Raw genomic sequence first — 95,948 nt, 5'->3', positions numbered from 1 at the left:
CCGATGCGGTACATAGGGGGTTCTGAGTAGAGAAATGCTAGTTGAAAATGTGTAAACCTATTTCAGGACTAGACAATGCCTGACAATAGCAATGCCTTAGCAGACCATGGCTGTTGACTGATCACAGTTTGTTGTCACTGGGGGTAAACGACGATGAATCGCAATCATCTCCTGGGTCAGATCCATCAGCAGGACTGCGTTCATCACATGGTCCTGGGCATGAACCATCACGATCTGGACGGGCAGTTTTCCCTCCCCAGCATCGGCTTCAATCAGCTTCGTTTGCACTGCATGAGCGGCGTGGAGCGCCCCCCGCGCCTGCTCGACCAACTGCTCTGCTTGTTCAAATTCCCCGTTACGTGAATGCCTCATGGCCTCCATCAACATGCTGCGGCAGCTACCTGCACTCACAATCAGGGTCATGACCTGTTCTTCGAGCTCCATGATCGCTCCTTAGATCAGCGTCAGAGCATGGTCGAGGATCTTTTCCCCATCCAGCATACCGTAGTGCATCATATTGATAGATTCGACTTTTTTGCCATATTGAGCGGCTTGTTCCTTGCAGGCTGCCAACTTGTAGCTGATTTGCGGGCCCAGCAGTGCACAGTCAAACGACTGTATGGCCTCTTTGAACTCCTGCATGCCTTTGGCCTGAATGTCGACCTCAAGTTGACGGCGGGCCGCCACATCCTGCATTTTTTTCACTACCAGACTGGTAGACATGCCCATATCACATACCAATAGGATCTTTTTCATTTTTAACTCCTTCTGCTCACCCATTCAGGGCGGGCGCGATTTGCTGGATTAGAAATTCCGTCAACAAAGGGATAGGGCGGCCACTGGCCTGGGTATAGTCACCACGGCGCAAGGCGGTACCACTCACATCCAGATGAGCCCATGGACGGTTGCCACAGAATTTACTCAGAAAATAGCCCGCAGAGACAGCAATAGCTGCGTTATTCGGGGGAGTATTGGTGAAATCTGCTATATAGCTCTTGATTTGCGGTTCAAAACTGTCGTCAAACGGCAATGCCCATAGGCGATCCCGACTCGACTCAGCCGCCCGGGTCAGGGCTGAGCCCAACGCAGGGTCATTACTCATCAAGCCGCTGATGTCATAACCCAGCGCCTTGACGACGGCGCCTGTCAGCGTGGCCACATCGATAATGCAGCGAGGAGAGAGCTGACGATCCGCAAATGCAATCCCGTCCGCCAATACCAGCCGCCCCTCGGCATCGGTGTTGATGATCTCGACGGTGTGACCAGCATAGGTCGTGACGACATCGCCAGGCCGCATGGCGCGATCCGTCGGCATATTTTCAGCCAATACCAGCACGGCATCCAGATTGAGAGGCAGCGTCAGACGTCGCACGGTATCAATCAGTCCGAACACCACGGCAGCACCGCACATATCGTACTTCATGGTGCGCATGCCCTCGCCCTCTTTGAGCCAGAGGCCGCCGCTGTCAAAGGTGACCCCCTTGCCCACTATCGCGTAAGGCTGGGCATCACCGCCCCCCCGATAACGGAGCAAGATCAGGCGGGGAGGGTTCAAGCTCCCCTTGCCAACCGCATGCAATGCCCCCAATCCCAAGGTACGGATCGCCTCCTCATCGAGAATTTCACAGCTGACCTCGTCATGCTGCGCGGCATAGCTCGCCAACTCATCGGCCACACTCACAGGCGTACAATCCTGGCTTGGTCGATCAGCCATGCGCCGGGCAAGTCGCATACCGTAGCTGATGGCACAACACTCCTTCAGCAGCGCCTCGGCCAATGGATGCTGCTCTGGCGCTGCCAGCAGCCGCAGTGCCGGCTCTGCATGGCTGGGGGCGGAGCGATAACCGAGCAGAGGCAGTTGGTAGAACTGGTTTTGCAGCGTGACGATGCAGTGGCGCAACGCAGTCCGTTGCGCCGGTTTTTCCAGCGAAAAGGGGGTGATGTCGAGGGCAACACACCCGGTTCCGTCACCGGGTACTACACGGATCAATGCATCGGTCATCTCGCGCAATCCCGCCGGCTCCAGCAGCGTCTGATGGTCGGCCGCCAGCCAGGTCAGACGCTGGCACAGCCCCGCCAACCCGACATCGAGCGTGGTGCTCTGACGACCGTTCAACTCAACCAATAGTGCCGCGATGGGCTGCAAGACAGATTGCTCCCGATAGCCATGGGCCCCACCCTGCCACAGCAGCAAATGCGCCGTCGCCGGCAAGGGGGTAGACCAGAGCGTTACTGACGCATCAAGCATGATGGGATTCCTCCACGGGGGCACTGATACGGGCGACATAGGCATTCAACCAAGTCTCATCAGCCTCGTTGTAGAGGGTATGATCGCCTTCACGCCGAGCCAGAAAAACCGTCGGTGCAAGGGCATGGTTGGCCACGACAAAAGAGAAGCTGTCGATATTGGTTGCCGCACCAAACTCGCCTTCGCGATTCATGCAGACGACCGACAGATCCCCGGCACGCCCATAGCGGGCCAGCAGACGGGCTTCCAGCTCATAGACGGCAGACTCGGCTGCCATCTGCGGCGTCATCCCCCGCCCCATACGTTGAACAATCTCGTAACTGATGCACCCCTTCATCAAGTCTTCACCCAGGCCAGTGGCCGTCGCGGCCCCCATGGTGCTGTCGGCATAAAAACCACTACCAGAGACCGGGGAGTCTCCCACCCGTCCTGGCCGCTTCATAAAGAGGCCGCTGGTTGAGGTTGCGACACAGATTTTGCGGCTATGATCCAGGGTGATAACGCCTACTGTGTCGTGGCCGGTATAAGGATTGAGGCCACGGGCCAGGGTTTCGCGGCAGCGCTTGCGATAGTGCTGCAAGGCCCGCTCGGTCAACATTTTCTTTTGCTCGAATCCCTTGTTGATAGCCCACTGTTCAGCGCCGCCCCCCACCATGAAACTGTTGAATCGCTCTTCGCTCAACGCCGCCGCGATCATGACCGGGTTGGCCAGATTACGCACGCCAGCCACGGCCCCCATGGCCAATGAGTCGCCATCCATAAAGGCAGCATCCAGTTCCACTTCGCCATCCTGATTTGGCAGGCCACCGTATCCAACTGACTTGTAGAGGGGATAATCCTCTACCTGTTTGACTGCTTGCAACACAGCAGAGCGAGCATCCCCTTTGTCAGCCAGCTGCCTGGCACTGGCACTCAGACCTTCGTAAGCCATCCGCCAGGTGGCGATAATGCCCCATTGATGATTAACCATTGCTTACCTTCTTGTTTGATTGCGGTGAATGTGACGACTCCCCATGACTTTCGGCCGGGCTCTCTGTCCCCTGATACTGGCGATCCAGAACCTTGAGGAAGGGCAGATAAATCATGGCGCCAATCACCAGATTGAATAACTGGATGAGGGCACCGCTAAGATGGCCTGTAACGATAAAACCACTGATGACAGGGGGCAGCGTCCAGGGGATATAGACCCCGGTTGTCGTAGAGACCAGACCCGATGCCATCGCGATGTACTGGATGGTCACCAGCACCACAGGAACCAGATTGAACGGGATCAGCATGATGGGGTTCATGATGACCGGAAGGCCAAACAGTATGGGTTCGTTGATATTGAAAATGGAGGAGCCAGCGGCCAATCGGGTCATTTTCTTGATGTGCTGGCTACGGGCAAAAATCAGCATCGCCAAGACCAGCGACAAGGTCGCGCCGGAACCCCCCATCCAGATCATGTCGTAAAACTGCTCTGTGACAACGTGCGGGGGCAGCAAGCCGGCATGAGTAGCAGCCAGGTTTTCGGCCTGATTGTCCATCCAGAATGGACGCAGGATCCCGTTAATCATGGAACCGGAGTTAATCCCGACCGACCAGAGTGAGCTGATGCTGAGCACCGTCAAAATGGCGCCAAAATAGGAGGTGCCAAAATGGCGTACCGGCATGGCAATCACTGTGTAGATAAATTCATGAATGGTGTGATAAGCGGTGGATGCAAAGAAGACCCGGATAGCCAGCGCCATGGAGAGAATACATAGGGCCGGGATAAGCGCAGCAAATGATTTTTGTACTGCTGGCGGTACCCCCTCCGGCATTTTTATCACGATATTGCGACGCAGGAAGAGGGTGAATATCTCGGTCCAGACAATCGCGCCCAGCATGGCCACAAACAAACCCTTGGAACCGATCCACTCCATGGGGATCACCGCAGCACCCTGCGCATCCACGCTAAATGGCGTCAGGATCAGGAAACAGGAGAGCGACAAGATACCGGCTGAGCTTTTATCGATATCATTGCGTTCCGCCAGACGATAGGCCACCAGATAAGAGACAAACAGCGCCATGGTTGAGAAGATCGCATTAAAGGGCACTTCAATCGTCGCCCCCCACTGCTCACCAAAGATGGATGCCATAAAAGCTTTGTAACTGTCGCTGGGAAACGATGAGATGACCAGCAGGATCGAACCCACGATGATGAACGGCATAAACGAGATATAACCATCCCGAATTGCCCCCAGATGACGCTGTTGAGCGAGGCGCCCTGCCAGCGGCATCAATTTGCTTTCTATCAATCCGACCACGCTCTTCATTTGCGTTCCCCAAGCCACTAAAGAAATGATGCAATCAGTCGATACAAGACGTCATGTTTGACTATGCTATTCCATTTAATTGCATTTTTTAGTGACAGGTATCACGCACCCAACAACCAAGTATCACTTGATTGCGTATTTTTTTGTGCCGTACCCTCACTCTTCCGGGTTCTCTCCAGCTCCTGTTTTTACCTCTATCTGGCTTGCAGCGGACAATTAACCGCAAGCCCATGCAGCAACGCCACGACGCAACAAGCTTCACCGAGAGTCGGGTTTCGGCAGGCAGCTGAGCCTTTGATATCGATGATGCGTGAGGTGGGGGTAATTTACTCTTTTCAGAATTCGTCAGCGGATAAAGGACGCAAGGCTGGTCTCTAGGTACTCTTTAGCTCATTGCTATCAGATAGCCCGGTCTGAACGGCCGGATAGTCAAAATCTGCTGGTTGGTGAGTTTGATGTCCCTGTAGTGGTCTAATCATCCCGGACACCATTTTAGGTGGTACAGTCGCCACCATGACCTGAGGTGTTCAATGACAAGATTACGTCGCTCATTTACTGCCGCATTCAAACTCGAAGCCGCATCCCTGGTGCTCGACCAGGGATATTCTGTCCCTGAAGCCAGCCGTTCACTGGATGTCGGTGAAACCGTGCTCCGTCGCAGGGTTCAGCAGCTTCAATCCGAACGAACTGGCACAACCCCAATCGGCAAAGCACTGACTCCGGAGCAGCAGAAAATCCAGGAGCTGGAAGCCCGCATCAACCGGCTCGAACGTGAAAAGGACATTCTAAAAAAGGCTACGGCTCTCTTGATGACGGACGAGTTCACACGTACGCGCTGATAGACCGATTAAGAGAGCAAGCCCCCATCACCCTGGTCTGCTGCGCTTTCGATGTTCCAACATCCTGTTTTTACGACTATCTGGCTCGCAAGCAGACGATTAACCGTGAGCGTATGCAGCAGCGCTCTGAGTTGCGCCGTTTGTTCAAAGCGAGCCGAAACTCAGCGGGCAGCCGTGCCTTGATGTCGATGATGCGGGAGTTGGGGTATCAGATTGGTCGATTCAAAGTACGTAACCTGATGAAGGAAGCCGGTCTGGTATCCAAGCAACCGGGCACTCATCGCTATCAGGTCGCTCGGTCTGAACGACCGGACATTCCCAATCTGCTGGCCCGCGAATTTGATGTCCAGCAACCCAATCAGGTGTGGGGTGGCGATATCACCTACGTCTGGGCAGGTGGTCGTTGGCATTACCTGGCAGCGGTGCTTGACCTGCATACCCGGCGGGTTGTGGGGTGGGCGATATCTGAGAAGCCTGATGCAGAATTGGCAATCAAAGCACTGGAGATGGCCTATCAGCAGCGGGGTTGCCCATCCGGTGTGCTATTTCACTCCGACCAGGGCAGCCAATATGGCAGCCGGGCATTTCGGCAACGACTGTGGCGCTATCGCATGACCCAAAGCATGAGTCGTCGTGGTAACTGCTGGGATAACGCCCCGATGGAGCGATTGTTCAGAAGCCTGAAGTCAGAGTGGCTCCCGGCTATGGGATATATGAGCGTGCGGGAGGCAAAGCGGGATATCAGTTATTACCTGATGGATTACTACAACTGGCGGCGTCCACATCACCACAATAATGGGATACCGCCAGCAAAAGCCGAAGAACGGCCTAACCAAGTGTCCGGATTTAGTTGACCACTACAGTAACACTACAGAGATCTGTCAGGAGGTATTACACTGAGCGGCCACTTTTACTCTTTTTGCTGTAGTTGACGGATGTAGGTGCCAGGTGTCAGGCTTTTCAAGCGATTGCGCAATATCCTGTGGTTAAGCAGATCTTCAAACTCAAGTAATACGGCTCCCAGACTGAGACGTTTGTCAAAACGCTCACCAGCCAGAATGGCAGTCAGTGGTTGAGAGAATGCGGTTGAGTCGAGCAACCCACTGGATATCGGTAAAGAGGCAGAGGTCACCGACGTGCATAGCCTGTTGGCCAACGCCTCTACTTCGGGGAGTGGACTGGTGACCTCAATGCTCTCGATCGGGTAGGGCAACTCATTTTGCAAATAGTTGGTGAAGCCATTAAGGATCTGCTCTTTCTCTTCCGGGGCACAGAGGGCAAATGAGATATGGCCGGTCAATTGCTCCGTGAGCACCAGCAGCAAAGGCTGACTGGCTGCGATGACAGTTGGGAGATATAGCGCATCCAGCCACACGTGACCCAATCCAGATGCAGGGTCAGGCTTTTTCAACCGATCTTGTTGGTATTTTTGCAGACAGCGGCTCAAACCTGCCCGCGAGACATCGGCACGGATCAGTAAACGGGTGACCTCCAGCAGTTCATCAAGAGAGAGATGCAGCCGATGGCGAAGAAACAATACCAACCACTCCTGCTCAGGCTGCAGTTTGCGATGGATTGTGCGGGGTCTGTGGGATTTGTCATAGCAATCATCACGATTGCGCCAGCGTCTCACCGTATCTATCGAGATGTTCAGCTCCTCGGCAAGAGCTGCATCTGATTTGCTGGAGGTCTGGATATATTTGCGAGTCCGGGGCGTTGTGGTTGCGTTCTGGTGCAGCTTTATTTCCATCTTGCGTACTCTTGGACTAACCGTGCTGGCCGGGCGAAAAGAGCGATGATTATATCGTAATAAAGCGAGTCTGGTACATCGACCACGGATTGGGCGGTGAAGCAGATCCTGGCCTGGAGATAAATAGTCAAGAATTGGTTCCTGCTCACATTTCACTACGAACACAAGCTGATGGAGATTGGGCGTGACGGGAATGCGTTGCTGCTTTTTCAGTAGGAAGGCCCTTATTGATGATTGCCGGTGTGTGAACGCAGTGGGGGGACCCAGGAGTCAGAGCCTCCCCCGTCGACCCCGGAGTGGCTCCGGGGTCGACGGGGGAGGGTATTAGATTCGCCCCTGGTAGCGCAGGGGGAAGCGGCCCTGACTGTCGGGCTGACCGAGGAAGGGGAGTCCTTGTTGCATCTGCGGTGGCAGTTCCGGGCCCGGTTTCAGGGTGCCCTGGAACAGGTATTGGCCATTGGGTTGCAGCTCGAGGCGACCCATGGTCTGTACCGCATCCGAGCCCTGCTTGAGTTCGGCCACCAGTTTGGAGTCGAGGCAGGTGAGTTTCAGCTCGGGGTCGGCCAGATCCAGCTTGCCCGCCGGGGTATCGGCGCTGGCATTGTACCAGTCGAGGTTGCCGTAGAGGTTGTCACACCAGGGGTTGCCCTGGACAAATTGCTCCACTTTGAGCTGCAGCTGGCCGCTGACGGTGATCGGGATCGGCAAGCGCATCGGCACCCGGCTCAGCAACCAGGGGGCGGGGGCGTTGAGGGTCAGATCCCGGCCGAAGGCGGCACCATTCCAGCCGACAATGCCCTGACCGTTCAGCCCGTTGCGATCGCCAAAGCGTATGGCCACTTCGGGTGCGAAGCGCAGCAGCGACCAGCCGTTGAGATCCCAGCGCAGCTGGTTCACCGATTCGCTGGCATATTGCAGTCGGGCGATCTGGCCATTCCAGAGGGTGCCGCTCACCCCTTCCAGTTTCAGCAGGTTGGCAACGTTGGCAGGCAGCGGCAGATAGCGAGCCACCAGCGCCGCGGGCAGGGTGGCCAGCAGGAAGAGCAGATAGGCTGTCAGAAACAGGCTGGCAATCAGGATGCGTTTTTTCATTGTGGACGACTCAACTGCAAACGTCTGACCTTGACCAGACCCGGGGCCAGATCCTCGCGGGCGATCTCGATGATTTGAACCTGAATGCCGTGCTGCTCCACCAGCGTGGAGAGCCAGAGCAGCAAGTCATCGAACTGGACAGTGTCGATCCACACTTGCAGCTCCTGCGCCTGGGGTTGCAGCCGGGCAATCTTGATCTTGTGGTTGAAGGCGGTGCGGTTGACCACCCCTTCCAGGGTGCCGCTGGTATCGATCTGGCGACCCGCTCCACCCTGCATGGCCAGCACCTCTTCACCCTTCTCCTTGAGCCAGGCGAGGGTCTGCTGCTGGTTTTGTACTTGGCGTTCGCGCTCGGCGATGCGGTTGTTGAGAGGATGCCAGACACTCCAGTAGAAGAGGCCGACCAGCAGCAGTATGCTGCCAGCAACCACCAGTCGCTGTTCCCGTGCTGTGATGCCGTGCCACCAGCTCTGCAATTTTTCCATCATGATGATTTACCCTTGAGCACCAGCGCCCCTTCAACCTTGCCCTCGGTGCTGCGCACCTCGCCTTGCTGTACTTCGAATTGCTTGCCCGCCAGCTCGCGGAACCGCTCGATCTCGGCAAAGCCGGGGGCGGTCACCTGCAGCCGCAGCTCGCGGCGACTGGCATCAAAGCGCATCACCTGCGGCTTGAGGCCGGGGACTTCGGCAAAGGTGGGGGCCAGCTCGGTGAGCATCAGCAGCACACCGTTTTGCGGGGCCTGTCCCATCTGTTGCAGATGCTGGTTCATCTGGCTGCGCACGTTCACGATGCGGCTCTCCCCCGGGAAAATGCGGGTATAGACGGCACGGATCTCCGCTTTCAGCGCCTTGTCCTGCTCGGTGAGCTGATAGAGCTGTACCCCGCGCTGGCCGAGGGCCACCAGCAGCAACAAGCCTGCGGTGATGGCCACCTTGCGCCACTGCAACCAGTAGCGGGCATATTCGGTCTGGGGTCGATAGGGGCCGGTCAGCAGGTTGGCGCGGCAGGTGAGGGCCCCCTTGGCCAGCAGCAGCATAGGGAGTTCAGGCTCCGCCGCCTGCCAGTTGGCGGCGGCAATGGCGGGCTCCGGGGTGTGGCTGTGGATGGTGACCGGCTCGACTTCGGTTGCCAGCAAGATGGCCAGCAGCGGTTCGTCGGCGACGATCCCCTGACAGGGGCCCTGGCGTACCAGCCACTCATTGCCGAGTTGCAGCGCAGACCAGCCATCAGCGGCCTGTGGCAGCGCCAGCACATCGGGCAGCAGTTGCAGGCTCTTGAGGCCAGCGGCATCGAGCCAGCCGAGCCACTGGGCCATCTTCTGCCGATCCACCGCCATCAGATCCACCTGCTGGCCCTCATGGGCCAGCACCACCAGATGGAGCTCGTCCACATCGGAGGCGATCTGCTCCTCCAGCAGGTAGGGGAGGGCCGCTGCCGACTGGCGGTTGTAGCGACCCGGCAGGGTGACGCGCCGGAAGATCAGATCGCTGCCCGGCACTAGCGTGACCACTGGGCGGCCACCGGCCCGATCCTGCAGCTCGCTCAGGGCATCGGCCGAGGGCAGGGTGCCGGAGGCGATGATCTCCTGCTCCTGACCGGACCAGACCAGCCAGGCCACGGGTTGTTGTTTATTGGTCCCCAGTCGGATGACCAGACTTTCGCTCACGCATCTCTCTCCTGCGATACCGGTTTGCAAAGGGCGTTGTGCGCCCTGGCAACCGGTGCGCAGCCCGCAGGCTGCATCCAACATCTCTCGTACCCGCAGGCGATGGCCTGCAGGTGCGCTGTTTATTCGGCGCCGCTACTGAGGCGGCGCAGTATCACCAGTTTATTGTCCTTGCCCCGCTGGAACAGGGTTTCGAGCCAGGCCCGGTTGTCGCCGACCTCGGCCACGACCCGGGCTTCGAAGAAGTCGCTCTTGACCACCAGCGCCTCTTTCAGCCCTTTCACCGAATCGACCGGAGCGAGCATGTCTGTCATCAGCTTGCTCTCTTTCCACCCCTTCTGTGGCCGCTCATTCAGTACCCGCTTGGCATCATCCAGCCCGATAGTGCCCAGATAGAGGGCAACCAGCAGCTCGGGGCGCTGGGGGGCAAGGGTATTGATATTGATCTTCAACTTGTCGTTGGGCAGGGTGCAGACGTAGGGGGCCAGTCTGGCATAGACCCTGGCCGTCACCCCGCGCACCGCCCGCAGCTCATCCTTGCCCAACATCCACTGGTTGGCGGTCAGGTAGGGTGGCTTGAGCCCCTCGTAATAGGCGTCCTCTGCGCCAAGGCTGGAGACCAGCACCGTATCCTTGTCGGTCCAGTCACGAATGGCATCGGTGAGCTGGGCCGCCTCGTAATCATCCATTGCCAGCTCCTTGAGCAGTTCGCGAAACACCTGCACCGGATAGGGCTGCTGCGCCAGCTCCTCGCCGCTTCCCGCCTTGGAGGCCACGCTCAGGCTGTTGAGGTTGAAGCAGGATTGCAGGTCGGTCACCTCGCCCTTGAGCTGGCCATCATCCACTGGAAACACAGTGTTCTTGCGGGCCCAGTTCTGGCTGAGGTTAACCACCTCGGGGTTGTCCTTGAAATCCTGCGTCAGCACCTTGCTTACCAGCGCTTCCGCCGAGAGGGCATACCACCATGCCTGTTTGCCTGTGGTGATGTTGGCGGTGCGGCGCAGCTCAAGCTGCAGGCGGCCGCTCATATTGCTGGCGATGATCACCATCACCGAGAGGATCAGCAGCACCACCAGCAGCGCCATGCCGCGCTGGCGACCGGGGGCGGCGAGATTAGCCCGCATTGGCGCCCCCTCCGTTCTGGCTGTCACCATTACCGCCATTGGTATTGCCGTTGTTGTTGTTGCCACCTTGGTCGGGGTTGCTGCTCTGGCTGTTCTCTTCGGCGCGCTGGCCACCGGCGCCAATCAGGAACTGACGGCGAATGGTGCCGTAATCTTCCAGATCCAGCTCCACTGCCAGCCCGTGGGGCAGCACGCTGCGCTGGGTCCACTCCTCTTTCCAGTTGCCCTTGTCGAAGAAGTAGAGGCGAAACGCGGTGACGCCGGTCAGAAGCGGCTGGGTGCGTGGCTCGGTGCCGATCACCGGATCCGGATAGAGGTAGCTGAGGCGCTCCAGCTTCTGATCCTTGAGACGCCAGCCGACCCGTTGCAGATGGGAGCGGGGCAGCATGCCGTCCGGGTTGAGCCAGCCGCTGCGCATAAAGGCCATGCCCCAGTCATCGCTCTGCTGGCCGAACCGGGAGGCCGCCAGCAGCACCTTGTTGTTCTCCCCCTCGATGCGACCGCTGCGCGGCACCATCTGGGTGACATCCCGCTCCAGCAGGGTGAAGGCGAGCTGCAGTTCGTTGAGACGGGCCTCCTTGCGCTTGGCTACCTCGTCGCTGGTGAGCACCCCCTGCAGCACCTGATAGGCGCCCATGCTGAGAGTGGCGAAGATGGCGATGGCCACCAGCATTTCGAGCAGGGTAAAACCGGCGTGACGGACGGGGCGAGGCGTGCGGGCGGATAGCTGGGTCATCGGCTGATATAGGTCCGCATCATGGCGACCGGGTTCTCGGCTTTGGCCTCGGTACGCACTTCCATATCGAGCGCCCGGAAGTTGTTGTCGGCGGTGGCGACGCCGCGATAGCGCCAGTACCAGGTGCTGCCCGCCATCTGCTCATCCCCTTCCACCCAGCTGTCACCAGGCCACTTGTTCTCGAGCTTCTGTTGCACCAGCTGGTTCTCTACCACCCAGGTGGCGAATGTCTTCTGTTCCAGATAGTTGAGGGCCGAGAGGTGTTCGCTGGCGGTTTTCATTACCGCGAGACCCGCTATGGCAAAGACCGCCAGCGCCACCATCACTTCGAGTAAGGTCATGCCACGCGCGTTCATCGTGCCACCTGTTGAGGGTGTGGTTGGCACAGAAGTAGCGCCACCATCACACCTTTCTCAAACAACGTCATGCCGCGGGCGTTCATTCGCTCACCTCTTCATCTTCATCGCCGGTGAGCAGGGTGAGGCGGCCGAACTCGTCCCCCTTGACGATGCGGGTGTAGCGGGCATCGTCATCTTGCTGGGTGAAGGTGAGCACGAACGGGCTCAGCTCGCCGCCCGGGAAGATGAGCAACTGAGGAGTACGCTCCTTCTCGTCGCGCTTCTGTTCGGTTTTCTCATCGGGATCCGGCTGCCAGCCAAAGCCTTCCAGCTCCAGCGCCAGCGTCATGTTCTCGGCCAGTTGCACCGGCCCCAGCTGCTTGTCGCCAGTCAGGGCCAGCCACTTGCGATCCTTGGCCTGACGCTGCATAAACTGCCAGCCGTTATCCTCGATGCGAATGCCTACCAGCCGACCATCCATCACCGCATACTCCTGCGCCAGCTGCAGCGTCGCCATCAGGCGACGCGCCTGCTTGTCCAGCTCCCGATCTCCTCTGGCGCCACCCATGCTGAGGGTGACGGCGGTGGCCACCAGCCCCATCAGCATGGCGACCAGCAACACTTCCAGCAGAGTAAAGCCGGATTGACGATGAAAGGAGAGAGATCGCTTCATGCAGTCAGCTCACAAGGAGTGCGGTGGCGGCATATCACTTATTGAAAATCCTTCAGGTTCCAGTTGCCGATGTCATCATCGGTACCGGCTTCGCCATCCAGACCCATGGAGAAGATGTCGATCTTGCCGAACTGGCCCGGGCTCAGCAGCTGGTACGGGTTGCCCCAGGGATCTTGCGGCAGGCGCTTGATGTAGCCGCCATCGCGGTAGCTGCGCGGCGCCGGATCGATGGAAGGCTTGGTCACCAGCGCATCCAGACCCTGTTCTGTGGTCGGGTAGCGGTTGTTGTCCAGCTTGTACATGTCGAGGGCGTTTTCCAGCGCCACGATATCGGAGACCGCTTTCTGCTGGTCAGCCTTCTCCTTGTTGCCCATCAGGTTGGGCACCACCAGACTGGCCAGAATGCCGAGGATCACGATGACCACCATGACTTCCAGCAGGGTAAAACCGGATTGACGACGTTTGTTCATGAGTTGCTCCGTAACGAATGAGATGGGATGGCCCATCAGAGAGTGATCACTGGGTGGGTTCGACGGGCCGCCAGCGGCGCCACCGAACACCGGAAACTTACATATTCACCATATTGTTGAGCTCGAGGATCGGCTGCAGGATCGACATCACGATAAACAGCACCACCCCGGCCATGGAGACCACCAGCATGGGTTCGAACACCCCGAGGGCGATATTGACCTGGGATTCAAACTCCCGATCCTGGTTGTCTGCAGCCCGCTCCAGCATGCTGTCGAGCTCGCCGCTCTGCTCGCCGGAGGCGATCATGTGCAGCATCATGGGCGGGAAAATCTTGGTCTCGGTCAGCGACTTGCGCAGACTGGTCCCCTCGCGCACCCGTTCGGCGGCCTCGAGAATGCGCATTCTGGCAAAGTCGTTGGAGAGCACTTCGCCGGAGATCTTCATCCCCTCCAGCAGCGGTACCGCACTGGCGTTGAGGATGCTTAACGTACGGGCGAAGCGGGCGGTGTTGAGACCGCGGCTGACCCGGCCAATCACCGGCAGGCCGAGCAGCACCTGATGCCAGCGTCGGCGACGCTTTTCATCGGTGAGCCACCAGCGCCAGACAAAGCTGCCAAGGAAGATCAGCAGCAGGAACCAGAGGCCGTAGGCCTGCATCAGTTCGCTGGTGCCGATGAGAAAACGGGTGGTGCCCGGCAGCTGCTGGCCCATGTGTTCAAACTGGGCCACTACCTTGGGTACCACGGCGGTGAGCAGGATCGATATAACCCCGATGGCGACACAGGTGAGCACGATGGGGTAGATCATCGCCTGCAGCAGCTTGGTGCGCATATGCTGGCGCTGCTCTGTGTAGTCAGCGAGACGGTTGAGCACCTTCTCCAGATGGCCCGATTTTTCACCGGCCGCCACCATGGAGCGAAACAGCTGGTCGAATACATGGGGAAAGGCCCCCAGCGAGTCGGCCAGCGAATAGCCTTCCACCACTTTGCTGCGCACGGTCGCCACCAGAGAGCGCAAGTGAGCTTTTTCGCACTGCTCGGCCACCGCCTTGAGGGCCTCTTCGATGGTGAGGCCGGCACCGACCAGAGTGGCCAGCTGGCGAGTGATCAGGGCCAGCTCGGCTGTGCTGGCGCCACGCCGAAACAGGGCGAAGCGGGTCGCCTCCCGTTTCGCCTTCTCGGTGGTCTCGTTTACCTCGAGGGGAGTGAGCCCCTGCTCGCGCAGCAGCTGGCGCACCTGACGGGCCGAGTCACCCTCCATCACGCCGCTCTTGCTACGCCCCTTGTTGTCGAGGGCCTTGTATTCGAATGCCGCCATCTCAATCTTCCCGGGTCACGCGCAGTACCTCTTCGAGGCTGGTCTGCCCTTTGAGCACCTTGTCGATACCGTCGCGGCGGATGCTGGGGGTATGGCCGCGGATCAGCCGTTCAATGGCCATCTCGCCGCTGGCGCCGTGAATGGCTTCACGCACCGCCTCGTCCACCACCACCAGTTCGTGGATGCCGGTCCGGCCACGATAGCCGGTGTGGTTGCACTGTTCGCAGCCCACCGGATGCCAGATAGGCTGATCAGGTTCCAGTGTGATACCCATTGCAAGTCGCTCCTGCTCGGTGGCCGGACGCGAGGCGCGGCAATCGGGGCAGAGGGTACGCACCAGCCGCTGGGCCAGCACCGCCAAGAGCGACGAGGAGAGCAGGAAGGGCTCGATCCCCATGTCCCGCATCCGGGTGATGGCGCCGATGGCGGTGTTGGTGTGCAGGGTCGACATTACCAGGTGACCGGTGAGGGAGGCCTGTACCGCGATCTGGGCGGTCTCGAGGTCACGAATTTCCCCCACCATCACTACGTCCGGATCCTGGCGCAGAATGGCGCGCAGACCGCGGGCGAAGGTCATGTCCACCTTGCTGTTGACCTGGGTCTGGCCCACCCCTTCGAGGTCATATTCGATGGGGTCTTCCACCGTTAGGATGTTGCGATCCCGCGAGTTGATTTCTGACAGCGCCGCATAGAGGGTGGTGGATTTACCGGAACCGGTCGGGCCGGTGACCAGAATGATGCCGTGGGGCTTGCGGATAAGCTCGCTGATGATGCTGCGGTTGGCCGCGGTCATCCCCAGCTGCTTGAGCTCGAGGCGCACGTTGTTCTTGTCGAGCAGACGCAATACCACCCGCTCGCCGTAGCTGGACGGCATGGTGGAGACCCGCACGTCGACGGCGCGGCCGCCGATACGCAACGAGATACGGCCATCCTGCGGTACCCGCTTCTCGGCAATATCCATCCGCGACATCACCTTGATCCGCGAGACCAGCAGTGATGCCAGCTTGCGATGGGGGCGCAGGATCTCCCGCAGTACCCCATCGATACGAAAACGGATCACTAGTGCCCGCTCGAAGGTCTCGATATGGATATCGGAGGCCTCCTCCTTGATCGCCTCGCTCAACATGGCGTTGATGAGGCGAATGATGGGGGCGTCGTCATCGGCATCCAGCAGATCTTCGCTTTGCGGCAGCTCTTCGGCCAGGGCGAAGAAGTCCATCTCGTTGCCGAGATCTTCCATCAGCTGGCGCGCTTCGGAGGAGTTGCGCTGATAGTGGGCCATCAGCAGCTCTTCGAAGGCCTCGTTGTCGAGCTGCTCCACCGCGAAGCTGCAACCCGCTACCCGCCGAACTTCCAGCAGGGCCTGCGGGGTGACGCCGGGGCGGCACTGCAGCACGGGAGCGCCGTCCCGCTCAATCAGGATCACCCCGAAGTTGCGGGCAAAGGCGAAGGGCAGCTCCGGCAGCGGGGGCGGCAACTCGCCGCCATCAAGATGGTAGGCACTCATCAGGGACGGCTCTGCACAAAGGGGGTGGTGCTGTCAGCAGTGTTCTGCTGGCGGCGTTTTATCTGCTCCATCTGATTTTCCACTTCCTGCCGGATTTCGGGTGACATCATCACATCCTGGCCATAGACGGGCAAAACCTGACGGGCGGGCGAGGTGAGATACCCCTCCTGGGCGGCAGCATTGAGCTGTTCGGCGCGGAACAGGCTGTACTTGTTACTGGAGACGCCGGTATAAACCTCCGCATCACGCAAGATGGTGGGCCGGATAAAGACCATCAGGTTGCGCTTGTTGGTGTTGGTGCTGGTGGAGCGGAACAGGTAACCCAGTACCGGGATATCGCCGAGTAACGGCACCTTGGAAACTTCCTCCTTGGTCTGCTCATCCATCAGGCCACCCAGTACCACTGTCTCGCCACTCTTCACCAGTACGGCGTTTTTCACCGTGCGGGTATCGAAGGTGGGGCCTAGTCCCTTGGTACTGTCTGATACGACCTTGGCGACGCTGGAGACCTCCTGCTCGATGTTGAGCAGTACCGAGTCCCCTTCGTTAATCTGCGGCGTAACCGTCAGCTTGGTGCCCACCGTCTTGCGCTCTATGGTGTTGAACACCTGATCGCTGGTGGTGGAGCTTTGTGAACCGCTCTGCACCGGCACCTCCTGTCCGACATTGAAGGAGGCCTCCTTGTTGTCCATGGTGACGATACTCGGGGTTGAGAGAATATCGCTCTTGGTATTGGAGGCGAGCGCCGTCGCCAACATGGCCCAATCGCCGTGATAGAAACCGGCGGCCATCCCGTTAAAGCTCCCAAGCAAGTTGGTAGCTGTCTCGGTATTGCCATCCTGGTAATCCTTACCGGCTGCGATGGCTCCGCCAATGGGCAGTGTTGTGTTGGTAAATTGGGTGCCGCCAGCGTTGGTGTTGGCCCACTGCACGCCCAGATTGAGGCCGTCACTGTCGGCAATTTCGACGATGATCGCTTCTACCAGCACCTGGGCGCGACGGATATCGAGCTTGGCCACCACCTGCTCCAGTTCCGCCATCACATCCGGCTGGGCGGTGATGACCAGGGCATTGGTTGCCTCGTCGGCAGAGATGGCCAGCTTGCCACCGCCGATGCTGGCGCCCCCTGTGGTTGCTCCGCCCCCCTTCTTGTCAGCCTCGATGCTGGAGCTGACCCCCTTGAGCACATCGACCATATCCTTGGCCTTGCCATATTTGAGATAGAAGACCCGGGTGTTGCCCTGACTCTGCAGGTCGCGGTCGAGCTGGCGAACCATCTGGATGATGCGGGCGCGCGCTTTCGGCTCACCGCTCACCACCACCGAGTTGGTACGCTCGTCGGCCACCACCTTGGGCGACAGCAACAGGGAGGCGGTGCCCCCTTGTGGATTGCCATCCTTGTTGAGGTTGGTCACCAGCCGCACCATCTCGCCGGCCGAGGCATATCTCAGTTTGATGATGTCCACATCCTGATCGCCTGCGCGGTCGACCCGGTTCACCACTTCCACCAGACGGTTGACCACGGCGGCGCGGCCGGTGATCAGCAGTACGTTTGATGGCTCGTAGTGCACCACGTTGCCCCCACCGGCGTTGTCGTTGAGCTGGCGCAGCAGGGGAGCCAGTTCACGCACCGAGACGTTGCGTACCGGCACGACTCTGGTCACCATCTCGTCGCCCACTCCCGGGTTATTGCCATCCACCACCGGAATGGCGGAGGTTTTGGCATCCCGCGAGCGCAGCACCTTGAGCACGCCGTTATTCATCGGCACCACGGCAAAGCCGTAGACATCGAGCACACTCAGGAAGAACTGGTAGTACTGCTCCTCGTTGAGCAGGTCGTAGCTGCGCACGTTGATCTTGCCGCGCACCGAGGGCTCTATGATGATGGTCTTGTTGAGGTTTTTGCCCACCGTATTGATAAATTCTTCGATGTCGGCGTTCTTGAAGCTGGCAGAATACTCGGTGGCCCAGGCTGAGCCCGCCATCATCAGTGCCGCTGCGATAGTGGCCAGACGCCAGCCTTTCCCTTTAGTGGTCATTATTGGTACGACTCCAAATCATTATTCTGACAAGCGCACATAGACATCGAACTGTTCGCCCTGCCGCTCGACGGTCACTGTCATTTCCGTTGCGCTAGCCAGCTGCTGCATCGCCTGCATGGCTTGCATGTTGTCACGCAGATCCAGTCCGTTGATGCTGATGGCCAGATCATTGGCCTGCAGCCCGCTCTGGTTGAAAAATTCCGGATTGTTGCCCGGGTTGAGGCGATAACCGGCCATGCGGCCATCCATCTGAACCGGTGAAATATTGAGGTAATCAGTGATCTTGCCCGGATCAGCCATCAGCTCGCTGCGCAGAGAGCCAAGGAGAGTGGTATTTGTTGTTTGCGGTAGCGGCTTGCCATACTCCTCGCCATCCAGCATCAGGGTCTCGTCGCGGCCATCCCGCTCTATGATGACTCGATCCGGATAGACCTGCCGGATCCGCGCTTGGGTGCCGTCAATCATGTCGCCAACCCCGTAGGAGTTCTGGATGCCGGACATGGCGATGATGGCGATGGATTTGGCCGGATCCGAGCTTGCCAACACCCCGTTGAGCTGGGCATTAAGCTGGGTGCGCGGCGCATTGGCGGCCACGGCGGTTTTTGCCTGCGCCTTGGGGATCGCCTTGCCAAACAGCGCCAGTCGGCTCACCTCGCCCAGTTCAAGGCGCGGGCTGCTTTGGCCGCTGACCGCCACGGTGGAGGGTTGCCACGGCTGGTTGGATTGCGGGTTTGCCAGAGTGAGCAAGCGCCAGGTGAGGGCTGCGCTCTGCTGGGCCAGCATCAGCAGCAGCACCAGAAAGAACACTCCGGTGACGCGAGTCAAAGGAAGCTGTCGGCACCGGGCCAGCAGCAGGGTCAAGATGTCATCCCTGAATCGTAGCGTCATATTAATCAACAAATTCCAGGCTCTGGGGCGGCTGCGTATTGTGTACGGCTGCGTGCTGTGACACAACGGGTCGGGGCGCACCAAACCGTAAAAATGGATATTTCATCACACCGTAAACCTTTGAATGCTCATAAAAGTGGCACTCAGGCGAGGTGCATCCTGCTTGCCAGCGATTATCAGGGGAAGGTGTGTACTCACCCTTGCCAATCCTGCAACGCCTTGAGGGTTACGCTCTGGCCTCCGATATCCAGCACAATGTACTGCTGGTCGATGGTGGCGAGCACGACCCCGGGGGCTATCTCGCTCCCTTCCCGGTATTCGCGGCCATTGAGCACCACGGCCCGCTTGGCCGGATTGGATGAGAACACATGGGAGCCATAGCTGAATGCGGGCACTTGCTGGCGAACCGAAAGCGGAGCGGCATTCAGCGACATCAACTGGGTCGGCTGCACGCTTTGGGAAACTGTACCCGATTCCTGTTGCAGCGGTGTTTCGTTGAGGGCGCGCATCAATTGTTCGGCCAAGGTTGGTCGACTGGCTGCCGGATTGCTGGCAGCCGCTGCGACCCTGGGCTGCTGCACTACAGGTTCCGGCAGGGGCGGGGGCAGCGGACGGGTCACCATCGCCTTGGGCTCAACCCGCACGAAGGGGGAGGCAATCACCTCTTTTACCTCCACCTTCTCCTCGATGGGACGCAGGTGGATTAGATGCCAGCCATAGTTGGCACCCGCCCCCAGCAGCAGGGCAAGGGGGGCCAGCAGCCAGCCGATACGGCGCGCGGGTTGCGTCTCTTCGCGGGCTACTGCCAGCCCCATGGCGGGAATATGGCTCTGTTGCGAAGGCTGCTGGGCACGGCGCAGAGCATTGAGCAGGGTAGACATCAGGAGGCCTCCTCCAGTCTTGGCATGGGTTCGCCGGAGAGAGCGTTGAGCCGCAGCAGGGTGTTGCTGCCGGCGATGCCATCAGGGGTGAGCCCCTGATCCCGCTGGAACTGCTGCAGTTTGGTCTTGAGCTCGCCATCGAAACGGCGCACCTTGCGTTCGGGTTGTTGCAATGCTCGACTCAGGGCGTTGTCGAGCCACTGGATCTGGGTCTGTCCGGCATTGCTGGCGATCAGGCTGACGCCCCCTTTCGGCATGCGCCAGAGCAGGGTATAGCTGCCACCCCAGTTGTCGGTGAGCCACTGGCGATCCACTTGCCAGCTCTGGTTGCCGATCATCAGGCTGGCCTTGCTTGGCCCCAGATTGACCAGGGTGGCGTAATAGAGACCGCCATTCTGGTCAGTGAGCGTGATCATGGCGGGATGCTGCAGGGCGCGCAGCTCCTCGAGGCTTGCCTCTCCCTCCTGGCAGCGCAGACCGGCGCGAGGGGCGTTGTCACAGGTGGCATCGAACGGTTCCGGTTCATAGCCCCAGACCCGATAGAGATTCTGCATGGCGCTCTCGGGGTCGAGGGCCTGATTGATGGCCTCGGTCAACTGATCTTGTTGTTCGGCGGTCTCGTCAACGGTGACAGGCACCTCGACCTTGACCACAGGCCGTTCGGGGAATACGCCGAAAAATTGCCAGCCCCACCAGCCTGCTGCTACCAGCAAGGCGCCAGCCAGTGTCACCATCAGACCGGAAAGCCAGCTTCCCTCATCACGGACGCCGCTCACCTCGAACGCCGCCTGGCTGATGTCGCCATGGACAATCTTGTAGCTGCCACGGGCGAAGGCTGCGAGCAGGGCGCGATCGCAGATGAGGTTGATCAGGCGCGGAATGCCGCCGGAGAGCCGATGCAGCGTCTGGATCGCTCTGGGGGTAAAAATGGGCTGCACACAACCGGCTACTTGCAGCCGGAAGCGGACGTAGGCATCCACATCGGTGGCGGAGAGGGGCAGCAGGTGGTAGCGGGCGGTGATGCGCTGGGCCAGTTGGCGCAACAGGGGCAGGCGCAGCATCTGTTGCAGTTCGGGTTGGCCGATCAGCACGATTTGCAGCAGTTTTTTCTCGTCGGTTTCCAGGTTGGTCAGCAGACGCAACTGCTCCAATACCTCGGGCAACAGATGTTGGGCCTCATCCACCAGTACCACGCTGCGCTTGCCTGCGGTCAGGTTGGCCAGCAGGTGGTCGCGGATAAGGTCGAACAGTTGCTTGATCCCGGCCTCGGCGGGGTAGGTGAGTTGAAACTCGTCACAGATGGCGGCCAGCAGATCCCGTTCGGTCAGGGAGGGGTTGAGGATGTAGGCGATCTCGGTCTCTGCTGGCAACTGCTGCAACAGGCAGCGGGAGACGGTGGTTTTGCCGGTGCCCACTTCGCCGGTCAGCAGCACAAAGCCGCCACCATCCTGCAATCCGTAGTTGAGGTGAGCAAGGGCTTCGCCGTGGCGCTCACTCATATAGAGGTATTTGGGATTGGGCGAGATGGAGAAAGGCGGTTCCGATAGGCCGAAGAACTGTGTGTACATGAGGGGATTCTTTTGTAGCCGGCGACAGATAAGAAATGTCTCCGGATGATAGCAAACCTCGAATTCATTGGAAGCCATCATTGGCAAAGGATGACAAATTGCAGCCTTTTCCTGTCATCTTGTGATCCAGATATCGCCCCGTTGCACCATGGTACTCAAAAATTGCAACCAATCTGAAAAATAAGTTTTTCATCAATGGCTTGTCGGTATGCGTTGTCACAGTAGTACGGTGTTTTCGGATCAATAGTCATGGTCTGGCCACTATTTATGCCCGTTTTCTCCTCTCGTAAGGGTGAACCGAGAGCGGGGCTAGCGGCGAAACAGCGCCAAACCCCAATCAGAGTACAGGGCGCGGGCCACTCTCCCCGCGCACTCTGTTACTGTCGTTGTAGCAGCAGGCTACCGATGGAGTAGCCAGCGCCAAAGGAGCAAAGTACGCCGCGGGCCCCCGCAGGAAGGTCGCGATTGTACAGATGAAACGCGATGATGGAACCCGCCGAGCTGGTATTACCATAGCTATCAAGAATGACCGGCGCCTCCTGCTGGCTGGCATCGTGACCCAGCAGCTTGCGACCGATGAACTGGTTCATGGTGAGGTTGGCCTGATGGAGCCAGAGCCGGTTCAGGCTCTCGGCAGGCCAGCCCTGCTCATCGAGCTGGTTGGCTATCTGGTCGCACACCAGCGGCAACACCTCCTTGAACACCTTGCGCCCCTGCTGGCGAAACAGCTTGTCGTCGCCGTAGCGGGTGCGCGGGCTCAGCCGGTTCAGAAAGCCGAAGTTGTTGCGGATGTTGTTGGAGTACTGGGTCACCAGCTTGCTGGCCACCAGTTGCCACGGATTGGCCACCTTGCAATCGGCCTCCCGCTCCAGCAGCACCGCGGTGCAGGCATCGCCGAAGATAAAGTGACTGTCTCTGTCCCGGAAATTGAGGTGTCCCGAGCAGATCTCCGGATTGACTACCAGCGCCAGTTTGGCGGTGCCTGCCGCCAGCATATCGGCGGCTGTCTTGATGCCGAAGGTGGCAGACGAGCAGGCCACGTTCATGTCAAAGGCCATGCCGCTCGCCCCCAGATAATGCTGCAGCTCGATGGCCAGCGCTGGGTAGGGGCGCGGCATGTTGGAGGCGGCGACGATGACCAAGTCGATCTCTCCCGGCTCGCGACCGGCGGCGATCAGTGCCTGCTCGGCGGCGGCCACCGCCATCTCCACCATGATGGAGGGCATCTCATCGGGCCGCTCCGCCAGCAGCGGTTGCATGATATCGGGATTGAGTACTCCCTCGCGGCTCACCAGATAACGGCTCTTGATGCCGGATGCCTTCTCGATGAACTCGCAGCTGGAGTGCTGCTTGGCGGGAAGCTGGCCGGCATCGATGGCGGAGGCGTTCTCCTCGTTGTAGAGATCCACATACTGGTTGAAGGCGGCCACCAGCTCTTCATTGCTGACGGCAAAGGGTGGGGTATAGAGGCCTGAGCCACTGATCACGATAGAGGTCATCTTTGCTCCTCGCCGGGTGCGTTCCCGGCTTGTCGGTTTATAGGGTAGAGAGGGTTAGAGCTGGTTGATCGCCGCAGCGAGACCCGCCAGGGTCAGCGGATGCATCCGTCCGCCAACCACGTCATTCATCAGTTTGATGGAGGGATGCCAGAGCCACTCCCGCCGCGGGGTGGGATTGATCCACACCAGTTTGGGAAAGTGCTGCTGCAAGCGGGTGAGCCACACCTGACCCGACTCCTCGTTCCACTGCTCGACACTGCCGCCCGGCCAGGTGATCTCGTAGGGGCCCATGGTGGCATCCCCCACCAGGATCACCCGGTAGTCGCTGCCATAGGTGCGCAGCAGCCGCAGGGTATCGAACCGCTCCTCAAAGCGGCGGGCGTTATCCTTCCAGACGAAGTCGTAGAGGCAGTTGTGAAAATAGAAGTACTCCAGATGCTTGAACTCGTGGCGCAGGGCGGAGAAGAGGCGCTGCACCTCGGCCACGTGGGCATCCATGGAGCCTCCGACATCGAAAAAGACCAACAGTTTGACCCCGTTGTGGCGCTCGGGCCGCAGCTTCACATCGAGCCAGCCCTGGCGGGCAGAACTTTTTATGGTGTCGTCGAGATCCAGCTCGTCGGGATTGCCTTTGCGCACCCAGCGTCTTAGCTTGCGCAGCGCCAGCTGGATGGCGCGCTGGCCTAGCGGCGAGTCGTCGCTGAAGTTGCGATAGTGGCGGGCCTCCCACACCTTGGTCGCCTTGCCGTGCTGCCCTTCTCCACCCATGCGGATGCCCTCGGGGTGAAAACCGCCGTGGCCAAACGGGCTGCTGCCACCGGTTCCCACCCACTTGTTGCCACCGGCGTGGCGCTCTTTCTGCTCGCGTAATCGCTGGTTAAGGGTTTCCAGCAGCTTGTCGAGTCCGCCGAGGGATGTGAGCAGCGCCTTCTCCTCTGGGCTCAACAGCCGTTCGAACTCCTTGCGCAGCCACTCCTCGGGCAGGCTCTCCGGCAGCAGGGGGATGGCTTCCAGCCCTTCGTAGTATTCGGCGAAGGCGCGATCGAAGCGATCGTAGTGGGCCTCGTCTTTTACCAGCAGGCAGCGGGAGAGTTGGTAGAACTCGTCCATATCGGCAGCGACCAGCCGGGCTGCCAGCGCGGCGTGCAAGTCCAGCAGCTCACGCAGGCTGCAGGGGAGCTTGTGGCGGCGCAGGTGGGTAAAAAAGTCGATCAGCATGGGTCAGCTGCCGCGCCGGGCCAGAAAGGCGAGCTTCTCGAAGAGATGCAAATCCTGCTCGGTCTTGAGCAGGGCGCCATATAGCGCGGGCACCAGCTTGCCGGGCTCGCGGGCGCGCATCGCCTCGGGGGCGATATCGTCGGCCAAGAGCAGGCGGATCCAGTCCAGTAGTTCCGAGGTGGAGGGCTTCTTGCGCAGCCCCTCTACTTCGCGCAGTTCGAAGAAGAGCTCCATTGCCTCGCCAAGCAGGCTCTCCTTGAGGTCGGGGTAGTGGAGTTTGACGATGGCCTGCATCTCGGCCTTGTCGGGGAAGCGGATGTAGTGGAAGAAACAGCGGCGCAGGAAGGCGTCCGGCAGCTCTTTCTCATTGTTGGAGGTGATGATGACCACAGGCCGCTGGCGTGCCTTGACTCGCTCGCCGGTTTCGTAGACGTCGAACTCCATCCGATCCAGCTCCAGCAGCAGATCGTTGGGGAATTCGATGTCGGCCTTGTCGATCTCGTCGATCAGCAGCACAGGTCGCTGCTCGGAGCTGAAGGCCTGCCACAGTTTGCCTTTACGAATGTAGTGGCTGATATCGGCCACTCTGGGGTCGCCGAGCTGGGAGTCCCGCAGCCGGGCCACCGCATCATATTCGTAGAGTCCCTGTTGGGCCTTGGTGGTGGACTTGATATGCCAGGCAATGAGGTCGGTGCCGAGATGGTCGGCGACCGCTTCCGCCAGCACCGTCTTGCCGGTGCCCGGCTCCCCTTTGATCAGCAGCGGTTTTTCGAGGGTGATGGCGGCATTGACCGCCATCTTCAATGCATCGGAGGCGAGATACTGGCTGCTTCCTGAAAATCCCATAACGTCGGTTCCTTTGACGATTGGCGCCCGGAGTCAGGGGCCAGAGAGAATAAGCTCTATATGTTGTAATACCATATGGTTATAACGAATAGTCACTTCTCATTCAGAAACCACAGGGTAATCTTGTTTCATCGTCGTAACAAACACAGGGATAGCGCCATGAGCAAAATTTTTGAGGACAACAGCCAGACTATCGGTCACACCCCGCTGGTTCGTCTCAACCGTGTTACCAAAGGTCGCGTGCTGGCCAAGATCGAGAGCCGCAACCCCAGCTTCAGCGTCAAGTGCCGTATCGGTGCCAACCTGATCTGGGATGCCGAGAAGCGCGGCATCCTGACCAAGGGTAAGGAGATCATCGAGCCCACCAGCGGCAACACGGGCATTGCTCTGGCCTTTGTCGCGGCGGCTCGCGGCTATCCCATCACCCTGACCATGCCGGCCACCATGAGCCTGGAGCGCCGCAAGCTGCTCAAGGCGCTCGGTGCCAATCTGGTGCTGACCGAAGGGCCGCTCGGCATGAAGGGGGCCATTGCCAAGGCCAACGAGATCCTCGAATCCGAGCCGGGCAAGTATGTGTTGCTGCAACAGTTTGAAAACCCGGCCAACCCGGAGATCCACGAAAAGACCACTGGCCCCGAGATTTGGGATGCCACTGACGGTGAGGTGGATGTGTTCGTGGCCGGGGTCGGTACCGGTGGCACCATTACCGGTGTCTCCCGCTATCTGAAGAAGACCCAGGGCAAGGCGGTGGTCTCTGTCGCGGTCGAACCGGCCGAGTCGCCGGTCATCAGTCAGAAGTTGGCCGGGGAAGAGATCAAACCGGGCCCCCACAAGATCCAGGGGATCGGCGCAGGCTTTATCCCGGGCAACCTGGACCTCTCCCTCATCGACCGGGTGGAGAAGGTGACCAGCGATGAAGCCATCGAGATGGCCCGCCGCCTGATGGAGGAGGAGGGGATCCTGGCCGGTATCAGCTCCGGTGCTGCGGTGGTGGCTGCCAGCCGTCTGGCCGAGCTGCCGGAATTTGCGGGCAAAACCATAGTGGTCATTCTGCCGAGTGCGGCGGAGCGTTACCTCTCCAGCGCCCTGTTTGCCGGGGTGTTCAGCGAGCAGGAACTGCAGCAGTAACTGATCGGAATCTTTCAAAACAGCGGCGCTCCCAGGAGCGCCGCTTCTTTATGGGCTAGACTCAACCCCTGTTAGTGTCACTTGATCCTTATTTTTTGGGGTAAAATAACAAGTTCCGGAGTGAGAAAAAAAGCAGACATTCCGCTCTAAATCTCATATCCTGTGCGGCGTCACGCGGTGTTTGCTGGCTGGGTATCACAAAGTAACAAAGTGTTATTTTTCGTTATAAAATAATTTCAGGCCAGTCCTGATGCGGCTTGTAGCCCAATAACTGAAAATTGCCAACCAGCGCGCCGATTACTGCACAGAAACTTGACCTGGATTAAACCATTGCGGGTCTGCTTTCGTTACTTTACAACATATCCATACTGACACGGTGGGTCAGGTTGCTTCAAAAACGACCAATCCACCAAAAAATATCAATAATATGGGGTGAAACCATGTACGAGAAGTCTGTTGTTATTACTGCTGAAAACGGCCTGCACACCCGTCCGGCAGCTCAGTTCGTGAAAGAAGCCAAAGAATTCCAAAGCGAGATCACTGTGGTCTCCGGTGGCAAGTCCGCCAGCGCCAAGAGCCTGTTCAAGCTGCAGACCCTGGGCCTGACCAAGGGCACCAACGTAACCATCCAGGCTGACGGCCCGGATGCCCAGCAAGCTGTTGAGAAGCTGGTTGCCCTGATGGACGAGCTGGAGTAATCCAGCTTTAGATTCCTCCCCCACAGTCGTTTTAATAGGAAGGATTATGATATCTGGCATTCTTGCGTCCCCCGGTATCGCATTCGGTAAGGCGCTTCTTCTTAAAGAAGATGAAATCGTTATCAATCAGGGCAAAATCTCTGCTGATCAGATTGATGGCGAGATCAACCGTTTCCTCGAAGCTCGTACCAAGTCAGCTGCCCAGCTGGAAGCCATCAAAGAGATGGCCGGTCGCACCTTCGGTGAGGAAAAAGAGGCCATCTTCGAAGGCCACATCATGTTGCTCGAAGATGAGGAGCTGGAAGGGGATATCAAATCCTTCATCAAAGAGAACAAGGCATCCGCCGACAAAGCCATCTATGAGGTGATCGAGCAGTACGCCAAGATGATGGCCGAGCTGGATGACCCCTATCTGCGCGAGCGCGCTACCGACTTCCGTGACATCGGTACCCGTCTGGTGAAGAACGTGCTGGGCATCGCCGTTGTCAACCTGAGCACCATCGACGAAGAGGTGATCCTGGTCGCCAAAGACCTGACCCCGTCTGAAACCGCTCAGATCAACCTGAAATATGTGCTGGGTTTCGTCACCGATATCGGTGGCCGTACCTCTCACACCTCCATCATGGCCCGCTCCCTGGAGCTGCCGGCCGTGGTAGGCACCAACGACATCACCGAGCGCGTCAAGAACGGTGACATGCTGGTGCTGGATGCGATCAATAACCAGATCATCATCAATCCGACCGCTGAACAGCTGAACGAAGCCAAGAAGTTCCAGGCTCAGTTCCAGGCCGAGAAAGATGAGCTGGCCAAGCTGAAAGATCTGCCTGCCATCACGCTGGATGGTCACCAGGTCGAAGTGTGCGCCAACATCGGTACCGTCAAGGATACCGAAGGTGCCATCCGCAATGGCGCCGAAGGCGTGGGTCTGTACCGTACCGAGTTCCTGTTCATGGACCGTGACGCGCTGCCGACCGAAGACGAGCAGTTCAAAGCCTACAAAGAAGTGGCCGAAGCGATGCCGGATCAGCCGATCATCGTGCGTACCATGGACATTGGCGGCGACAAAGAGCTGCCGTACATGAATTTCCCGAAAGAGATGAACCCCTTCCTGGGCTGGCGTGCCGTGCGTATTTTCTTCGACCGCGAAGACATCATGCACGCTCAGCTGCGGGCCATTCTGCGTGCGTCTGCCTTCGGCAAACTGCGCATCATGTTCCCGATGATCATCTCTGTCGAAGAGTTCCGTAGCCTGAAAGCTACCGTGGAGACGCTGAAAGCCGAACTGCGTGCTGAAGGCAAAGCCTTTGATGAATCCATCGAAGTGGGTATCATGATCGAGACCCCGGCCGCTGCCGTGATGGCTCATCATCTGGCCAAGGAAGTGGATTTCTTCAGTATCGGTACCAACGACCTGACCCAGTACACCCTGGCTGTCGATCGCGGTAACGAGATGATCTCCGCTATGTACAACCCGCTGTCACCCTCCGTCCTGACCCTGATCAAGATGGTTATCGATGCGTCCCACGCCGAAGGCAAGTGGACCGGTATGTGTGGTGAACTGGCTGGTGACGAGCGCGCCACCCTGCTGCTGCTGGGTATGGGTCTGGATGAGTTCTCCATGAGCGCCATCTCTGTACCGCGTATCAAGAAGCTTATCCGCAACACCAGCTTCGAAGATGTGAAGGCAATGGCTGACCAGGCATTGAGCTTTGCCACCGCTGCTGAAATCGAAGCGTGCGTAGATAACTTTATCAAGCAGAAGGCAGTCTGCTAAGATCGGCTGCAAACAGCGACAAATCATCTCTAGGAGCTTTTACTATGGGTCTGTTCGACAAACTGAAGAAACTGGTGTCCGACGATAGCGCTGATACCGGCGGCATCGAAATCTTCGCTCCGCTGTCTGGCGAAATCGTGCCGATCGAAGATGTGCCTGACGTTGTCTTCGCCGAGAAGATCGTGGGTGACGGTATCGCCATCAAGCCGGCTGGCAACAAGATGGTTGCTCCGTGCGATGGCACCATCGGAAAAATCTTCGAGACCAACCATGCGTTCTCTCTGGAGTCCGACTCTGGTATCGAGCTGTTCGTTCACTTCGGTATCGACACCGTTGAACTGAAAGGCGAAGGCTTCAAGCGTATCGCTCAGGAAGGCCAGCAGGTCAAGCGCGGTGATACCATCATCGAATTCGATCTGGCCGTTCTGGAAGCAAAAGCCAAATCTACCCTGACTCCGGTGGTCATCTCCAACATGGACGAGATCAAAGAGCTGGTGAAGATGACTGGTGCCGTGACTGTGGGCGAGACTCCGGTTATCCGCATCAAGAAGTAATGGTCGGCTGGCCTATGCCAGTTGCCGCAGTAAAAAACCGAAGCCTGGTGCTTCGGTTTTTTTATGGTTGCGTGCGAGCTTCCCTTTCTGGCTATCAGGCTATTGTGCCGAGATGACCACCCGGTTACGTCCCTGCTCCTTCGCCTGATAAAGGGCCCGGTCTGCCATCATCAGCAGATAGTCGATGCTCTCCTGACCCTTCATGCTGGCACACCCCAGACTGATGGTTAGCGCGATCTGTTTTCCTTGCCATGGCAAGCGGGTGGTACTGACATGCTGGCGCAGTTGTTCGGCGCGCCGTGCTGCCTGTTCAATGCTGCAGTCTGGCAGGATCAGCAGGAACTCCTCCCCGCCCCAACGGGCCAAACTCTCCCCCGGCAACAGCTGGCCCGCCATGGCGTGGGCGACGGCGCAGAGCGCGGCATCGCCCGCAGGGTGGCCGTAGCGGTCATTGACCTGCTTGAAATGATCGATATCTCCCAGTACTACCGAGAGGGGCTGGCCCTGCAACCAGAGAGCCTGCAGCTGTTGCTGTGCGCCACGCCGGTTGGTCAGTTCGGTGAGGGGATCGGTGCAGGAGAGGCGGCTCACCTCTTCTACCATGCATTGCAGGTCGTGGATATCGCGAAAGGTGACGATATGGCTATCCGGGATGGCATCTGCCCCCAGCTGGGCAGTGACGATAAACCAGCGCGACTGACCGCTCTTGCAGCGGATCAGCGCAGGCATTTCGGCGACCTCCAGCCCATGGTGCAGGCTCTGCTCTATCTGGTTATGCCAGGCCTGAATTACCGAGTTGCGATAGCTCTCATCGGGATAGGCGAGGTGAAACCAACTCTCCATGTCCGGCAGATCCTGCAGCTCATAGCCCAGCTGTTCGCGAAAGGCCCTGTTGAGGAAGAGATGGCGACGCAGGGGGATCCGGTCGAGTGACATATGACCCTGGCTGGCTGTCGACTCGGACACCAGGATTGGGAGCGGGATCACATCAAAGGAGCGAAACAGAATGTGCTCTAGTTGTTGGTCATCCATGGGCGAAAACGCGGCTCCCTGCTCTCCCGTTCGTCAGCCTACATTAGGTGAGAGACCGCAGCGGGTAAACTCATTTATCACTCTCCGGTGGTTGCCTGAGGGGACGATCGTAGCAACGGGAACATAAAAAAGCCGCTCACCTGGGTGAGCGGCTGTTGTCATCAGATCAGTGCAGTTCGCTATCAGGCTGGCTGCTTGCCATCTTCCGCGGGAGGTGGCAGAGCGGCGGAGTTGGACTCCACCTTCTGCTCTTCGCCCTGCATGTTCTTGATGTAGACATCCATCTGGTTGAAGGCGATCTCGATGCCGTTCTCGCGGAACAGCTGGTCGATCTTGCGGTTCAACTCGTCTACCGCCGGGTTGCGATCACCCAGTTCGCTCACGAAGAAGCGCAGCTCGTGATCCAGAGTGCTGGCGCCAAAGGTGAGGAAGTAGACGATGGGGGCTGGGTCTTTCAGCACCCGGCTGTTTTCGTCGGCCGCCTGTTTGAGCAGGGTGCGGGTCAGCTCCAGATCCGAGCCGTACGCCACGCCCACCCGCACGATCACCCGGGTGACGGTGTCACTCAGCGACCAGTTGATGAGCCGTTCTGTCATCAGCTGCTGGTTGGGGATGATCACCTCTTTGCGGTCGAAGTCGGTCAGGGTGGTGGCGCGAATGCGGATCCGCGAGACGGTACCGGAGAAGGAGCCGATGGTGACGGTGTCACCGATCCGCACCGGACGCTCGAACAGGATGATGATGCCGGAGACGAAGTTGGAGAGGATCTCCTTCATGCCGAAACCGATACCGACTGACAGACCACCCGCTACCCACTGCAGCTTGTCCCACTGCACGCCCATCATGGAGAGAGCGGTGAGGGAGCCAAAGCCGATCAGTACGTAGTTGAGCATGGTGGTGATGGCGTAGGCGGTCCCCTGAGCCAGGTTGAGCTTGGAGAGCACCAGCACCTCCAGCAAGCCCGGCAGGTTGCGCGCCAGTGACCAGGCACCGCCGAGCAGCAGGAAGCCGATCAGCACGTCACTCAGGCTGATGGGGAACAGCACGGCGTTGGCGCCAGTGCCTTCGCTGCGGTGCCACAGCACCATGCTGTCGAGGTAGGAGAAGACCGCGACCAGATCGGACCAGAGCCAGTAGAAGGCGACGCCGAAGATCAGCATCAGCACGGTACGGGTCAGACGCAGGGACTGCTGGCTGACATCCTCCAGATCCATGGGCTGCTCTTCGATGGATTCGCCCCCTTCCGCATCTTCCGAAGATTTGTGCTCACGCTTGGCCACCGCACGGCGGTAGGCCAGACGACGTGCTGCCAGCTCCAGACCACGCAGGGCGGTGCGGTAGACCAGGCTCCAGATGATGATGAGGTAGAAGGATTCGATCAGGCGACCGGTGAGCTTCAGCGCGGTGTAGTAGTAACCGAGCACCGCCAGCACGATCAGCGCCACCGGCGCCAGCGCCAGGGCGATGGCGATCAGCGACTTCTGCATGCTCGCCTCGCCCTTGATGCGGGCGCGGGAGATGGGGAACACCAGATAGGCGGCCAGCCCCAGCAGGGTCAGGGTCATAGCCTGACCGATCACGTCGTTGCCCAGGGTGGAGGGTTCAACCACCGCCTTGGTTGCGAGCATGATGAGCGGCAGCAGTGGCAACCAGATGTAGCGCATGCTGTTGCGCTTGGCCTGCAGCTCCGCTTTCGGGATCCGGAAGTGGGTTTCGGCGATGCCACCCGGGCGCATCACCGCCAGATAGACGCTGAACACCAGATAGCCGAGGGCGAGGTTCAGGGTGATTTGGAACATCAGCTTGGGACTGAGCAGACCGCAGTAGGTGAGCAGCAGACCGCCAGCGAGAATGAACATGCTGCCCGGCAGGCGTTGCAGCACGGTATAGAGCAGGGCGCGCGGGGTGTGCCACTGGCTGTCCTGACGGAAACGGCCAAGGTCCTTGGTGATCTTCTTCTCGCGCTCAACCAGCGCCGGACGTTTCCAGACCAGCAGGCCGCCGATCAGCAGCAGCGGGAAGGCGAGCAGGGCGATCCCCAGCAGCTCTTCGCGCCAGCGTTTCCAGTCCGGTTTCAATACCCAGTCGGAGGCCTGTTTGTAGGCCTGGGCGGGCCAGCTGATAAACCACTTGCTGTCGATGGGCTTGTTGCTGCTTACCCAGAAGATGTGTTGCTGCAGGGTAAATTCGATAGAGGCATAGACCCGCGCCAGCTGCTGCTGGGTCAGCTGCAGGCTGATGGCGTTGGTGAGCTGGCTGTCGAGCTGGCGGTTGAGCTGATCGAGCAGATTGATGCGGGTGTCGAGCAGCTTGGCAAGGCTCTCTTTGTCCTCCTCGCTCACCGGATCCTTGCTGCCGGCGATCAGATTGTCCAGATAGAGGTTCTTCTGGAACAGCTGGTCACGCTGCTGGCTCAGTTCAAACTGGGCCAGATGGAGATCGGCGATCTGCTCTTCCAGGTTTTTGACGGCGATGGTGGGGGCCGCCTCCAGCTGCTGATAGAGCTGATAGAGGATGCGCGACAGCAGCAGATTGCCCTTGAGCATCTGCACCTGTTCATTGAGGTTGCGCTCGGTCTGGATGCCGCGCTCCAGCCAGCTCTTGGCTTGCAGGTTTTTCTGGACCAGCGAGTTGAGGCTGGTAGTGGCACCGATCAGCTGCTGGCTGAGCTGGTGGTTGAGCTCCTGCTCTTTTTGCACCAGCGGGCTGTCTTCGGTCGCCACCAGTTCACCGGTCTGCTCGGCGGTTTTTTCGGTGTCGCCGAGGCGCTTGGCGCTGCTCTGATCCTGCAACAGCTGCAGTTTCTGCTCTTCGCTGGCGAGACGGGCGCTCTGGTAGTCGCGCTGCTTGATCGCCAGATCCTGCATGCTGGTACGGTTATCCAGCTCCTTTTGCAGGTGGGCCAGTTGCAGGTCGAGCAGGGCCAGCTCGGCACCGAGCTTCATCTTCTCGGCGCTGGAGACGCTTTCACCTGCGTTGAGGCGGCTGCGGATCTCCTGACTGCGCTGGTAGGCACGGCTCATGCTGGCCTGGGCTCGCTCCGGCAGTGTCTGCAAGCTGGTGAGCTGGCTGCCGATGGCGCCGAGGGCCTCCTGGGCCGCCTGCATGTTGGCCAGCACTTCCGGCTGACGGCTGTCGAGTTCTGCCAGACTCATGCTGGCGTATTCGCTCTTGATCTGCTCTGCACTTTTGCCCTTGGTCAGGGCATCGAGCTTGGCGCTGATCTCTCTGAGTTCGGTGGGCAGGTTGCGGATCCGCTGGGCCTGGGTCTTGGCCTTCGCCTCCTCCTTGTCGATGTTGTCGAGCAGGCCGAGGGTTTCGGTCAGCAACTTCTGATCTGCTTGCTGACTGACGGTCAGGGTCTCTGATTTACCCAGACCATCCAGCGCTCGCTGAACTGCGTTGCGAGAGGGGACATCTTGCGCCATGGCTTGCGGGACGCAGAGGCTGGCGAGGAGACAGAGCAGCGGCAACAGGGTGGCCGAGACTCTTTTAAAACGTATTGAGGGCATATAACTTCCGGGTTATTACGCGATATTCGGGAGATTTCCCGCATAGATTAAATTCGCGTGGATTCTAACACCGGGCTTGTCAGGTAAGCAGGGGGGAGGGACAAAAAAAACGGCGCCCGCAGGCGCCGTTTTCAACTCGTTCAGCTCTGATTAAAGAACGTGAACAGAAGCGGTGTTGGTGGTGCCGCTCGGTACCAGAGCACCGGAGACCATCACAACCACGTCACCTTTCAGACCCATGCCGATTTCCAGCGCGGCTTCTTTACCGATGCGATAGAAATCGTCGGTAGAGGCGATGCTGTCAACCACGTGAGCAACCACACCCTTGGTCAGAACCAGCTGGGCAGCAGTTTTCTTGTTGGTGGTGATAGCCAGGATCCAGGCTTTCGGGAAGTACTTGCGAATGGCCTTGGCAGATTTGCCGCCTTCGGTAGCAACCACGATCAGCGGGGCGTCCAGCTTCTCGGAGGTCTCTACGGCGCCTTTACATACGGCTTCGGTGATGCGCAGCTTGTTGCTGTCGTTTGCAGCAGACAGGTTGGACGGCATCACGGCATCGGTACGCTCGCAGATGGTGGCCATGATGGTCACGGCTTCCAGCGGGTACTTACCCTTGGCGGATTCACCGGACAGCATGACTGCGTCGGTACCGTCCAGGATGGCGTTGGCCACGTCACCAGCTTCGGCGCGGGTCGGACGCGGGTTCTTGATCATGGAGTCCAGCATCTGGGTGGCAGTGATAACCACTTTGCGGGCTTTGTTGCACTTGGCGATGATCATCTTCTGGGCGAAGATAACTTCTTCAACCGGGATCTCTACACCCATGTCGCCACGAGCAACCATGATGCCGTCGGAAACAGCCAGGATCTCGTCGAAGTTGTCCAGACCTTCCTGGTTTTCGATCTTGGAGATGATCTGGATGTTCTCGCCACCGTGGGCTTTCAGGTGCTCACGGATTTCCAGAACGTCTTCTTTCTTGCGGATGAAAGAAGCAGCAACGAAATCAACGCCTTGCTCGCAACCGAAGATCAGGTCGCGCTTGTCTTTCTCGGCCAGGGCCGGCAGCTTGATGGAGACGCCCGGCAGGTTAACGCCTTTGTTCTCGCCCAGGTCACCGTTGTTCAGCACTTTACAGATAACTTCGCGCTCGGTGATTTCGATAACGTCCAGACCGATCAGGCCGTCATCAACCAGAATGCGGTTGCCGACGCGCAGATCGTTGGCGAAACCTGCATAGGTCACAGCCACTTTGTCTTTGTTGCCAACCACGGTCTGGTCGGTGGTGAAGGTGAAAGTCTGGCCAGCGACCAGCGCGACGTCGTTGCCGCCTTCCAGCTTCATGGTACGGATTTCCGGACCCTTGGTGTCCAGCAGGATAGCTGCGTGCTTGCCGGTCTCGGCCATTACAGCGCGCAGGTTGCTGATGCGGCTGCCGTGCTCGGCGTAGTCACCGTGGGAGAAGTTCAGGCGCATGACGTTCATGCCGGCGTCCAGCATTTTGGCCAGCATTTCTTTGGATTCGGTCTTCGGACCGATGGTGCAGACAATTTTGGTCTTTTTCATGTCAATCTTCATGGTTAAGGAATTTCCGCCGAGCAATATACACCAGTTTTTGGAATCTTTTTATGATCCAGAAACAACGTTTTGACCAGATAACGTTTTCTTTTCAGGGATAACGTTTTCCTGTGAGTCACATTTTAGAGCATACGGCCACAGGTTCGGGCTGAAGGGATACAAATGTTGCCATCTGTGGTTGTTTGGCCGGGTTGAGGTTCAGATGTTGTAAAATGACCACCCGTCCGCTGTCACCGTCTTGTCACCGGCTTGCGCAAAAATGTTAGTTCATTGGCGCACGGGTGAAGGAGGCCGAGATGAAAAACAGCCATGAAACCGGATGGGCTCTGCTCTTGCTGGGCGCCGCCCTGCTGCTGGTTCAGACACTGCCAGCCCGCTACTGGCCTGATAATGCGCGACTGCTGGCGATTTTCTCCCATCCGGTGAAAGGGGAGGTGGCCGCCGAGGGATTGGCGTGGCGAGAGTGGCAGGATCACAGTGCAGCGACCCGGATGGCGCTTCGCGCAGTCCGACTGCAGCCGGAAGCGTCGCAGCCTTGATATCTATTGCTGCTTACCGGTCGTGAAAGCGTGAAATTATCAACCATTGGTTGATAGTTCTTATCTATCTTGCTGGATTGTCCACCTTTCATGGCGGGAGGATAATCGATTCCAACAGCGATATCCCCTCCGGTATCGCCCCCTGATACTTTGTTGGAGTCTGCTTTATGTCCCTCGCCCCTGTCTGGTTTATCTCCCACGGCGCACCGGATCTGGTGCTGCGTGAGCAACCCGCCACCCGCTTTCTGCGAACCCTGCGTCTGGGTGAGCTCAAGGGGCTGGTGGTCATCTCCGCCCACTGGTTCAGCCGCGAGCTACAGATCAACGTCGAGCCCAAACCGGCCTTGATGTACGACTTCTATGGCTTCCCCGAGCCCCTCTACCGGATGCGCTGGCCTGCCAGCAGCCCCGAGTGGCTGCAACAAGGGGTGAGCGACCAGCTGGCACTGGCCGGACTGACCGCCACCCCGGTGCGGCGCGAGCTGGATCACGGGGTCTGGTCGCCGCTCTCCCTGATCGACCCAAACAGCGAGATCCCGCTGGTGCAGATCTCCATTCCCGCCAGCTTCACCCCGGCCCAGTTGTGGCAGTTGGGAGAGGTATTGGGGGCGCTGCGCAGTCAGGGAATTGGCATCCTCGCCTCTGGCGCCATCACCCACAACCTGCGGGCGCTGGCACCGGAAGGCTCGCCAGTGCCGGAGTGGGCCAGCCAGTTTGTCGACTGGCTGGAGCAGAAGATGGTCGAAGAGGATCGGCTGGCGCTGCTCAACTATCGCCAGCAGGCTCCCGGTGCGGTGGAGTCCCATCCCCACGACGACCACCTGCGCCCACTCTTTGTGGCGTTGGGGGCCGCTGATGGTGTGGCGCCCACCCGGCTGCACGAGAGCTGGGATGGCGGCAGCCTCTATATGGGCGCCTACCGCTTCGGTTGATTGCCTCTCAACAAGACCCCGCCAATTGGCGGGGTCTTGTTATTTACGGTGTGGGGGGTGAGCCGAAGGCTCTCAGGGAACCACTACCCGGCTCTCGCCGCCGCCGAGAGCTTCGACCCTGATCTGCACGCCAATCCGCTCCACCAGCGTCTGGACGTGGGAGATGACCCCGATCTGGCGACCGGCGGCTTGGAGGGAGTCGAGGCTGGCGAGCGCCAGATCCAGACTGTCCGGATCCAGGGTGCCAAACCCTTCGTCAATAAACAGCGACTCGACCTGGGTCTGCCGTGACGAGAGGCTGGAGAGGGCCAGCGCCAGCGCCAGCGATACCAGGAAACTCTCGCCACCGGAGAGGGAGTCCACCGAACGCACCTCGTCCCCCATGTCGAGATCCACCACTTGTAGCGCCAGATCGGTGCCGGGTACCCGCTCCAGCCGGTAGCGGGGCGATAGCTCGGCGAGCTGGGCGTTGGCCTCCAGCAGCAGACGCTCGAGGGTGAGGCTCTGGGCGAACGTGCGGAACTTGGCGCCGTTGGCCTGCCCAATCAGATCGCACAGCTGCTGCCAGTGGTCGGCCACCGCCTGCTGGGCGGCCAGCTCCTGTTGCAGGCTGCCCGCCTTGAGGGCTGCGGCTTCGGCCTGTGCCAGTTTGCTCTTGCACTCGAACAGCTGCTCTTCAAGGGCGCGACAGCGGGCATCGAGTGCCGCCAGTTGATCGCTCAGCTCTGCATCCGGCAGGGCAGCCAGCTCGGGGTGATGCTCGCGATAGCGATCCCGCTTGCTCTCCTCCAGTGCCAGCGCCCGTTGCCGCTCGGCAAGGCGGGTGCGCGCCTCGCCAAGGGCATCTTCCAACCCTTGCAGGGCAGAGCGGCGAGCCTTGAGTTCATCGGGGCTGATGGCGAGCAGGCGGCGAAGGTCGTACTCGGCAATGCCAAGGGTGCTGGCGTGGGCGGCCCAGCGGCCTAGCACCTCCCGCTTGCGGCGGCTGCTGGTCTGCTTTTCCTGCTCCACATGGGTGAGACGGGTCTTGAGCTCGGTCTGCCGCTCGCGCAGGGCGCGGGCGCTCTGTTGCATCGCCTCCAGTTCGCTGGCGAGCTGCTGCAGTCGTTGCTGCCAGCGGCTCTCGACCTGCGGGATCTCCTCGCCATTCAGACAGGCGGCGCGGCTGGTGAGCAGCCCCTGCCGTTGCTGTTCGTGCTCCTTGTAGTCCCGCTCGAGTTTGTGCAGCAGCTCGCGCTGGGTCTGCAGGCGTGCCTCCTGCGCACTCAGGGCGGGGGTGAGGCTGGCGATCTCGCTGGCCAGACGCTCCCACTCGCTCTGGCCGTGCAGCCAGGCTTCGCAGGCTCGCTGCCACTCGTGCCACTGCTGGCTGCCGAGCCATTGGCGCCAGGGTTGGCCAGCCATCTGCTCATCGAGACGGTTGCCCCCCTGTTCGAGGCGCTGGCGCAGGGTCGCCTCCTGCTCGCCCATTGCCTTCACTTCTCCTTCCAGCGCGATGCGCTGGCGGTCGGCCTCTTGCCACTGCTGGTCAAACTGCTGGTGCTGGGCAGCCAGTTGGCTCAGTTGTTGACGCACCCCTTGCAGCTGTTGTTGGCCAAGCTGGGCCTGACGCAGCTGCTGCTGGCTCTGGGCCAACCCTTGCTCCAGCGCCTGACCACGGCCAAGCAGGGTGCTCATCAGCTCGTTCCACTCAATGGGGCTCTGGCGCAGCGGCAGCGGATGGCCCAGCAGGGTATCGCCCCCCAGCTGTTGCCAGCGCTGGGTCAGCTGCTCGGCGCGGGTTTCCAGCTCCGGCAGATGTTGCTGACGCACCGCCAGCTGGCGGGCCAGCTCCTGACGCTCGCTCTCGCACTGAATGTACTGATGGTTGAGCCGCTCCCACTCCAGCTCCAGACTGCGGGTCCGTTCCGCCAGTTGACCAAGAATGCCAGCCACCTGTGGCTGGCTCTGGCTGTAGGGGTGCTCCCCGGAACCGCACAGCGGGCAAGGTTCGCCATCGCTCAGGATATGGCGATACTGCTCGAAGCTGGCGATGGCGCGGGACTGCTCCAGCGCGTGGCGCGCTTCATCCCGCTGCAGGGCGAGCCGCTCGCGGGCGGGGGCCAGCTCTTCGCCAAGGGTGGCGAGCTTGCCCAGCGCTTGCTCCAGCTGGGCAATCTCCTGCTGCAAGCGGCCATGCTGTTCGCCGTGGTTGCGGCCATAATCGGCCAGCTCCAGCAGCTGGCGCAGCTGACCCAGCTGTTCGGTTTGCTGCTGCCACTGCTCCTGCGCCTTGGCGAGGCGGCTCTCCCACTGCTGCTCCTGCAGCTCGTTCTGTTGCTGTTGCAGCCGAGCTTGTTCATGTTGCCAGTAGTCGCGCTCTTGCTGGCCTTGCTCCAGCTGGCGCTGCAACTGTTGCAGGGCGCGCAGCTTGTGATCCCGCAGGGTGAGCAGCTGTTGTAACTTGTCGGCATCCTCGGCCCAATCTTGCATGGCGGTGAGCAGGGGTTGCCACTGACGGGCCACCGGTGCCAGCTCCTTATGCTCTTCGAGCCAAAGGCCCCACTGCTGGTGCTGCTGCTTGAGCAGTTCTACCTGTCGGCTCTGCTCGCGCCAGCCCTGCTCCAGCGTGAGTTGCACTTCTCGCTCCTGTGCCCCCTCCTGCTGGATCTTCTGCAACTGCTGCACTTTTTCCCGGATGCGGGTATCGAGCTCCTGCGCCCGCTTGAGTTCGGGTTGCAGGGCACCCCATTCCCGCTCGGCGGCGATCTTCTCCGCCAGCAACTGCTGTTCGGTCAGCGCGCTCTGCTGGGTCTGCTCCTCGAGTTTGGCCAGCTCAGGCCCCAGCTCGGCGATCACCTTCTCCTGCTGCTGTACCTCAAGGGTGAGGCGGGCCAGCTCGTCGTGATCGGCGCGGGCCACCTGGGCCTGTTCGGCACGGGCAAACTCCTCGCGCTCGGGGGCCGCGGCGCCGTGGGCCTGCAGGGCGGCATCGAGCGCCGCCTGTCCCTCGGCGCAGCCCTGCAGCTGGGCTGCAATGCGACTGTTGAGGTCGCGCAAGTCCTGCATCAGCTGCTGCTGTTGCTGCTCGTGCTTGAGGGTGGTGGAGAGGCTCACCTGCTGGCTTACCCACTGTTCGCGGGTCGTTTCATCCATCAGCGCCACGTCGCCGAGGCGCTGGGCGATGGTGGCCAGCTTCTGCTGCTCTTCCCGCGCCCGTTCATAGGTCTGGATGGAGATGGCAGAGTAGAGTTCGGTGCCGGTCATCCGTTCGAGCAGGGCGGAGCGCTCGTTGGCATCCGATTTGAGAAAGGCGGCAAATTCCCCCTGCGGCAGGATCACCGCGCGGCGGAACTGCTCCCAGGAGAGACCCACCAGCTCGTCGATGCGATCCTGCAGCTCCCGCTTGCTGCCGGAGAAAACCTGCCCCGACGCCACATCGGTCAGGGTGCGCTCCTGCGCCTGAAAGCGCCCTTCCGAGCGGTTGCGTGCCCGGCGCACCGCCCAACGGGCCAGCCAGATGCGGCCATCGCAGCCACGAAACTGCACCTCGGCAAAGCCGCTGGCGTGACCGCGGCTGAGGATATTTTTAACGTCATTCGCTGTTAATTTTTCTTTTTCGTCTTCATCGGCACGACCAATTTTTTCGACATTCTGACGCATTCCCATCAAACGCGGCATCCTGTCGTAGAGGGCCAGACAAATGGCGTCGAGCAGGGTGCTCTTGCCGGCGCCGGTGTTGCCGGTGATGGCAAACAGACCGGCGGCGCCGAGCGCCCCCTTGGTAAAGTCGATGGTGAAGGGGCCGGTCAGACTGGCCAGATTCTCACCTGACAGAGACAAGATTTTCATTGGTTTGACTCCTTCACCTGCTCCAGGATCTCTTCAAACGAGGCGACCAGCTCGGCTTCGGGCTCCCCCTCGAACTGGCGCTGATAGCAGAGGCGAAACACCTCGGTGGGAGAGAGCTCATCGAGCCTGCGCCGCTCGCGACCATCGGCCAGCCCTTCGCCCGAGCCCTGATACTGGGTGCTGATGCGGGCCAGACGCACCGGCTTGTCTGCGATGGCCGCCAGAATACGCTCGCGGATGCGGGCTTCTGGCTTGGGCAGCAGCAGCCGTACTTCGAGGAAGGGCTGTGCTTCTTGTGGACAATCAGGCAGCTCGAGCGATGCGATGGCTTTGAGTGCGTCGTCGAGGCTGCTCTGGGGCAGGCGGATCATCTCCACCGCGCGGGGTACCGGGATCCGCTCCAGCCCGGCCAGTTTCCCCTCTGAAAAGGTCACTTCCAGCACCTGATGGTTGTAGTTGGCTTCGGCCAGCGAAAGCGGCAGCGGCGAGCCGCTGTAGTGCACCCCCTCGGCCGGGCTCTGGGCCAGATGGAGGTGACCGAGCGCCGTGTAGTCGGCACCGGCAAAGAGTTCGGCAGGCAGTGCGTGTTGGTTGCCGCCGAGCACCCGCCGCTCCGACAGCTCCGAGAGCTGGCCCGCCGCCAGATAGGCATGGCCCATGGCGATGAGCGGCAGACCCTCCCCGCAGCGGGCGCGCCCTTCGGCCAGCACCTCGGCATAGACCTGCCGTACCCCTTCGATCAGCCGGTCCTGCCCTTCTTCCAACGGCTCCACCCGCAGATCGCTGCTGCGCAGGAACGGCACGGCGGCGCACCAGGCGGCAATGTTGCCCTCCTTGTCTTGCAGCGGTACCAGCAGGCGGTCGGCCTCGAGCTTGCCCTCACTGTCGCGACTGATGCTGCCCACCAGATGCAGATCAAAGGCCCGCAGCAGCTCGTGGGGGGCATCGAGCTTGGAGGGAGAGTCGTGGTTGCCGCCGATCAGCACCATGTTGAGGTGGGGCATCTCGGCGCGCAGCCGCGCCAGAAAACGGTAGAGTTGTTGCCAGGCGCTGGCGGGGGGATTGGCGGTATCAAACAGATCGCCCGCCACCAGCAGGGCGTCGATCTCGCGCGCCTTGAGGGTGCCGCTCAGCCAGTCGAGAAAGGCATCGTGTTCAAAACGGCGGTCATGGCCATGAAGTTGATGGCCAAGGTGCCAGTCGGCGGTATGGAGGATTTTCATTGGAAAGCAGCCCGGTTGCAGGGATGGTGCCCGCGGCACCCGATGGAGACAAGATGAGGATGCCCCTTGCTTTTTTCAAGTAAAACAGGGGGCTGGCATCGATTCAGGCCGGTTCGCAGCACATCCTGTATTGGGGGTGGCCGGTAAGGGGATCGGACTCTTCACCCTTGATGACGAAACCGTGGCGACGATAGAAACGCACCGCCTGATCGTTCTCGACGAAGACCCTAGCGTGGAGCGACGCCCCCTGACGCTTGGCCTCCTGCAAGAGGGCATGGCCAACGCCGCGGCCCTGACGGTCGGGGCGCACGAACAGGGCGGCGAGATAGTTGTCCACCAGTGCCATGAAACCGAGCAGATCGCCACGCTCCTCGAACACCCAGATGGCGGCGCGATCGAGATAGCGGGTACGCAGATCCTCTTGGGCCTGCCACCAGCAGGAGGCATCGACGAAATCGTGGGCCTGCAGGGAGGCCAGCAGCCAGATTTCGACGATCTCTTCCATGTCTTCCGGGCGACTGGGCCGCAACATAAATCCATCCTTGGTAACAACTTGTACACTCGCAGTCTAGGGGAACTTGACGGCCGTTCAGGTGATATAAATGAGACCCTGTGAGGTCGATCGCCCTTTATTTAGCGAGAATGATTGGCTGATCACAAAGCGCCTCTCTAGTACAATGCCCGCCGGACAATCTAGAGACCGAGGACGCCATGTGGTTTAAAAACCTGCAGATTTATCGCTTTACCCGCCCCTTTGACCTGACCGTGGATCAGCTGGAAACCCAGCTGGAAGCCTGTGCCTTCACCCCTTGCGGCAGTCAGGACATCTCCCGTTTCGGGTGGGTCAAGCCCCTTGGCAAATTCGGCTCAACCCTGACCCACTCTGCCTCCGGCCACATCCTCATCTGCGCCCGCAAAGAGGAGAAGATGCTCCCCGGCACCGTGGTCAAGGAGATGCTGGCCGAGAAGGTAGAAGCGATCGAGTTCGAACAGGGACGCGCCCTCAAGAAGAAAGAGAAGGAAGCGCTGAAAGAGGAGATCCTCCACACCCTGCTGCCCCGTGCCTTCAGTCGTACCAGCCAGACCTTCGCCTGGATCAATCCGGCCGACAATTTAATGGTGGTGGATGCAGGTTCTGCCAAGAAGGCGGACGATCTGCTGGCGCTGCTGCGCAAATCCATCGGCTCCCTGCCGGTGGTGCCGGTGGCCCTCAAGAACCCGCCCGAGATCACCATGACCGAGTGGCTGAACGAGGGCAATCTGCCAGCCTCCTTCACTCTGGAAGACGAAGCCGAGCTGCGCAGTGCCATGGAGCACGGCGGCATCATCCGCTGCAAGCAGCAGGATCTGATGACGGATGAAATCAAGAACCACCTGGCCAACGACAAGCTGGTGACCAAGCTGGCCCTCAACTGGGGCGAGACCGTCAGCTTCGTGCTGGGGGATGATCTCTCCATCAAACGCCTGAAGTTCAGCGAAGAGCTGCGCGAGCAGAACGACGATGTCACCAGCGAAGATCCGGCCGCCCGTCTGGATGCGGACTTCGCGCTGGTCACCGCCGAGCTGTCCCAGTTTATCCCGGCGCTGTTTGCCGCCCTGGGTGGCGAAGAGCAGTCCATCTAACCGGACTTGCGCCTGTTTGGCCTCTGCCATCCCATCGTAAAAGCCGCCTTCGGGCGGTTTTTTTATATCTGTTACGGATAGCCATTATTGATAGATGAGTAAGATATTGATCTTGTTCAATAACTTGAGCTATCAGCGCCAATCGTGACATAGTCCCTCTTCATGGTCATAAAACAGACAAGGAGAGTGTCATGTTGCGCAAACCTCTGGGGCTGGCTGTCGCCCTTGCCCTGCTGGCCGGTTGTGCCAGTGACAACGGCTTTCACTACACCCCGCCAGCCCAGACCCTGATCGCACCCGAAGCCGCCAGTGGCTGGACCGACAAACAGGGCTGGCAGGGCCATGACTTCATGGTGGCGGCCGCCAACCCGCTGGCGGTGGATGCGGGCTACCAGATCATCAAGGCCGGTGGCAGTGCCGTCGATGCCGCCATTGCGGTGCAGCTGGTGCTGACGCTGGTAGAGCCGCAATCCTCCGGGATCGGTGGCGGGACGCTGCTGCTGGTGTGGGATGGCCACAAGGTGAGTGCGGTGGATGGCCGCGAGACGGCGCCGGCTGCCGCCACCGACCAGCTGTTTATGCAAGATGGCAAGCCGCTGGCGTTTTATGACGGGGTGGTCGGGGGTCGCTCGGTCGGCGTTCCCGGCACCCTGCGCGCTCTGGCACTGGCCCATCAGCGTTATGGCAAGCTGCCCTGGGCTGCGCTGTTCGAGCCCGCCATCACACTGGCAGAACAAGGATTTGTGATAAGTCCACGGCTGGCCACATTGTTGGCCAAGGATCCCTATCTGGCACGGGATCCGCAGGCGCGAGCCTACTTCTATCAGGCGGATGGCAGCCCCAAAACGGCGGGCACCTGGCTGACCAACCCGGCGCTGGCCAGGGTGCTGCGCACTCTGGCCACAGAGGGGGCGGATGCCTTCTATCAGGGGGCGCTGGCGGATGCCATGGTGGCCAAGGTACGCCAACATCCCACCAATCCCGGGGTACTGGCGGCCACCGATCTGGCCAGCTATCAGGCCAAAGTGCGGGATGGCCTCTGCTTTGACTATCGCCAGAGCAAGATCTGCGGTTTTCCTACTCCCTCGTCCGGCACTCTGGCGCTCGGCCAGATCTTCGGCATGCTGGAGAGCCGCGATATGGCGGCCCTCAAGCCGATCACCACGAAGGAGGGGGGACTGGCAGCCTCCAGCGAGGCTATCCACCTCTACAGCGAAGCGGCGCGTCTGGCCTTCGCCGATCGCAACCAGTACGTCGCCGACAGCGATTTTGTCAGCGTGCCGGTGCAGGGGTTGCTGGACAAGGGCTATCTGGCCGAGCGCGGCAAGCTTGTCGGTCAGCACTCCATGGGGATTGCCAAGCCCGGTACGCCGCCACTGGCGCTGGCGCGCGGCAAGGATGCGACCCCGGAACTCCCCTCTACCAGCCATGTCTCGATCGTCGACAAGGCGGGGATGGCCATCTCCATGACCAGCTCCATCGAGGATGGTTTCGGATCGCGTCAGATGGTCAACGGCTACCTGCTCAACAACCAGCTCACCGATTTCTCCTTCACCTCGGTGGATGCCGCCGGTCTGCCGGTGGCAAACCGGGTGGAGCCGGGCAAGCGGCCCCGCTCCTCCATGTCACCGCTGCTGGTGTTTGACAAGCCAAGCGGCGAGCTGACCATGACGCTGGGCTCGCCGGGGGGCTCCGCCATCATCAACTATGTGGGCAAGACCCTGCTCGGTACTCAGGATTGGGGCCTGAACCTGCAACAGGCCATCAACCTGCCCAACTTTGGCAGCCGCAACGGCCCCACCGAGCTGGAAGCGGGACGCACCCCCATGTCGGTGGTCGAGGGATTGAAGGAGAGGGGACACGAGGTGGTGCTAAATGAACAAACTTCCGGCCTGCAGGGGGTTGAGCGAAACGCTGGCGGCTGGTTTGGCGCAGCGGATCCGCGCCGGGAAGGGATCGCCAAGGGGGAGTGAGGTTCCCATAGCAACAAGGCCAGCATAATGCTGGCCTTGTTGCTGATGGTGCGCTTACTGGATACCCAACAGCTTCACATCAAAGATCAGTACGGGCGCTCAGTGGGATATTGCCACTGGAGCATCCTGCGCGGTTACTGGATACCCAGCAGCTCCACGTCAAAGATCAGGACTGATCCCGGCGGGATTTTGCCAGCGGTGCGGTCGCCGTAGGCGAGGTTGGCAGGGATGTAGAAACGGGTCTTCTCACCTTCCACCATCAGCTGCACCCCTTCGGTCCAGCCAGCGATCACCTGATTGAGGCCAAACTCGATGGGCTCGCCACGGGCGACCGAGCTGTCAAAGACGGTGCCGTCCAGCAGCTTGCCCTCGTAATGCACCTTCACCTTGCTGGTGGCGGTGGGGTGAACGGTGCCGGTGCCCGGGGTCAGCACTTCGTACTGCAGGCCGGAGGCGGTGGTGGTTACCAGCGGCTTCTCCTTGTTGCTGGCGAGGAACTCGGCGCCAATCCGCACGTTGTCAGCCGCCAGCTTCTTGTTGTTGCTGCTGGAGTAGAAGTAGTAGGCCACACCGGCGATGAGCAGCGCGATCAGTATGAATTTCATCGGTTTTTCCTGTTCCATGAAATGTAAAAAGTGCAATGAGGACGCCATCTTATCGCGCACCGCCCCTGATGGCGAGCCACAGGGCGGGAGGATGTGAGCGGGCAGGCAAAGCCCGGCGAGCTGGACGCAAAAAGGGGCGAGTCGCTGACTCGCCCCTTTTCATGGCAGCTGCGCTTACTTGGCGGCCACCATCATCAGGGCGGGCAGGGCGAAGAAGAGACCCGTTACATAACCCAGAGCCAGCAGCTTGTTCTCGCTGCCTACCCGGGCCAGCCCCTCGGCGGCGCGCACCGGCAGGTCGCGCAGGAAGGGGATGCCATAGATGATGACCACGGCAAAGAGGTTGAACAGCACGTGGACCAGCGCGATGGTCAGGGCCAGCTGGGCACCGGCTCCGCTGATGGCGGTGGCAGCCAGCAGGGCGGTGATGGTGGTGCCGATATTGGCCCCCAGGGTGAAGGGGTAGAGCTGACGGGTGCTGAACACGCCGCCGCCGGCCAGCGGGATCATCAGGCTGGTGGTGGTGGAGGAGGACTGCACCATGATGGTCACCAGCGCACCGGAGGTGATGCCGGTCAGCGGGCCACGGCCCAGCGCCTTGTGCAGCACCTCTTTGGCACGGCCAACCAGTACCTGTTGCAGCACTTTGCCCAGATAAGTGACGCAGGCGAGGATCAGCAGGATACCGATGACGATAGTGGCGATGGCGGCACCCTTGCCCGGCAGGAAGGCAACGGCGCTGTCAATCAGCTGCTGGGCCGGTGCGGTCAGCGGCTTCATGAAATCCATGCCCTTCATCGACATGTTGGCGGAACCTACCAGCAGGTTGGCCAGCCACTCGGCGCTGTGTTGCAGCAGACCGAACATCAGCTCCAGTGGCAGGAAGATGAACACCGCCAGCAGGTTGAAGAAGTCGTGCACGGTGGCGGCGGCGAAGGCGCGGCGGAACTCGGCGCGATCCCGCACATGGCCCATGGAGACGATGGTGTTGGTGATGGTGGTGCCGAGGTTGGCACCCATCACCATGGGGATGGCCATGCTGATGGGCAGGCCGCCAGCCACCAGACCGACGATCACCGAGGTGACGGTGCTGGAGGATTGCACCAGCGCGGTAGCGAGAATACCCAGCAGCAGGGCGACAAAGGGGTTGTTGGCAAAGGCGAAGATCTGGGCTGCGCCCTCGGCGCCGCCGGAGAAATCTTTGAAGCCGTGGGAGATGGCGCCCACGGCAACCAGGATCAGGTAGACCAGTACGATGACACTCATCCAGTTGAACAGGGCGCGGGTCGCGGGCGGCTGTGACAAGGAGTGATGGTGTTGCATAAAGCCTCTTGAGACGGTCGTTCCGTCTTGGGTTGTTGATGACCCGCGCATTTAATCAATGGTTAATGACAGAAATATGACAACGTGACATTTCGATGATGTTTTTATGACGACGAACTGCGGCGACAGGCGCTGACCGAGCCGGTTGGCTCTGGGGTGATAAAAGGGGGGCGAAGGCACTGCCGCCTTGCCAGTCGGGACGTGATCGCTACACTGCGCCCCTTTATTGGCAAGCAGGAGTAAACAAGATGATGCGTGCATGGATCCTCTCTCTGTCGCTGGGGCTGCTCTCGTCAGGGGCACAGGCCAGCCTGTTGAAAACCGACTGCAACCTCGACAAGGCCCTCAAAAACGAAGCGGTGAATGCCACTCTGGGGGTCAAGGGCAACTGTGATACCAGCAAGCTGGTGAAGCAGGAGAAAGAGAAGGTGAAAGCCGAGGTGCAAAAAGGCCGCACCGACCTGCTGGGCGAGAAGCGCGCCGACCTCAAGGAGAGCGACAACGGTATGCAGCAGAAGATGGACAAGGCAAACCAGCAGCTGCACAAGGCAAACCAGCAGCTGCACAAGGCGGAGCAGGATGCCAAGACCATCGCTCGCGATCCGCTCAAGGCTGCGGCGACCGCTGTGCTGGACAAGCAGTAAGCCGAGCGGGCCCAAGCCCGTGTGACCGGCAAGAGACCGGCAGCAAGAAGGGGAGCCATGGCTCCCCTTCTGTCTATCCGTTATCCGCAAAGGATCAGGCGTCAGCCGCTTCCTCGTACTGACGGAACGGGATGCGGAACACCGCCAGACGCAGGAACAGATAGGTCACGCCGAGGCCAGCCCAGATCAGGCCCAGCTCCAGCGAGCTCTGCTCCAGGTTGATCCACAGAGCACCGATGGTGGCGGCGCCGAGCAGCGGCATCAACAGGTAGACGATGTGGTCCTTGAGGGTCTTGTTGCGCTTCTCGCGTACCCAGAACTGACCGATCACCGACAGGTTGACGAAGCTGAACGCCACCAGTGCGCCAAAGTTGACCAGCGCCAGTGCGGTATCCAGATCAAACGACACGGCGGAGAGGGCCAGACCGCCCACCATCAGCACGTTGATGGCCGGAGTACGGTATTTCGGGTGGATGTAGCCAAACACCCGCTCCGGGATCATGCGATCACGACCCATCACGTAGAGGATGCGCGACACACCGGCGTGAGCCGCCATGCCGGAGGCCAGTACCGCCACCGTGGTGCAGACCAGCACTACGGACTGGAAGAAGGTGCCGCCAACGTAGAGGGCGATCTCCGGCAGTACTGCATCCGGATGCTGGAAGCGGGCGAGGCTCGGGAAGTAGAGCTGCAGGCAGTAGGAGACCACCACGAAGATGATGCCGCCGATAAGGGCAGTCAGCACGATCGCTTTGGGGATCACCTTGCCAGCGTTCGGGGTCTCTTCGGAGAGGGAGCTCAGACCGTCAAAGCCCAGGAACGAGAAGCAGAGGATGGTGGCACCGGTAAAGAGCGGTACCAGCTGTGCTGACTCGAAGTGGAACGGACGGCTGCTCATCAGGGTGCCAGCCCCTTCACCGTGGTAGATGCCCCATGCCATCAGGCCGATAAAGAGGGTGATGATGGCCAGCTGGATCACCACGATCAGACCGTTGAAGTTGGCGACCAGATTGATGCCGCGCAGGTTCAGGAAGGTCATCACGGTCACCAGACCGAAGATGAACACCCAGGGCTCGACGCCCGGGAACATGGCGGTCAGGTAGATCTTGGCCAGCAGAATGTTGATCATCGGCATGAACATGTAGTCGAGCAGGGATGACCAGCCGACCATGAAACCGACGTAGGGGTTGAACACCTTCTGGGCATAGGTATAGGCAGAGCCCGCAGAGGGGAACTTGCGTACCAGATGACCGTAGCTGAAAGCGGTGAGCAGGATGCCACCCAGAGCCAGCAGATAGGCGGTGGCGACCCGGCCATCGGTGATGTCACCGACGATGGCGAAGGTGTCGAAGACAGCCATGGGGGTCAGATAGGCCAGACCCATCACAATCACTTGTGTCAGGGTAAGGGTCTTGAGCAGCTTGGCGTTTTGCGATGCCATTACGCTTTCTCCTCAATCAGTGCCGCAGCACGTGCTTGCAACGAGCGCAGGGATACGATGGATTCGCAAGCCTGTACATCAAGGGCGCCGGGGAGGCGCATACCGGGCTGTACCGGCAGGAAAGCATTAAAACGCCCCATTGTTATCCTCTCAACGTCGGGAGATTGTTTGGCAATCTCGGATATCACTTCCGGAAATGTTCCGGCCTCTTGTGGTGGGTTTGTACTGCACTTCAAAATAGAAAAACCGATGTCGCAGTGAACATCGGTCCTTTATTGGCGGCGTATTGTGCATTCGGTCAGCCCCCTTGACAAGCAAAAAAGGGCGGATTAACGCATTTTTTTGCATACGCAGGGGGCGGGTAAGTGGTCACTCGCCCCCGGCAGCCGTCCCCGAGCCGCTCCCCCCTTTTCGGGGGGTAAGAGAACCCTGTCGTAACGTATGAAAAGTCGGCAAATCGGGGCTGCAGGGTGCATAGCGCCTCAACATTGATCCTGATCATATTTGCCGGCGTTCCCCCGGGCTCGAGTCCAGCGATCTTATCGGCTGGCGGGGGATGGGAGGGGGTGAAATGGAAAAAGAGTGATTGCATATCCATTCACATTAGTGACTAATGATAGGAGGCGACGCGGCTCGGGCCATGGCACGGCGAGCGGTCCGGCTGGGTAGTTATTTGAAATCAGTCACACTTCCTGCAGAAACCGCGTTTCTGGCAACCAGCTCGCCGCAAAAACAACAAGGAGCTCGCAGGCTCCTTGTTTTGTATGGCGGTATGGTTGAGCCGCGATTACTGGGCGATCTCCACCTTGTCAGCAGGTTGTAGCGGGATGCGGAACACGGTGAGGCGCAGGAACAGGTAGATGGCACCCAGCGCCGCCCAGATCAGCCCCAGCTCGAAGGAGGCGGGTTCCAGATTGAGCCACAACACCCCGATGCAGGCGGCGCCACAGAGCGGCAGCAGCAGGTACATCAGGTGATCCTTGAGACACTTGTTGCGGCCCAGCTTCACATAGAAGTGGGCAATCACCGCCAGATTGACGAAGGTGAAGGCCACCAGGGCGCCAAAGTTGATCAGTGCCAGTGCCATCTCGAGATCGAACGATACCGCGGAGAGGGCCAGCAGACCGACCAGCAGCACATTGCATGCCGGGGTCTGCCACTTCGGATGCACATAGGAGAAGAAGCGACTCGGCAGAGCGCGATCACGACCCATTACATAAAGCAGGCGCGACACCCCGGCGTGAGAGGCGAGTCCCGAGGCCAGCACCGCCACCGTAGTGCAGACCAGTACCACCGCCTGGAACAGTTTGCCACCGACATAGAGAGCGATCTCCGGCAGGACTGCATCCGGTTGCTTGAAGCGGGAGATGTCCGGGAAGTAGAGCTGCAGGAAGTAGGACGTGCTGACAAACAGCACACCGCCGATCAGCGCCGTCAGCACGATGGCGCGGGGGATCACCCGATCCGCGTCCGGTGTCTCTTCCGACAGGGTGCTGATGGCATCAAAGCCGAGGAACGACAGACAGAGGATGGAGGCACCCATCAACAACGGCGAGATGTTGATCTGCTCGGAGAAGAAGGGACGGCTGCTGGCCACGGTCCCCAACCCTTCACCGTTGTGGACGCCCCAGGCGATCAGGCCGATGAAGACGGCGATAATACTGAACTGCATGATGACGATCAGGCTGTTGAAGTTGGCCACCAGCTTGATGCCGCGCAGGTTGAGTATGGTCATCACCGCGGCCAGTCCGAAGATATAGGTCCAGGGCTCCACCTCGGGGAAGAGAGCCTGCAGATAGATCTTGGCCAGCAGCATGTTGATCATCGGCATGAACATATAGTCGAGCAGGGAGGTCCAGCCCACCATAAAGCCGACATAGGGGTGAAACACCTTCTGGGCATAGGTATAGGCGGAGCCTGCCGACGGGAACTTGCGTACCAGATGGCCGTAGCTCAGGGCTGTGAACAACATGCCGATGAGGGCAAAGAGGTAGGCGGTCGGCACATGGCCTTCGGTAATTTCGGTGACGATGCCGAAGGTATCGAATACCGCCATGGGAGTGAGGTAGGCAAGACCCATGACCACGACCTGCCACAGTTTCAGGGTCTTTTTCAGACCAACCGGTTGGGCGTTCATCATGCCTGTTCCTCACGCGGTGCCAGGGCGGCACACTCCATCAACGAAACCGGGAGAGAGGCCCGGGAATCAAGGGCGCCGGGGTGGCGCGCGCCGGTCAGAGCCGGCAGGAAAGCATAGAGATGCCCCATGTTGTTCCTCACAGAATGTGGTGTCGGGAGATTGCTGCCAATCTCGCTATCTTTTCCGGGGGTTATCCGGCCTCGTTTATGGGTTTGTTCGCTGCACAAAAAAGGACCGGTGAGATGTGGTGATACCGGTCCTTGCAGTGGCGGCGCATTGTGCATTTGCAGGGCCCCCTTGACAAGTAAAAAAGGGGGGCGAAACTGCATTTTTTTGCACAGGTTAGCGATTGCTTTCCTGCTGGTCAGTCCAGCACGGCCTCCAGCGATTTTTCAAGGAGTCGCAACCCTTCGTCAATCACTGCCGCAGGGGCGGTCAGGGGGGCGAGAAAACGGATGACATTTGCGCGCACCCCGCATGAGAGCAGGATCAGACCGCGCTTGCCCGCCTCGGTCACCAGACGTTTGGTTAGGTCGGGATCGGGCCGGCTGGCATCACGTTGTTTCACCAGTTCCATGGCCACCATGGCTCCGGGTCCACGAATTTGACCTATGCAGTCAAAACGCTCGGCTATGCGTTCCAGTCCCGCCTTGATCTGCTCACCTTGCGCCTGGGCCTTCTGGTTGAGCTGCTCCTCTTCGATCACCTGCAACACCGCCAGCGCGGCGGCGCAGGCAATGGGGGAACCGGCATAGGTGCCACCCAGGCCCCCCGGCTTGGCGGCATTCATGATCTCTGCCTTGCCGACTACTGCAGAGAGCGGGAAGCCCCCCGCCAGACTCTTGGCCAGGGTCATGATGTCCGGCTCGATGCCGGCATACTCGGTGGCGAAGGTCTTGCCGGTGCGGCAGAAGCCGCTCTGGATCTCGTCACAGATGAGCAGAATGCCGTGCTGATCGCAGATGCTGCGCAGCTTTTGCATAAAGCTCGCGGAGGCAGGATAGAAGCCCCCTTCTCCCTGTACCGGCTCGATGATGATGGCGGCAACGCGGGAGGGTTCGATGTCGGCGCTGAAGCAGAGATCGAGGGCGTGCAGGGCATCCTCTTCACTTACCCCCAGATAGTCGGCGGGGAAGGGGATGTGGTAGACCTCACCCGGGAAGGGGCCAAAGCCGGTCTTGTAGGGGACCACCTTGCCGGTGAGCGCCATCCCCATCATGGTGCGGCCGTGAAAGCCCCCCTTGAAAGCGATGGTGCCGCTGCGACCGGTATGGGCGCGGGCGATCTTGATGGCGTTCTCGACTGCCTCGGCACCGGTGGAGAGAAACAGGGTGCGTTTCGGGGTCGGGCCGGGCACCAGGGCGTTGAGCTTTTCGGCAAGCTCGATATAGCCCGGGTAAGGGGTGACCTGAAAGCAGGTGTGGCTGAATTTTTCCAGCTGCTCGCGCACCGCCGCCACCACCTTCGGGTGGTTGTGGCCGGTGTTGAGCACGGCGATGCCGGAGGCAAAGTCGATGTAGCGGTTGCCCTCCACATCCCACAGCTCGGCATTTTGCGCACGGTCGATAAAGACCGGCAGCAGGGTGCCGACGCCGTTGACCACGGCCGCTTCACGGCGTGCTTGCCACGCCTTGTTTGATTCTGACTGACTCATCTTTCCTCCCTGAGGGGCCGCAGCCCCGGATATTCCCTGAAAATGTGGTGGGCGATCTGGCGCCCATTACCGCCGAACAGCCCATCGGGCCAGATCGGCGGCCTGTCGTCTCTGTTTTACTGCCCTAGCGAATGGCGCCAAAGCAGAGATATTTGGTCTCCAGATACTCCTCCAGCCCCTCGGCGGCCCCTTCCCGGCCCAGACCTGACTCCTTGATGCCGCCGAAGGGAGCCAGCTCAGTTGAAATGATCCCCTCGTTGATGCCGACCATGCCGTATTCAAGCTGCTCGGCGACGCGCCAGACACGGGCGATATCGCGGCCATAGAAGTAGGCGGCGAGCCCATAAGGGGTATCGTTAGCCAGCGCGATGGCTTCAGCTTCCGTCTCGAAGCGCACCAGCGGGGCGACCGGGCCGAAGATCTCCTCCTGCAGGATGGGGTTGGTTTTATCCACCTTGCCCAAAATGGTGGGTTGGTAGAAGAGGGGGCCGGCGGGGTGGGCTTCGCCCCCCTGCAGCACTTCGGCACCGGCGGCGACTGATTGCTGCACCAACTCGGCCACCTTGCTGGCGGCAGCCGGGTTGATAAGCGGGCCGATCTGGGTGCCCTCCGCCATACCATCTCCCACCTTGAAGGCTCTGACGGCAGCGGTCAGCTTCTCGGCGAAGGCGTCATAGACACTGGCCTGCACCAGAATGCGGTTGGCACAGACGCAGGTTTGCCCGGCGTTGCGGTATTTGGAGGCGAGTGCCCCGGCCACGGCGGCGTCGAGGTCGGCGTCGTCAAAGACGATAAAGGGGGCGTTACCGCCCAGCTCCAGCGACAGCTTTTTCATGGTGTCGGCGCATTGGCGCATCAGCAGCTTGCCGATGCGGGTGGAGCCGGTGAAGGAGAGCTTGCGCACCACCGGATTGCTGCACAGCTCGTTGCCCACCGCGCTCGCCTGATGGCTGGTGACGATATTGATGACACCGGCGGGGATGCCCGCCTGCTCGGCCAACACCGCCAGCGCCAGCGCGCAGAGCGGCGTTTCTGCGGCGGGTTTGATGACGATGGTGCAACCCGCTGCCAGCGCAGGGCCCGCCTTGCGGGTGATCATGGCAATGGGGAAGTTCCACGGAGTGATGGCGGCGACTACCCCGACCGGCTGCTTGATGGTGGCCAGCCGGCGATCGCCGCTAAAACCCGGGATGGTGCGGCCGTAGGCGCGCTTGCCCTCCTCGGCGAACCACTGGATAAAGCTGGCGCCATAGGCCACCTCGCCCTTGGCTTCCGCCAGCGGCTTGCCCTGCTCGCAGGTCATGATGCGCGCCAGCTCGTCGCTATGGGCTGTGATGGCGGCAAACCAGGCGTAGAGCTTGTTGCTGCGCTCCTTGGCGGTCAGCGCAGCCCAGGCGGGTTGCGCCGCGTGGGCGGCCGCGATGGCGCGGCGGGTATCCTCGGCATCCATGTCGGGCACCTGGGTAATGACGGCCCCGCTGGCAGGATTGGTCACCTCGAAGGTGCGGCCGCTGGCGGCCTCGCACCAGTGACCAGCTATATAGGCACGGGATTTGATCAAGCTTTGATTGGAACTGGTAGCGGACATGGCAAGCCTCGATGATGAAACCTGGCAGCAAGGTGGCGATGATGCGGCTCATCCTGTATTGCTGCCGTATAAAATAATAAGCACAGAGAGACCATAAATTGAGCGCAAATGTTTTTCAAGTGTTAAATATATTTGAATTGTTGGTGTGTCGCATGCTAGAAATTGGGCTGTGTAGCGCAGTTTAACTAGATGAACAGGGTATCGCATGATAAGTGGTGTGCAAAATAATGAACGCCAGGCTGTGTAAGATAGCAAACAGTGATGCCATGGCTGGTCCGCTATTTTAACCAGTGGCAACAGGGAGGTGGCCAATGTACCAACGTGACAAGGGAATCGATGGCGGAGGCCTGCCATGAGCGGGGCGCCAACCCAGAGCAGCAGTACCCGCTCCGGTCAGGGGGCTGCACGGCAGGCGAGCATGGGGGAGCGGCTGGCGGCGGTGCGTCATCAACTGGGGCTCTCCCAGCGGAGGGCGGCCGAGCTGAGCGGCCTGACCCACGGTGCTATCTGCATGATCGAGCAGGATAAGGTGAGCCCCTCGGTCGCCTCGCTGCAAAAGCTGCTCACCGTATATGGCTTGCCACTGTCACGCTTTTTTGCCGAAGAGGAGCTGAGTCGCCCGCCGCAGGTGGTGATCAAGGGTGATCAGTTGATCGAGCTGGGCAGTCAGGGGGTCTCGATGAAGCTGGTGCACAACGGCAACAACCGCCGCCAGCTCGGCTTTATGCTGGAGACCTACCCCCCGGGCACCGACACCGGTGGTCAGGTGACCCACCAGGGAGAAGAGGTGGGCACTGTGCTGGAGGGTTCGGTGATCCTGACCGTGGCAGGAGAGAGTTATCAGCTGGAGGCGGGTGACAGCTATGTGATCGACACTGGCGAACCCCACAGCTTCAGCAATCCGTCGGGGGAGACCTGTCGCATCGTCAGTGCCCATACCCCGGCCAGTTTTTAATCTTGGAATAGGGTTTGCCAACCAAACCGGTAAGGAAACAGGATCATGACCGAACATGTAAACAGTTACTACGCAGCCAGCGCCAATAAACACGCGCCCTACCCGACACTGACCGAGCAGCTGGAGTGCGATGTCTGCGTCATCGGGGCGGGGTATACCGGCCTCTCCAGTGCCCTGCATCTGGTGGAGAAGGGCTACAAGGTGGTGGTACTGGAGGCAGCCCGGGTCGGTTTTGGCGCCAGCGGCCGCAACGGCGGCCAAATAGTCAACTCCTACAGCCGCGACATTGATACCATAGAAGCGAACTGCCCGCCTGATCAGGCCAGGCTGCTCGGTTCCATGCTGTTTGAGGGGGGGCAGATCATCCGCGAGCGGATCAAACGCTACAACATCCAGTGCGATCTGCAGGAGGGGGGCGTCTTTGCCGCCGAGACCGAAAAACAGTTCCACGAGCTCAAGGCGCAGCAGGCGCGCTGGCAGAAGTGGGGCAACGACAAGCTGGAGCTGCTCGATGCCAGAGGCGTGCGCGAAGTGGTGGCGAGCGATCGCTACGTCGGCGCCCTGCTCGACAAGAGCGGCGGCCATATTCACCCCCTCAATCTGGCTCTCGGCGAGGCTGAAGCGATCCGCATGCAGGGTGGGCAGATCTTCGAGCAGTCAGCCGTTACCAGCATCACCCCGGGCCAGCCTGCTCTGGTCAAGACCGCCAAAGGAGCGGTGAAGGCGCGCTACATAGTGGTGGCCGGTAACGCCTACCTCGGCAATCTGGTGCCCGAGCTCGCTGGCAAGAGCATGCCCTGTGGCACCCAGGTGATCGCCACCGAGGTGCTGGGGGAGGAGCGGGCCCGCGAGCTGCTGCCGCAGAATTACTGCCTGGAGGATTGCAACTACCTGCTCGACTACTACCGCACCAGCGCCGATCACCGGCTGATCTATGGCGGCGGCGTGGTCTATGGCGCACGGGATCCGGCAGATATCGAGCGGCTGATCATCCCCAAGATGCTCAAGACCTTCCCCCAGCTTAAAGACGTCAAGGTGGAGTACACCTGGACCGGCAATTTCCTGCTCACCCTGTCGAGGCTGCCACAGTTTGGTCGCATCGGCCCCAACATCTACTACATGCAGGGCTACAGCGGCCACGGTGTTACCTGTACCCATCTGGCGGGCAAGCTGCTCTCCGAGGTGCTGAGCGGTCAGGCGGAGCGTTTCGATGCCTTTGCCAAGCTGCCGCACTATCCCTTCCCGGGCGGTCGCCTGTTCCGCATTCCCTTCACCGCCGCGGGCGCCGCTTGGTACACCTTGCGCGATCGGTTGGGGGTATAAGGGCTGCCCGGCGAGAAATATGGTCTGGTGCTGGCGACGATGCGAGCGCAGATGCCAGCACAAATGCCGAAAAACAGAAGGCCACCGCGAGGGTGGCCTTCTGTTTTACCCGAAGCGGGTGGCTGCGATTAGCTGTAATAGGCTTCGACGGTGCCCTTGAGTTTGATCAGGATGGGTTGACCACGGCGATCCAGCGCCTTGGGGGAGGGGATCTTCACCCAGCCTTCACTGATGCAGTACTCCTCGACATCGGTGCGCTCTTTGCCGTTCAGGCGAATACCGATCGGGTGCTCGAAGCAGGCTGCCACATAGTGAGGGCTGCGGGGATTGCAGGAGAGGTGATCCGGCAGAGCCGGTTTGGTGCTGGTATCGCTCATCGATATAACCCGAAATGAATAAAAAGTGGGTCATTGTAGAGAATGCCGCCATGGCATTCAAGGCGACCACAATACCGGCAAAGGCGGGCGGCCATCTATGTTGGTGACTTGCTTATCCCCGTTGCCAATCCATCCCCTGCTCGGGGCGACCGCTATGCCCGGTCCATGTCGTGTTATCGGGCATAGCGTCTATCGCAGGCTGACTTCTATTTGCGGGTCAGCTTGTCGAGGTAGCCCATGGCGAAGGCCGAGAGGACAAAGGTGATGTGGATCAGCAGGTACCACTTGATCTTGTCATTGGGGAGGTTCTCGGCATTCATAAACACCTTGAGCAGGTGAATGGAGGAGATGGCGACAATGGAGGCGGCGACCTTGTTTTTCAGGGAGCCGGCATCGAGCTTGCCGAGCCACACCAGTTTGTCGTTCTCATCCCCTACATCGAGACGCGAGACGAAGTTCTCATAGCCGGAAAACATCACCATCACGATAAGTCCCCCTACCAGGGTGATATCGATCAGCGACAGTGTGACCAGCACCAGATCCACCTCTTTCATCTCCAGTATGTTGGGCAGGATATGGAGGATCTCCTGAAAGAATTTCACCCCCAGTGCCAGCAGTATGAGGCTGAGCCCAAGATAGATGGGGGCCATGATCCAGCGGGATGCGTACATCAATCTTTCAAACATGTTTTCCATAGTGCGATTAAAGATCCATCAAATGGTTAACAAACGAGTCGGCCATAGCTTAACCGAGATGCATCACATCTCAAGTATCTCGATAGCATATTGCTGAATTGGGTGGTGCCAGGCGGGATTTTTTAACCCCGGGGAGGGCGATGGAGCGGTTGGCAGGGCTAGTGGCCTTGCCCATCCGGTGTCAGGGAAGATCCAGGGTAAAGCGGGCACCGCCGAGGGGAGATTCATCGACCCGGATCTGGCCGCCGTAGCTGTGAACGATCTCGGTCACGACAGCCAGACCGATGCCCTGGCCGGGCGAGCTGTCAGCGCGCACGCCACGCTGAAAGATCTGCTCCGATTTGGCCGGATCGATGCCCGGGCCATCATCTTCTACCTCGATGCGTAACCGATCGAGATGGCGGCGTACCGTCACCTTCACTTCGCTGATGGCAAATTTGCAGGCGTTGTCGAGCAGGTTGCCCATCAGTTCCATCAGATCGCCCTGTTCGCCGTGGAAGAGGGCATCATCATCGAACTGGAAGTGGGTCTGCAGCTTCTTGTGGCGATAGACCTTGGCCAGACTGGCCAGCAGCTTCTCGATGAGCGGTACCGGCTCGGTGCCCTTGCTGGCGAGGCGCTGGCGACCGGTGACGGCTCGTCTGAGTTGGTACTGGATCATCTGATCCATGGTGAGGATCTGTTCATTGATGTTGTCGTGGATCTCCCTCCCCAGCTTCATTTCGCGGGTGGTGATCTGGATCAGCGCCAGCCGTGTTTTCAGGCTGTGAGCGAGATCGTTGAGGGCATGCTGGTAGCGCTGGGTCTGCTGGCGTTCGTTCTCCAGCAACTGGTTGATGGAGTCGGTCAGCGGGGCCAACTCCCGTTCAAAATCATGGGCGATAGCATCCCGCTTGCCTGCCCGGATATCGTCGAGCTGATTGGCGATAGTGCGCAGGGAGCGGAGGCTCCAGAAGGTGGTGAGCAGCAGCAGCCCGGCAAGCAGCAGATAGGCGAGCAACGCCTGTTTGGCCGTCTGGTAGAGGTAGGCGCGGGACTCTTCGTGATAGCGTTTGGCCGAGTCAATCATCACCACGTAGTAGGCTGTGGTGCCGCTGCCGGGATTGCGGGTAAAACGCAGGCTGTAGACAAAGTAGCTCTCGCCGTTCTTGATGGTGTGCTTCTTGAAGAAGTAGTCGAGATCCATTCCCCCCAGATACTTCATCAGGTCCCGACAGATGGTCTGTTTGGCCTTGATCACCTCCGGCATATGGAGGCTCGACCAAATCAGCTCGCCATCGGCACGACAGATCAGCGTATCGAGATTGCTGTTACTGACCTGGCGGGAAATGCGCCCGATCTCGGTGGCTTCGCTGTTGACTGGCTTGGTAGAGGAGAACATCTTGGCCAGGTTCTCCTGCATGCCGGCGCTCGCCTTCTGGCTCTGCTCCTCCATGTGGCCGAGGTAGAGAGCATAGACGGCGAACCCCATGCTCAGTGCGATGACCAGCAGCGAACTGAGCAGCAGTTTGATGTGCAGAGAGCTGCGGAGCATCCTGATGGGACGTGGCAGATGAAACTGCATCAGCTACAGGAGAGGTTGAAGATGTAGCCCTGACGACGGATGGTCGAGATGGGTTGAATCGTCCCTTCCGGATCCAGCTTTTTGCGCAGGCGGCTCACCATCACCTCTATGGTGTTGGGATCCCCCTCTCCATCGCCGTAGAGCTGGTCGAGTAACTGCTGCTTGGAGACCACCTGACGGGCGTTGCGCATCAGGTACTCCAGAATCAGGTATTCAAAGCTGGTGAGCACTGCCACTTCACCATCGATGGTCAGCTCCTTGCGGGAAAGATCCAGCTCGTAATCACCGGCCTTCACTCTGGGGGAGATAAAGCCGGCGCTGCGGCGCATCAAGGCATTGAGGCGGGCCAGCAACTCATCTTTCTGGAACGGTTTGACCAGATAGTCATCAGCCCCCGCCTCCAGTCCTTCGACCTTGTCCTGCCAGTTGCCACGGGCGGTCAGCACAATGATGGGGAAGGGGATCTGCCGTTCGCGCAGTTGGCGGATCAACTGCAAGCCATCCATATCGGGCAGACCGAGATCGATGATCGCCACATCAATGGGGTAGTCGGCGGCATAGTGCAACGCAATTCCGGCCTGATCGGTGCTGTATACCTGATTGTTGGCTTCGGTCAGCAGAGAGGAGAGGTGGTGATTGAGCAGCTTGTCGTCTTCGACCAACAGAATTTTCATGATGTGAACGGTCATAGGGGTCCAGACTGTCAATTAGAAAGTGTATGTCGCTTTGAGTCAATTCGAATCCTATCGTGCAGCTCCTGTATCGGGACTGAATCATAAGGCGTTCTGCTTGTAGAGACCTGTCAGAGGCCTGAGCAGTGGGCCGCTTCAGAGACACCGGTCTTGTCGCGTTCAAAAAACAGAAGGGGCAATGTGTGCCCCTTCTGTTTTTGTTCTGCTGCTTGTTAGCTGCGGCGCAGCGGCAGCATATTGGTGAGGGTGTTGTCTTTGAGAATATGGTGGTGATAGAGGGCCGCCACCGTGTGCAGGCCGATCAGGGCGTAACCGATATTACCCAGGGTCTCGTGTACCTCCTTGATCAGTCCCTTGAGATCCGGACTTGGGGAAAGCAGGGCAGGCAGCTCAAGCCCGAAGAAGGGGATGGGCTTGCCCGCGGCGCTCAGCAGCAGCCAGCCAAACAGCGGGGTAAGAATAAGAAAACCGTAGAGGGCGAGGTGGGCCAGTTTTGCCAGCTTGTGCATGAGCGGGGATAGCTCGGGCACGATACGGGGTGTCGGGCTCATCCAGCGCAGGGCCAGTCTGACAAAGACCAGGGCGAAGATAAGCAGCCCCAGCATAAAGTGCCACTCCTTCATCAGATCCCGGCCAGGGTCCCCCTTGGGAAAGATATCGCGAAATTCGATCAGGGCGTAGACGGCGATCATGGCCCACAGGGTCAGCCAGTGCAGCCCGATATTCAGGGTGCCATAACGTTGTTCACTGTTCATCAGCATAGGTTTGTTCCTTCGAAGTGTTGTCACATCCGTGTGGCATCCCCGCACTCAAGCGTGTCGGGGCGAGGCCTGATACCTTGGCGGCAATAGCCGGGCTGCCATGCTTGCCATCAACCGGCAGTCTGCCGCTGGCATCAGTCAGAGAGGAGATACCCTCTACTGTCTGCATGGTATCACTGGTAACCGAGCGGATAGTCTGATCAATGCCACACAATTTACAGGCTCATTAAGCCCCTTGTGATGTGAAGAAGGCGTGAAATAGCATCAGTGATGTCGGCCCGCCCAGGTTCAGGCGGGCTCGATGGCCAGCACCACGCAATCCGGCTCGCTGATGCGAAAACGGACGTTGCAGTCAAACAGCCGCACCCCGTACTCCTTCTCATCGGGCTTGCCCTTCTTGTAGGCGGGGCGCGGATCTTGTGCCAGCACTTCGCTCACCAGCTGGCGCAGCTCGGGATGGGCATTGAGCCAGGGTTGCAACTGCTGCTCGGCCTCGGCACTGAAGTTCACCGCCAGCGGCGGGGTGGGTGCGTCGGGGGCAAAGCCACCACGGGCATCCGGCAGGCTGTCGGCATAGGGAATATAGGGTTTGATATCGACGATGGGGGTGCCATCGAGCAGATCCACCGCCCCCAACTCCAGCCACAGCTTGCCCCGCTCGCGACCGACCCCGTGCAGCTCGACCACCGAGAGCCCTAGCGGATTGGGGCGGAAGGTGGAGCGAGTGGCAAAGACGCCGACCCGTTCGTTGCCGCCAAGGCGCGGCGGGCGCACCGTCGGGTGCCAGCCCTGCGCCATGGTCTGATGAAAGACGAAGCTGAGCCACAGATGGGAGAACTGCTCGATGCCGCGTAGCACATCCGGCTGATCGTAAGGGGGGAGCAGCTCGAGGCGGGCGCGGGCCGATTTGACCAGTCCGGGCTGGCGGGGGATGGCGAACTTCTCCTTGTAGGGAGAGCGGATGATCCCGAGGGTGTCGATTTCGAACTTCATGGCGGATCCTGACTGAAAACCCCGGCAATTTAGCACAGGCGGCCCCAAAACGCAGGCTTGGCCTCGCTACGCCCTTTTCTGCGACGCTGCCGTGATCCCTGTCCCATCCCGGCCAGTCGGGGGCTGTGCCCGCGCGCCAAGTTGCGTAGGGTGGAGGCAACTGGCGTGTCAGGATGAAATGTGCGCACATGCGCCGAAGGGGGAGGGAGAGGGATGAAACTGCTGATTATCGGTGGCACCGGCTTTTTGGGGCGCCACCTCACCGCGCTGGCACTGGATTGGGGCCATGAAGTGACTCTGTTCAACCGCGGTCTGCACCAGCATCCGGACTGGCGCGATCTGGTGCAGCTCACCGGCGACAGGGACAAGAGCCTGAGCGCCCTGCAAGGGGCAGGGTTGCAGTGGGATCTCGTCATCGACACCTGCTGCTATCGCCCCGAACAGGCGGCGAGCCTCTCGGCAGCTTTGCTCGGGCGCTGCGCGCGGTTGATCTTTATCTCCACCATCAGCGTCTATCGCGATTTCTCAATGCCCGGGATGAATGAGTCGGCGCCGCTGCATGCTATCCCCGAAGGGGAAATGCCCACTGACTATGGCCCCCTCAAGGTGTTGTGCGAGCAGGAGTATCGCGCCCGCTGGGGTGAGCGGCTTTGCATCCTGCGCCCAGGCGTGTTGTGCGGCCCCCATGATCCTACCGGGCGCATGGCCTGGTGGATTAAGCGGGTGCAGCAGGGCGGGCCCTGGTTGCTGCCGGGCAGTGGCGAGGATCGCTTGCAGTATCTCGATGTGCGCGATTGCGCCGAGTTTGTGTTGCGCGCGGCCGAGCAGCAGTTGGGGGGCACATTCAACTTGCTCAAATCCGGTATTACCCTGAGTGACTGGCTGGAGCGGTTGAGCGCCCGCTTGCAGCCAGCTAGCCCCATCCAGTCCGAGTGGTTGCCCTGGTCGGTCCTGATGGCAGCCGGAATCGAGCCCTGGCAGAGCTATCCCACCCTCTTGCCCTGCGCGCAGGCGGAGTTTGCCGGTTACGGCTCTATAAGCGCCGAGGCGGCCATCGTCCACGGGTTGAATTTCCGGCCGCTGGAGGAGACCGCCGCCGACCTTGCCCACTGGCTGGCCATCGAACCTGCCGCCGGGGTGGCGGAACATGCCATGACTCAGGCCGAGGAGACTTCGCTGCGGCAGCAGTTGCTGGAGCCCAGTCTGCAATAGGAGAGGTGCATCGAGCCGCTGCTGCCGAGCGTGGCGCGGCAGGTGTGAATACAACGAGAGAGGGCATCCCGCGGGATGCCCTCTCTCTATCCATGCCTGATTGTTGCCGAATAAAGGCTGACGCGATCCTCCATCCCATCGCTGTCGCTCACCGAGTTAGCGAATGGCGGCCCCCGCGGCTACCAGCAGCTCTTTCAAAATGGCGCGATGGCAGTGGGACTCCTGCTCGCAGTAGCAACCCACCGACAGATTGGTGGTGTGGGAGAGGGCGGCCAGCAGCGCCAGATCGTGCCTGGCGGCAGGTTGCGCCATCTCGGCCTTGTACTGTTTGCCAAACGCCGCCCATTGGGCGGGTGTCTCGGCTGCCTGCCCCAGCTTCATGGTCTCGCTGCTGGGGGCCAGATTGGGGAACCAGACATCGTACCAATGCTGGCTGGCAAATTCGCTCTTGGGTACGCCGTGGGGTGGGCGGCGCACCGTGCCGATCCGCAGCCCCTCATCGGGCAGGCGCGGGCTGCCAAGACGAACGATAGCGAGGGCCATGACAGCGGGTTACTTCTCTTCGGCCACTTTCAGCGCCTGCCCGTAGCAGATCACCTGTTTCAGGCAGCCCGGGGTGTCGCTGAACTCGGCGCATTTATCGATGGTGACGCCGTTGCCGCCCATGTCGGCCGCGCGGCGGCGGGCCAGGGTGCGCGCTTCACCGGCGTTGGGCACCGGCTGGTTGGCATCGGACTGGCAGGATTCCCCCTCGATGGTGCCGAGGTAGAGGTAGTTGAGGTCAGCCAGCTCATCCTGTTCATAGATGCGCACGCTACCGGGTTTGAAGTATTCGTCGAAGTTCTCTTTATCCAGATTGCTGTTGAAGGCGTAGTTGGCACAGCCGGAGGCAATCAGGGGCATCATCAGGATCAGGCGTTTCATCGTCTCGTATCTTGTGTCGGTGATGAGGACAGTAGAAATGCGCAGGCGCTCCATGTCGGCATCTTGTTGAATAATGAGGGGGACATTATAGGGGCCAGCCGCCTGCGGCGACCAGCCCCGTTTTGCGCCCTGTTGTCAGGGTGTGACCCCCATCAGCCTGATATCAAACCGGAGCCAGTCGCTGATAGAGGCTGCGGTAGTAATCATCCCCCAGCAGCTCGCCATGAGGGGCGCAGAGGCGGATCTGTCCCTCTTCCATCAGGGCAATCCGGTCCATCTGCTCCATCCCCAGCAGGCGGTGGGAGATGAGCAGCAAGGTGCGATCAGCCCCGAGCCGGAACAGCAGATCCATGATCTCCCGCTCGGTCTGGCTGTCGAGCCCTTCGGTCGGCTCATCGAGTAGCCAGAGCGGCGCATCGTGCAGCAGAGCGCGGGCAATGCCGATACGGCGACGCTCGCCACCGGAGAGGGGGCGGCCGCCGTCACCGAGCCAGGCGTCGAGGCCCGCCTCATCTTCCAACAGATTGGCCAGTCCGACCTGGGTCAGCACCGCAATCAGCTGCTCGTCAGTGGCGGTCGGGGCGGCCAGTTTGAGGTTGCCCCGCAGGGTATCGGCAAACAGATGCACCCGCTGGCTTACTACCGAGATGGAGGCGCGCAGCGCCCCTTCGCTGTAGTCGGTGAGCGGCTTGCCATCGAGCAGGATTTTGCCTGCCTGCGGGCTCCACTCCCGGGTCAGCAGCCCCATCAGGGTCGATTTGCCGCAGCCGGTCTGGCCCAGCAGCGCCAGCTTCTCACCGGCGTGCAGCTGCAGGGTGCAGCCACGCAGCACCGGCTGGGGGTTGCCGGGGTAGCCAAAATAGAGGTCATTGATCTGCAGCGCGCCAGCGGTAGCGTGGGTCTGCTCGTCGCCCCACACAGGGGCTTTTGCTTCTTGCAGGATCTCGTTCAGGCGGCGTGCCGAGGTAAGGCTGGTGGAGAGGTGCTGGAAAGCCCCCGCCAGCGGCATCAGTGCCTCGAAGCTTGCCAGGGTGGCAAAGACCATCAGTGCTGTGATGGGGTCGGGCGCCGCACCCGCCACTCCATGACCGGCCAGCCAGAGCATCAGGGTCAGGGTCCAGCCGCTCAGCAGTTGTACCGAGAAGTTGGCCAGCCCGCTCACCTTGGCCATCCGGGCCTGCGCGACGAGCAGCGCCTGTTCGGCTTGTTGCAGCTCAACCAGCGCCTTGGGGGCGGCGGCAAACATCTGCAGCTCGGCCTGACCATCCAGATAGTCCACCATCCGGGTACGCAGGGTCGATTTTTCGGCAATCAGCGCCTGACCGGGGCGACGGCCGAGGAAGTAGAACACCAGCGGCAGGGCGATCATGCCAAACAGCAGAATGGCACCCAGGGTGAGGGCGAGACGGCTGTCGAAAAACGACAGGAAGAAGACCAGTCCGGCGGTGCTGAGCAGGGCCGCGCCTATGGGGGTGATCAGCCGCAGATAGACGTGGTCCATCGCATCGATGTCGGCTACCAGTCGGTTGAGCAGATCCGCCTGACGGAAACCGGCCAGGGTACCGGTGGAGAGCGGCGAGAGTTTCTGCCAGAACCAGACCCGCAGTCGGGTCAGTACCCTGAAGGTGGCGTCGTGGCTCACGACCCGCTCACCCCAGCGACCGGCGGTACGGACGATGGAGAAGAAGCGCACCCCGCCGGCGGGGGTCATGTAGTTAAAGGCATGGGTCGTCGCAACTGTCATCCCCGCCACGGCGGCGGCGGAGAGGAACCAGCCGGAGAGGGAGAGTAGTCCCATGCCGGCGGCCAGGGTCACCAGCGCCAGCAGCAAACCAATGGTGAGGCTGAGCCAGTGTTGGCGATAGAGGCGCAGAAATGGCAACAGATCACTCATCGAGAGAACCTCCGGAACGTTGGGAGAGCAGGCGGGCAAAATGCCCCTGCCCAGAACTAAGTTGCTGGAAGCTGCCTTGCTCCACCAGCTGGCCGCGGGCCAGCACCATTATCTTGTCCATCTTAGTAAGTTGGTCGAGGCGGTGGGTGATCATCAGCAGGGTCTGGCCAGCCATCGCCTGCTCAAGGGTGCTCATGATGGCGCGTTCGGAGTGGCGATCCAGACTGGCGGTCGGCTCATCGAGCACCATCAGCTGGGTTGATTTGAGCAGGGTTCGCGCCAAGGCGAGGCGCTGAGCCTGACCGACCGAGAGGCCGCCTGCCTGATCGCCGACCGGATAGTCGAGACCCTTCTCCATGGCAAATTCCCACGCCTGCGCCCGTTTCAGGGCATCTTCCAGCTCTGCATCGCTGGCCGTTGGCTTGGCCAGCAGCAGGTTGTCGCGCAAGGAGGCGTGGAACAGCTGCGGGTTTTGCGAGAGCCAGCCCAGTTGCAGGCGCCACTGGCTCATGTCGAGGGTGGCGAGCTCCTGCCCGTTGACCTTGAGTTCACCGCGATAGGGCGCAAAGCCGAGCAGGGCATTGACCAGCGAGCTTTTGCCTGCGCCGCTGACGCCGATGAGGGCGGTGCGCGAACCGGCTTCCAGGGTGAAGTCGATGGGGCCGACCAGCACCTTGCCTTCGGCGCTCAGCACTTCAAGCCCTTTGGCTTCGACCTTGACCGGGCTGTCGGCATGGAACGGCGCCGTGCCTGCAGCCGGTTCGCTCACCTCGGCTTCGAGGAATTCCAGCAGCTGCTCGGCAGCGCCGATAGCCTGCGCTTTGGCGTGGTAGTGGGCACCCAGTTCCCGCAGCGGGGCGTAGAACTCGGGGGCGAGAAACAGCACGAACAGGCCGGTAAAGAGGGTGACCTTGACCCCATAGCTACCAAAGTTCAGATGGTCGATATAAGAGAAGCCGAAGTAGACGGCGACCAGCGCCACTGAAATAGCGGCGAAGAACTCCAGCACGGCGGTGCTCAAAAACGCCAGGCGCAGCACTTCCATGGTGCGCTCGCGAAAATCTTCCGAGGCGTCGCGAATGGCGTCACCTTCTGCCTGGGTACGCATAAAGAGTTGCAGGGTACGCAGCCCCTTCAGGCGATCGAGGAAATGGCCGGAGAGACGGGCCAGCGCCTGAAAATTGCGGCGGTTGGCATCGGCGGCGCCCACACCCACCAGGATCATAAAGATGGGGATGAGGGGCGCAGTGCCCAGCAGGATCAGACCTGCCGCCCAGTTGACCGGGAATACAGCCACCAGAATCACCACCGGAATAAAGACGGCGATGGCCATCTGTGGCAGATAGCGGGAGAAGAAATCCTGCATGTTTTCAATCTGTTCCAGCAACAGGCTGGCCCAGCTACCGGCCGGACGGCGCTGGATATAGGCAGGGCCGAGACGACCCAAGCGCGTGAGCACCAGCTGGCGGATGGTCTGGCGCACCGCGCTGCCCGCCTTGAAACTGGCCACTTCGCGGCCATAGGCCAGCGCCGCTTTGCCAAGCGTCACCAGCAGCAGGGTAATAAAGAGCGTGATGGATTGCTCAGGCGTTGAGCCTTCGATGATAAAGCCGTGCAACAGGGTCGCCAGCAGCCAGGCTTGCGCCACCATCAGAATGCCCTGGCCAAGGCCAAAAGCGATGGATATCGTGATCCAGCGGCGACCGTGACTCGATTGCTTGCGCAACCAGCCATAGAGACGTTTTTGCGTTTTTTTATCCATTACCACCATCCTCGCGTCGAGTGGCGCAAGACTATCCTTGCCGTTTGGCCTTGGCAACCTTGTAAATTATCTGTGTTGAAAATGTTTGATTGAAAAAGCAACCGTCTGTTCAATCCTTGTCCGAACAGATTGATTTATTGAAAAAAGTGGCAAAGGCGCCATTGCGCTCGGCGGCAAAATGCATATAGTAGGAGCCCTGACGCGGGTGTAGTTCAATGGTAGAACGGTAGCTTCCCAAGCTGCATACGTGGGTTCGATTCCCATCACCCGCTCCAAATTTCAGATGCCAGGCGGGCATCGTATAATGGCTATTACCTCAGCCTTCCAAGCTGATGATGCGGGTTCGATTCCCGCTGCCCGCTCCAGCTTCAAAACAAAAAGCCCACTCCTGCGAGTGGGCTTTTTGTTTTGAAGCTGTCTTGTGCGCCGTTCGACGTCACGCTCACGGTTTCTCGGCTTTTAAGGCAAACCGCAGAGACAGAAAAGGCGCTCGAGGCGCCTTTTCAGATCAACAGCGTAGCGGGAGCTTATTCCTGCTCCAGCTCACCACAGAAACGGTAGCCTTCGCCGTGGATGGTGGCGATGATCTCCGGAGTATCGTTGACGCTTTCGAAGTGCTTGCGAATGCGACGGATGGTCACATCGACGGTACGGTCGTGGGGCTTGAGCTCACGGCCGGTCATCTTCTTCAGCAGCTCGGCACGGGTCTGGATCTGGCCCGGGTTTTCGCAGAAGTGCAGCATGGCGCGGAACTCGGAGCGCGGCAGCTTGAACATGTCGCCAGTCGGGCTGACCAGTGCGCGGCTGTTGATATCCAGCGCCCAGCCGTTGAACAGGTAGCGCTCAACCAGCTTCTTCTCTTCGCCACCGGCTGCCACGTTCATGGTGCGGCTCAGCAGGTTGCGGGCACGGATAGTCAGCTCGCGCGGGTTGAACGGCTTGGTGATGTAATCATCGGCGCCGATCTCCAGACCCAGGATCTTGTCCACTTCGTTGTCACGACCGGTCAGGAACATCAGGGCGATGTTGTCGTTCTCACGCAGCTCACGGGCCAGCAGCAGGCCGTTCTTGCCCGGCAGGTTGATGTCCATGATCACCAGATTGATGGTGTGGGAAGTGAGGGCCTGGTGCATTTCGTCGCCGTTGTTGGCTTCGAGCACGATGTAGCCTTCGGCTTCAAAAATGCTTTTCAGGGTATTGCGTGTGACCAGCTCGTCTTCGACGATCAGAATGTGTGGTGTTTGCATGAGTATTCCCAGATTCTTATCAGTTAATTATCTTAAATTTAACACTCTTTGGCGTTTCAAACCGATTTCCTGACTGATCCTGAAAATTTATTACGTCATCCTGGGTATGAGAGTCAGGTCGGAATATCGCGAATTAGGCATCAGTACCGGCAAGTATCCCTGTGCCACTTATAGGTTCCCGACAAGTCTGGTCGAGCAGAGCCTGGAAAGGTCGTCCATTACGAAAGTGGCCGCATTTTATCAGTTAACAGGAGCATAACAACACTCTTTGCCGTCAGATAGCAACTTTTTAACTCTGATTTGATATAGGTCAAACCCTGGGACAGCTGCATCATACTTGGCCTGAACCGGGTTTTCGCCCCTACAAAATGTAATGGAATGTAACATGTGATTGACATGAATTTGTGGGAAAACTACAAGAAAATCTGCTTTATCGCGCCATTTGAGCCACCAGACTGGTCTGCTTTTGCCATCATCACAGCCTGGAATCCGGCCAGCCAGTGGGTCACAGAACGACGCAATATGCGGCGGGAACGGGCGATGTGGCGCCATCTGACCGTGGATTTGCAGGTGCCCGTGGTGGGGCCGTTTTGGGGGTCTGACCCGGAAGAACGCTGGCAGGAATCATCGCTGGCGGTGGCGCTATCCCTGCCACAAGTCCGTCAGCTGGCAGCGAGTTTTGGCCAGAATGCTCTCTACTGGGTGGAGGATGGCCAGCTCTGGCTGACACCGGTATTGACGGATAAATCAGCAGTTTGTCTGGGCAATATTGAATCCTTCTGGATTGCCAGAAACCTTGCCTGATGAAAGAATGAACACCTTCATGTATCTGAAAGGAATCAAATCATGCTGGATCTCCTGCCCGACCTCTGCGATCAACATGGCGACTTGCTGCAAGTGGCCGACCCGGTGTTTCAGGATTTTGGCGGCAAGGCCATCTTCTATGGTCGCGCCGTAACGCTCTCCTGTTATGAAGACAACAGTCTGGTGCGGGATCTGGTGACCCGCCCCGGTCACGGCAAGGTGATGGTGATCGACGGCGGCGGCTCGCTGCGCCGTGCGCTGCTGGGCGATCAACTGGCGGTCAAGGCGGCGGAGCAGGGGTGGGAGGGTATCCTGATCCACGGCGCGGCGCGGGATGTGGGCACCCTGGCGACACTGGCGCTCGGGGTCAAGGCGCTGGCGGCCTGTCCGGTCAAGACCGAGAAGCGAGGATTGGGAGAGCTGGGGGCCGTGGTCAGCTTTGCCGGGGTGACCATCCACGAAGGGGATTATGTCTATGCGGATCGCAACGGCGTGGTGGTGAGCGCCACGCCGCTGTTGTGATCATCAGAAATTGAAGCCGACGCCCAGGCTCAGCGCCTGATCGGCAGTGATGGCGCTGACGCCGTAGTTGGCGGTGAGGGAGAGTCTGGGGGTCAGCAGCAGGCTGGAGTTGAGCTCCAGCAGGGTGCTGGCCTTGTTGAGATCGAGATGCTTGATCTGGCTGCCGATATTGAATGCCGGAGAGAGCTGGTAGCGTACCCCCGAACTCATATTGAAACCGGATGTGCGATTCTGATCCGCCACCGCCGGGCCCGCTTCCATAAAGAGGGTCACATCATCCACCACCGGATATTGATAGCCGCTATTGACCAGCCAGAGATCAAAACTGTCGCTGTGATAGCTATGGCCATTGAGCAGCACACCCGAGTAACTTTTGACATAGAGAGACGGGTTGGATTGCGGCTGAACCACTGCCCAGTCGGCGGCCTGTACAGCCATGCTGGCGCAGGTTGCAAGCAGTGTGATGATGAGCGATTTGACCATTCGTTTCCCCTCCCTGGGTCCGGAACTGAGCCTAAGCATGGCACATGCCAGCTGGTAGTAAAGTGAAGGGAGATCACAATAAAATCCTTTGGCATGGGCATCAGCCATGTTAAACAGGCTGCCGTATTGATGGCTCTAATCATTAAGAGGTGAATCCATGAACAAGAAACTGACTCTGCTGGCCGCGCTGGCACTGGGAGGCTGCGCAATGGCAACAGGTTCCAGCATGGCTCAACTGCAAGCATCCAGCTGGCAGCTGCAAGGCGCCACCGGCGATACCTTCACCCTGCAAGTGGTCGACGGCAAGGTGGCGGGCAAGGGCGGCTGCAACCGCTATTTTGGCGGTATCACCAAGCAGGGTGACGGTGTCTTGACGCTGGGCGCCATGGGCTCCACTCGCATGATGTGCATCGGCGACGCCATGAACAAAGAGACCGAGTTCCTGCAAAAGCTGGAGAAGGTGGCAACCTACTCCATCAACGCCAACCAGCTGACTCTGAGCGATGCCAACAAGGCGGCCCTGCTCACCTTCAACGCTGTGCCAGCTGCCAAATAAGGCACGCGTTCGTCTGATTGCCCCGACAGCTCTGACTGTCTGATACACGCCCTCCCTCTGGAGGGCGTCTGTTTATCTGCGACGAGCCCTGTGTGCTCGTCCGCAACGGTTGTTCACTCGTCGATTCCCCTTTTTGCTCGGTTTGATGTCAGAACCTCGTATCTTCGCTTCGGTACGTATCTTGATCATTTCAATAATTCTTGTATAGTTGAAATGAAAGGTCGCACCAAGGGGATTGAAGATGAACAAAGAGATGGCCACCAAGGTCTTTGAATCGCTGGCATCCGGCATCCGGCTCGATGTATGGCGGCTGCTGGTGAAGGCCGGGCTGGAGGGGCGAGTCGCCGGTGAACTGGCCAGCGAGCTCGATATTGCCCCCAATACCCTCTCGTTTCACCTCAAGGCGATGCTCAACACCGGTCTGCTGTCGGTGGAGCAGGAGGGGCGCTTTCTGCGCTACCGCGCCAATATTCCCCTGATGCTGGATGTGATCGCCTACCTTACCGAGGAGTGCTGCGCCGGTCATCCCGAGGCGTGCGGCGTGATGCGTGCCGAGTCAGCCTGCTCCCCCCATGTTCTGCCTGCGCAGCCCTGCTGCAACAAGGAGTAATGCCATGTCCTCCATTCAGATTTTTGATCCCGCCCTCTGCTGCTCCAGCGGTGTCTGCGGTACCGAGGTTGATCAGGCACTGGTCACCTTCGCAGCCGACCTTGCCTGGGCCAAGGAGCAGGGCGTTGCCATCGAGCGTTTCAATCTGGCCCAGCAGCCGATGCAATTTGCCGAGACACCTGCCGTCAGCGCTTTTCTGACCCACGCCGGGGAGGAGGGGTTGCCACTGGTGCTGGTGGAGGGACAGGTGGTGTTGACCGGCCGTTATCCGAGCCGCAGCGAGCTGGCCCGTTATGCCGGGCTGCCTGCGCCGCAAGCGGCCATCAAGGGGATCGTCAAAGGCGGCTGCTGCTCTGGCAGCGGTTGCTGCTGAGTCGTGACGCACCATTCGGGAGAGGCTATGTACTATTTTCTGACCAATCCACCGCCGTTTCTCTTTTTCACCGGCAAGGGCGGGGTGGGCAAGACCTCGCTGGCCTGCGCCAGTGCGGTGGCGCTGTGTGATATTGGCAAGCGGGTGCTGCTGGTGAGCACAGACCCTGCCTCCAACGTGGGACAGGTGTTTGCCACCGAGATCGGCAATCGCGTCACCGCCATCGCCGCTGTGCCCGGTTTGTCGGCGCTGGAGATAGATCCCCCCGCGGCGGCCAAAGCCTATCGGGAGCGGATTGTCGGGCCGGTGCGCGGCAAGTTGCCCGAGAGCGTGGTGCGCAGCATCGAGGAGCAGCTCTCCGGCGCCTGCACCACCGAGATCGCCGCCTTTGACGAATTCACCGCCCTGCTGACCGACCCGGCGCTGCTGGCGGAGTATGACCATATCGTCTTTGATACGGCCCCAACCGGTCACACCATCCGGCTGCTGCAACTGCCGGGCGCCTGGAGCGAATTTTTGGAGCAGGGCAAGGGGGATGCCTCCTGCCTGGGCCCGCTGGCGGGGCTGGAGAAACAGCGCAGCCAGTATGCCGAGGCGGTCGCCGCCCTGGCTGATGCCGCTCGCACCCGCTTGGTGTTGGTGGCACGCGCCCAGCACTCCACCCTGCGGGAAGTGGCTCGCACCCACGAGGAGCTGGCCGCCATTGGCTTGTTGAATCAGCAGTTGGTGATCAATGGCCTCTTCCCCGAAGGCGCCCTTGCCGGAGATCCGCTGGCAATGGCGCTCTGGCAGCGCGAGCAACAGGCTCTTGCCGATATGCCGCAGGGGATAAAGGGGCTGGCGCAGGATCAGATCCCGCTGCTGGCCACCAATCTGGTGGGGGTCGACAGTTTGCGGCTGTTGCTGCAAGCAGAGGGAAGAGCTGCTCAATCCTCGACAGTACAGTCCACTGTCAAACAAGCCCAGCCCGAGTTGAGTTCGCTGCTGGACGAGCTGGCCGCCGATGGTCACGGCCTTATCATGCTGATGGGCAAGGGCGGGGTAGGCAAAACCACCCTGGCTGCCGCCGTGGCGGTGGAGCTGGCGAGCCGCGGTTTGCCGGTGCACCTCACCACCTCGGATCCCGCCGCGCACCTGAGCGAGACGCTGGCAGCTAGTCTGCCCCATCTGGAGGTGAGCCGCATCGACCCCCATGCCGAGACCGAACGTTACCGTGCCCAGGTGCTGGCCACCAAGGGAGCAGCCCTGGACGAGCAGGGGCGGGCACTGCTGGAGGAGGACTTGCGCTCCCCCTGTACCGAGGAGATCGCCGTGTTTCAGGCCTTCTCGCGCATTATTCGCGAGGCGGGCAAGCGCTTCGTGGTGATGGATACTGCCCCCACTGGCCACACCCTGCTGCTGCTCGACGCCACCGGCGCCTACCACAGGGAGATCGCTCGCCAGATGGGAAACAAGGGGCTGCACTTCACCACCCCCATGATGCAGTTGCAGGACCCCAAGCAGACCAAGGTGCTGATTGTGACGCTGCCCGAGCCGACGCCAGTGCAGGAGGCTGCCAATCTGCAATCCGATCTGCGCCGGGCTGGCATCGAGCCCTGGGGCTGGCTCATCAACCACAGCTTGCAGCAAGCCGCGGTCAGCTCGTCGCTGCTGCAACTGCGGGCCGAGCGCCAGTTGCCCCATATCGAGGCGGTCGAGCAGCAACACGCCAGCCGCTACGCCGTGGTGCCGCTGCTCGCCGAGGAGCCGGTGGGGCCCGATGCCCTGCGCCGCCTCTGCCAGCACCATTGAGTCGCCGCCCCGGTCTGCTGCCGGGGCGGCTTGAATATGCCGTTACTTGTTATAAACCCGTGTTTTGAACCAATAGAAGATGCGAAATTGCGCCGCATCGGGAGCTGTGATGTCTGCAACATGTGATGCCAAAGCCGTGCCTGCCATCGGCTTTTTTGAACGTTATCTGACCGCCTGGGTCGCTCTCTGCATTCTGGTGGGGATTGGCCTCGGGCAGGGGTTGCCGGATCTCTTCAAGGCGATCGGTGCCATGGAGGTGGCCAAGGTCAACCTGCCGGTGGGGCTGCTGATCTGGGTGATGATCATCCCCATGCTGCTCAAGATCGACTTTGGCGCCCTGCATCAGGTGAAGGGCCACATGAAGGGGATTGGGGTCACCCTCTTTATCAACTGGCTGGTCAAACCCTTCTCTATGGCCTTCCTCGGCTGGCTCTTTATCCGCGTGCTGTTTGCCGACTGGCTGCCGGCGGATCAACTCGACAGTTACGTAGCGGGCCTGATCCTGCTGGCGGCGGCACCCTGCACCGCCATGGTGTTTGTCTGGAGTCGCCTTACCAACGGCGATCCCTACTTCACCCTGTCGCAGGTGGCGGTGAACGACCTCATCATGGTGTTTGCCTTCGCGCCGCTGGTGGCGCTGCTGCTCGGGGTCTCCAGCATCATAGTGCCGTGGGATACCCTGCTTACCTCTGTGGTGCTCTATATCGTCATCCCGGTCATCATTGCCCAGCTGCTGCGCAAGGCCTTGCTGAAAAAGGGAGAGGCCCATTTTGACGGCGTCATGACCCGCATCCAGCCCTGGTCGGTGGCGGCCCTGCTGCTCACTCTGGTGCTGCTGTTTGCCTTTCAGGGCAACGCCATCATTGAGCAGCCGCTGGTTATCGCCCTGTTGGCGGTGCCGATCCTGATCCAGGTGCTGTTCAACTCCGGGCTGGCTTACTGGCTCAACCGCAAGGTGGGGGAGAAGCACTCGGTTGCCTGTCCTTCCGCCCTGATCGGTGCCTCCAACTTCTTCGAGCTGGCGGTGGCCGCCGCCATCAGCCTGTTCGGCTTTCACTCCGGCGCGGCGCTCGCCACCGTGGTCGGGGTGCTGATCGAGGTGCCGGTCATGCTGCTGGTGGTGCGGGTGGTTAACGCCAGCAAACCCTGGTACGAAGAAGGGCTAAGCCGCTAACTGATGACCGCGAACTGATGCTATCCATTTTCTATTAACTTGATTAATGAGAGACACGCAAATGAGTGCAATCACCATCTATCACAACCCGGAGTGTGGTACCTCCCGCAACACCCTGGAGCTGATCCGCAACAGCGGCGTCGAGCCCACTGTCATCCACTATCTGGAGACGCCCCCCTCCCGTGACCAGCTGGTGGCGCTGATCGCCGCCATGGACATGCCGGTGCGCGATCTGCTGCGCAAGAACGTGCCACCCTACGAGGCGCTCGGGCTGGCGGAAGATCGTTTCAGCGATGATGAACTGATCGATGCCATGCTGGCCCACCCCATCCTCATCAACCGGCCCATCGTGGTCACGCAGCTTGGCACCAAACTGTGCCGTCCGTCGGAAGTGGTGCTCGATATTCTGCCCGATCAGCAAAAAGGGGCCTTCGCCAAGGAAGATGGCGAGCAGGTGGTGGATGCGAGCGGCAAGCGCCTCAAGTAATCGTCTGAACGCTCAAGTACGGATTGAAACAGGGCCAGCTTCACGCTGGCCCTGTTTCGTTGTGTGAACAAGTTGAAAAAGTTACTCCGGCCAATCGTTTTACCGCTTTTTCTGTGACGATGATCACTGTACCATCGCCGCCCGACCTGCCACCCGGCCGCATCTCCCCCTGCGACGGCGCTGGCGTCACCCGATACATGCTGTCACCCGGAACGTGAATGACCCCAGGATGGGACCCGCCACTAACCTGTAGGTTTGTGGTCTGCGTGTCGCGTGGGTCGGCACCTCTCCCGCCGGATCGCCCGCGACGCCTGTCTGCAGACTTGCCATATGAAACTCCTCTCTTCATAGGTGCAAGATGACACTGTTATTGAGTCTGGTCGGTATGCTGGCCCTGATGTTTATCGCCTGGCTGGCGAGTGAAAACCGCCGAGCCATCCGTTGGCGAACCGTGCTGGGTGCGCTCGCCCTGCAAACCGGTTTTGCTGCCCTGGTGCTCTATTTCCCCCCCGGACAAATCATGCTCGGTGCCATGAGCAATGGCGTCTCCGCCCTGCTCGGCTTCGCCGACAGCGGCATTCGTTTCGTGTTTGGCGATCTGGCCAGCAACGGCTTTATCTTCGCCGTGCGGGTGCTGCCGCTGGTGATCTTTATCAGCGCGCTGATCGCCGTGCTCTACCACTTCGGCATCATGCAGTGGGTGATCCGGGTTCTGGGCGGTGCCATTCACCGCCTGCTAGGCACCAGCCGCGCCGAGTCGCTGGTTGCTACCGGCAATATCTTCCTCTCGCAAGGGGAGTCGCCGCTGCTGATCCGTCCCTTCCTCGCTGGTATGACCCGCTCTGAACTCTTTGCGGTGATGACCTGTGGCATGGCTTCGGTGGCGGGCTCGGTGCTGGGCGGTTACGCCGGTCTGGGTGTGGATCTTAAATACCTGATTGCCGCCTCCTTTATGGCGGCGCCGGGTGGCCTCCTGATGGCCAAACTGCTGGTGCCGGAGCAGCAGCAGGTGAGCGATCAGACCGAGATCACCCTCGACAAGAGCGACTACAGCAACGCCATCGACGCACTGGCGGGCGGCGCCATGGGCGGCATGAAGATCGCGGTGGCCATCGGCACCATCCTGCTCGCCTTTGTCAGCGTCATCACCATGATCAACGCCGGTCTCACCACCGTCGGCGAGTGGTTCGGCTGGGCCGATCTCTCCCTGCAGCAGCTGCTTGGCTATCTGTTTGCCCCGGTGGCCTGGCTGATTGGCGTGCCCGCCAGCGAGATGATGGCGGCAGGCTCCCTGATTGGTCAGAAGGTGATCATGAACGAGTTCGTCGCCTATCTGGACTTTGCCAACATCAAGGAGGGCCTGAGCGCCCACACCCAGATCATCATCACCTTCGCGCTGTGCGGTTTTGCCAACTTGGGCTCCATTGCGGTGCAGCTTGGCTCCATCGGCACCATGGCGCCGGAGCGCCGTCACGATGTGGCCAATATGGGCTTCAAGGCGGTGTTGGCGGCGACCCTCGCCAACCTGATGAGCGCCACCCTGGCCGGGATCTTTGTCTCGCTGGCCTGATAGCGTGAGGCAATAGCCGGCTAGCCGGCGGCTCAAACAAAAGACCCCCTCTTACCGCTGGGCAATAGGGGGTCTTTTTATTGGTTTCGCCGGTTGGGCAACTGCGCTGCCTGCCTTTGAAAATGGTAGTAGCACTGCTTAACGCCATTTCGGCGCAGTGCCAGATAATCCGGTTCGGCGATGAGATCTGCTCCAGCATGGGACTACGCCAAACCGGGTTACTGCGTATGCCTTTATCACCTTTTTGGCGGGGGACGTGGGCCTCGTTGCGTTTCGCGTAACGGGGCGGCAGCCGCTGCTACAGCGTGTCACCGTGCAGAATGAATAGTTTTTTAGATTGAATGTTGCATATTCAATCGATTATTTAGTTGGGCGTTTGGGGGATGAGTGGTGTCTGAATAGGGGAGCAGGTTGGCCAATGCGCCGTCAGCCAGTCTTTAAGCGGTCATACAAAGGAGACACTCTGATGGAAACACTTGACCTTAACATCGACACCATGCGCGAAGAGTTCCAGCTTCAGGAGCGCAAAAAAGCCCAAGAGAAGTGGCAAGCCCGAGTCGATGAGCTGCAACAGTTGCGGGGTGGGGAGAGACAACCGGAGGAGCAGGAAGAGTAGTGCTCGTTCCCGGGCGAAAGTTGAGGTAGCGAACCCTTCGTATCGGCTACCCGTTATCTACCACCGATAAAAAACCACCGACCTTTTGCAGGCCGGTGGTTTTTTTATGGATTGCGGCCGATTGGATGGCCTGACTTCCGGGCCGAGCAATGGGGTCACATCCAGGGGCGTAGGGACGCGCCTACTTCGAATCGGTGACGGGCTCTTCGGAGAGCAACTCGTTAACGAGTCCTGCAGCCAGATGAATATTCGACTCCATCTTGTCACCGCCCACCGCGTTCGCTTTCCATGATTCGGGGGCTTCGGGGTGTGGCCCGGAAACCGCCACCTTGCCTTTGCCATATGAGCTGATCAGCGCGGCAATATGATGGTTTTGAAAATGGGCGACGACCTTGACCTGCTCTGGGCTTGGCACTGGCGTAAATTGCGGACCGGCCTGGTAATACATCTGGCGCGCTTCGCCAAGCCAGGTGATCGGGAAGATCCTGGCGCTAAAGTCGCCGTCATAATCATCGGATGTGGCAGGGACAAGGCCCAGCGCCGGCACAAAGCCCTCTTCTTCAGACCAGCCGGTGGATGCCACAAAGGCACCCCCACAGATCCCGAGGTAGCGGCCACCGTTCTGCAGATAGGTTTTTAACGCCGAACGAGCGTCCGCGGTGAAGGTGTTGAGGAGCGGCTCAACATCGTCCTCAGTGCCGCCAACGATAAACACCCTGGCATTATCGAGCTCTGCAGGCAGCTCCCCGATATTGGAGAGATACCTGACTGGCAAGCCCACCTGCCTGACCACATCCGCAATCGCTCTGGTGCTATCCCCATCAGAAACCGGCCCGTTATAGATCAGCGCGTATTGCTCTTGTTTCGGCAGCGCAGAGGCGGCCTCTGCCATGCATCCAGTCACTAACCAAAGGCTGATAACGCTCGCAATCCGCACGAGGCTTTTTGATACATTCATCGCTGCCACTGTCCCTGTGATGTGAATCGAAGAGACTACTTATCACGATCCCGTTCTGCATGTCAGCCGCTGTTAAATGAACATTTCAAGTTAACGTGCCAACGCTGATTGGCGCTGCATTGAGCTAACAGCGAACCAATACAGTGGGCGTACTTCACCTTCACTTCACCGAGCGGGGGTAAGGTAGGCCCACGTTTTCAGTTGGAGCTTTATGCTATGCCCACCATAGTCACTCACGCCGCCGTCCCTCTCTGTCTTGGACTGGGGCTTGGCAGCCGGATTATCCCGCCCCGCCTGCTGCTGGCCGGTGTCGCCATCGCCATGCTGCCCGATGCCGATGTGCTGGCCTTTAAACTGGGGGTCGCCTACGGCCATGTCTTTGGCCACCGCGGCTTTACCCACTCACTGCTGTTTGCCTTTGCCTTGCCCACACTGGCCATGCTGTTTCACCGCCAATTTCGGGCCAGCGCCGCCATCATCTGGTCGTTTCTGCTGGTCTCTCTACTTTCCCACAGCCTGCTCGATTCGCTCACTACCGGCGGCAAGGGGGTTGGCTGGCTCTGGCCGTGGCGTGACGAGCGTTTCTTTGCCCCCTGGCAGGTGATCCGGGTCGCCCCCTTCAAGCTGGAGGCCTATCTCACTGCCCGAGGTGAAGCGGTGATCCTCTCCGAGCTCTACTGGGTCTGGCTGCCGGGGGTTGTGTTGATGCTGGTGTTGATGGGGTGGCGGGTGTGGGGCAGGGGACGGTAGTGGTGGGGTTGGCAAGGGTTGTATGAGATAAAATAAAAACCACCTTTCTGTGAGTCGACAATGTAGCCAATTGTTCAGAAAGGTGGGAGATGTCATTTCTATTTAATTTTTTTAAATACTGGAGCTCACTTTGCTAAAGTGAGTTGATATCTTAGTTTATTTTTTCCCATGAGTGAGAGGTAACATACGGTATTCCCCTTGTTTTTTCTCATGCATGATGCCTGCAAGTTTAACCTGATATCCATTCTGAGGCTTTAGTTCCATTACAAAAGGAAAGCCAGGTGCAGTGCTCCTCTCTATTCGAATGGATTGTGCATTATATTTACGGCCATCATTAAGAGTTATGTCTGGGTTGAATCCTTCATATGTCATCGAGCTACTTAGACAATTAAATTGGATCTCGTCTTGAGAGTTATGAACAAGAATTAAAAAGCTGGAAATTGGTTCTAGGTAAAATTCAGCATGGCATTCTACATAGGTATAACCATCTTTTTGATAGGTATAGGCCCTCATGTTAGAAAACTCTTGTGGTCCTTTTTGAAAAGTATTTCTACCAGAGGTTACATCTACGATTTGACGCAATGCTACTTCTAAGCCTTGTCCAAACAGGTCGATATAAAGTGATTGCATTAAAATTGGAGGCATCATGCAGTCATCTAATTTAACAGGAATGATTTTGGTTTTTCCCTGAGACGATTTCATTACTGCATTTTGCCATTCAAGTTCTACCATTTTACTTTGCAAACTATTTTTAGAAACAAAAAATAGAAACAACTCACAATCACCTAGCCCTTTATTCATTTTATCGATAATTCCATCGCCGGGCTGTATAGACCAAGAGTCATAAAAAACTTTATCTTGGCCAAATAGTTGCATTAGTCTGATAGCTATCTGTTCTACTACTGGCTTGTCATTGTAGTTGTGTGATAGAAAAATCATGATATTACCTTGGTTACTAAAAATAGTTTATCGAGTATGCTGGGATAAAGATCGTAGGTTGGCGCTGAACGAAGTGAAGCTCAACGTTTACCGCGAATATATTTGAAATCTGTTTTACGGATCTGCCACATCCATATTTATCCCACTCTGGGTAGAGGGTGGAGAAATAATGCTCGCCTGTTGGGCTTTGCTACACGCTGCGCCAACCCACAAAAACCACGCTACCGCCCCTGAGTTTCAGTCCCCAGTTCGCTGCTTTTAACCTGCGGGATAGCAACAATCGCTGTCATGGCGTTTTTCCGAGAGGTTGATTGTCATTCGGGTATCTTAAGGGGGCTGGCGGCGCGTTGAGAAGCGTGTTTTGGCGGGAATCTGTGCTGGATCAATAAATTAGTCATCAGTAGTATTCAATTTGAGCAAATTCGGTTGCCGTAGCTTCCCCTCACCCCAGCCCTCTCCCAAGGGGAGGGGGTGCTTGTTCACTGTTGCACGGTAGCCTCAGGCGGGCACGGTTTTGATCCCGCTCTTATTCGCTGAGGCGAGTCCTCTTGTCCAGGCCGCGAGGCATGACGCCGAACGAGCGGCGTTGGGCTATGGGCAAAATCGGGAAAGGGCGAGCGCCGCTCGACCCGATTTGGCGCGAGAACACGGATGTTCGAAGCGGGCTTTGGGCGAAGCCATGGATGGCGGAAGCCAAAGGTCCATCGGCGCGTGCCGTTGGACAAGAGGATGAGCCGAAGGTACCCGACGTCAGTCGGGCGAATAAGCGGGGGAGAAGACCTTTGGTGTTCTTTGCCAAAGAGAGCGGGTCTTTCCAAAGTCACTCGCCTCAGCCCGAAGGGCGGGTTAAACCCCGTCGAGGGCAGCGCCCTCGTGTCCTGCGTGGCGAAGCCGCGCCATAGCATCAGCATCAATTCCGCGAACGTCTGATTACGCTTCGCTAATCAGACCTACAAGGGTGGCACCAACCAGGGATGGTGGATAACAAAAGGGAGCCCGCTTGGGCTCCCTTGCTTGTCATGGGGGTGGGCGTTTGACTGAACGCTTAGCGCAGGGTCGCAGCCTTCATCCCTTCCACAAACTCCTTCAGACGATTGAGCATATGTTCCGGGTTCTGGTGGTGGGTCTCGATGATCTTCACCACGGCGGAGCCGGAGATGGCACCGGCGGCGCCAGCGGCGATCGCTTCACGCACCTGAGCCGGTTCGCTGATGCCAAAGCCGAGCAGGGCGGGGGGGGCGTTGAACTCGCGCAGGGTATTGATCAGCCCCTCCACCGGCATGCCAGCCTTGGTTTCGGCACCGGTGACGCCAGCGCGGCTCACCAGATAGGTGTAACCATTGCCAAGCTCCGCCACCTGTTTCAGGGTCTCGGCGTCGCCATTGGGCGGGGCGATAAAGATGCTGTCGATGCCGAACTTGTCGGCGGCCGCCTTGTAGGGGGCGCACATCTGCACCGGCACATCGGCGACCAGCACCGAGTCCACGCCTGCCTGCTGGCACTTCTCGTAGAAGCCGTCAATTTTGCGCACATAGACCAGATTGGCGTAGACCAAGAGGCCAATGGGCAGCTGCGGGTACTTGGCGCGGATGCGGCCGAGCAGCTCGAAGCAGTCATCCGGGGTGGTGTGGCTGGCAAATGCGCGCAGGGCGGCGCCTTGAATGGTGGGGCCGTCCGCCACCGGATCGGAGAAGGGAATGCCGAGCTCAAGTGCATCGGCGCCCCCTGCGACCAGCGCATCGACGATGGCCAGAGAGAGTTCAGGAGTGGGATCACCCAGCATCACGAACGGCACAAAGGCGCCCTGATTGGCTTCGTCCAGACGGGAGAAGAGTTGTGCGTAACGGTTCATGACAAGGTTCCTTCTTTTTCAAAGATGTCAGCGACGGTGAAGATATCTTTGTCGCCACGGCCGGAGAGGTTGACGATGAGCACCTGCTCTTTTTCCGGTTCACTGCGGGCCATCTTGAGGGCGTGGGCCAGCGCGTGGGAGGACTCCAGCGCCGGGATGATGCCTTCAGATTTGGCCAGCTCCTGGAAGGCGTCCAGCGCCTCCTTGTCGGTCACCGAGGGGTACTCGGCGCGGCCGATGGCGGCCAGGTGGGCGTGCTGCGGGCCGACGGAGGGGAAGTCGAGCCCCGCCGAGACGGAGTAGGACTCCTGAATTTGGCCCTGATTGTCTTGCATCAGGTAGGAGTGCATGCCAAAGAAGACCCCCTTGCTGCCGTGACCGAGCGGCGCACCGTGCTCGCCGCTCTCGATGCCGTGACCACCCGGCTCGACGCCGATCAGGCGCACCGACGGCTCATCGATAAAGTCGGCAAACATGCCGATGGCGTTCGACCCGCCGCCGACGCAGGCGATTACCGCATCGGGCAGTCGCTCTTCCTTCTCGAAGCACTGGGCCTTGGCCTCTTCGCCGATCATTTTCTGGAACTCCCGCACGATAGTGGGGAAGGGGTGCGGGCCCGCGGCGGTGCCGAGCAGGTAGTGGGCCGACTCGTAGTTGGCGGCCCAGTCGCGCAGCGCCTCGTTGCAGGCATCTTTCAGGGTGCTGGAGCCGGAGTGCACCGGGATGACGGTGGCGCCCATCAGCTTCATGCGAAAGACGTTGGGCTTCTGGCGCTCGCAATCCTTGGCACCCATATAAACCCGGCACTTGAGGCCGAGCAGGGCGCAGGCCAGCGCAGTCGCCACGCCATGCTGACCGGCACCGGTCTCGGCGATGATCTCGCTCTTGCCCATCCGCTTGGCCAGCAGCGCCTGACCCAGCACCTGGTTGGTCTTGTGGGCGCCGCCGTGCAGCAGATCTTCACGCTTCAGATAGAGACGGGTCTTGGTGCCCTTGGTCAGATTGCGGGTCAGGGTGAGCGGGGTCGGGCGACCGGCATACTCGGTCAGCAGGGACTGAAACTCGGCGATAAAGGCCGGATCATCCTTGGCATCGACAAAGGCTTTCTCCAGCTGGAGCAGGGCCGGGATAAGGATTTGGGGTACATACATACCGCCAAATTCACCGAAAAACGGGTTGAGCAGGGTCATGGCTTCTTCCTTGTATTAGCTAAATCGAAACATCAAAAAGGGTTGCGTTACAGGTTGCGCAGTGCGCCGAAGGCGGCTGCAATCTTGTGCGCATCCTTCTGGCCCGGGGCACTCTCCACCCCGGAGTTGAAATCAAGGCCGAGGCAGCCCACTTGCGCCGCCTGCAGGGCGTTGTCGGGATTAAGGCCGCCCGCCAGCATCAGTTTGCTCTTGTCGAGCGTGGCCAGCATGGCCCAGTCGAACGCCTGACCGGTACCACCGCTCTGGCTGCCTACTTTGGTATCCAGTAGCAGGCGATCGGCCGGATAGTCGAGGGCGGGCAGCGGCTCACCGCTTTCTTTGCCGAGAGAGACGCCTACCGCCTTCCAGATCTGGCAGCCAGCCGGCAGCAGTGGGCGCAGCGTCTCGATATAGGCTGCATCTTCATCCCCGTGCAGCTGCACCGCGGAGAGGCCAAGCGCCTCCACCGTCTTGACGAGGGTGGCGGGCTGGGCGTTGCGAAATACCCCCACATAGGCGAGCGGCGCACCCGCCATCACGGCGCGGGCTGCGGGGATGTCCACATAGCGCGGGCTTTTGGAAACAAAGATCAGGCCGCCAAATACCGCACCCGCCTGATGGGCGGCGGCGGCATCCTCGGCGCGGGTCAGGCCGCACACCTTGTTCTGGCCCAGTACCAGCTTGCGCACCGCAGCCTCCAGATCCGGCTCGGCCATCAGGGATGAGCCCACCAGAAAGCCCTTGGCGTGGTGGCGCAGATCCGCCACTTGGGCGCGGTGGTTGATGCCGGACTCGCTGATCACTACCCGATCGCTTGGAATGTCTTTAGCCAGCTGTTTGGTGCGGTTGAGATCGACGCTCAAATCGCGCAGATCCCGGTTGTTGATACCGATCACCGGCGCGCCCAGAGCGATGGCGCGGGTCAGCTCCTCCTCGTTGCTCACTTCGGTCAGCACGCCAAGGCCCAGCTCCTTGGCCACCGCGAACAGGGCGCGATACCCCTCGTCGGTGAGCACCGAGAGCATCAGCAGGATGGCGTTCGCCTGATAGTGGCGGGCCAGATAGACCTGATAGGGGTCAATCATGAAATCCTTGCAGAGCACCGGCTGCTGGACGCGACCGCGCACCCGCGGCAGGAAGGCGAAATCCCCCTGAAAGAACTTCTCGTCGGTCAGCACCGAGATGGCGGTGGCGTATTTGCCATAGATGTCGGCGATTGCCTCCGGGCTGAAATCGTCGCGGATCAACCCCTTGGAGGGGGAGGCCTTCTTGCACTCCAGAATAAAGCGGGTGGAGCCCGCCTTGAGTGCGCCGACGAAATCCCGATCGCTGGGGGTCAGCGCGCTCTGGAAGCTCGCCAGCGGCTGGGCCAGCTTGCGGGCGGCAACCCACTCCTGTTTGGCCGCCACGATCTTGCCGAGAATGGTCTGGCTGATGGAGGCCATGTTCAGAAAAGCATGGGGGGCAATAAGGTCTGACATCTCGTTATCCTTGCGAAACTGGCTCTTGCCCTGTGGGCGTTCTGAATGACTGTTGTGCAACGTGGTGGCTGACATCATGCCTCCTGATGGCCCGCTTCCAGATGGCTTAAAGTGGCGAGCCGAGCAGCCAGATCCGCAGCCTTGCCGCTTGCCAGCACCGCCAGCACCTCGGCGGCCGCGCTCTTGAGATCCTTCGCCTTGCCCGCCATCAGCAGCAGCGGTGCCACGTTGGCGGCGATGGCGGCGTTGTGGGCCGGGGTGCCACGCCCTTCCAGAATGGCGGCGGTGATGGCGCGGTTCTCTTCCGGTTCCCCGCCCTGAATGGCGCTGACCGGATAGGTCTCGAGGCCAAAGTCAGCCGGGGTGATCATAAATTCGCGGATCTCGCCGTCACGGATCTGGGCCACCTGGGTCGGGCCGTGGATGGCAATTTCATCCAGCCCGGCACCGTGCACCACCATACCGGTTTTCAGCCCCAGTGCCAGCAGGGTTTCTGCGATGGGGCGCACCAGCTCGGGGGCATAGACCCCCATCAGCTGATAGGTGGGGCGAGCGGGGTTGATAAGCGGCCCCAGCACGTTGAACAGGGTGCGGGTCTTGAGGGCCTGACGTACCGGCATGGCGTGGCGCACCCCGGCGTGATACTGGGGGGCGAACAGGAAGCAGATGCCGAGCTCGTCCAGACAGCGGCGCGCCTGCGCCGGGCTCATGTCGAGCTTGATGCCCATTTTGTCGAGCAGATCGCTCGAACCCGACTTGCTCGAGACCGAGCGGTTGCCGTGCTTGGCCACTTTCAGGCCGCAGGCAGCGGCGACCAGCGCCGAGGTGGTGGAGACGTTGATGGTGTTGAGGCCATCGCCACCGGTGCCGACGATGTCGCAGAACTCATAGTCCGGACGCGGGAAGTCGCGCGCTTCTGCCAAGAGGGCCTCGGCGGCGCCGGCGATCTCCTCCGGGGTCTCCCCCTTGATCTTGAGGGCGGTCAGCAGGCTTGCGAGCACGATGGGATCCACTTCGCCACGTACCACCTGGCCGAAGGCGTCGCGGGTACTTTCACGGCTCAGAGACTGACCCTGATAGAGGGTGTTGAGATGTTGATGCATGTTGGTCTCCTTACCTTAACGCACGCTGCTTTCTGGGCGGGTGATATGGGCGAGCGCCTGAGTCAGCAAACGGGCCCCTTCCGAGGTCATGATGGATTCGGGATGGAACTGGAAACCCAGCACCCGCTCATCCTGCTGCTCAATGGCCATGGGCATGCCCTGATAGTGGGCAATCACCGTCAGCTCTTCCGGTACATAGGTGGCGACCAGCGAGTGGTAGCGGGCCACCGGTAGCGGGCTCGGCAGACCGGCAAAGGCGCCGTGGCCGTTGTGCTCAATCAGGGACCGCTTGCCGTGGACGATCTCGCCCGCCGCGCCGACGGTGCCACCGTAGGCTTCGCACAGGGCCTGATGGCCGAGACAGATACCGAGGATGGGCACCTGACCGCGGGCCAGCTTGATAAGGTCAATCAGGCAACCCGCCTCGTGGGGGGCGCCCGGCCCCGGCGAGAGCACCAGCACCGCATCCCCTTCGCAGGCGGCAATTTCGCTCATGATGCGGCTGGCCGGTAGGCTGTTGCGGTAGATCCGCACCGGATAGCCGAGGGAGCGGAACTGGTCGACGAGGTTGTAGGTAAATGAATCGAAGTTATCGAGCAGGAAAATGTTAGTCATGGCTCACGTCCTTATGTTGCTCCTGCTGGGCGCTCAGGGCTTGCAGGGAGGTGCCATGGCTGGCTGCGATGGCGGCCAGCACGGCGGCCGCCTTGGCGCGGGTTTCGTCCGCTTCGGCTTGCGGCTTGGAGTCATAGACCACCCCGGCACCGGCCTGTACGTGGGCCACGCCATCTTTCACGAAAGCGGAGCGGATGACGATGCAGGTATCCATCTCGCCGGCGCCGTTGATGTAACCGACCGCACCGCCGTAGCTGCCGCGGCGCTTGCCTTCCACCATGCGAATAAGCTCGCTGGCGCGGATCTTGGGGGCGCCGGTGAGGGTGCCCATGTTCATGCAGGCCTGATAGGCGTGCAGGGCGTCAAGATCGGAGCGCAAGGTGCCGACCACCTTGGAGACCAGATGCATCACGTGGCTGTAGCGATCCACCTTGAGCAGCTCCTTGACGTAGCGGGTGCCGGGTTCCGAGATGCGGGCGATGTCGTTGCGGCCCAGATCTACCAGCATCAGGTGCTCGGCCACCTCTTTTTCGTCCTGACGCAGCTCCAGCTCGATACGGCCATCGAGATCCCGGTTGATGCTGCCATCGGGGTTGAAGCCGCGGCGGCGGGTACCGGCGATGGGGTACATCTCCACGTCGCGGCTGGCGGCGCAGAATTTCACCGCGCTCTCCGGCGAGGCGCCAAACAGGGTGAAGCCCTCATCCTGCACGTAGAACATGTAGGGGCTGGGATTGGTCTGCTTGAGGCGGCGATAGGCGGCCAGGGGGCTCGGGCAGGGCAGGGAGAAGCAGCGGGAGGGCACCACCTGGAAGATGTCGCCACGGCGGATAAAGCCCTTGAGCTTCTCCACCTCGGCGCAGAACTGCTTGTCGCTCTTGTCCACGCTCATGCCACCGGTCAGGGGCTGGGTGGTCAGCTCGGCGCTTAGAGGTTGCTGGCAAATCTGTTTGAAGTCGGTGAGCCGTTCGGTCAGGCGGGTGTATCTGTCTTCCACCTGGCTCTCGTCGCTGTCGCCGCCAAAGATGCAGGCAAGCAGTTGAGTGGTGCGTTCGATATGGTCGATGGTGATCAGGGTTTCGGCCACATAGAAGCAGTAGTCGGGGCAGTCGTTGCTCCCCTCCGGCACTTCAGGCAGATCTTCAAAAGAGGCGATCAGGTCGTAGGCGAAGCTGCCCGCCATAAACAGTGCCTCTTTACCCAACTGGCAATCGAGCTCCCGTTGCAGGGTGCGCAGCACGTCCAGCACGCTGCTCCCCTTGAGGCGGGAATCTTCGTCCAGCTCCCGATCGGAGGCCGGGAAGTCGAGTTGCAGCTCGCCATCTACCAGCGAACGAGCCACCACCGCAGGCAGCCGCTCGGCCAGCAGGCTTTGCAACTGGGCGCCGTTGTCGTTCAGGCTGCGCACCCGCACGGTGCGACCACGGCACTCGATGCGCAGGCAGGCATCGACCAGCAGCAGGCTCTGTTTGCCCGCCTTGGAGTCGATCTCCACCGATTCCAGCAGCAGGTTGTTGGGGCGGCCCTGACAGAGGCGGGTATAGAGCGCCAGCGGATCGGCCACATAGGGGGCGTTGAGTTTGAGGGTATCGAATTCACCCAGAGGAAGGCGATGTGTGGCTGTCATAGTGCGTTCCCTTGCGTGTGATGTGTTTTACCGATGTTCATGACGTTGAATTCCTTGAAAATTTAATTGGTCCGGGGTGGCTGGTTCAGGGGCGCCATCGCCAGGTCAGCTTGCTTGTCTGAATTCTCGGTTTCATCACAGGTCCATTTGCCGGATAATAAAAAAGCCCGCTGGGGTCAGCGGGCTTTTTCTTTGGGTTCTTAATTTGCTGTCAGATTACAGGTACAGCAACGACCACACGCCCGCATGTCAGGGAGTGTGCCACCACCAGATGGTCAGGATGGAAGTCGTTTGCATGATAAAGTCCTGTAAAAAGATGTTTGCAATGAAGTGCCTACAGAAAACGATAAAGCCGCGGCCAAGTCAAGTCGCTTTTTAGCCTTCTTTCACCGATTTGCCATGAATGGTGACCTGACCACGAGAGCGGAATAACCTGATGAGATTCGATCTTCACTGCCATACCACTGCCTCCGACGGGGTGCTGAGCCCAGCCGAACTGGTGCGCCGCGCCGCCGAGAAACAGGTCGAGGTGTTAGCAGTTACTGACCACGATACCCTCGCCGGGCTTGATGAGGTGCGCTGCACCATAGAAGCCGAGCAACTGCCGCTGCGACTGGTGAGCGGGGTCGAGATCTCCACCGGCTGGGAGCATCACGAAATTCATATCGTAGCGCTGGGGGTGGATGAAAAAAATCCGCAGCTGACCGACTTTCTGGCCGGTCAGCTGGCCCGTCGCGAGGCGCGCGCGCTGGAAATCGGGCGTCGTCTGGAGAAGTGCCTCATTCCCGGCACCTATGAAGAGGCCAAGGCGCTCGCCGGTGACGCCGCCGTGACCCGTGCCCACTTTGCCCGGGTGCTGGTGGCTCGCGGGGTAGCCGACAACATGCAGAAGGTATTCAAAAAGTACCTGAGCCGTGGCAATAAAGGGTATGCCCCGGCCGAGTGGCCCGAGATGAGCGAAGCCATCGCGGCCATTCACGCCTCGGGTGGGCTGGCGGTGCTGGCCCACCCCAGCCGTTACGATCTCACCGCCAAGTGGATCAAGCGGCTGCTGGTGGCCTTCAAGGCGGCCGGTGGCGATGCCATGGAGGTCTCATTGCCCCAGCAGAGTCCGCAGGAGCGGGCCAATCTGGGCCGGTGGGCCAAGGATCACGACCTCTATATTTCGGTGGGATCGGATTTTCACTTCCCCTCCAACTGGACCGAGCTGGGTCGCCACCTCTGGCTGCCCAAAGAGGGGATGCCCGTCTGGCTGGCCTATCCCGGCCACTTTGGGCTCACCACCGAACAACATGCCGAGCTGCTGGCGAGCCGGTAACGGCGCCAGCGAAGCGGCCACAAACAGGTTAAGGTAGTGTCATGGATCTTTGATCCGTGACCATACGAGCGGGCAGGTATTGCTGCCCCCATTGCGAGAACAAGCTATGAGTCAGCATTTTTACGTACATCCTGAAAACCCCCAGGCACGTCTGATCGGTCAGGCGGTACAGATCATCCAGAACGGCGGCGTGATCGTCTATCCGACCGACTCAGGTTATGCGCTGGGTTGCCAGATGGGTGACAAGGGCGCGCTGGAGCGCATCTGCCGCATCCGTCGTCTCGACGCCAACCACGACTTCACCCTGGTGTGCCGCGATCTCTCCGAGATCTCCACCTACGCCAAGGTCGACAACAGCGCGTTTCGCCTGATCAAGAACAACACCCCGGGCGCCTACACCTTCATCTTCAAGGCGACCAAAGAGGTGCCGCGCCGCCTGATGAACGAGAAGAAGAAGAGCATCGGCATCCGGGTGCCGGACAACAAGATTGCCCAGGCGCTCTTGGAAGCACTCGGCGAGCCGCTGCTCTCCACCACATTGATCCTGCCGGACTCCGAGATGGCCGAGTTCGACCCGGAAGAGATCTTCGACAAGCTGGGCAAGCAGATCGATCTGGTGGTCAACGGCGGTTATCTGGGCGAGCAGCCCACCACAGTGGTCGATTTCTCTGACGACGAGCCGGTATTGCGTCGTCGCGGCGCCGGGGATCCGACTCCGTTTGAGTGATGTCGCTGAACCGGTGACAGTCCCCTCCGCCGAGACGGGGACTGGCGCCGCACTACCCATCGCGAAAGTCCTGGGGCAGCCCTATCACGAGCTGCCTCAGGACCTGTTCATCCCACCCGATGCGCTGGAGGTGTTCCTCGATACCTTCGAGGGGCCGCTCGATCTGCTGCTCTACCTTATCCGGCGCCAGCAGCTCGATATCCTCAACCTGCCGATCCTGCAGATCACCGCCCAGTACATGGAGTACGTGGAGCTGATGCAGGGGCTCAACCTTGAGCTGGCAGCCGAATATCTGCTGATGGCGGCCTGGCTGGCGGAGATAAAATCCCGCCTGCTGCTGCCCAAGGCGCCGGAGCTGGAGGATGAAGAGGAGGGGGAAGACCCGCGGGTGACCCTGATCCGCCGCCTGCAGGAGTACGAGCGTTACAAGGTAGGTGCAGAGAGGGTCAATGAGCTGCCACGGGTGGAGCGGGAGATTTATATCGCCGCTGCCTTGCCCCCCGATTTTGGCGCCCTCAAGCCACTGGCGCCCGATGTTTCGCTGGTTGAGCTCGCCCTTTACATGCAAAGTGTGGTAAAACGCGCGACTCATTTCGAACATCACCAGATCCGCCGCGAACAGATCCCGACCCGGGTGCGCATGGCGGAGATCCTTGCCATGCTCACGCTGGGGCAGACCCTGCGCCTTGAGCAGGTGCTGCGTGCCGAAGAGGGGCGCATGGGGGTACTGGTGACGTTTCTGGCCCTGCTGGAGCTGTGCAAGGAGCAACTGATCTGGATCCTGCAGGCAGAACCACTCGGCCCAATCCATTTCGCATTGGCCGAGCAGAGCGAGGAGGGCAACCGTGGCGCTGCCCACTGAACGACTCAAGACCCTGATCGAAGCGGCGCTGTTTGTGGCCGGTCGCCCGCTCAATGTCAGCGAACTGAAAAGCAGCGTGCTGGCCGATTATCCGGTGACCAGTCGCTATGTTCAGCTGCTGTTGGCCGAGATCAGGCAAGATTACAGCTCGCGAGGCGTCGAGCTCAAAGAGGTCGCCTCCGGCTGGCGCTTTCAGGCGCGTCAGGAGTATGCCGAGGAGCTCTCGCGGCTCTGGAGCGAGCGGGCTCCGCGTTATTCGCGCGCCGTGATGGAGACGCTGACCCTGATCGCCTATCGTCAGCCCATCACCCGGGCCGAGATCGAAGCGATCCGCGGGGTGGCGGTGTCGAGCCAGATAGTGAATACCCTGAAAGAGCGTGGCTGGGTGCGCAGCATAGGCCACAAAGAGGTGGCCGGTCGCCCCGAACTGCTCGCCACCACCAGAGAGTTTCTGGATTACTTTAATCTGCAGAGTCTGGAGCAGCTCCCCGAGCTGGATCCGGAGCTGCAACCCCTGTTGCCCTCTGCGGTGGACGGGGAGAGCGATGCCCGGTGAATGGCGCCCAAGCGTGCCGATGTCACCGAGATATACATTTTTCAACTGTGGCGAGTGCTCCAACCGGCGTTTGTTACAGTTAACCCCGTTGCCTCTTTTACCAGTGGGCAGCGATCAACAATCAGGTAACCCCGATGAGTGAAAAACTGCAAAAAGTGTTGGCCCGCGCGGGTCACGGCTCCCGTCGTGAGATGGAGGCCCTGATCACCGCAGGTCGGGTCAGTGTGGATGGCAAGGTCGCCACACTGGGGGAGCGCGTCGAAGTGAACGCCGTGATCCGGGTGGATGGTCACCAGGTCAAGACCCGTGCCGCAGAGGAAGTGATCTGCCGCGTACTGGCTTACCACAAGCCGGAAGGGGAGATGTGTACCCGTCACGATCCGGAAGGTCGTCCCACCGTGTTTGATCGTCTGCCCAAGATGGAAGGTGCCCGCTGGATCGCGGTCGGCCGCCTCGACGTCAACACCTCCGGTCTGCTGCTGTTCACCACCGATGGTGAGCTGGCCAACCGTCTGATGCACCCGAGCCACGAAGTGGAGCGGGAATACGCGGTACGTGTCTTTGGCGAAATCACCGAAGCCATGCTGCAGCGTCTGCGCAAGGGCGTGCAGCTGGAAGATGGCACCGCCAAGTTCAACAAGATCAAACCGGCTGGCGGTGAGGGTCTGAACCAGTGGTTCAACGTCACCCTGACCGAAGGACGCAACCGTGAAGTGCGCCGCCTGTGGGAATCCCAGGAAGTGCAGGTGAGCCGCCTGATGCGTATCCGCTACGGTGACGTCAAGCTGGATCGCGCTATCCCGCGCGGCGGCTGGCAAGAGCTGAAACTGCCGGAAGTGAACTACCTGCGCGGTCTGGTCAACCTGCCGCCGGAGACCGAATCCAAGGTCGATCTGCAGCAGGATGGCAAAACCAGCCGTCACAAGCAGGCCGCCCAGATCCGTCGCGCCGTACAGCGTCACAAAGAGATGCAGGGCAAAGAGCCGCGCGCTCGCGCCACCACCGCCCGTCGCAAGCCGCAAGCCTCTACCCGCAACTCCGGTACCGGCAGCAAGTAAGCTGACAACCCGTTGCGTACTGCACGCTGTTCAAGTGCGCAGTCGGCCAAGCAAAGGCCCGCACCAGATGGTGCGGGCCTTTTTGTATCAACCCCCCTGGCTGGTAAAAGGGGGGGGGGTGAGAAATTGAGGGGAATTTCTGTCGTCTGTTTGCCCGCAGACTCGCCGCTGCGGTTGCTCTGCTCCGGTGAGCTTGTTAGCCTGTGCGGCTCTGATAGAGGAGTGAACGATGAGCAAGGTACTTGATGAGCTGCTGGCGTTGCTGGCGCTGGAAAAAATCGAGGAGGGCCTGTTTCGGGGCCAGAGCCAGGATCTCGGTCTGCGGGCCGTGTTTGGCGGACAGGTTATGGGGCAGGCCTTGTCAGCTGCCAAGCAGACGGTCGAGACCGGCCGTCAGGTTCACAGTTTTCACTCCTACTTCCTGCGTCCGGGGGATGTGACCCGTCCCATCGTCTATGACGTGGAGAATATCCGTGACGGCCAGACCGTCTCCACCCGCCGGGTCAAGGCGATTCAGGGCGGCAAGCCCATTTTCTATCTCAACGCCTCGTTTCAGGTGCCAGCCGATGGCTTCGAGCATCAGGCGCAGATGCCCACCGGCATCACTCCGCCGGAGGAGCTCAAGAGCGAGCTGGAGCTGGTGCGCCCCTACGAGAACCTGATCCCGGCCTCCCTGCGGGACAAGATCCTCTGCGAGCAGCCCATCGAGATGCGCCCGGTGACCCTGGTCGACCCTATTCGGCCGACGGTGCAGGATCCGGTGCGTCACGTCTGGTTCAAGGCCAACGGTCAGATGCCGGATGATCTGCGGGTGCACAAATACCTGCTGGCCTACGCCTCCGACTTCAACTTCCTGCTCACCTCGCTGCAGCCGCACGGGGTGTCGTACTGGGAGCCGGATATGCAGGTGGCCACCATCGATCACTCCATGTGGTTCCACCGGGATTTCCGCTTCGACGACTGGCTGCTCTACGTGGTAGACAGCCCGAGCGCCAGCAGCGGTCGCGGTCTGGTGCGCGGCCAGTTCTTTACCCGTGACGGCATGCTGGTGGCGAGCACCATGCAGGAGGGGGTGATCCGCCGTCGCGGCAGTTAAGGCGCAAAGCGGATAGCAAAACAGGGTGGCTTGGGCCACCCCGTTTTCGTTGCTGCGATGTGGGCGGACTCTGCGGGATCAGCCGCCGCGCTGGTACTTGAAGCGCTTCTTGCGCCGGTAGGGGTAGACATCCTCGAACACCCCCACCTTGATGTTGCTCTGCAGCATCTTCCAGTAGTTGGCGTCGAACATCTCCTTGTGCAGCTGCAGCATGATCTCCCGCACCTGCGGCTTTTGCAGCAGGAAGGTGGCGAACTCCTCGGGGAAGATGTCGTTGGGGGCCACCGAGTACCAGGGCTCGGCGCTCCACTCATCCTCGGGGTAGCGGGGCGGCGGGATCTGGCGGAAGTTGCACTCCGTCATGTAGCAGATCTCGTCGTAGTCGTAGAAGACCACCCGGCCGTGGCGGGTGACGCCAAAGTTCTTGAACAGCATGTCCCCCGGGAAGATGTTGGCCGCCGCCAGCTGCTTGATGGCGTTGCCGTATTCCTCCAGCGCAAGGCGGGTCTGCTGCTCGTCCGCCTTGTCCAGATAGAGGTTGAGCGGGATCATCTTGCGCTCGGTATAGAGGTGCTTGATCACCAGCTTGTCGTCGCTGATGGTGAGGGCCGACGGTGCCACCGTCTTGAGCTCGGCAAGGAGCTCCGGCGAGATGCGATCGAGCGGAAACTCGAAGTTGGTGAACTCCTGGGTATCGGCCATGCGGCCAACCCTATCGTGCTGTTTTACCAGCCGATACTTCGCTTTCACCTGCTCGTGGCTCACATCCTTCGGGGGCGTGAACTCGTCTTTTATCACCTTGAACACTACATCGTAGGAGGGGAGGGTGAACACGCTCATCACCATCCCCTTGATGCCCGGCGCAATGATGAACTGATCCCGGCTCTGGGCCAGATGGTGACGGTAGTGGCGATAGAGCTCGGTCTTGCCATGTTTCTGGCAGCCGATGGCGTTGTAGATCTCGTAATCGGGCTTGTGGGGCATGATCTGGCGCAGGAAGGCGACAAACAGCGCCGGTTCGCGGGCATAGACCATGAAATAGGCGCGGGCGAAACCAAACACGATGGAGGCGAGATCCGGCTCGAAGATCACCGTGTCCACATAGATGCTGTGGCCTGTGCTGAGCAGGGGCAGGATAAAGGGGAAGACCTGATCTTTTACCCGGATCAGCCCCACCAGATAGGCCCCCTTGTTGCGGTAGAACACCTCTTTGAGCAGCTCGATGGCAAACGGCTCATCATGGAGTATTTGCGGGCCGTTCTCCGCAAGATGGCGGTGGATGTCGACAATATCCCGCTGCTTGTCTTCGTAGGGGAGGGTGAAGCTGTAATCGCCGAGTAACTGGCTCAAGGTCTGCGGCAAGTGGGCCAGATCGGTGCGATAGATCCGCAGCAGAGAGCTTAAATCCGGTTTTTCGCCACGGCTGACAAAGGGGTGGATATAGAGGTTTTCGTCGCGGATATTGCGATGGCGAAAGATCCGGCGATAGACGGAGTTGAAGAAGGACTCCGCCACCTCGAAGTTGTCACAACGGGGCAGCAGATCGCTGAAGGCGCTCTTGACCCGCTTGAGCAGCTCCTGGGTGGCGTGGTGCTCCCCCATCATCTGGCGGATGGAGCTGGCGGTTGCCCCCACATGG

General features: G+C 60.0%; 87 protein-coding genes and 2 tRNA genes (1 of these 89 only partly in view). 32 read left to right on the top strand and 57 right to left on the bottom strand.

The features are described 5' to 3' along the window. Nucleotides 1-96 precede the first annotated feature (96 nt). From G5287_RS07275 to G5287_RS07255, 5 genes are read right to left on the bottom strand one after another with little or no spacing between them, the layout of a single operon-like run. A complete protein-coding gene (locus G5287_RS07275; protein WP_227342223.1) occupies nucleotides 97-444 on the bottom strand; it encodes a PTS lactose/cellobiose transporter subunit IIA in 348 nt (115 codons plus the stop codon). Nucleotides 445-453: 9 nt separating this feature from the next. After that, nucleotides 454-756 (bottom strand): PTS sugar transporter subunit IIB, encoded by a 303-nt coding sequence (locus tag G5287_RS07270; protein WP_227342225.1) that lies wholly within the window; start codon nucleotides 754-756, stop codon nucleotides 454-456. Nucleotides 757-772: 16 nt separating this feature from the next. Next, nucleotides 773-2,248: a leucyl aminopeptidase family protein gene (locus tag G5287_RS07265; protein WP_421231094.1), complete on the bottom strand. Its 1,476-nt coding sequence runs from the start codon at nucleotides 2,246-2,248 to the stop codon at nucleotides 773-775. Then, nucleotides 2,241-3,218: a N(4)-(beta-N-acetylglucosaminyl)-L-asparaginase gene (locus tag G5287_RS07260; protein WP_421231093.1), complete on the bottom strand. Its 978-nt coding sequence runs from the start codon at nucleotides 3,216-3,218 to the stop codon at nucleotides 2,241-2,243. Before G5287_RS07260 ends, G5287_RS07265 begins: the two co-directional genes overlap by 8 nt. After that, nucleotides 3,211-4,545, bottom strand: coding sequence for a PTS sugar transporter subunit IIC (locus G5287_RS07255; RefSeq protein ID WP_421171712.1), 1,335 nt, complete (start codon nucleotides 4,543-4,545; stop codon nucleotides 3,211-3,213). The genes G5287_RS07260 and G5287_RS07255 overlap by 8 nt, the downstream gene beginning before the upstream one ends. Before the next feature lie 530 nt (nucleotides 4,546-5,075). Between G5287_RS07255 and G5287_RS07250 the strand changes: the two genes are divergently transcribed. Beyond that, nucleotides 5,076-6,238 (top strand): IS3 family transposase gene (locus tag G5287_RS07250; protein ID WP_421171714.1). Its coding sequence is split into 2 segments (ribosomal slippage): nucleotides 5,076-5,331 and nucleotides 5,331-6,238, totalling 1,164 coding nucleotides; the frame shifts between segments, so codons are not numbered across the junction. 56 nt (nucleotides 6,239-6,294) lie between these two features. On the opposite strand, the gene G5287_RS07245 is transcribed toward G5287_RS07250, so the two are convergent. The 18 genes from G5287_RS07245 to G5287_RS07160 all read right to left on the bottom strand — a co-directional run bounded on the left by G5287_RS07245 (nucleotide 6,295) and on the right by G5287_RS07160 (nucleotide 25,003). After that, on the bottom strand, nucleotides 6,295-7,134 hold the full coding sequence (locus tag G5287_RS07245; protein WP_227342231.1) for a hypothetical protein: 840 nt from the start codon (nucleotides 7,132-7,134) through the stop codon (nucleotides 6,295-6,297). Between the two features lie 324 nt (nucleotides 7,135-7,458). Next, complete coding sequence (gene exeN, locus G5287_RS07240; RefSeq protein WP_421231092.1) at nucleotides 7,459-8,226, bottom strand: GspN family type II secretion system protein ExeN; 768 nt, start codon at nucleotides 8,224-8,226, stop codon at nucleotides 7,459-7,461. Then, nucleotides 8,223-8,714: a GspM family type II secretion system protein ExeM gene (exeM, locus tag G5287_RS07235; protein WP_319919440.1), complete on the bottom strand. Its 492-nt coding sequence runs from the start codon at nucleotides 8,712-8,714 to the stop codon at nucleotides 8,223-8,225. The genes exeN and exeM overlap by 4 nt, the downstream gene beginning before the upstream one ends. Beyond that, nucleotides 8,711-9,895, bottom strand: a complete 1,185-nt coding sequence (gene exeL / locus G5287_RS07230) for a GspL family type II secretion system protein ExeL (RefSeq protein ID WP_319919441.1) — start codon at nucleotides 9,893-9,895, stop codon at nucleotides 8,711-8,713. Before exeL ends, exeM begins: the two co-directional genes overlap by 4 nt. A 122-nt stretch (nucleotides 9,896-10,017) precedes the next feature. Next, on the bottom strand, nucleotides 10,018-11,019 hold the full coding sequence (exeK, locus tag G5287_RS07225; RefSeq protein WP_266134240.1) for a GspK family T2SS minor pseudopilin variant ExeK: 1,002 nt from the start codon (nucleotides 11,017-11,019) through the stop codon (nucleotides 10,018-10,020). Continuing rightward, nucleotides 11,009-11,755: a type II secretion system minor pseudopilin GspJ gene (gene gspJ / locus G5287_RS07220; RefSeq protein WP_421231091.1), complete on the bottom strand. Its 747-nt coding sequence runs from the start codon at nucleotides 11,753-11,755 to the stop codon at nucleotides 11,009-11,011. Before gspJ ends, exeK begins: the two co-directional genes overlap by 11 nt. Then, nucleotides 11,752-12,111 (bottom strand): GspI family T2SS minor pseudopilin variant ExeI, encoded by a 360-nt coding sequence (exeI, locus tag G5287_RS07215; protein ID WP_201938365.1) that lies wholly within the window; start codon nucleotides 12,109-12,111, stop codon nucleotides 11,752-11,754. The genes gspJ and exeI overlap by 4 nt, the downstream gene beginning before the upstream one ends. Before the next feature lie 82 nt (nucleotides 12,112-12,193). After that, nucleotides 12,194-12,766 carry a GspH family T2SS minor pseudopilin variant ExeH gene (gene exeH, locus G5287_RS07210; protein WP_103422628.1) on the bottom strand — a complete coding sequence of 191 codons (573 nt, stop codon included), beginning with the start codon at nucleotides 12,764-12,766 and terminating at the stop codon, nucleotides 12,194-12,196. Between the two features lie 38 nt (nucleotides 12,767-12,804). Then, the gene (exeG, locus tag G5287_RS07205) at nucleotides 12,805-13,236 is read right to left on the bottom strand and encodes a GspG family T2SS major pseudopilin variant ExeG (RefSeq protein ID WP_005338297.1); all 432 of its coding nucleotides are present in this window, start codon (nucleotides 13,234-13,236) and stop codon (nucleotides 12,805-12,807) included. Nucleotides 13,237-13,333: 97 nt separating this feature from the next. Beyond that, the gene (gene exeF / locus G5287_RS07200; RefSeq protein ID WP_005338296.1) at nucleotides 13,334-14,554 is read right to left on the bottom strand and encodes a GspF family T2SS innner membrane protein variant ExeF; all 1,221 of its coding nucleotides are present in this window, start codon (nucleotides 14,552-14,554) and stop codon (nucleotides 13,334-13,336) included. A 1-nt stretch (nucleotide 14,555) separates the two neighbouring features. Then, nucleotides 14,556-16,061: a type II secretion system ATPase GspE gene (gspE, locus tag G5287_RS07195; RefSeq protein ID WP_421231090.1), complete on the bottom strand. Its 1,506-nt coding sequence runs from the start codon at nucleotides 16,059-16,061 to the stop codon at nucleotides 14,556-14,558. Then, entirely contained in the window at nucleotides 16,061-18,100 is a 2,040-nt protein-coding gene (gene exeD, locus G5287_RS07190; RefSeq protein ID WP_227342243.1) for a GspD family T2SS secretin variant ExeD, read from the bottom strand. Before exeD ends, gspE begins: the two co-directional genes overlap by 1 nt. Before the next feature lie 21 nt (nucleotides 18,101-18,121). Then, entirely contained in the window at nucleotides 18,122-18,964 is an 843-nt protein-coding gene (gene exeC / locus G5287_RS07185; RefSeq protein ID WP_321537286.1) for a GspC family type II secretion system variant ExeC, read from the bottom strand. 221 nt (nucleotides 18,965-19,185) lie between these two features. Then, a complete protein-coding gene (gene exeB, locus G5287_RS07180; RefSeq protein ID WP_227342246.1) occupies nucleotides 19,186-19,872 on the bottom strand; it encodes a GspB family T2SS assembly factor variant ExeB in 687 nt (228 codons plus the stop codon). Further along, complete coding sequence (locus tag G5287_RS07175; protein WP_227342248.1) at nucleotides 19,872-21,440, bottom strand: ExeA family protein; 1,569 nt, start codon at nucleotides 21,438-21,440, stop codon at nucleotides 19,872-19,874. Before G5287_RS07175 ends, exeB begins: the two co-directional genes overlap by 1 nt. Nucleotides 21,441-21,817: 377 nt before the next feature. After that, nucleotides 21,818-22,939: a beta-ketoacyl-ACP synthase III gene (locus G5287_RS07170; protein ID WP_216953163.1), complete on the bottom strand. Its 1,122-nt coding sequence runs from the start codon at nucleotides 22,937-22,939 to the stop codon at nucleotides 21,818-21,820. A gap of 54 nt (nucleotides 22,940-22,993) precedes the next feature. Then, nucleotides 22,994-24,157, bottom strand: a complete 1,164-nt coding sequence (locus G5287_RS07165; protein ID WP_216953164.1) for a vWA domain-containing protein — start codon at nucleotides 24,155-24,157, stop codon at nucleotides 22,994-22,996. 3 nt (nucleotides 24,158-24,160) lie between these two features. Then, the gene (locus tag G5287_RS07160) at nucleotides 24,161-25,003 is read right to left on the bottom strand and encodes an AAA family ATPase (RefSeq protein WP_216953165.1); all 843 of its coding nucleotides are present in this window, start codon (nucleotides 25,001-25,003) and stop codon (nucleotides 24,161-24,163) included. Between the two features lie 159 nt (nucleotides 25,004-25,162). On the opposite strand from G5287_RS07160, the gene cysK reads away from it, so the two are divergent. From cysK to crr, 4 genes are all read left to right on the top strand, one after another. Continuing rightward, nucleotides 25,163-26,131 carry a cysteine synthase A gene (gene cysK / locus G5287_RS07155; RefSeq protein WP_047440293.1) on the top strand — a complete coding sequence of 323 codons (969 nt, stop codon included), beginning with the start codon at nucleotides 25,163-25,165 and terminating at the stop codon, nucleotides 26,129-26,131. 440 nt (nucleotides 26,132-26,571) lie between these two features. Next, nucleotides 26,572-26,829, top strand: a complete 258-nt coding sequence (locus tag G5287_RS07150; RefSeq protein WP_005338266.1) for an HPr family phosphocarrier protein — start codon at nucleotides 26,572-26,574, stop codon at nucleotides 26,827-26,829. A 46-nt stretch (nucleotides 26,830-26,875) separates the two neighbouring features. Beyond that, nucleotides 26,876-28,603, top strand: coding sequence for a phosphoenolpyruvate-protein phosphotransferase PtsI (gene ptsI / locus G5287_RS07145; protein ID WP_216953166.1), 1,728 nt, complete (start codon nucleotides 26,876-26,878; stop codon nucleotides 28,601-28,603). A gap of 44 nt (nucleotides 28,604-28,647) precedes the next feature. After that, nucleotides 28,648-29,157, top strand: coding sequence for a PTS glucose transporter subunit IIA (crr, locus tag G5287_RS07140; protein WP_216953167.1), 510 nt, complete (start codon nucleotides 28,648-28,650; stop codon nucleotides 29,155-29,157). A 99-nt stretch (nucleotides 29,158-29,256) separates the two neighbouring features. Here crr and G5287_RS07135 read toward each other — a convergent pair whose 3' ends face one another. From G5287_RS07135 to pykF, 3 genes are all read right to left on the bottom strand, one after another. Next, nucleotides 29,257-30,189, bottom strand: a complete 933-nt coding sequence (locus G5287_RS07135; protein WP_227342250.1) for a GGDEF domain-containing protein — start codon at nucleotides 30,187-30,189, stop codon at nucleotides 29,257-29,259. Between the two features lie 182 nt (nucleotides 30,190-30,371). Continuing rightward, nucleotides 30,372-33,701, bottom strand: coding sequence for a mechanosensitive channel MscK (gene mscK, locus G5287_RS07130; protein ID WP_421231089.1), 3,330 nt, complete (start codon nucleotides 33,699-33,701; stop codon nucleotides 30,372-30,374). 150 nt (nucleotides 33,702-33,851) lie between these two features. Next, nucleotides 33,852-35,264 carry a pyruvate kinase PykF gene (gene pykF, locus G5287_RS07125; RefSeq protein WP_031227651.1) on the bottom strand — a complete coding sequence of 471 codons (1,413 nt, stop codon included), beginning with the start codon at nucleotides 35,262-35,264 and terminating at the stop codon, nucleotides 33,852-33,854. Nucleotides 35,265-35,572: 308 nt separating this feature from the next. Between pykF and G5287_RS07120 the strand changes: the two genes are divergently transcribed. Together G5287_RS07120 and G5287_RS07115 are read left to right on the top strand one after the other, a co-directional pair. After that, a complete protein-coding gene (locus tag G5287_RS07120; RefSeq protein WP_227342253.1) occupies nucleotides 35,573-35,815 on the top strand; it encodes a hypothetical protein in 243 nt (80 codons plus the stop codon). Between the two features lie 167 nt (nucleotides 35,816-35,982). Then, nucleotides 35,983-36,747: a DODA-type extradiol aromatic ring-opening family dioxygenase gene (locus tag G5287_RS07115; protein WP_421231088.1), complete on the top strand. Its 765-nt coding sequence runs from the start codon at nucleotides 35,983-35,985 to the stop codon at nucleotides 36,745-36,747. Between the two features lie 72 nt (nucleotides 36,748-36,819). Here G5287_RS07115 and G5287_RS07110 read toward each other — a convergent pair whose 3' ends face one another. From G5287_RS07110 to G5287_RS07100, 3 genes are all read right to left on the bottom strand, one after another. Then, nucleotides 36,820-40,578: an AAA family ATPase gene (locus G5287_RS07110; protein ID WP_421231087.1), complete on the bottom strand. Its 3,759-nt coding sequence runs from the start codon at nucleotides 40,576-40,578 to the stop codon at nucleotides 36,820-36,822. Continuing rightward, nucleotides 40,575-41,801, bottom strand: a complete 1,227-nt coding sequence (locus tag G5287_RS07105; RefSeq protein WP_421231086.1) for an exonuclease SbcCD subunit D C-terminal domain-containing protein — start codon at nucleotides 41,799-41,801, stop codon at nucleotides 40,575-40,577. Before G5287_RS07105 ends, G5287_RS07110 begins: the two co-directional genes overlap by 4 nt. Nucleotides 41,802-41,904: 103 nt before the next feature. Further along, a complete protein-coding gene (locus G5287_RS07100) occupies nucleotides 41,905-42,333 on the bottom strand; it encodes a GNAT family N-acetyltransferase (RefSeq protein ID WP_421231085.1) in 429 nt (142 codons plus the stop codon). Nucleotides 42,334-42,512: 179 nt separating this feature from the next. Between G5287_RS07100 and rdgC the strand changes: the two genes are divergently transcribed. Both rdgC and ggt read left to right on the top strand, forming a co-directional pair. After that, nucleotides 42,513-43,424: a recombination-associated protein RdgC gene (rdgC, locus tag G5287_RS07095; RefSeq protein WP_005347467.1), complete on the top strand. Its 912-nt coding sequence runs from the start codon at nucleotides 42,513-42,515 to the stop codon at nucleotides 43,422-43,424. A gap of 191 nt (nucleotides 43,425-43,615) precedes the next feature. Continuing rightward, nucleotides 43,616-45,397 carry a gamma-glutamyltransferase gene (gene ggt / locus G5287_RS07090; protein ID WP_421231084.1) on the top strand — a complete coding sequence of 594 codons (1,782 nt, stop codon included), beginning with the start codon at nucleotides 43,616-43,618 and terminating at the stop codon, nucleotides 45,395-45,397. A 134-nt stretch (nucleotides 45,398-45,531) separates the two neighbouring features. Here ggt and G5287_RS07085 read toward each other — a convergent pair whose 3' ends face one another. Together G5287_RS07085 and G5287_RS07080 are read right to left on the bottom strand one after the other, a co-directional pair. Beyond that, nucleotides 45,532-46,002, bottom strand: coding sequence for an FKBP-type peptidyl-prolyl cis-trans isomerase (locus G5287_RS07085; RefSeq protein ID WP_421231083.1), 471 nt, complete (start codon nucleotides 46,000-46,002; stop codon nucleotides 45,532-45,534). Between the two features lie 174 nt (nucleotides 46,003-46,176). Continuing rightward, nucleotides 46,177-47,325 carry a sodium:phosphate symporter gene (locus tag G5287_RS07080; RefSeq protein WP_005359054.1) on the bottom strand — a complete coding sequence of 383 codons (1,149 nt, stop codon included), beginning with the start codon at nucleotides 47,323-47,325 and terminating at the stop codon, nucleotides 46,177-46,179. 248 nt (nucleotides 47,326-47,573) lie between these two features. On the opposite strand from G5287_RS07080, the gene G5287_RS07075 reads away from it, so the two are divergent. Continuing rightward, nucleotides 47,574-47,969, top strand: coding sequence for a hypothetical protein (locus G5287_RS07075; protein ID WP_254204252.1), 396 nt, complete (start codon nucleotides 47,574-47,576; stop codon nucleotides 47,967-47,969). A 94-nt stretch (nucleotides 47,970-48,063) separates the two neighbouring features. Here G5287_RS07075 and G5287_RS07070 read toward each other — a convergent pair whose 3' ends face one another. The 5 genes from G5287_RS07070 to G5287_RS07050 form a co-directional block, all read right to left on the bottom strand. Beyond that, nucleotides 48,064-49,410: an APC family permease gene (locus tag G5287_RS07070; RefSeq protein ID WP_216953175.1), complete on the bottom strand. Its 1,347-nt coding sequence runs from the start codon at nucleotides 49,408-49,410 to the stop codon at nucleotides 48,064-48,066. Beyond that, nucleotides 49,410-49,550 carry a hypothetical protein gene (locus tag G5287_RS07065; RefSeq protein WP_005338239.1) on the bottom strand — a complete coding sequence of 47 codons (141 nt, stop codon included), beginning with the start codon at nucleotides 49,548-49,550 and terminating at the stop codon, nucleotides 49,410-49,412. The genes G5287_RS07070 and G5287_RS07065 overlap by 1 nt, the downstream gene beginning before the upstream one ends. Nucleotides 49,551-50,197: 647 nt before the next feature. Continuing rightward, entirely contained in the window at nucleotides 50,198-51,547 is a 1,350-nt protein-coding gene (locus G5287_RS07060) for an APC family permease (protein ID WP_216954322.1), read from the bottom strand. Between the two features lie 367 nt (nucleotides 51,548-51,914). Continuing rightward, complete coding sequence (gene gabT / locus G5287_RS07055; RefSeq protein ID WP_421208590.1) at nucleotides 51,915-53,204, bottom strand: 4-aminobutyrate--2-oxoglutarate transaminase; 1,290 nt, start codon at nucleotides 53,202-53,204, stop codon at nucleotides 51,915-51,917. A gap of 124 nt (nucleotides 53,205-53,328) precedes the next feature. After that, the gene (locus G5287_RS07050; protein ID WP_421208591.1) at nucleotides 53,329-54,792 is read right to left on the bottom strand and encodes an NAD-dependent succinate-semialdehyde dehydrogenase; all 1,464 of its coding nucleotides are present in this window, start codon (nucleotides 54,790-54,792) and stop codon (nucleotides 53,329-53,331) included. Between the two features lie 418 nt (nucleotides 54,793-55,210). On the opposite strand from G5287_RS07050, the gene puuR reads away from it, so the two are divergent. Both puuR and G5287_RS07040 read left to right on the top strand, forming a co-directional pair. After that, a complete protein-coding gene (gene puuR, locus G5287_RS07045) occupies nucleotides 55,211-55,747 on the top strand; it encodes an HTH-type transcriptional regulator PuuR (RefSeq protein WP_337072501.1) in 537 nt (178 codons plus the stop codon). Nucleotides 55,748-55,792: 45 nt separating this feature from the next. After that, nucleotides 55,793-57,070, top strand: coding sequence for an NAD(P)/FAD-dependent oxidoreductase (locus G5287_RS07040; protein ID WP_216953179.1), 1,278 nt, complete (start codon nucleotides 55,793-55,795; stop codon nucleotides 57,068-57,070). A gap of 128 nt (nucleotides 57,071-57,198) precedes the next feature. On the opposite strand, the gene G5287_RS07035 is transcribed toward G5287_RS07040, so the two are convergent. The 6 genes from G5287_RS07035 to tsaA all read right to left on the bottom strand — a co-directional run bounded on the left by G5287_RS07035 (nucleotide 57,199) and on the right by tsaA (nucleotide 62,152). Continuing rightward, nucleotides 57,199-57,447 carry a DUF3297 family protein gene (locus tag G5287_RS07035; RefSeq protein WP_005347440.1) on the bottom strand — a complete coding sequence of 83 codons (249 nt, stop codon included), beginning with the start codon at nucleotides 57,445-57,447 and terminating at the stop codon, nucleotides 57,199-57,201. Between the two features lie 206 nt (nucleotides 57,448-57,653). After that, on the bottom strand, nucleotides 57,654-58,142 hold the full coding sequence (locus G5287_RS07030) for a TIGR00645 family protein (protein ID WP_216978340.1): 489 nt from the start codon (nucleotides 58,140-58,142) through the stop codon (nucleotides 57,654-57,656). Nucleotides 58,143-58,323: 181 nt separating this feature from the next. Continuing rightward, a complete protein-coding gene (locus G5287_RS07025; protein ID WP_216953180.1) occupies nucleotides 58,324-59,706 on the bottom strand; it encodes an ATP-binding protein in 1,383 nt (460 codons plus the stop codon). Further along, complete coding sequence (locus tag G5287_RS07020; protein WP_216953181.1) at nucleotides 59,706-60,380, bottom strand: response regulator; 675 nt, start codon at nucleotides 60,378-60,380, stop codon at nucleotides 59,706-59,708. The genes G5287_RS07025 and G5287_RS07020 overlap by 1 nt, the downstream gene beginning before the upstream one ends. Nucleotides 60,381-60,610: 230 nt before the next feature. Beyond that, nucleotides 60,611-61,159 (bottom strand): cytochrome b, encoded by a 549-nt coding sequence (locus tag G5287_RS07015; protein ID WP_421231082.1) that lies wholly within the window; start codon nucleotides 61,157-61,159, stop codon nucleotides 60,611-60,613. Nucleotides 61,160-61,447: 288 nt separating this feature from the next. Then, nucleotides 61,448-62,152, bottom strand: a complete 705-nt coding sequence (gene tsaA / locus G5287_RS07010) for a tRNA (N6-threonylcarbamoyladenosine(37)-N6)-methyltransferase TrmO (RefSeq protein WP_227342267.1) — start codon at nucleotides 62,150-62,152, stop codon at nucleotides 61,448-61,450. Nucleotides 62,153-62,365: 213 nt separating this feature from the next. On the opposite strand from tsaA, the gene G5287_RS07005 reads away from it, so the two are divergent. Continuing rightward, nucleotides 62,366-63,364, top strand: coding sequence for an NAD-dependent epimerase/dehydratase family protein (locus G5287_RS07005; RefSeq protein ID WP_421231081.1), 999 nt, complete (start codon nucleotides 62,366-62,368; stop codon nucleotides 63,362-63,364). Nucleotides 63,365-63,520: 156 nt separating this feature from the next. Here G5287_RS07005 and G5287_RS07000 read toward each other — a convergent pair whose 3' ends face one another. From G5287_RS07000 to cydD, 4 genes are all read right to left on the bottom strand, one after another. Further along, complete coding sequence (locus G5287_RS07000; RefSeq protein WP_421231080.1) at nucleotides 63,521-63,907, bottom strand: DUF488 domain-containing protein; 387 nt, start codon at nucleotides 63,905-63,907, stop codon at nucleotides 63,521-63,523. A 9-nt stretch (nucleotides 63,908-63,916) separates the two neighbouring features. After that, complete coding sequence (gene rcsF / locus G5287_RS06995) at nucleotides 63,917-64,288, bottom strand: Rcs stress response system protein RcsF (protein ID WP_158109736.1); 372 nt, start codon at nucleotides 64,286-64,288, stop codon at nucleotides 63,917-63,919. A gap of 163 nt (nucleotides 64,289-64,451) precedes the next feature. Further along, nucleotides 64,452-66,182, bottom strand: coding sequence for a heme ABC transporter ATP-binding protein/permease CydC (gene cydC / locus G5287_RS06990; RefSeq protein WP_421171745.1), 1,731 nt, complete (start codon nucleotides 66,180-66,182; stop codon nucleotides 64,452-64,454). Further along, on the bottom strand, nucleotides 66,175-67,944 hold the full coding sequence (gene cydD / locus G5287_RS06985; protein ID WP_421231079.1) for a heme ABC transporter permease/ATP-binding protein CydD: 1,770 nt from the start codon (nucleotides 67,942-67,944) through the stop codon (nucleotides 66,175-66,177). Before cydD ends, cydC begins: the two co-directional genes overlap by 8 nt. Before the next feature lie 201 nt (nucleotides 67,945-68,145). Between cydD and G5287_RS06980 the strand changes: the two genes are divergently transcribed. Beyond that, nucleotides 68,146-68,219 (top strand) — tRNA-Gly (locus G5287_RS06980). Between the two features lie 15 nt (nucleotides 68,220-68,234). Continuing rightward, nucleotides 68,235-68,309 (top strand) — tRNA-Gly (locus G5287_RS06975). Between the two features lie 162 nt (nucleotides 68,310-68,471). Here the strand turns inward: G5287_RS06975 and arcA are convergent. After that, nucleotides 68,472-69,191 (bottom strand): two-component system response regulator ArcA, encoded by a 720-nt coding sequence (gene arcA, locus G5287_RS06970; protein ID WP_005338193.1) that lies wholly within the window; start codon nucleotides 69,189-69,191, stop codon nucleotides 68,472-68,474. A 396-nt stretch (nucleotides 69,192-69,587) separates the two neighbouring features. On the opposite strand from arcA, the gene G5287_RS06965 reads away from it, so the two are divergent. Then, entirely contained in the window at nucleotides 69,588-69,995 is a 408-nt protein-coding gene (locus G5287_RS06965; RefSeq protein ID WP_421231078.1) for a DUF3293 domain-containing protein, read from the top strand. Between the two features lie 42 nt (nucleotides 69,996-70,037). Further along, the gene (locus tag G5287_RS06960) at nucleotides 70,038-70,517 is read left to right on the top strand and encodes a putative 4-hydroxy-4-methyl-2-oxoglutarate aldolase (protein ID WP_421231077.1); all 480 of its coding nucleotides are present in this window, start codon (nucleotides 70,038-70,040) and stop codon (nucleotides 70,515-70,517) included. A 3-nt stretch (nucleotides 70,518-70,520) separates the two neighbouring features. On the opposite strand, the gene G5287_RS06955 is transcribed toward G5287_RS06960, so the two are convergent. Further along, nucleotides 70,521-71,000: a hypothetical protein gene (locus G5287_RS06955; protein ID WP_421231076.1), complete on the bottom strand. Its 480-nt coding sequence runs from the start codon at nucleotides 70,998-71,000 to the stop codon at nucleotides 70,521-70,523. A 157-nt stretch (nucleotides 71,001-71,157) separates the two neighbouring features. On the opposite strand from G5287_RS06955, the gene G5287_RS06950 reads away from it, so the two are divergent. From G5287_RS06950 to G5287_RS06915, 8 genes are all read left to right on the top strand, one after another. Further along, nucleotides 71,158-71,556: an META domain-containing protein gene (locus G5287_RS06950; RefSeq protein WP_120415111.1), complete on the top strand. Its 399-nt coding sequence runs from the start codon at nucleotides 71,158-71,160 to the stop codon at nucleotides 71,554-71,556. Between the two features lie 241 nt (nucleotides 71,557-71,797). Continuing rightward, on the top strand, nucleotides 71,798-72,166 hold the full coding sequence (locus G5287_RS06945) for an ArsR/SmtB family transcription factor (RefSeq protein ID WP_005338181.1): 369 nt from the start codon (nucleotides 71,798-71,800) through the stop codon (nucleotides 72,164-72,166). A gap of 4 nt (nucleotides 72,167-72,170) precedes the next feature. Continuing rightward, nucleotides 72,171-72,539 (top strand): arsenite efflux transporter metallochaperone ArsD, encoded by a 369-nt coding sequence (arsD, locus tag G5287_RS06940; RefSeq protein WP_005347398.1) that lies wholly within the window; start codon nucleotides 72,171-72,173, stop codon nucleotides 72,537-72,539. Between the two features lie 27 nt (nucleotides 72,540-72,566). Then, the gene (arsA, locus tag G5287_RS06935) at nucleotides 72,567-74,330 is read left to right on the top strand and encodes an arsenical pump-driving ATPase (protein ID WP_421231075.1); all 1,764 of its coding nucleotides are present in this window, start codon (nucleotides 72,567-72,569) and stop codon (nucleotides 74,328-74,330) included. Between the two features lie 109 nt (nucleotides 74,331-74,439). After that, complete coding sequence (gene arsB, locus G5287_RS06930) at nucleotides 74,440-75,504, top strand: ACR3 family arsenite efflux transporter (RefSeq protein WP_421231074.1); 1,065 nt, start codon at nucleotides 74,440-74,442, stop codon at nucleotides 75,502-75,504. 61 nt (nucleotides 75,505-75,565) lie between these two features. Further along, on the top strand, nucleotides 75,566-75,991 hold the full coding sequence (arsC, locus tag G5287_RS06925; protein WP_335832219.1) for a glutaredoxin-dependent arsenate reductase: 426 nt from the start codon (nucleotides 75,566-75,568) through the stop codon (nucleotides 75,989-75,991). Between the two features lie 358 nt (nucleotides 75,992-76,349). Further along, nucleotides 76,350-77,561, top strand: coding sequence for a NupC/NupG family nucleoside CNT transporter (locus G5287_RS06920; protein WP_266134210.1), 1,212 nt, complete (start codon nucleotides 76,350-76,352; stop codon nucleotides 77,559-77,561). A gap of 466 nt (nucleotides 77,562-78,027) precedes the next feature. Next, entirely contained in the window at nucleotides 78,028-78,177 is a 150-nt protein-coding gene (locus G5287_RS06915) for a hypothetical protein (protein ID WP_005347375.1), read from the top strand. 181 nt (nucleotides 78,178-78,358) lie between these two features. On the opposite strand, the gene G5287_RS06910 is transcribed toward G5287_RS06915, so the two are convergent. After that, on the bottom strand, nucleotides 78,359-79,135 hold the full coding sequence (locus G5287_RS06910; protein ID WP_421231073.1) for a BPL-N domain-containing protein: 777 nt from the start codon (nucleotides 79,133-79,135) through the stop codon (nucleotides 78,359-78,361). Between the two features lie 216 nt (nucleotides 79,136-79,351). On the opposite strand from G5287_RS06910, the gene G5287_RS06905 reads away from it, so the two are divergent. After that, nucleotides 79,352-79,885, top strand: a complete 534-nt coding sequence (locus G5287_RS06905; protein WP_421231072.1) for a metal-dependent hydrolase — start codon at nucleotides 79,352-79,354, stop codon at nucleotides 79,883-79,885. A 156-nt stretch (nucleotides 79,886-80,041) separates the two neighbouring features. Here G5287_RS06905 and G5287_RS06900 read toward each other — a convergent pair whose 3' ends face one another. The 7 genes from G5287_RS06900 to G5287_RS06870 form a co-directional block, all read right to left on the bottom strand. Beyond that, entirely contained in the window at nucleotides 80,042-80,824 is a 783-nt protein-coding gene (locus tag G5287_RS06900; RefSeq protein WP_421231071.1) for a toll/interleukin-1 receptor domain-containing protein, read from the bottom strand. A 1,045-nt stretch (nucleotides 80,825-81,869) separates the two neighbouring features. Beyond that, entirely contained in the window at nucleotides 81,870-82,676 is an 807-nt protein-coding gene (trpA, locus tag G5287_RS06895) for a tryptophan synthase subunit alpha (RefSeq protein WP_421231070.1), read from the bottom strand. Next, nucleotides 82,673-83,866, bottom strand: coding sequence for a tryptophan synthase subunit beta (gene trpB, locus G5287_RS06890; protein WP_005347359.1), 1,194 nt, complete (start codon nucleotides 83,864-83,866; stop codon nucleotides 82,673-82,675). Before trpB ends, trpA begins: the two co-directional genes overlap by 4 nt. 47 nt (nucleotides 83,867-83,913) lie before the next feature. Continuing rightward, nucleotides 83,914-85,422, bottom strand: a complete 1,509-nt coding sequence (trpCF, locus tag G5287_RS06885; protein WP_421231069.1) for a bifunctional indole-3-glycerol-phosphate synthase TrpC/phosphoribosylanthranilate isomerase TrpF — start codon at nucleotides 85,420-85,422, stop codon at nucleotides 83,914-83,916. Continuing rightward, a complete protein-coding gene (gene trpD, locus G5287_RS06880; protein ID WP_421231068.1) occupies nucleotides 85,422-86,450 on the bottom strand; it encodes an anthranilate phosphoribosyltransferase in 1,029 nt (342 codons plus the stop codon). Before trpD ends, trpCF begins: the two co-directional genes overlap by 1 nt. Nucleotides 86,451-86,465: 15 nt before the next feature. Then, nucleotides 86,466-87,065 (bottom strand): aminodeoxychorismate/anthranilate synthase component II, encoded by a 600-nt coding sequence (locus G5287_RS06875; RefSeq protein ID WP_005359135.1) that lies wholly within the window; start codon nucleotides 87,063-87,065, stop codon nucleotides 86,466-86,468. Beyond that, nucleotides 87,058-88,692, bottom strand: coding sequence for an anthranilate synthase component 1 (locus tag G5287_RS06870; RefSeq protein WP_421231067.1), 1,635 nt, complete (start codon nucleotides 88,690-88,692; stop codon nucleotides 87,058-87,060). The genes G5287_RS06875 and G5287_RS06870 overlap by 8 nt, the downstream gene beginning before the upstream one ends. Before the next feature lie 436 nt (nucleotides 88,693-89,128). Here G5287_RS06870 and rnm point away from each other — a divergent pair, with 436 nt between their 5' ends. The 6 genes from rnm (at nucleotide 89,129) to tesB (ending at nucleotide 94,309) form a co-directional block, all read left to right on the top strand. Beyond that, nucleotides 89,129-90,010, top strand: coding sequence for an RNase RNM (rnm, locus tag G5287_RS06865; RefSeq protein ID WP_421231066.1), 882 nt, complete (start codon nucleotides 89,129-89,131; stop codon nucleotides 90,008-90,010). 106 nt (nucleotides 90,011-90,116) lie between these two features. Beyond that, nucleotides 90,117-90,737 (top strand): L-threonylcarbamoyladenylate synthase, encoded by a 621-nt coding sequence (locus tag G5287_RS06860; RefSeq protein ID WP_005338129.1) that lies wholly within the window; start codon nucleotides 90,117-90,119, stop codon nucleotides 90,735-90,737. Further along, complete coding sequence (locus G5287_RS06855; RefSeq protein ID WP_160880718.1) at nucleotides 90,730-91,599, top strand: segregation and condensation protein A; 870 nt, start codon at nucleotides 90,730-90,732, stop codon at nucleotides 91,597-91,599. Before G5287_RS06860 ends, G5287_RS06855 begins: the two co-directional genes overlap by 8 nt. Further along, a complete protein-coding gene (gene scpB, locus G5287_RS06850; RefSeq protein ID WP_005350230.1) occupies nucleotides 91,583-92,155 on the top strand; it encodes an SMC-Scp complex subunit ScpB in 573 nt (190 codons plus the stop codon). The genes G5287_RS06855 and scpB overlap by 17 nt, the downstream gene beginning before the upstream one ends. Nucleotides 92,156-92,289: 134 nt before the next feature. After that, a complete protein-coding gene (gene rluB, locus G5287_RS06845; protein WP_421231065.1) occupies nucleotides 92,290-93,213 on the top strand; it encodes a 23S rRNA pseudouridine(2605) synthase RluB in 924 nt (307 codons plus the stop codon). A gap of 229 nt (nucleotides 93,214-93,442) precedes the next feature. Further along, the gene (tesB, locus tag G5287_RS06840; RefSeq protein ID WP_019445657.1) at nucleotides 93,443-94,309 is read left to right on the top strand and encodes an acyl-CoA thioesterase II; all 867 of its coding nucleotides are present in this window, start codon (nucleotides 93,443-93,445) and stop codon (nucleotides 94,307-94,309) included. A 78-nt stretch (nucleotides 94,310-94,387) separates the two neighbouring features. On the opposite strand, the gene aceK is transcribed toward tesB, so the two are convergent. Next, nucleotides 94,388-95,948, bottom strand: partial view of a bifunctional isocitrate dehydrogenase kinase/phosphatase gene (gene aceK, locus G5287_RS06835; RefSeq protein WP_064341569.1) — the 3' portion only. The gene runs 167 nt beyond the window's last position; 1,561 of the gene's 1,728 nt are visible here — the last part of the coding sequence; the start codon falls outside the window, past its right edge; its stop codon occupies nucleotides 94,388-94,390.

Source organism: Aeromonas sp. 603079, assembly GCF_049172135.1.
Lineage (GTDB): Bacteria > Pseudomonadota > Gammaproteobacteria > Enterobacterales > Aeromonadaceae > Aeromonas > Aeromonas veronii.
The sequence above is the reverse complement of the archived record's forward strand: the minus strand, read 5'-3'. Positions and strand labels throughout refer to the sequence as shown.

What these genes read in the sequence shown, in the direction of transcription:
- arsD (WP_005347398.1), top strand. Translation starts at nt 72,171, where the DNA reads ATGTCCTCCATTCAGATTTTTGATCCCGCCCTCTGCTGCTCCAGCGGT.
- G5287_RS07080 (WP_005359054.1), bottom strand. Translation starts at nt 47,325, where the DNA reads ATGCAACACCATCACTCCTTGTCACAGCCGCCCGCGACCCGCGCCCTG.
- G5287_RS07270 (WP_227342225.1), bottom strand. Translation starts at nt 756, where the DNA reads ATGAAAAAGATCCTATTGGTATGTGATATGGGCATGTCTACCAGTCTG.
- pykF (WP_031227651.1), bottom strand. Translation starts at nt 35,264, where the DNA reads ATGAAAAAGACCAAAATTGTCTGCACCATCGGTCCGAAGACCGAATCC.
- trpD (WP_421231068.1), bottom strand. Translation starts at nt 86,450, where the DNA reads ATGCATCAACATCTCAACACCCTCTATCAGGGTCAGTCTCTGAGCCGT.
- G5287_RS07015 (WP_421231082.1), bottom strand. Translation starts at nt 61,159, where the DNA reads ATGCTGATGAACAGTGAACAACGTTATGGCACCCTGAATATCGGGCTG.
- exeN (WP_421231092.1), bottom strand. Translation starts at nt 8,226, where the DNA reads ATGAAAAAACGCATCCTGATTGCCAGCCTGTTTCTGACAGCCTATCTG.
- G5287_RS06915 (WP_005347375.1), top strand. Translation starts at nt 78,028, where the DNA reads ATGGAAACACTTGACCTTAACATCGACACCATGCGCGAAGAGTTCCAG.
- ptsI (WP_216953166.1), top strand. Translation starts at nt 26,876, where the DNA reads ATGATATCTGGCATTCTTGCGTCCCCCGGTATCGCATTCGGTAAGGCG.
- G5287_RS07025 (WP_216953180.1), bottom strand. Translation starts at nt 59,706, where the DNA reads ATGCAGTTTCATCTGCCACGTCCCATCAGGATGCTCCGCAGCTCTCTG.
- G5287_RS07030 (WP_216978340.1), bottom strand. Translation starts at nt 58,142, where the DNA reads ATGGAAAACATGTTTGAAAGATTGATGTACGCATCCCGCTGGATCATG.
- G5287_RS06910 (WP_421231073.1), bottom strand. Translation starts at nt 79,135, where the DNA reads ATGAATGTATCAAAAAGCCTCGTGCGGATTGCGAGCGTTATCAGCCTT.
- G5287_RS07060 (WP_216954322.1), bottom strand. Translation starts at nt 51,547, where the DNA reads ATGAACGCCCAACCGGTTGGTCTGAAAAAGACCCTGAAACTGTGGCAG.
- gspE (WP_421231090.1), bottom strand. Translation starts at nt 16,061, where the DNA reads ATGAGTGCCTACCATCTTGATGGCGGCGAGTTGCCGCCCCCGCTGCCG.
- G5287_RS07260 (WP_421231093.1), bottom strand. Translation starts at nt 3,218, where the DNA reads ATGGTTAATCATCAATGGGGCATTATCGCCACCTGGCGGATGGCTTAC.
- gspJ (WP_421231091.1), bottom strand. Translation starts at nt 11,755, where the DNA reads ATGACCCAGCTATCCGCCCGCACGCCTCGCCCCGTCCGTCACGCCGGT.
- G5287_RS07170 (WP_216953163.1), bottom strand. Translation starts at nt 22,939, where the DNA reads ATGACCTCTATCGTGATCAGTGGCTCAGGCCTCTATACCCCACCCTTT.
- G5287_RS06900 (WP_421231071.1), bottom strand. Translation starts at nt 80,824, where the DNA reads ATGATTTTTCTATCACACAACTACAATGACAAGCCAGTAGTAGAACAG.
- cydC (WP_421171745.1), bottom strand. Translation starts at nt 66,182, where the DNA reads ATGAGTGATCTGTTGCCATTTCTGCGCCTCTATCGCCAACACTGGCTC.
- G5287_RS07000 (WP_421231080.1), bottom strand. Translation starts at nt 63,907, where the DNA reads ATGGCCCTCGCTATCGTTCGTCTTGGCAGCCCGCGCCTGCCCGATGAG.
- mscK (WP_421231089.1), bottom strand. Translation starts at nt 33,701, where the DNA reads ATGCCCTCAATACGTTTTAAAAGAGTCTCGGCCACCCTGTTGCCGCTG.
- G5287_RS07105 (WP_421231086.1), bottom strand. Translation starts at nt 41,801, where the DNA reads ATGAAAATCCTCCATACCGCCGACTGGCACCTTGGCCATCAACTTCAT.
- rnm (WP_421231066.1), top strand. Translation starts at nt 89,129, where the DNA reads ATGAGATTCGATCTTCACTGCCATACCACTGCCTCCGACGGGGTGCTG.
- arsB (WP_421231074.1), top strand. Translation starts at nt 74,440, where the DNA reads ATGTCTGCAACATGTGATGCCAAAGCCGTGCCTGCCATCGGCTTTTTT.
- rcsF (WP_158109736.1), bottom strand. Translation starts at nt 64,288, where the DNA reads ATGAAACGCCTGATCCTGATGATGCCCCTGATTGCCTCCGGCTGTGCC.
- G5287_RS07245 (WP_227342231.1), bottom strand. Translation starts at nt 7,134, where the DNA reads ATGGAAATAAAGCTGCACCAGAACGCAACCACAACGCCCCGGACTCGC.
- G5287_RS07020 (WP_216953181.1), bottom strand. Translation starts at nt 60,380, where the DNA reads ATGAAAATTCTGTTGGTCGAAGACGACAAGCTGCTCAATCACCACCTC.
- G5287_RS07050 (WP_421208591.1), bottom strand. Translation starts at nt 54,792, where the DNA reads ATGTCCGCTACCAGTTCCAATCAAAGCTTGATCAAATCCCGTGCCTAT.
- G5287_RS07160 (WP_216953165.1), bottom strand. Translation starts at nt 25,003, where the DNA reads ATGGGATTTTCAGGAAGCAGCCAGTATCTCGCCTCCGATGCATTGAAG.
- G5287_RS07110 (WP_421231087.1), bottom strand. Translation starts at nt 40,578, where the DNA reads ATGAAAATCTTGTCTCTGTCAGGTGAGAATCTGGCCAGTCTGACCGGC.
- G5287_RS07115 (WP_421231088.1), top strand. Translation starts at nt 35,983, where the DNA reads ATGTCCCTCGCCCCTGTCTGGTTTATCTCCCACGGCGCACCGGATCTG.
- exeK (WP_266134240.1), bottom strand. Translation starts at nt 11,019, where the DNA reads ATGCGGGCTAATCTCGCCGCCCCCGGTCGCCAGCGCGGCATGGCGCTG.
- G5287_RS06960 (WP_421231077.1), top strand. Translation starts at nt 70,038, where the DNA reads ATGCTGGATCTCCTGCCCGACCTCTGCGATCAACATGGCGACTTGCTG.
- exeI (WP_201938365.1), bottom strand. Translation starts at nt 12,111, where the DNA reads ATGAACGCGCGTGGCATGACCTTACTCGAAGTGATGGTGGCGCTGGCG.
- G5287_RS06950 (WP_120415111.1), top strand. Translation starts at nt 71,158, where the DNA reads ATGAACAAGAAACTGACTCTGCTGGCCGCGCTGGCACTGGGAGGCTGC.
- exeM (WP_319919440.1), bottom strand. Translation starts at nt 8,714, where the DNA reads ATGATGGAAAAATTGCAGAGCTGGTGGCACGGCATCACAGCACGGGAA.
- G5287_RS07065 (WP_005338239.1), bottom strand. Translation starts at nt 49,550, where the DNA reads ATGGGGCGTTTTAATGCTTTCCTGCCGGTACAGCCCGGTATGCGCCTC.
- G5287_RS07165 (WP_216953164.1), bottom strand. Translation starts at nt 24,157, where the DNA reads ATGCTGATCGACTTTTTTACCCACCTGCGCCGCCACAAGCTCCCCTGC.
- G5287_RS07005 (WP_421231081.1), top strand. Translation starts at nt 62,366, where the DNA reads ATGAAACTGCTGATTATCGGTGGCACCGGCTTTTTGGGGCGCCACCTC.
- rluB (WP_421231065.1), top strand. Translation starts at nt 92,290, where the DNA reads ATGAGTGAAAAACTGCAAAAAGTGTTGGCCCGCGCGGGTCACGGCTCC.
- arsA (WP_421231075.1), top strand. Translation starts at nt 72,567, where the DNA reads ATGTACTATTTTCTGACCAATCCACCGCCGTTTCTCTTTTTCACCGGC.
- G5287_RS06875 (WP_005359135.1), bottom strand. Translation starts at nt 87,065, where the DNA reads ATGACTAACATTTTCCTGCTCGATAACTTCGATTCATTTACCTACAAC.
- tsaA (WP_227342267.1), bottom strand. Translation starts at nt 62,152, where the DNA reads ATGAAGTTCGAAATCGACACCCTCGGGATCATCCGCTCTCCCTACAAG.
- G5287_RS07265 (WP_421231094.1), bottom strand. Translation starts at nt 2,248, where the DNA reads ATGCTTGATGCGTCAGTAACGCTCTGGTCTACCCCCTTGCCGGCGACG.
- G5287_RS07135 (WP_227342250.1), bottom strand. Translation starts at nt 30,189, where the DNA reads ATGGATGACCAACAACTAGAGCACATTCTGTTTCGCTCCTTTGATGTG.
- G5287_RS07035 (WP_005347440.1), bottom strand. Translation starts at nt 57,447, where the DNA reads ATGAGCGATACCAGCACCAAACCGGCTCTGCCGGATCACCTCTCCTGC.
- trpA (WP_421231070.1), bottom strand. Translation starts at nt 82,676, where the DNA reads ATGAACCGTTACGCACAACTCTTCTCCCGTCTGGACGAAGCCAATCAG.
- G5287_RS06905 (WP_421231072.1), top strand. Translation starts at nt 79,352, where the DNA reads ATGCCCACCATAGTCACTCACGCCGCCGTCCCTCTCTGTCTTGGACTG.
- G5287_RS06860 (WP_005338129.1), top strand. Translation starts at nt 90,117, where the DNA reads ATGAGTCAGCATTTTTACGTACATCCTGAAAACCCCCAGGCACGTCTG.
- exeD (WP_227342243.1), bottom strand. Translation starts at nt 18,100, where the DNA reads ATGACCACTAAAGGGAAAGGCTGGCGTCTGGCCACTATCGCAGCGGCA.
- puuR (WP_337072501.1), top strand. Translation starts at nt 55,211, where the DNA reads ATGGGGGAGCGGCTGGCGGCGGTGCGTCATCAACTGGGGCTCTCCCAG.
- G5287_RS07085 (WP_421231083.1), bottom strand. Translation starts at nt 46,002, where the DNA reads ATGAAATTCATACTGATCGCGCTGCTCATCGCCGGTGTGGCCTACTAC.
- crr (WP_216953167.1), top strand. Translation starts at nt 28,648, where the DNA reads ATGGGTCTGTTCGACAAACTGAAGAAACTGGTGTCCGACGATAGCGCT.
- G5287_RS07075 (WP_254204252.1), top strand. Translation starts at nt 47,574, where the DNA reads ATGATGCGTGCATGGATCCTCTCTCTGTCGCTGGGGCTGCTCTCGTCA.
- gabT (WP_421208590.1), bottom strand. Translation starts at nt 53,204, where the DNA reads ATGAGTCAGTCAGAATCAAACAAGGCGTGGCAAGCACGCCGTGAAGCG.
- trpB (WP_005347359.1), bottom strand. Translation starts at nt 83,866, where the DNA reads ATGACCCTGCTCAACCCGTTTTTCGGTGAATTTGGCGGTATGTATGTA.
- G5287_RS07175 (WP_227342248.1), bottom strand. Translation starts at nt 21,440, where the DNA reads ATGTACACACAGTTCTTCGGCCTATCGGAACCGCCTTTCTCCATCTCG.
- trpCF (WP_421231069.1), bottom strand. Translation starts at nt 85,422, where the DNA reads ATGTCAGCCACCACGTTGCACAACAGTCATTCAGAACGCCCACAGGGC.
- G5287_RS06955 (WP_421231076.1), bottom strand. Translation starts at nt 71,000, where the DNA reads ATGGTCAAATCGCTCATCATCACACTGCTTGCAACCTGCGCCAGCATG.
- exeB (WP_227342246.1), bottom strand. Translation starts at nt 19,872, where the DNA reads ATGTCTACCCTGCTCAATGCTCTGCGCCGTGCCCAGCAGCCTTCGCAA.
- tesB (WP_019445657.1), top strand. Translation starts at nt 93,443, where the DNA reads ATGAGCAAGGTACTTGATGAGCTGCTGGCGTTGCTGGCGCTGGAAAAA.
- exeH (WP_103422628.1), bottom strand. Translation starts at nt 12,766, where the DNA reads ATGAAGCGATCTCTCTCCTTTCATCGTCAATCCGGCTTTACTCTGCTG.
- G5287_RS07040 (WP_216953179.1), top strand. Translation starts at nt 55,793, where the DNA reads ATGACCGAACATGTAAACAGTTACTACGCAGCCAGCGCCAATAAACAC.
- ggt (WP_421231084.1), top strand. Translation starts at nt 43,616, where the DNA reads ATGTTGCGCAAACCTCTGGGGCTGGCTGTCGCCCTTGCCCTGCTGGCC.
- G5287_RS07120 (WP_227342253.1), top strand. Translation starts at nt 35,573, where the DNA reads ATGAAAAACAGCCATGAAACCGGATGGGCTCTGCTCTTGCTGGGCGCC.
- exeF (WP_005338296.1), bottom strand. Translation starts at nt 14,554, where the DNA reads ATGGCGGCATTCGAATACAAGGCCCTCGACAACAAGGGGCGTAGCAAG.
- G5287_RS06965 (WP_421231078.1), top strand. Translation starts at nt 69,588, where the DNA reads ATGAATTTGTGGGAAAACTACAAGAAAATCTGCTTTATCGCGCCATTT.
- G5287_RS07150 (WP_005338266.1), top strand. Translation starts at nt 26,572, where the DNA reads ATGTACGAGAAGTCTGTTGTTATTACTGCTGAAAACGGCCTGCACACC.
- rdgC (WP_005347467.1), top strand. Translation starts at nt 42,513, where the DNA reads ATGTGGTTTAAAAACCTGCAGATTTATCGCTTTACCCGCCCCTTTGAC.
- cydD (WP_421231079.1), bottom strand. Translation starts at nt 67,944, where the DNA reads ATGGATAAAAAAACGCAAAAACGTCTCTATGGCTGGTTGCGCAAGCAA.
- arcA (WP_005338193.1), bottom strand. Translation starts at nt 69,191, where the DNA reads ATGCAAACACCACACATTCTGATCGTCGAAGACGAGCTGGTCACACGC.
- arsC (WP_335832219.1), top strand. Translation starts at nt 75,566, where the DNA reads ATGAGTGCAATCACCATCTATCACAACCCGGAGTGTGGTACCTCCCGC.
- G5287_RS07070 (WP_216953175.1), bottom strand. Translation starts at nt 49,410, where the DNA reads ATGGCATCGCAAAACGCCAAGCTGCTCAAGACCCTTACCCTGACACAA.
- G5287_RS07275 (WP_227342223.1), bottom strand. Translation starts at nt 444, where the DNA reads ATGGAGCTCGAAGAACAGGTCATGACCCTGATTGTGAGTGCAGGTAGC.
- G5287_RS06945 (WP_005338181.1), top strand. Translation starts at nt 71,798, where the DNA reads ATGAACAAAGAGATGGCCACCAAGGTCTTTGAATCGCTGGCATCCGGC.
- G5287_RS07100 (WP_421231085.1), bottom strand. Translation starts at nt 42,333, where the DNA reads ATGTTGCGGCCCAGTCGCCCGGAAGACATGGAAGAGATCGTCGAAATC.
- G5287_RS06920 (WP_266134210.1), top strand. Translation starts at nt 76,350, where the DNA reads ATGACACTGTTATTGAGTCTGGTCGGTATGCTGGCCCTGATGTTTATC.
- exeG (WP_005338297.1), bottom strand. Translation starts at nt 13,236, where the DNA reads ATGAACAAACGTCGTCAATCCGGTTTTACCCTGCTGGAAGTCATGGTG.
- G5287_RS06870 (WP_421231067.1), bottom strand. Translation starts at nt 88,692, where the DNA reads ATGACAGCCACACATCGCCTTCCTCTGGGTGAATTCGATACCCTCAAA.
- G5287_RS07255 (WP_421171712.1), bottom strand. Translation starts at nt 4,545, where the DNA reads ATGAAGAGCGTGGTCGGATTGATAGAAAGCAAATTGATGCCGCTGGCA.
- cysK (WP_047440293.1), top strand. Translation starts at nt 25,163, where the DNA reads ATGAGCAAAATTTTTGAGGACAACAGCCAGACTATCGGTCACACCCCG.